Origin of the sequence: Thalassotalea euphylliae, from assembly GCF_003390395.1 — a bacterium.
GTDB classification, from domain to species: Bacteria; Pseudomonadota; Gammaproteobacteria; order Enterobacterales; family Alteromonadaceae; genus Thalassotalea_F; species Thalassotalea_F euphylliae_C.
On the sequence record NZ_QUOV01000001.1, the window covers coordinates 173,014 to 288,356 of the forward strand.

A 115,343-nucleotide genomic window follows, 5' to 3' on the forward strand; every position below is an offset into this window, starting at 1 on the left:
TTTGCCGTCCACATTATGGGGATATCCTCCATCATGGGGGCGATTAATATTGTCGTTACCATCATGAATATGCGTGCGCCAGGCATGACTTACATGAAGATGCCGCTGTTTGTTTGGACTTTTTTTATTACTGCTTACTTGCTTGTTGCGGTAATGCCAGTGCTCGCGGGTGTTGTCACTATGGTGTTAACTGACACCTATTTTGGCACAAGCTTTTTTGATGCTGCCGGTGGTGGCGATCCGGTAATGTTCCAGCATATTTTCTGGTTCTTTGGTCACCCTGAAGTTTACATTATGATCTTGCCGGCATTTGGTATTGTCTCGACCACCATTCCAGCTTTTTCTCGCAAGCCGCTCTTTGGCTATAGCTCCATGGTATACGCTACCGCTTCTATTGCGTTCTTATCGTTTATTGTTTGGGCGCACCACATGTTCACAACAGGCATGCCGCTCTTTGGTGAGCTGTTCTTTATGTACTGTACGATGCTAATTGCGGTGCCAACAGGGGTTAAAGTCTTTAACTGGGTAGCCACCATGTGGCGCGGCGCAATGACTTTCGAAACCCCCATGTTGTTCTCTATCGCGTTTGTCATTTTATTTACTATTGGCGGATTCTCTGGACTGATGCTGGCAATGACACCGGTTGATTTCCAATACCACGACACCTATTTCGTGGTCGCCCACTTCCATTATGTGCTGGTGACTGGCTCGCTATTTTCTATTTTTGCAGCAGCTTATTATTGGTTGCCGAAATGGACGGGGAATATGTACAACGATGCACTGAGTAAATGGCATTTCTGGTGTTCACTGATTTCCGTAAACCTACTGTTTTTCCCTATGCACTTCTTGGGGCTAGCGGGTATGCCGCGCCGCATTCCAGATTACGCGCTGCAATTTGCTGACTTTAATAAATGGGTCAGTATTGGCGGCTTTGCGTTTGGTTTGTCGCAGTTAATTTTCTTGGCTGTGGTTATCAAGTGTATTCGCGGTGGTGAAAAAGCCGAAGCGAAGCCTTGGGACGGTGCTGAAGGGCTTGAGTGGACAGTACCTTCGCCTGCGCCATACCACACTTTTGAAAAGCCGCCGAAAATAGATTAGCAGGAGTCGGTCATGACAAACGCATCACAGCAAAATATTCAAAAAACTGCGAAAAAACTCGTCTTAGTTGTATTCGCCATGTTTGGTTTTGGATTTGCCATGGTGCCTTTGTATGACGTGTTTTGTGAAATCACCGGACTGAACGGCAAAACTGCTGATACTGCGGCACAGGTTAACGACAAAGGTGTTGACGAGAGCCGACTGGTAACCGTTCAGTTTATCAGCCATCTTGCCAAAGGAATACCTTGGCAATTTGAGCCAATGGTGCGCGAGATTCAAGTGCATCCCGGTGAGATGAAATTAGTGAAATTCTACGCTAAAAACGAATCACACAGTCCTATTATTGGTCAGGCAGTGCCATCGGTATCGCCTGGTCAAGCGGCACTTTATTTTCAGAAAATAGAGTGCTTTTGCTTCAATCATCAACCGTTACAAGCAAGTGAAGATGTCGAAATGGCGTTGCAGTTTTATGTTGATCCCGAATTACCAGACGATATTTCAACATTGACCTTGTCTTACACTTTATATGATGTGACAGCAAATGCTGATTCATAAGCGTTAGCCGTACCTGCACCCGCTTAATTGCGAAGTGCAGGCGAGTACGACAGGAAAGATTACGGGGAATAGCGATGACAACAAAAGAATATCAAACTTATTACGTACCCGCGCAAAGCCATTGGCCAATCGTTGGTGCAATCGCCTTATTTTTGATTGCCATAGGTGCTGGGCAATATGTATCGACACTGGCAAGTGGTGAGTCTAGTTGGGGCGGCTGGGTCTTGCTTGCAGGTATTGCTACCTGTATTTACATGGTCTATGGCTGGTTTAGTAACGTGATTGACGAGTCAATGTCGGGTTTATACAGCAACCAACTCGACAACTCGTTTAAACAAGGTATGAGCTGGTTTATTTTTTCCGAAGTGATGTTCTTTGCGGCATTTTTCGGTGCATTGTTTTATGCGCGCATGTTTGCTGTGCCTTGGTTAGACGGAGCAGGCAATAATGCCATGACAGGTGAAGTGCTATGGCCTGAGTTTACCGCTTCTTGGCCATTACTTAAAACGCCAGATGGCACAGAAACGACGGCCATGGGCTGGTATGGCTTGCCACTGATTAACACCATGATTCTACTAACGTCGTCGGTCACTGCACACTTTGCCCATGTCGCATTAGAACAAGACAAACGCAAACAACTGAAAGTGTGGCTGGGTCTGACAATTCTATTAGGTTTGATTTTCTTATTCCTGCAAGTAGAGGAGTATGCGCACGCCTATTCAGATGAAATGAAGTTGTACTTAGACAGCGGTATTTATGGCAACACCTTCTTTATGTTAACTGGCTTTCACGGCCTTCACGTAACGCTTGGCACTATCATGTTGATTGTCGTGTTCTTGCGTATATTGAAAGGTCACTTTAGCCCGAAAAATCACTTTGCTTTCCAAGCAGCGAGTTGGTATTGGCACTTTGTTGATGTGGTGTGGGTATTGCTGTTTTTCTTTGTTTATATTTTGTAAGCATAGGTCGAGCGGTGAGCCTTGTCTCACCCTTGCTTTGCCCTGGTTCACATCGGGCGGGGGTTGGGCGTGATTACCCCAGTTAAAATACCTAGTAATAACAGCAGTACGATGACAACAGATGTTAGTACGCGCCGACCAATAAATTTAGACATCGGTGGGCCATTGGGATCTTGTTTGTTCATGATCATTAGCGCTCGGAATAAGTTGTAAACCATCCAAGCGAGTAAACTAATAATGAGTATTTTGAACAGCATCATGGCTCCAAATATAGTAGCTCCGAATGAGAGTGGCTCCGAAATAAAGGCTTCGAAAAATACGGTCAAAGAGGGTGAGGTTCATTGAGCATTAACAACGCAGTTAGCGCCAAAATTTCACCACTTTGGGTACTGGTTACCTTGCTGGTTTTTTCGGCATTAATCAAGTTGGGTCTGTGGCAAAGCGAACGAGCAGAGCAAAAAGAGCAGCGAATACTGCGTATGGAGCAATTGATGGGGGTAGAGCCTAAGCCACTGCATCAGGTACTCAACAGTATTAACACACTAAATGATGAGAGCTTGAGTGATCCAGCTTTAGAAGAAACTCGCAATGAAATGCTTAACGATCAGCCAGTAGTGCTAAATGGCGTCTTTAATGACGAAGTTTTATTGCTCTTGGATAACCAAACGCTAAATGGTCAATTGGGCTATCGCGTTTATCAGGTTTTTTATCACCAGCAGCAGTTACCAGTGTTAGTTAATTTAGGTTGGGTTAGCGGTAGTCGTAATCGCAGTGAATTACCTATGGTTGAGCCGATAACAGGCCACCATCAAATAACGGGCAATATTCGCGTTATCGAGCCCAATATTGTGCTGGCTGAGCAAGAATATGATCAGTTAGCTATGCCGATGCGAGTGCAACAAATAGAAGTAGATAAACTGTCAGACGCGTTAGGTGTGCAATTGCAACCATTCGCCATTTATTTAGATAGCAACGAGGTTATTGGTTATCAAAAAACTTGGCAGCCGATTGTTATGCCGCCGTCGAAACATCGCGGATACGCATTTCAGTGGTTTAGCTTAGCCGCAGCTTGGTTGATTTTGATGATTTGGGCTGCGATTAAAAATAATAAGAAGGTGGTATCAGATGCAGACTGATGTAAAAAACAAACCCGAAACAAATTCTCAAGCCAATATTCATTCTAAAGCCGATACAAACGCTAAAGAGGGTGCTAGCGAAGTGGCTCAAACGGGTAAAAAGGGTAATGGGCGTAAGCACTTTGTGATGGTATGTATTGCATTTCTATTACCCGTCATTCTGGCGAAGATGGCACTGGAACAACAATGGTTTAATTATGGGGTGACAAATCAAGGACAACTGCTAGCTGAGCCGGTTTCGCTTTCGCAACTTTCCCTAACAGACATTCAAACTGATAAACATTGGCTACTTGTTTTTAACTCACCAGCGCCATGTGAAAAGGCCTGCCAGCAATCAATGAATGCTTTATCGAATACGTATTTAGCACTGGGTAAAGAAATGCCGCGTGTGCAGCCAGTGTTGCTTAACTATACCAAGCATGCCAACCAGACCGAGACTGATACCACGTTCCATATCACAACTGCTACTGACACGGAAAGTGTGGGCAAATCTCAATCTGATATTAATTTATCACGCTGGCAAAAATTCAACGTGCCTGAGCTTTCTCATCCAGAATTACAACGCGGCAAAGTGTTTATTGTTGATCCCTTGGGAAATGTTGTGATGACACATCAACCGCCGCAAACCGCAGATGCCTTGCCAGCGTTTGGTAAAGCGATTGTGGCGGATATGAAAAAACTATTGAAGTATTCAAGGATAGGTTAACTATGTTCGAAGTAAGGCGTTTAGTTTTTGTCAGCATTCTTTTGGCACTTGTGGTTGTTAGTTTAGGTGCATACACTCGCTTAACTCATGCTGGGTTGGGATGTCCTGATTGGCCCGGCTGCTATGGGTTAATTGACGTGCCACAAACTCAGGAACAAATAGCAAAAGCAGAAGCGGCGTTTCCAGAACGACCAGTTGAAATACAAAAAGCATGGAATGAAATGATTCATCGTTACTTCGCGGGCGCGTTGGGGCTTTTAATATTGTGGATCGCTATTGTTTCAGTCAAAAGACGCAAGCAGGGAACCCCCGTATTTCTGCCGTTATTGATATTAGCCATAGTGACTTTTCAGGCCTTGCTTGGGATGTGGACGGTTACCATGAAATTGATGCCTGTCGTGGTGATGGCGCATCTATTAGGTGGTTTTACAACACTATGCTTGCTGTTTTTACTGTATTTGCGACTCAGTAATTATCGAATTCCAGGTGGTGATTGGTCGATAAAAAAATATGCTCGATTTGGGCTCTTAGGGGTCGTACTGCTGACTGCGCAAATAGCGCTTGGCGGTTGGACATCATCAAACTATGCCGCACTGCACTGCACTGAGTTACCGATTTGCCAAACAGGCTGGCTTGAGCAACTTACTTTTGAAAATTCGTTTGACTTGATCCCCCCTGAAAAAGACACCTATGAATTCGGTCATTTAGACCATGATGAGCGCATTACAATCCATGTTATGCATCGCATTGGCGCGATTGTGACCTTTTTATATCTTGGCTGGTTAGCGTTAGTGGTTAGGCGCAAAGCACAAAGTTCTTTCTTTCAAACCGTGCCACTTGTGCTCTTGTTTATCTTGTTTATTCAAGTGGCATTAGGGGTAAGTAATGTGGTGATGTCACTGCCGCTTGGCATCGCAGTGAGCCACAATGTTGTCGCTGCATGTTTGATGATGGCACTGATCACTTTAACTTACAGCTTACAACGAAAAACCTAGGAGGCGAACATGGCAAAAGCTGCTTTAATCAATTCTCCGGCCAGTGTTGTTGATGTAACACAGCGCACCTCTTGGCGTGACTATTACGAAATAACCAAGCCCAGAGTAGTTGCGTTGTTGGTGCTAACCGCATTGGTTGGTATGTGTTTGTCGGTACCGGGTGTTGTGCCTTGGCAATTGTTGATCCCCGCAATGTTAGGGATTGGTTTTTTATCGTCAGCGGCGGCTGCGATTAATCACATTGTCGATCAACGTATTGATAAAGAAATGGCAAGAACGCATAACCGCCCGCTGGTCAATGGCCGATTGAGTCAACGCAATGCTATTGGCTTTGCTGCCATGCTGGCACTTGCGGGTTTTGTTATGCTTTATGGCTTGGTTAACCCACTGACCGCTTGGTTAACCCTATCGGGATTAGTCGGTTATGGCTTTATTTATACCTTGTATTTAAAACGTGCGACGCCTCAAAATATCACCATAGGTGGCTTAGCTGGCGCAATACCTCCGTTATTGGGTTGGACAGCAATGACCAATGAAATTCACGGTCATGCGTTGCTGCTTGTGTTGATTATTTTTACATGGACGCCACCCCATTTTTGGGCACTCGCCATTCATCGCCGCGATGACTATGCCAAGGTCAACATTCCAATGTTGCCCGTTACCCATGGCATAGAATTTACCAAAACGCAGATCTTACTTTATACCGTCTTATTGTTTGTTGTGGGCTTATTACCTTATTTAGTTGGTATGAGTAATTGGCTGTATTTAGTCGGCAGTGTAGTACTTAATTTGATCTTCTTTGCTTACGCTTGGCAGTTAAAATTTAACCCCAAAGAAAATACCGCGATGGCAACATTCAAGTTTTCTATCATTCACCTGATGTTATTGTTTATTATATTGCTACTAGATCATTACTTGTTGCCAGTTTCGTTTAGCTAGCTACTGGTTGAAGATATTATTATGAATAAGCTGCTTTATATTATTGTTGCCCTTGTTTCTCTGGTTTGTGGCGTATTTATCTACCAAGCGATAAATCAACCAGAGCTACCTAAAACTGCGCTGTATTATCAGCAGCCAAGAACGGTAGAGCCCTTTTCGCTAACTAGCCACACTGGTGATGCGTTTACCAAACAGGAATTGTCAGGTCAGTGGTCTTGGGTGTTCTTTGGTTACACATCTTGCCCCGATGTTTGCCCAACGACACTGCAAAAGCTGAATTTTGTTTATGATGAGCTAAAAGCCGTAACGCCCAACACCCAAGTATTGCTTGTCTCGGTAGACCCTAATCGCGATACAGTTGATAAGCTTTCTCAATATATTGGCTATTTCAATAACGAGTTTCGTGCGCTGCGCGGCGATCATGGCGCGTTATTCCCATTTGCGCGCAATTTAGGGCTAATGTATGCCATTGCTGATGATACTTCACAGAAAAACTATTTAGTTGACCACAGCGCGTCAATTGTCTTGATCAACCCGCAAGGTGAGATAGCAGCGATATTTAAACCCCAAGAAGTCTTGGGGCAAATACCAACCGTTGATGAAGATGATTTAGTCGCAGACTTTCAACGCATTGTCGCTTTAGCAGCTTCTTAAATAAGCCGCTTGGTAAAGAGGTAAAGAACTGGGCGATTACAATGGGTACCATGAGCCGTCGGTATTAAGAATAAACCACGGCTTAGAATACCAATAATAGCGACCTGACTGGCTCAAGCTAGGGGCTGTGCAGTTACAGCGAACGCGACCAACGGGTAAGTGATCGCTGAAGGTGATTTGAAAGCTGCTGTCTGTTAACCAATTCACTTTTTGTTTACCAAGGCCAGACACATAACAGTTTAGCTGGCTTGGCTTAAAATCTTCCACGTCAACATGAAAAGTCACTGAGCTTAATGTTTGGTGGCGATAAATGGTTTGATTGTCTTGTTCACTTAATGAAATTGAGAACGGCAATGCATTGAGCTTATCTCTTAGGCCAGTGAGTTTATCGTAGGGCTGAGATGCAGGGAAACGCGGGATAGCGCTTAGGTCAGTATTCGGACCAACAGCGCCAGATTGCTGACTAAAGCCAACAAACTTGTTCTCTTTTAACCACAATTGAATTTCAGGAGTGTATTCACCGTAAGGGTAAGCAAAATAGCGATAGCTTTGCCCAACCTTGTCGTTAATCAATTGCTCGGCTCTACGCAGGTCTTGCTCGTATTGCGCAAGCCACATATCAGGGGCAGTACCATCAGGTACTCTTGTTAATGACTGATGTTGCCAGCCGTGATTGGCAATAATAGCGCCTTGTTCGGCCATCATTTTTAACTGTTGCCAATTTAAATAATCAGGTTGCTTTGCTTCAACTAGGCTCGGGTTGACGAAAATCGTGTATGGATAATTAAAAGCGTCCAGTATCGGTTTACCGTTGGTAAGAATATCAAGATAGGCGTCATCAAAAGTAATTGCGACTAGCTTTTCTGATTTATCAAGGCTGCCTGACGCTACTTCTTGATTTTTAACGCCATTTACAATCGTTGATAGTGGCACTACCGTGAAGCCTCTGTCTTTAAGGTAGCGCATGTGATTTTCAAACTGCTGAGGTGAAATACTCGTGCTTGGTGGCGTGTCTGTACTAACGTGGTGATATTGCAAGATCACCGCAGCTTGTGCGCTCGATACGGCAGTGCCTACTGCAATAGCGGCTGCAAATTGAAAAATAAGTGAGAGGAATAGGTTTTTCATTGGGTTCATCATAATCATGCGCCAAGTATCGGCAGATAGCTATTAAAGTAGCGTGTTTTTGGGCTAAACACCAAGTAAACTTTGGCCACTGCCCGCTTACACATATCTATTTTTGAAAATCTTATTTTGAAAAGCTTAGACCGAAAAATAATCGCACTTGCTGTGCCAATGATTTTGTCCAATATCACAGTGCCCTTGTTGGGGATGGTCGATACCGCAGTTATTGGGCACTTACCTCATGCCTATTATCTTGGTGGCAGCACAGTTGGTGCCATGATCATCACCTTTATTACTTGGCTTTGTGGCTTTTTAAGAATGTCGACAACAGGTCTGGCTGCACAGGCACTAGGCCGACAAAATAGTGATGATGCAACTTTAGTATTGCTGCGTGGTTTACTGGTTGCAGCCGCAATTGGTCTAATGTGTATTGTACTGCAAAACCCTTACTTCCAGTTAAGCCTGTGGCTAGCCGGCGGCAGCGAACAAGTGCAGTTTTATGCCAAACAATATATGGATATTCGGGTTTGGGGACTACCCGCTGCACTTGCCAACATTGTTATGCTGGGTTGGCTGTTGGGGCAACATCAAGCAAAAGCTGTGATGTGGTTGCTGATTCTGATCAATAGTATCAACTTATCGCTAGATCTACTGTTTGTCCTAGTGTTTAGCTGGCAAGTACAAGGCGTTGCTGCGGCCACCTTAGTTGCCGAGTATTCGGGGCTAATGGCGGGATTAGGCTTTATACTTCATCGCTATTATCAAGCGAGCATCAGTCAGCTATTTAGTCGACAAGTGCTTACTGGTGTCATGAACGTGAGTCAGTTAGCTGCTTATTTTAAGCTCAATCGCGATATTCTTATTCGCACTTTGTGCTTAGAAGTCTGTTTTGTTTTTATGACCTTCCAAGGCGCACGATTAGGCGATAATGTTGTTGCTGCAAATGCGATTTTAATGAACTTTTTGCTGCTGATTTCATTTGGTTTAGACGGCATTGCTAATGCCGCCGAAGCTATGATTGGTAAGGCTAAAGGTGCGGGTGCAAACAATGAGCTGGCATTGATTCTAAAACGTTGTACCTTGTGGACCCTAGTGTTTGTGCTTGCATACAGTACTGCTTTTGCCTTAGCGGGGGATTGGCTCATAAATCAGATAACCAGTATTACTGATGTTAGGATAGAAGCTGAAAAATACCTGGGTTGGATTGTGCTATTACCTCTGATTGGCTGTTGGTGCTATTTGTACGATGGGGTTTATGTCGGGATGACTCGGGCAGATGTTATGCGTAACAGCATGATTGTCGCGACCTTTGCGGTATTTTTTCCTTTGTGGTGGTTGTTCCAAGGTCTATTTTCTCAGCCTTCATTCTTACAAATATCATTAAACCATGCGCTTTGGTTGGCATTTTCTGGCTTTATGTTAGCGCGGGGTGCAACATTGGGTTGGCATCTTTATCGCAGGTTATTACCGCAAGCGATTGCAACGCCGCAATAGCAAGCAAAAACAGAAGAAAGCCAAAACAAAAAAGTCGGCGCGAAGCCGACTTTCTGGGAAATGGTTACGTTAGGCTGCTAAACCTGTGCGCGAGTGAATTGTCTTAGTAGTAAGAATGCTCACCGCGTTGGTGTTCAGTGGCGTCACGAACACCTTTAATTTCACCACCCATAATTTCAAGCAGCTGACTTTCAATACCGTCTTTTACGGTGACGTCAATTTGACTACAACCATTACAACCACCACCAAATTGAAGCACAGCATAGCCATCTTCAGTGATTTCCATCAGGTTACATTCACCACCATGGCCAGCTAACTGAGGATTTACTTCTGCTTTAATAAAGTAGTCAACACGGTCAAATAGTGGTGCGTCGTCAGCAACTTTTCTCAATTTAGCGTTTGGTGCTTTTAGGGTTAATTGTGAGCCCATTTGATCCGTCACAAAATCAATTTCAGCTTCTTCTAAAAACGGTTGACTCTCGGCGTCGACATAAGCTGAGAAACCATTGAACTTGAGCTCTAAATCGTCTGTTTCAACAGCGTCGGTTGGGCAGTAAGAAACACCACATTCAGCTTTTGCTGTGCCTGGGTTAACCACGAAAACACGAATGTTGGTACCTTCTGCTTGTTGCGATAATAGTTTAGCGAAGTGTGCTTGGGCTGATTCTGAAATGCTGATCATGAGTTACTCACTTAAAATCTAAAAATGTCATACCTGAGTAAATTAGTCAGGTATGGGTATTTTACTCTGCAAGCTACCAATAGGCTAGGGGTCGACAAAATTAATCGTCACAATGCGACAAATCGACTAGTGCCCTTTGCCAGATTTTGATAGCGTTAGGCACATAAATGTGGGGATAGATAAATGTTTTTTCAACAAATTTTAAACAGGTGTTTGACTGTTAGTACGGGCTTTTTACTTAGCCTTTTTACGCTGACAGCGAACGCTGCTGAGCTGAGTTATTACTTGCCAAGCACGGATAATTACGCTGCACAAATCAGTAAACCATCGCAAGTATTGGGGTTTGGCGTTGGCGAGCGCCATTTAAGGCATGATCAATTGCTAGATTATATGTCACAACTTGCTGGGCAATCAGAGCGTATCAAGCTCACCGAATTTGGCCGTACCTATCAGCAACGTAAACAGGTATTACTGACAATTTCTTCGCCAGAAAATCTAGCCAAGTTAGATAGTATTCTAACCAATCGTCAAAACAATAAGATTGGTGATGACGATCCGCTAGTGGTTTGGTTAGGTTACAGTGTTCATGGCGACGAAATCAGTGGTGCCCATGCTTCGATGTTGGTTGCTTACCACTTGGCTGCATCACAAAGCGACGAAGTAAAACAATGGCTTGATGATATGGTGATTGTTATTGAGCCGAGTGTGAACCCCGACGGTATGGACAGATTTGCTAACTGGGTAGCAACATTCCGTGGTCACGCGTCAAATAGTGATCCTAACCATATTGAACACAATCAAAGTTGGCCGACGGGACGCACCAATCATTATTGGTTTGATTTAAACCGTGACTGGTTGCTACTTAGCCAGGTGGAAAGTGTTAATCGTCTGAAGATGTATCACCAATATCAGCCTAATGTCTTAGGTGACTTTCATGAAATGGGCGCGAATAGTAGCTATTTCTTCCAGCCAGGTATTCCAACGCGAACGAATCCATTAACGCCTGCTAAGAATGTCGAGTTGACACAAAAGTTAGCGGAGTTTCATGCTAAGGCGCTCGATGAAGAGCAGCGTTTATATTACACCCAAGAAAGTTTTGATGATTTTTATTACGGCAAAGGCAGTACCTACCCTGATGTTAACGGGGCGGTGGGTATTTTGTTTGAGCAAGCGTCAAGTCGTGGTATGCAGCAAGATACGGTAAACGGCTTGTTGACCTTTGAGTATGGTATTAAAAACCAATTGTTAACTTCATTTTCTACCTTGCGCGGTGCTTGGCAGCAACGAAGTGAACTGGCTGAATATCGAGAAACTTTCTACGAGTCAGGCCTTAAAGCGGCGAAAAAAGAAAAATATGCGGGCTATTTGTTTACCGAAAGTGACGATAACACGCGTTTAAGTTTGTTCTTATCAAAGCTAGCACAGCATCAAATTGAAGTATTCCCACTAAGCGAAGATTTTCGTTTGAATAATCGCGTTTTTAGTGCCGAGCATAGTTATTTTGTCCCTTTGGCTCAGCGCCAATATCGACTAATTCAAGCCTTATTCACTAAGCAAACGGAATTTGCTGATAACACTTTCTATGATGTTTCTGGTTGGACGCTACCGTTAGCCATGAATATTGATGTTAGTGAAGTAGCGCGCACTTGGGGCCTTAAGCTGGCGAATAAGCCATGGCAGCAAAAGGGGCAACAGCCAAGTGAGCTTGAAGGGGCTGCTTATGCCTACGCGATAGAATGGCAAGACTATCTGGCACCTAAACTATTAAATAAGCTACTTGCCAAAGGGCTGCAAGTAAAAGTCGCTACCAAGTCTTTTAGTAACCTTGATGCTGGAACAGAGCAAACATTTGCACCAGGTACTTTGCTAATTGCTGCTGGCATTCAACAGCAAGGTGACTGGTTTAATATCTTAAAGGCAGAGAGCGAAGCACTAGCATTACCCGTATTTCCACTAAATACAGGATTAACAATTAATGGTATCGACTTAGGTAGCCAATCGTTCAAACTGATTGAGGCTGCCAAAGTATTATTGATTGGTGGTTACGGGGTATCTCAGTATGAGGCGGGTGAGATTCGCTATTATTTAGATCAAGAACTTGAAATTCCTGTTTCTATTGTTGATAAACAGCGTTTGAGCAAGCTTAATTTTGACGATTACAGCCATGTGGTTATGGTTGATGGCCACTATGGTGATTTATCAAAAAGCGTGACCAAGAGGCTGTCAAACTGGCTACATCGAGGGGGCGTTGTTTTTGCCCAGAAACGTGCTGCCAAGTGGTTAGCAGACCAAGAGCTACTGCAGGCAAGCTTTGCCACCAAAGAACAACTTGATCAGCTATTCGATACTGACAATTTAAGTTATCAAGACAAGCAAAGTTTAACGGCTCGCAAACGCATTGCAGGTACAATTTTTAACGCAGAAATTGATACCAGCCACCCGTTAGCGTTTGGCTTTAAGAGCAATAATTTACCTGTGTTCAAGAACAGCAGTTTAATAATGAATAAGCCGAAAGTGCCATTCGCAACTGTGGCTAAATTTGGCCAGTCACCATTACTTAGCGGTTATGCTGACGAGAATTTGGTGAATCGATTAGCACATAATGCCTCGCTGGTTGCCCATAATGTCGGTCGTGGCAGAGTGGTTGCGACCACCGAGAACTATACATTCAGAGGCTATTGGCAAGGTACGGCAAAAATTTTGGCAAATACGTTGTTTTTCGCAACGGCATTTGATGTCGCGGCTAAGTCTAAATAGTCGTACTGAGTCTATAAGCTAAGCGCTAAACAGTAGACACTCACCTTAGCGACATTAGCCGCTTTCAATAGGCGGCTAATTTCACTCACCGTTGCTCCTGTGGTAACGACATCATCAACCAGCGCAACGTGCATGCCCTCTAGCTTTACACGCTTGCCCGTTACTTCGTTGCTTGTTTCATTACTTGTTTCGTCAGTGAGTAACGCAAAGTTGTTTTTCAACTGCTTACGCCGCAGTTGACCGGATGCTTGCGCTTGCGAACCTGTTTGAGTTTGCCGTACCAAGCAACCTGCGTTGCATTGAACCTTGAATACCTTGGCAACAGTTCGTGCTAACGGTAAGGTTTGATTGAAACCTCGATGCTGCCAGCGGTTAATGTGAATGGGGACAGGCATCACAATATCTGGCGGGCGAAAGTCGCTTAGCTTAAGCAGCTCATTTAAATGAAAGCTCAGTACTCGGCAGCAAAGCCGTTGATACTGCCAACGGCCTAAGTATTTGAACTGTTTTAACCAGTCGCTCATGGGGTATTGATAGGGGGAAATCGCGATTAGGTGGTCAAATGCACATTTGCTGTAAAGCCCGTAGATTTCAGGTCGATTTAGCAAGTCTCCGCTAAGGCTGTCTAACTGAAAACGTGGGATTAATGAAACACAGTGGTCGCATAAAGCCACTTGTTGGTAAATTGGTTGCTCACACAATTCACAATAATTAAAGAGATGGACTAATTGTGTCGCTTTGGCGACAAGCTTCTCAATAGTGTCAGTTATCACAGGCAATCCTTGCCACAGTTAGTTAATCCTAGAATTCAGAAACATTAAAGCCAACTAGATACTTGCCTAAACAGGAATGCTGTTATCAAAGCTAGGCTGGCGCTACTGCTTTCGTTAAACTAAGTCATTAACTTATTATTTATAAGCAAGCATGGCACAAAGTTTAAAATTTTCGAGTATTGGACATGGGACACCTATTGTTTTGTTGCATGGGTGGGGGCTAAATAGTGGTGTTTTTGAGCCACTCGCAGTTAAGCTCGGTGAGCGCTTCAAAGTGATATCAATTGATTTACCGGGCTATGGTGACAATGTTGATTGCCTACCTGCACATTATCAATTGGCTGAGCTCGCCGAACTTGTTTATCAGTCCGTTGCCGAGCCTGCTGTTTATTTGGGCTGGTCACTAGGCGGTTTAGTGGCAACCCAAATTGCTCGAACAGCTCGACAAACCGATGTGCTGGGTTTAGTGCATGTTGCGACTTCTCCTTATTTTGTTGAAGCTCACGATTGGCCCGGCATCAAGCCTGAATTGTTAGCAACTTTTCATCAGCAGCTTGCCAAAGATATTGGTAAAACCTTGTCAGGCTTTTTGAAAATTCAGGCAATGGGCAGTAGTCATATCAAAGAAGACATTCGTCAAATCCAGCAGTTGGTGATGGCGAAGCCACTTCCTAATAGAAAAGCTTTAGAGCAAGGCCTGCATATTCTGGCAAGTGCGGACACAAGAGCAGACTTGGCTCAAATCACAATGCCTTTTCTGCGCATGTACGGAAAAATGGATAGTTTAGTACCGAAAAAAGTGATTAATTTGGTTGATAGTTTAGCCACAAATAGTGACTTGGTTGTTTTTGATAAGGCGTCACATGCACCATTTATTTCGAATTTTCAGGAGTTTGTTGAACATTTGAACGCTTGGTTAAGCGATAATACGGGTCACTATTAAATTATTCACACCCCTTACCCTGATTGACTTTTAGGCAGTTCTGCTCGATAATTGAACAAAGATGTCAGTCGTCTGACTAAGTAGTTATACACAGTGTTGTTTATATTGCGATAAGCACTGTGAGTTTTAGTTCATAAGACAGATTTTAGGAGTAGGTGATGGATGTTCAATCAGCCTTTAATGCAGGCTTACAAGGGTTTACGAACGCAAATCAACGTTTAAATGAAACTGCGGCCAATATTGTTGATGCGACAACAATCACCGAGCAAGAGCGCAGTGAATTTGAAAGCCAAGCAGCACAAGCTGGTTTAGCTGGTGAGTCTGAGCCTAACCTTACCGAAGAGGTTGTTAACCTTCGCGTTGCTGAATTCCAAGCTCGCGCCTCAGCAGAAGTTATTCAAACGGCCGATGAAACACTCGGTACGTTACTTGATGTTACCGCCTAGTACCTAGCATATACCTCGCGATGAATATTACGACGCAAGTTAATCAGCTACCTTTAGCGACAGTGGTCAACCCGCCCACTGACAGCCTGCGTCGTGACAATGTTCAGCGAGAAGTTATTACACAAGCGCCAGCGCTTAGTCAGAGTGCTGCAGAGAAAGGCGTTGCTAGTGAGCGTGAGCGTGCCAGAACACCGGCACAAAACGTTGAAGAAGGTATTGATTTTGCTGCTATTCAAGAGCAAGCAGAGCGAGAAAGTGCCAGCATCAATGAGCGTCAACGAGGTCAAGATCAATCTGGTGAGCAGCAAGGTCAACAAGAACAAGGGCAAAGTGCTAATGCCCAAGCGGAAGATGAGAATAGCGGTGAGGACTCCAATACGAATAGCCGTGAGTTAACGCCCGACGAACAACAAGCGGTGCGTGAACTTAGTGCCCGCGATTTGGAAGTTCGAACTCATGAGCAAGCGCATGCAGCGGTAGGTGGCCCATACACTGGCGCGCCAAGTTATAGCTTTGAAGTAGGCCCTGATGGCCGCCGTTATGCGGTTGAAGGTGAGGTCTCGGTAGATTTATCTGAAGCTGGCTCACCACAAGAAACAATTACCAAGATGCGTAGGGTTTATGACGCTGCGCTTGCTCCTGCGAACCCTTCGACGCAAGATTTACGTGTTGCGGCAGAAGCTTCTCGTATTATTGCTCAAGCGCAGGCTGAAGTGCTCAGGCAGCAAAGAGTGGAAGAGGGTGAGGAGCAATCACCACAACCATCAGGTGATGGTCGGCCAACAATCAATAGCTTTGGCTCAGAGCGCACTGCTGAACTTGGATCTGATGACGCGAGCACTAACCTTGATTCTGCAGTATCGGCAACGCCAGCGGTTAGTGTGCCCAGCTCAAGCTTTTCAAATCTAGATGCAGATACAGGTGCAAGTTCACAGCAAAGTGATTTTGCCCGCGATGACTTCGATAGCTTTGTCCAATCAACAATTCAGGCGCAAGAATCAATTTCTCCGAGTTTGCCACAGCGGCCTGAAGAAATTGACCAAAGAGCAGGGGTGATTGAGTCGCGTTATTTGGCGATCAACCAAGCCTATGACTTGCCACCTAGAAGCCAGTTTGTCTTGCAAGCATAGTGGCTTACGTTTGGTGATTGTGTGCTACGGAGCAAGTCACGTATGATCCATTTTCTTTTCCATAGACTCCTACCGTCGATTAATGCAATAAGCAGGTACTTGTTACCTCTGTGCATCTTACCAATGACCAGTTTTGCTCAGCCAGATAAACCAATGCCAGATAAAACCATGGATGTAAGTCAAACAATGACAGCAAAAGAGTATCAGCAGCAGGGTTGGAAAACAGGTAAAGTGCATTACCTAAATTTTGAAGGCGGCTTTTATGGCATTGTTACCGATCAAAATGAAAAGCTTCTGCCAATGAACTTGCCTAAAGCATACCGAATAGAAGGTACGGTGTTAGCGTTGAAGGGAGAATTTATGACCGATATGCTAACGACCCAGCAATGGGGCAAACTTTTCAAAATTAGCGACTATAAAGTGCTGGAACTTGGCGTAGAAGCCAACACTCACTAGCGACATCGCAGCGATTGAGTCAGATCAGTTACTACCATATCCGTAATCTCGTTGTTCTGATCAGTGGTTATGACGACCTGATATAGATGGCGAAAATTATCTTCTGGAATTTTGTCAAAAGCCTTGCCGGTGAGCAGTGACAGCAGCATGGGAATGGTATTACTGTGCCCGACTACAAGCGCGTTCAATTTTTTTTGTTTAAGCACTCTTGCTAATTGTTCAAGTCCATTGGGTGCATATTGAATCACGCTGAGTTGTTTAGCCGTCGCTGTTGGTTGGGCAGTTGCCAACGTTCTTTGGTAGCTGGTGCTATAAACCGCATGAATCTCAACGTTGCTGAGTGTGTCAGCAAGTAACATAGCTCTTTGTTGGCCGCAGTTTGTCAGTAAGGGGTCGGCACTGTTTGACTGTTTCTCTGCGTGTCGCGTCAAATATAAACTGAAACTTTCTGCGAGAGCCGGTGGCGCTAGAGCAGATAAAAATACCTGCCCTGCAAAAACCACACTTAGCAATAACTTAGGCAACAACTTCATCGCACTAAAACAGGCGATTTAAGCCATTGAGCGCCGCAACGCGATAAGCTTCTGCCATTGTTGGATAGTTGAAGGTTGTGTGAATAAAGTATTCAATGGTATTCGCCTCGCCTTTTTGCTGCATAATGGCTTGGCCGATATGCACAATCTCAGCAGAACGTTCACCAAAGCAATGAATGCCTAAAATTTCTTTGGTATCGCAGTGGAAAAGAATTTTTAAGCTACCGACAGGACTAGCACCGATTTGTGCGCGAGCTAAGTGTTTAAATGAGGCTCTGCCAACTTCATAAGGGATTTTTGCGGCTGTGAGCTCTTGTTCATTTTTACCCACTGACGACATCTCTGGAATGGTATAAATACCCGTCGGGATATCTTCAATTAACTGGCCTTCAGTAGAGATATTGAGAATGTAGTCAGCGGCAATACGACCTTGATCATAAGCCGCACTAGCAAGGCTAGGGTAGCCAATAACATCACCAATGGCGTAGATATTATCAACCTCGGTTTTGTAGGTGCTATCAACGGTCAATGAGCCACGTGAATTCGCCGTTAAACCTATATTCTCAATGCCGAGCTTGTCGGTATTACCGGTTCGGCCGTTGGCAAATAGTATGCAGTCAGCTTTCATGCGCTTGCCTGATTGCAGGGTTAATACAACACCGTCATCTCGACCTTCAATTGCTGAGTATTCTTCACCGTGGCGAATCACGATACCGCTATTCCAGAAATGATAGCTTAGTGAATCTGTCATCTCTGCATCCATAAATGACAATAGGCGATCGCGGGTATTGATTAAATCAACCTTACAACCTAAACCTCTGAAGATTGATGCGTATTCACAACCAATAACACCAGCACCATAAATGATGATGGACTTTGGCTCATGTTTTAGCGACAAAATGGTATCAGAGTCATAGATACGAGAATGAGTAAAATCAACATCTGCTGGTCGATAAGGTCGTGAACCGGTAGCAATGACAATTGTTTTGGCGCTTACTTGCTCACTTGAACCATCTGGGTACTGAATGTGTAAATTGTGCTTATCAATAAAGGTAGCTTCGCCGTGGTAAACCTTGACTTCGTTTCGGCTATAGAAACCGCCGCGCAAACGCACCTGATCACGAATCACTTTTGTGGTGTGCTGTAAAATATTATCGAAGGTTAAGGTCGCCGCTTTTTCAGATTGATTGAATAGCGGATTACTGTTGTACTCAACCAAACGACTGACGGAGTGACGCAGCGCTTTCGACGGAATGGTGCCCCAATGAGTACAGCCGCCGCCAACTTCATTATGTTTTTCGATAACTGCAACTTTCTGGCCTGCTTTGGTGAGGTTCATTGCTGCGCCTTCGCCACCTGGACCTGTACCAATGACGATTGCGTCAAAGTCGAATGTGATTTTTGATGTAGATTTTGCTTTAGCCAAGTTACCTTCCCCAGAAAACAGTTTGGTGAAATTTTACCAAGAATTAGTAGGATAGGTAACTAATTATACGCGTTCTGATTGACGATGCCGAAATTGGCTGCGAAAGAGTTAGGATATTATCGAGAGGCAGTTTGCCGAAATGGTCACCCGTTTCGGCAAATTGGAATAGCTTTAATAAAAGTGCTAGGCAAGTTTTGCGGTTAGCAGTTGCCAGCTCTTACGCTGCTCAGCAAGTGTTTGCTTAAGCTCTGTAAATTGTTTGATCAGCTCTGAATTTTCAACTTCTGAAAGCAATTTATCTTTTTTGTTCACTAATACCTGCTTTTTAAGCTCGTAAAATTCATTTAATTTAGCAATTAACAAATCATACTCAGCTTGTAGCTTTTGACGCATTTCTTCTGCTTGAGGGTGCGCACTTAAACGCTGTTGACTGCGCTTTAAGGTCATTGCCAATTTTGCTTTTTCGACCTTGTCTTCCGGTGAAGTACGTAACTTCGAGGTTAAGCCAATATAATTACAACCTTTGATTAACCACTTGGTTGGATCAAACTGGTACCAGCGAATGCCATTGCGATAATCATTTTCAAAGATATGGTGATAGTTGTGGTAACCTTCACCAAAAGTAAAGAAAGCTAACACACCGTTATCGCGAGCAGTGTTTTTATCTGTGTAGGTTTGCTTACCCCAGATATGAGCTAGTGAATTAATAAAGAAGGTTGTGTGGTGGCTCATTACTAAGCGGAAGAAACCAACTAACAACAGGCTGCTGATCACGTCGCCATGCCATAAACCAAATGCCAATGGCACACCAAAGTTCATCGCTAAGGTTAGGGCAAGGTAGTGTTTGTGTTGCCACATAACAATTTTATCTTTTTGTAAGTCACGCACATTGTCATAGTTATTATAACGATGCGCTTGGTACTCACGAAGCATCCAGCCAATGTGTGAATACCAGAAGCCGCGTTTCGCTGAGTATGGGTCTACATCATTGTTGTCGACGTGCTTATGATGAATACGATGATCTGAAGACCAATGCAAAATACTGTTTTGTAGTGCAAATGCACCACCTAGTGCATAAATCAGGCGTAAGCTCCAGTGTGCCTGATAAGTCTTGTGTGACCATAGTCTGTGATACCCTGCTGTGATTGACATACCACAGTAGATAAAGCAGACAATTGCCATAGTTATTTCAGCACCGTCGAATCCATGGGTTATAGCACGGTATGGCACGGCGATGGCAGCAAACAAGAAAGTGATTAAAAACACTAAAACGTTTAGCCAAATAATACGAGGCTTATTCATTAATTTTCCGATTTAGATATTTGAGCGTACAAGTGTTCACTATTTTAGCTGGCGCAGATATTGAGTCAAGCCGAGAAATGTTGATCTGTGATAAACTTCACCCAATTGTCATCACCTGACAACGGAATTTCAATTAAGTATTATGACTAAGTCTATAAAAACAAAGGTAATCTAATGGCAGGAATTCGTGCCCAGCAAAAAGAGAAAACTCGTCGACAATTAATTGATGCAGCTTTAGGGCAATTAAGTGCAGATCGCAGCTTTTCGAGTTTGAGCTTACGCGAAGTGGCCAAAGAGGCGGGCTTAGCACCAACTTCGTTTTACCGTCACTTTTCTGATATGGATGAACTTGGGTTAACGCTAGTTGACGAAGCTGGCTTAACGTTACGTCAATTGATGCGTCAGGCACGCCAGCGAATTGCCAAAGGTGGCTCGGTTATCAAGATATCTGTTCATACCTTTATGGAATTTATTGAGAACAACGGCAATATTTTTCGATTATTATTGCGCGAACGTTCTGGCACATCAGCGGCTTTTCGCGCGGCGGTTAATCGTGAAATTCGTTATTTCACGCTTGAACTGAGTGATTACTTGCAAGAAGCCAACAAGCTAGACGCACAAGTTGCACTACTCCAAGCAAAAGCTGCCGTAACGATCGTGTTCAGCGCTGGCGCTGACGCTCTAGATATTGATTTGAAAGAGCGAGAGGAGTTAGCTGAAAATGTGGTGCAACAGTTGCGATTTATCGCGCGTGGAGCCAGTGACTTTTCTGCTCGATTAAGAGTTAAAGAACAATTGTAAATGCGTAGGGCGGCAACTGCTTTTTTACTTTTTGTAGCGGTAGCTATTGTTGTTAACTCTCTATTGCAATGTTCTAAGGATAGGCAAAATATTGTTAGCATAGGCGATAAAAAGGACACAACTTTAATAGCACTAGAGCACAAGTTTAGTGACACTGCTGATGTCTGTTTACATGATAGCAATGAACAAAGTTGCCCAGAAAGTTCAAACGCCTTAGATGCTGAGACAAACGGTCAACCTCGAGAAGAGCTAACAGGCATTGATAGGCAATCAACCAGTAGCTGGAAGTTATCAACGCCACTGTATACTCAATTAGCTCAACTTGAATACTTGAGCGCAAATGGAAATTTGCAGGCTGCATTTATACTTGCCAAAAATCTGAGATACTGTTTTTACACTCCCAGCGATGAAGCGAGTTACCAAGATAGAGTCAATGAAGCGCTCGATAACAATGAAGGTGATAGTTTCCTTACCAAACTTGCTGAAAACTATGAATATTGCCAAGGGGTAATGCATGCGACCAAAAAGCAATTTGCTCATTATTTAGCGGTTGCAGCAAATCAAGGTCTTCTTGACGCCATGCTTGACTATGGTTTCGCTAATACCGAGCTCTTAGTAAAGGTAGAAAGTGAAACTCGCTCTGCATTGACTGCAAGAACTGAGGTGCTGGCGGCTCAGCAAGAGTATTTAAAAACTGCAGCATTGCAAGGGCATGTGAAAGCCATCGCGCGTTTGTCTGATAATTTATGGCAGCAAAAGTTTGAAAATAATGACGGTAGCCAAGCTTTAGCGTATCTCTATCTGTTGTTGGAATTAACAGACGATAGTCAACTATATAGTCGATACCAATGGCAAGAACAGCGCATGAGCAAGCAACTCTCACCAGAAAAAGTGGCTCAAGCAAGAGAGTTAAGCCAAGATTTACTTAGCAATATAGTTAGCAATATCCAAAGTGAGCTAAAAACTCGTTAGCTCACTTTGGCTTAGAAAATGTCGTCTAGAAAATGTGGTTTGCAATAAGCGCTATATAGGTTAGCGCGTTGCTAAGATTAACGGCGTTTAAGGATAACACCCGTTTCAACATGGTGGGTGTAAGGGAATTGATCAAATAAGGCAAACTGCTCGATATGATGAGTTGTCGTTAGCGCCTGTAGGTTGTCTTTCAGTGTTTCCGGGTTACAGGAAATATAAACAATTAAATCAAATCGTCTAACTAATTCAACGCTGTCTGGGTCTAAACCTGCACGCGGTGGATCGACTAATACCGTATCAAATTTGTAGCTGGTTAAATCAAAGCCATCCAATCGTCTAAAGGTGCGCTCGCCATTCATTGCTTGAGTGAACTCTTCACTCGACATACGGACAATGTCAACATTATCTATATTGTTCGCTTTGATATTGTATTGCGCAGAATTGACCGATGTTTTCGATATTTCCGTGCCTAAAACACGATCAAAATTCTCGGCTAAGGCAAGGCTAAAATTCCCATTTCCACAATATAGCTCAATCAAATCGCCGCCACGACCTTGGGTTGCGTGTTTTGCCCAACTCAACATATGCTGGTTTACACCGCCATTTGGCTGCGTAAAGCTATTTTCAACTTGCTGATAATGATATTGCTTACCATCGACGGTGAGTGTTTCAACTACATAATCTTTATCAAGAATAACCTTTTGCTTACGGGCACGGCCGATAATGTCTGTTGGTGCGATTTTGGCAAGCTCAGCTTTCAATGCTTGCGCTTCTACTTGCCAAGCATCATCTAACTGTTTGTGGTAAAGCAGGCTTACTAACAATTCACCACTTAATGTTGAAAGAAAATCAACTTGAAATAGTTTACGGCGCAGCAATTCATTCGCTTTAACAAACTGAATTAAAGCTTGCATTGCATCATTGATCAAAACGCTTGCTACTGGAAATGTCGTCAGCTTAAACTTTTCTTTCGTTTCACTGTTGAACATGATGTAGTCAAGGTCATCACCATCATGCCAAACACGAAACTCAGCACGTAAGCGATAATTTAGCGGTTCAGATTCAAAACACTCAAATGTTGGAAGTGTGAATTCAGCAAACATTTCGCGGATTTGCTGTTGTTTTTGTGCAAGTTGTTGTGGGTAATTATCAGGATGAATATGACTAAACATAGAAACGCCTCAATTTCAGGGAGCGCAGATTTTAACCGTAACTGCGCATATGTCTAGTATTATGGCTGATAGTTAAAGCGACTACTTAGCTTCTTCTGTAATATTGGCAAATTCGTCAGGCTTTGCGCCACCGGCTAACGCGGCATCAATTGCAGTGGCTTGGTTCATACCATTGGCAATTGCTGTATCAACAATCTTGCGGTTATCAATGTGCTTATTCTGACTTACGGCAGTCGCTACAACCTCTTCACTCTGTTCTGGCACAATTCCCAATGCAGTAGAAACGAAAGTCGTGATTTGGTCAGGTAAGGCTTGAATTGCACCTGATAGAATTTCAGCAAACTGTTCAGGGAAACTAGATATGGTTGACTCAACAATTGCATCTTGATGAAAATCGCTGGTACTAATGGCAACTCTGACAATATTTTGAATTTCTGCAATATCATGTGATGCAGCCGTTTCCACGATTTCACTGGCATAAGCTGGATCTGACTCTACTGCAATACGCACGATTTCTTGACTATCCACTAATTTACTGTCGATTGCCGCAACAACCACATCGCAGGCCAGTGCTGGTTCTGCATTAATGGCACCGCGAACAATCTGTTCGTATTTATCAGGGTATAGTTCTAAAGCCACTGGAATAACTAAATCTACCTGTTCAGGATAACGACCTAAAATAGTACTAACACTTCTTCCTATATTAACGTTGGCTTTTGCTTGTTGTTTAATGAATCCTGCAATTATACGTTTGCTTTTAGCATCCTTACTTGGGTCACTTGCATAACTGCTAAAACTAATAACTATAAATAACCAAATAAAAACTAGGATACGCATCATTATTCTCTTTTTTGTATTTGCGCTTGCTATATTGCTACGACTAAGGATACTGCTGTTCATATACAACTCATTGACTATAAGTGAATCGAAATGTTTTCGCCTCTGTGTATTTATCCAGCGAATTCACAGGTTTCATTAGCATATAGGACTATTATTTGGTGATATCGTTCAATAAAACAGCGAACAGTTAGAAAGTTGAAATTAGCTGTTGACGCCCAGCTAAAAATCTCTAAAATGCGCATCCACTTCCACGGGGCAGCCCAACGAAGTGTTTTGATAAGTTTAGTTAGCAAGTTTGCTGAGTAAACGGGTCAGATAACTTAGAAAAATGTTTTACTTATTTTTTAAGAAAAGTTTTTCAAAAAGTTGTTGACATCAAAACTAGGAAGCGTAAAATGCGCATCCGCTCTCAACGAGAGAGCAACCACAAAACACGAGTGCGATGTTTTGTTTGAATCGCAAGGTTCAGTTCTTTAACAATTAGTTATCATGCAATTTGTGTGAGCATTCACATGATGTTGATTTTACAAATATAGCTAAGCTTGTCTTAGCAAAAATTAACTCAGTGAACTCATGCAAAAACTACTTTTATATAAGTTTTATTTGTACAGAATTCATTGAGCCGAGACTGATGTCTCACAAACGATTTTAATTGAAGAGTTTGATCATGGCTCAGATTGAACGCTGGCGGCAGGCTTAACACATGCAAGTCGAGCGGAAACGAAGAGGAGCTTGCTCCTTTGGCGTCGAGCGGCGGACGGGTGAGTAATGCTTGGGAATATGCCTTTTGGTGGGGGACAACAGTTGGAAACGACTGCTAATACCGCATAATGTTTACGGACCAAAGCGGGGGACCTTCGGGCCTCGTGCCAAAAGATTAGCCCAAGTGAGATTAGCTAGTTGGTGGGGTAAAGGCCTACCAAGGCGACGATCTCTAGCTGGTTTGAGAGGATGATCAGCCACACTGGGACTGAGACACGGCCCAGACTCCTACGGGAGGCAGCAGTGGGGAATATTGCACAATGGGGGAAACCCTGATGCAGCCATGCCGCGTGTGTGAAGAAGGCCTTCGGGTTGTAAAGCACTTTCAGTCGTGAGGAAAGGTTAGTAGGTAATATCTGCTAGCTGTGACGTTAGCGACAGAAGAAGCACCGGCTAACTCCGTGCCAGCAGCCGCGGTAATACGGAGGGTGCGAGCGTTAATCGGAATTACTGGGCGTAAAGCGTGCGTAGGCGGTTTGATAAGCCAGATGTGAAATCCCGGGGCTTAACCTCGGAACTGCATTTGGAACTGTTTGACTAGAGTACTGTAGAGGGTGGTGGAATTTCCAGTGTAGCGGTGAAATGCGTAGAGATTGGAAGGAACATCAGTGGCGAAGGCGGCCACCTGGACAGATACTGACGCTGAGGCACGAAAGCGTGGGGAGCGAACAGGATTAGATACCCTGGTAGTCCACGCCGTAAACGATGTCAACTAGCTGTTTGTGTTCTTGAAACGTGAGTAGCGTAGCTAACGCGCTAAGTTGACCGCCTGGGGAGTACGGCCGCAAGGTTAAAACTCAAATGAATTGACGGGGGCCCGCACAAGCGGTGGAGCATGTGGTTTAATTCGATGCAACGCGAAGAACCTTACCATCCCTTGACATCCAGAGAATTTTCTAGAGATAGATTAGTGCCTTCGGGAACTCTGAGACAGGTGCTGCATGGCTGTCGTCAGCTCGTGTTGTGAAATGTTGGGTTAAGTCCCGCAACGAGCGCAACCCCTATCCTTATTTGCCAGCGAGTAATGTCGGGAACTCTAAGGAGACTGCCGGTGATAAACCGGAGGAAGGTGGGGACGACGTCAAGTCATCATGGCCCTTACGGGATGGGCTACACACGTGCTACAATGGCGTATACAGAGGGCAGCAAGACCGCGAGGTGGAGCGAATCCCAGAAAGTACGTCGTAGTCCGGATTGGAGTCTGCAACTCGACTCCATGAAGTCGGAATCGCTAGTAATCGCGAATCAGAATGTCGCGGTGAATACGTTCCCGGGCCTTGTACACACCGCCCGTCACACCATGGGAGTGGGTTGCAAAAGAAGTGGCTAGTTTAACCTTCGGGAGGACGGTCACCACTTTGTGATTCATGACTGGGGTGAAGTCGTAACAAGGTAACCCTAGGGGAACCTGGGGTTGGATCACCTCCTTATCTTGAAGTAAAACGCTTCATGTTGAGTGTTCACACACATTGCATTGATAACGAAAAGTAAAGAAAACGAAGCCTTATGGGGCTATAGCTCAGCTGGGAGAGCGCCTGCCTTGCACGCAGGAGGTCAGCAGTTCGATCCTGCTTAGCTCCACCACTTCACTCTTATGTGATTTAGGTCTGTAGCTCAGCTGGTTAGAGCGCACCCCTGATAAGGGTGAGGTCGGCAGTTCAAGTCTGCCCAGACCTACCAAAGCTTCGTCAAAGAAACCAAACTTAAGGTGTTCAACTGAACAATTTACGTTTGGTTTTTTTAACCACAAATGAGCCGAATGTGCGCTGATTTGAAGTTCTTTAACAATTTGGAAAGCTGATATATATCCCGAAATAATTAGTAAATTAATTATTTCGAATGATGATTACAGTGTCGCGCTGTAAGCATCAAACCTGATAAATGATTTTTCCTTATCATTTATCAATCTAATTCAAGCATACTCCATTACTGTTCTTTTTAAGAATGGATAATGAGTACGTGAAAATGTCAGTCATACATTAGCATCAAGATTTGTCTCTTGATGACTTAAATACGAAAACTATTTGGGGTTGTATGGTTAAGTGACTAAGCGTATATGGTGGATGCCTTGGCAGTTAGAGGCGATGAAAGACGTGTTAATCTGCGATAAGCCTAGGTAAGGTGATAAAAACCGTTATAACCTAGGATTTCTGAATGGGGAAACCCACTTGCATAAGCAAGTATCATTAAGTGAATACATAGCTTAATGAGGCGAACCGGGAGAACTGAAACATCTAAGTACCCCGAGGAAAAGAAATCAACCGAGATTTCCTTAGTAGCGGCGAGCGAACGGGAATTAGCCCTTAAGCTTATGGGCGTTAGTGGAACAAGCTGGAAAGCTTGGCGATACAGGGTGATAGCCCCGTACACGAAGACAAACATAAGTGAAATCGAGTAGGTCGGCACACGTGAAATGTTGACTGAACATGGGGGGACCATCCTCCAAGGCTAAATACTCCTAACTGACCGATAGTGAACCAGTACCGTGAGGGAAAGGCGAAAAGAACCCCTGTGAGGGGAGTGAAATAGAACCTGAAACCGTATACGTACAAGCAGTGGAAGCCTTCGGGTGACTGCGTACCTTTTGTATAATGGGTCAGCGACTTATATTCTGTAGCAAGGTTAACCGATTAGGGGAGCCGTAGCGAAAGCGAGTGTTAACTGCGCGTTTAGTTGCAGGGTATAGACCCGAAACCCGGCGATCTACCCATGGGCAGGTTGAAGGTTGGGTAACACCAACTGGAGGACCGAACACACGTATGTTGAAAAATGCGGTGATGACCTGTGGGTCGGAGTGAAAGGCTAATCAAGCCGGGAGATAGCTGGTTCTCCCCGAAATCTATTTAGGTAGAGCCTCGGACGAATACCATTGGGGGTAGAGCACTGTTAAGGCTAGGGGGTCATCCCGACTTACCAACCCTTTGCAAACTCCGAATACCAATGAGTACTATCCGGGAGACACACTATGGGTGCTAACGTCCGTAGTGAAGAGGGAAACAACCCAGACCGCCAGCTAAGGTCCCAAAGTCATAGTTAAGTGGGAAACGATGTGGAAAGGCATAGACAGCTAGGAGGTTGGCTTAGAAGCAGCCATCCTTTAAAGAAAGCGTAATAGCTCACTAGTCGAGTCGGTCTGCGCGGAAGATGTAACGGGGCTAAACTATGCACCGAAGCTGCGGATTCAAAATTTATTTTGAGTGGTAGGGGAGCGTTCTGTAAGCCGTTGAAGGTGTGTTGAGAAGCATGCTGGAGGTATCAGAAGTGCGAATGCTGACATGAGTAACGATAAAGGGGGTGAAAAACCCCCTCGCCGAAAGACCAAGGTTTCCTGTCCCATGTTAATCAGGGCAGGGTAAGTCGGCCCCTAAGGCGAGACCGAGAGGTGTAGTCGATGGGAAACAGATTAATATTTCTGTACTTCTTTATATTGCGATGGAGGGACGGAGAAGGCTAAGCAAGCATGGCGTTGGTTGTCCATGTGAAAGTATGTAGGCTGAGAACTTAGGCAAATCCGGGTTCTTAAGGCTGAGATACGAGACGAGACTCTACGGAGTTGAAGTTGTTGATGCCCTGCTTCCAGGAAAAGCTTCTAAGCATAGATATAAAGGAACCGTACCCCAAACCGACACAGGTGGTTAGGTAGAGAATACTAAGGCGCTTGAGAGAACTCGGGTGAAGGAACTAGGCAAAATAGTACCGTAACTTCGGGAGAAGGTACGCCGGCTCTGGTGATGGGACTTGCTCCCTAAGCTGAGGTCGGTCGAAGTAACCAGGTGGCTGGAACTGTTTATTAAAAACACAGCACTGTGCAAAATCGAAAGATGACGTATACGGTGTGACGCCTGCCCGGTGCCGGAAGGTTAATTGATTGGGTTAGCTCTGCGAAGCTCATGATCGAAGCCCCGGTAAACGGCGGCCGTAACTATAACGGTCCTAAGGTAGCGAAATTCCTTGTCGGGTAAGTTCCGACCTGCACGAATGGCGTAATCATGGCCACACTGTCTCCACCCGAGACTCAGTGAAATTGAAATTGCGGTTAAGATGCCGTATACCCGCGGCTAGACGGAAAGACCCCGTGAACCTTTACTATAGCTTGACAGTGAACATTGCTCCTACATGTGTAGGATAGGTGGGAGGCTTTGAAACTTGCACGCCAGTGTGAGTGGAGCCAACCTTGAAATACCACCCTTGTATGCGTGATGTTCTAACCTAGGCCGATTATCTCGGTTGGGGACACTGTCTGGTGGGTAGTTTGACTGGGGCGGTCTCCTCCCAAAGCGTAACGGAGGAGCACGAAGGTTGGCTAAGTACGGTCGGACATCGTACGGTTAGTGCAATGGCATAAGCCAGCTTAACTGCGAGACAGACACGTCGAGCAGGTGCGAAAGCAGGTCATAGTGATCCGGTGGTTCTGTATGGAAGGGCCATCGCTCAACGGATAAAAGGTACTCCGGGGATAACAGGCTGATACCGCCCAAGAGTTCATATCGACGGCGGTGTTTGGCACCTCGATGTCGGCTCATCACATCCTGGGGCTGAAGTCGGTCCCAAGGGTATGGCTGTTCGCCATTTAAAGTGGTACGCGAGCTGGGTTTAGAACGTCGTGAGACAGTTCGGTCCCTATCTGCCGTGGGCGTTTGAGAATTGAAGAGGGCTGCTCCTAGTACGAGAGGACCGGAGTGGACGAACCTCTGGTGTTCCGGTTGTTTCGCCAGAAGCATTGCCGGGTAGCTACGTTCGGAACTGATAACCGCTGAAAGCATCTAAGCGGGAAGCAGGCTTTGAGATGAGTTCTCACTGGGACTTTAAGTCCCCTGAAGGGTCGTTGGAGACTACGACGTTGATAGGTCAGGTGTGTAAGGGTTGTGAGGCCTTGAGCTAACTGATACTAATTGCCCGTGAGGCTTAACCATACAACACCCAAATGGTTTTGTAAGACTGACAGAATAAAGAAAATCACGTACTAACGTGTGCTGAATAACGATATATATTAATTTCCAAATTGTAACTTTTTTCGCCTAGCGACAATAGCGTTGTAGAACCACCTGACCCCATGCCGAACTCAGAAGTGAAATGCAACTGCGCCGATGGTAGTGTGGGAGGTCCCATGTGAGAGTAGGTCATCGCTAGGCACTTAATTAAGAAAAGCCCTTGTCTTAAGACAAGGGCTTTTTACTTAAAGCTCTTATTGCTTAGTAATTAATTCAGAAATTTTAAATACTAATCAATAACAGTTTTTTGCTGGTGACCATAGCATTGTAGAACCACCTGATCCCTTGCCGAACTCAGAAGTGAAATGCAATTGCGCCGATGGTAGTGTGGGAGTTCCCATGTGAGAGTAGGACATTACCAGCACCTCTTTATAAAGCCTAGCTCTAATGCTAGGCTTTTTTCTTTCTAAAATAGCATTCATCTCTAAGAGCAGCCTATGTCGTGGCAACCAAGCATGAATTGGGAGACTGCACAGCAGCGTGCAAAGTTACTCTCTGCAATCAGAACATTTTTCAACAAGCGCAATGTCGTGGAAGTTGAGACACCACAAATGTGTAGTGGCACGATCACTGATGTACACTTAGATCCCATCCCCACTTCTTATGATTGGCATCAAGATGGTGCTTGCCAACTTTATTTGCAAACTTCTCCTGAATATCCGATGAAGCGTTTACTGGCATCAGGGTATCAATCTATCTATCAAATCGCTAAAGCCTTTAGAAATGAAGCTGAAGGAAGATTGCATAATCCAGAATTTACAATGTTGGAGTGGTATCGCGTTGGTTTTTCAATGGAAGAGCTTATGAACGAAGTGAGTGAACTGTTAATGGAAGTGTTAGCTGTCAAAGAGACAGAGGTATGTAGTTATGAACAAGTGTTTTTAACCTATACACCCATTAATCCTTTAGACACGTCACGAGCAGATTGTCTTAGCTTTATTAATCGTCAAGGTAAGCTAGAGCCTTGGCTTGAACAAACAACTTCAGTTGATACCTTATTACAGTTTATTTTTTGTGAGTGGATTGAGCCTAGAATTGGTCAGAAAGTTCCTTGTTTTGTTCATAGCTTTCCAAGTGGTCAAGCATCATTAGCTACGATAAATAATGCCGATACTAGGGTGGCGAATCGATTTGAATGTTACTTCAAGGGAATAGAGCTGGTTAATGGCTTTCATGAGTTAACTGATCAAGCGCAACAATTACAGCGTTTTGAGGAAGATAACCAACAGAGAGAGCTAATGGGGTTAGAGTCGAGAGCAATTGATCAAAAGTTTATTTCGGCTTTGTCTCATGGATTACCTGCTTGTTCAGGAGTTGCGTTGGGCATTGATCGATTAATGATGTTAGCCCTAGAAAGGGAATCAATTAAAGAAGTGATAACGTTCACTACACACAACGCATAGTAAAAGAGCGTGTAAAGTTACATAATTTAGCAATTATCCTGTGTGATACTATACCTAATGTGATATAGTATCAAAAGGTCAATGATAGAGGTAAACAAGTGTTAGATAGAATTGGTATAGCAGCGACATCTTTGTGTGCATTACATTGCATTCTGCTGCCTATTTTATTACCGGCATTACCACTGTTAGGACTAAGCTTTTTGGCAGATCATACGTGGGAATTTGTGTTCTTAATTGCCACAGCAATGTTAGGCACATTTGCTTTGCTTTCAGGCTTTAGACGTTATCATCGTAAGCTTTATCCATTTTATCTATTGTACTTAGGTGTTGCTGTTTATTGGCTTAGACACGACTTTGGTGAAGCGTATGAGCCGTTTTTTGTTATCTTCGGTGCCGTATTAATTGTCGCTGCCCATTTTATTAATATGAAGCTATGCAATAGCTGTAAGCAATGTACAGAGCACGACTGCACCTCTTAAGCGCAGCCGTCAATTACTCTTCTACATATCAAAATCTTTTAATTTTCTCGTTAACGTATTCCGTCCCCAGCCAAGCTTCTTAGCTGCTTCTTGTTTGTGACCGCCAGTAAATGACAGCGCGCGTTGCAGCATAATCTTTTCAAATTCTGGTGTCGCCTCATCAAGAATCGCACTGCGTCCTTTAGCGAGTTGTTCATCCATCCATTGGCTTAATAGTGATTGCCAAGATTCCCCTTCGCCAGCCTGTGGCAATGGAGTGTCATGCAACTCTTCTGGTAAATCTTCAGGTAATATTTCTTTACCACTAGCCATCACGGTTAAAAAGCGGCATATGTTCTCTAGTTGACGAACGTTACCCGGCCAGTTGCTTAACATCAGCTGAGTAACAGCATCTTTATGCAAAATCTTGGGTTCGACACTAAGTTCATCTGCTGCCAATTTTAAGAAGTGATTTGCCAGTTGCTCAATGTCTTCTTTGCGTTCTCTAAGTGCTGGTAATTGAATGCGGATTACATTAAGGCGGTGAAATAAGTCTTCTCGAAAATCGCCGCTTCTGACTTTTTCTTCTAAGTTTTGGTGGGTGGCTGCGATAATACGCACATCTACACGAATAGGGGAATGACCGCCAACGCGATAAAACTGACCGTCTGCAAGCACGCGAAGTAAACGTGTTTGTACATCAAGTGGCATATCGCCAATTTCGTCCAAAAATAGTGTGCCGTTATGGGCTTGTTCGAATCGACCTTGGCGCACAGAGTTAGCACCGGTAAAGGCACCTTTTTCATGACCGAATAATTCTGATTCGATCAAATCCCTAGGAATTGCTGCCATGTTAAGTGGAATAAAGGTTTCGCTAGAGCGTGGGCTGTGCATATGCAATGCGTGAGCAACGAGCTCTTTACCCGTACCCGACTCACCATTGATTAACACACTGATGCTAGAACGAGATAATCGACCGATAGCACGAAAGACTTCTTGCATCGCAGGTGCTTCACCAATAATGCCAACACTTGTTGGCGCCGCTTGGCCTTTTTTCGCTTTAGCACTTTGCTCTTTAACATGTGCTAGTGCTCTTCGAGTAAGTGCAACTGCATCGTCAATATCAAAAGGTTTTGGTAAATACTCAAAAGCACCGCCTTGGTAGGCATTAACCGCACTATCAAGGTCTGAGTGTGCGGTCATGATAATAACCGGAATATCTGGATGGTGTTGGCTGATCTGGTTAAGTAATGCCATGCCGTCCATATTAGGCATGCGAATATCAGAGATTATTACCTCTGGTTGGCCATGATCTAAAGCTGTTAATAAGTTCTGGGCGTTCTCAAAAGAGGCGCAGCTTATTTCTGCACTTTTAAATGCCTTTTCCAGCACCCAACGAATTGAGCTGTCGTCGTCTACTATCCATACTTGTTCGGCAATCATACTTAAATCTCTTCACTCTTCCCTTCGGATAAGGGTAATAAAATCATAAACTCTGTACGGCCAGGGCGACTAATACAGGAGAGTTTCCCTTTGTGTTGGTTGATTAGTGTTTGGGAAATTGAAAGCCCAAGGCCAGTACCGTTTGAGCGTCCTGAAACCATAGGGTAAAAAAGGGTGTCTTGAATATCTTCTGGAATACCTGGCCCAAAATCTATGATACTAATCAATATTGATAATTTAATGCGCTTGCCGTTGATTGTTTGATTACTGGCAATGCGAGTTTTGAGCGTAATGCTGCTTGCCGGCTCGATCGCTTGAATCGCATTGTTTACGATGTTTAATATAGCTTGTAACAGCTTGTCTTCATCAAAAGCAATTTCTGGAATTGAAGGATCGTAATCTCTTATCAAGATAATATCTTTTTCGTTATCAAAGCTAATTAGTTGGCTAACTTTCTCTAAAACGGAATGGATATTTTGTTGCGTCATTTTTGGGAGTTGATTCGGCCCTAACAAGCGATCAACAAGGTTGCGCAAGCGATCAGCCTGCTCGATGATCATCGCCGTATACTCTTGCTGCTCTTGATTTAGTTCTTTCGTTAACAACTGCGCTGCGCCGCGCAGACCACCCAGCGGATTTTTGATTTCGTGTGCTAGGCCTCGAATCAAGTCTCGAGCCGACTCCCATTGTTGCTGTTGAAAGGCCTCGGCGCTAATTTGTTTTTGCTGATCAATTTGCTTTAGCTCAATCAAAATATGCGGAGACTGATTAAATTCAGTACTGGACGCGGTTATCTCCGCAGTAAACTTGTAGCTGTCACCAAGGTATATCACCACATCACTATCGGTAAACTCCTGCCCACTTTCAATCACTTGCTGCAGTCTGGCTGCATCTATCGTGCTGTTGGGAAAAACATCTTCGAAGGCAACATTAAACAGTTTATTGAAGCTTTTGATTAATAGCGCTTCTGCCGCAGGGTTTAGATATTGGATGGTAAGTTTTTCGTCCAGTACCATTACAGCAGTTACAAGCTGGCTAGCAAGTTGTTGCTGATAAGTTGATTTATGTTTGATTAGATCTGCACGATTTAACAACAGATGACTCCATGTGCACCAAAAATGTGCATGATATCTGAAACTATATGTTTAAACCGTTTTAATTGCACCCAAAAGCGCTAGTTGACAGAGGCGCGGTGCATATAAAAGGTTATTGGCTTTGAAGATGCAATAACCTTGCCTTTCTCATTGATTAAATCAATTTTAATTTGGTGCTCGCCACGGTCGATATTACGTAGCGCAAACATGGAGTGGTTTTGAGGTTCTTGGTAGGGGTTTCCGTCGAGGTATAACTGAACGCGGAAGCCGCGTTTAAATATTGGTTTAATGCCCCCTGCAACATAGACAGAGCCACTATTATCGCGGATAGTTGCATTGTGCTCGGGCTGGGTAATAACGACTTGATATTTGTCCTCAATGATTTGTGGCTTGATATCAAGAATCGAGGTGTCTATTGATGGTAGGACAGTGTTTTCTTCTTTAACTTCAACTTCTTCAGCGCCTGGTCTTGGGCTATCAGAAAAAACCAATACGCCATTTTCATCACGCCAAACGTATACCTTAGCTTGATAAGCCTGTGCAGGTATTGCGATCACAGCGATAAATATGAAAATGATAAATTGCTTCATGTGCGTATCAAGTTGCTCCTGCAAAGTGGTTAACCTTTAATCTAAACAAATTATAGGCACTAAGCCACAAAAAAAGCTCGCCGAAGCGAGCTTTTTATCAAAAATGCGATTAATTACAGAGAATTAACGATTAAACGCTGTAGTACATTTGGAACTCAACTGGGTGAGTTGTCATGTTTAGCTTCTCAACTTCTTCACGTTTAAGGCCGATGTATGCATCAATCATATCTTCGTCCATAACGCCACCAGCAGTTAAGAACTCTTTGTCTGCTTCTAGTGCATCAAGCGCTGCTTCGAATGAAGGTGCAACTTGTGGAATTGCTGCTGCTTCTTCAGCTGGTAAGTCGTATAAATCTTTGTCCATTGCATCACCAGGGTGGATCTTGTTCTTAATACCGTCAAGACCCGCCATTAACATTGCTGTAAATGCTAAGTATGGGTTAGCTGTTGGATCAGGGAAACGTACTTCGATACGACGTGCTTTCGGTGAAGGCACTACTGGAATACGAATTGATGCAGAGCGGTTACGTGCAGAGTAAGCAAGCATTACTGGCGCTTCGAAACCTGGTACAAGACGCTTGTATGAGTTAGTTGAAGCGTTAGTGAAAGCATTGATCGCTTTAGCGTGCTTGATGATACCACCAATGTAGTAAAGTGCTGTTTCAGATAAGCCGCCGTACTTGTCACCCGCGAAAAGGTTAACACCATCTTTCGCTAATGATTGGTGACAGTGCATACCTGTACCGTTATCGCCAACTAATGGCTTAGGCATGAAGGTCGCAGTTTTACCGTATGCGTGCGCAACATTGTGAACAACGTACTTGTAGATTTGAACTTCGTCAGCTTTGTTAACCATAGTATTAAAGCGACAAGCAATCTCGTTTTGACCTGCTGTAGCAACTTCGTGGTGATGTGCTTCAACAACTAGGCCCATTTCTTCCATCACTAGACACATTGCAGAACGTAGGTCTTGAGAAGAGTCAACAGGTGCTACTGGGAAGTAACCGCCTTTAACGCCTGGACGGTGACCTTTGTTGCCGCCTTCGTAATCTGTATCTGAGTTCCAAACCGCTTCTGGATCATCGATAGAGTATGAAGCGCCTGACATATCAGCTTTAAATTTCACGTCTTCAAATACGAAGAATTCTGGCTCAGGACCAAATAAAATAGTGTCAGCGATACCCGTAGAGCGCATGTATTCTTCAGCGCGTTTTGCAACTGAGCGAGGGTCGCGGCTGTAGCCTTGCATAGTTGCAGGTTCTACGATGTCACAACGAATGTTTAACGTAACTTCTTCTGTGAATGGGTCTAATACAGCAGTTGATGCGTCCGGCATCAAGATCATGTCTGATTCGTTAATGCCTTTCCAGCCAGCGATTGAAGAACCATCGAACATTTTACCTTCTTCGAAGAAGTCTTCATCAACTTGGTGGTGAGGAAGTGAAACGTGTTGCTCTTTACCTTTAGAATCAGTGAAACGTAGGTCAACGAACTTAACGTCGTTTTCTTTGATTAAATCTAAAACTGCTTGTGACATTAGCGTCTCCAGTGAAGTTATCTAATTATTAATATATATAAATGCGCAGCATTCAGTGTGGCAGATGCCAAGCGAATTACGTGCCAATGCGATAGCCCAATAAAAACGCTAAGCTCAGTAATTTACATCGACTATATTGCACCAAAATGATCCAGCTAAAAGATCTTTATGGTGCAAAAAAAGTGTAGAGAATAAATTTGCCTTATACCAGTGCAGGATGTCACTTGCTTGATTTGCCTCTAAAGGTGATTGAGTTAGGCGGGTTTTATTTTATTTGTCATGGTTAGTCCTGTATAATTCGCGCCCAATTATAGCCCTATGAGCAAAAGCCTGTGTTAGATAAATTAAGAAATGTGGCGATTATTGCCCACGTAGACCACGGTAAAACGACGCTTGTTGACAAGCTTCTCGAACAGTCGGGAACATTAGATGCGCGCACTGAGTTAGAAGATCGTGTGATGGATTCAAACGATATCGAGAAAGAGCGTGGTATTACGATTTTAGCGAAAAATACTGCCATCACTTGGAACGACTACCGCGTTAACATCGTTGACACCCCAGGTCACGCCGATTTCGGTGGTGAAGTAGAACGTGTTATGTCAATGGTTGACTCAGTACTACTTATCGTTGATGCACAAGAAGGCCCAATGCCACAAACGCGTTTCGTAACGCAAAAAGCATTTGCTCAAGGTTTGAAGCCAATTGTTGTTATTAACAAAATCGACAAGCCAGGCGCTCGTCCTGATTGGGTAATGGATCAAGTATTCGATTTATTCGATAACTTAGGTGCGACTGACGAACAATTAGACTTCCAAGTAGTTTACGCGTCAGCGATTAATGGTTGGGCTTCTCACGAAGAAGGTGAACAAGGTGAAGATATGACACCATTGTTCCAAACCATTGTTGACCAAGTTCCACCACCAAATGCTGATTTAGATGGTCCATTCCAAATGCAAATCTCGCAATTGGACTACAGCTCTTACTTAGGCGTAATCGGTGTTGGCCGTGTAACGCGTGGTTCTGTTAAGCCAAACCAACAAGTTACGGTAAATGGTGCTAACGGTACTATTCACAACGGTAAAGTGGGTAAAGTATTTGGTTACTTAGGCTTAGAGCGTAACGAAGTTGAAGAAGCGCAAGCGGGTGACATTATCGCGATCACTGGTCTTGGTGAGCTGAAAATTTCTGACACTATCTGTTGCCCAACAGAAGTGGAAGCATTGCCAGCGTTATCTGTTGATGAGCCAACAGTAACAATGACTTTCCAAGTAAACACCTCACCGTTTTCTGGCCAAGAAGGTAAGTATGTTACTTCACGTAATATTCTTGATCGCCTTGAGAAAGAATTGGTACACAACGTAGCATTGCGTGTTGAGCAACTTGACGATCCAGACAAATTCAAAGTGTCTGGTCGTGGTGAATTGCACTTAGGTATCTTGATTGAAAACATGCGCCGTGAAGGTTACGAGCTGGCAGTATCACGCCCAGAAGTTATCATGCGCGAAGTAGATGGTGAGCTTCAAGAACCATATGAAACAGTAACGATTGATGTTGAAGAAGAGCATCAAGGTTCAATCATGGAGAAAATGGGCTTACGCAAGGCAGAGCTAACCGATATGGCGCCTGACGGTAAAGGTCGTATCCGTATGGACTTCATCATGCCAAGCCGTGGCTTAATTGGTTTCCAAACTGAGTTTATGACGTTAACGTCTGGCTCTGGTTTGATTTACCACACTTTCTTTGAATATGGTCCGCACAAAGGTGGCGAAATCGGTCAGCGTATTAACGGTGTGCTTATTGCAAATGCGACAGGTAAGGCACTTACCAATGCATTGTTTAACTTACAAGAGCGTGGTCGCTTGATGATCGGTCACGGTGTTGAAGTTTATGAAGGCATGGTGATTGGTATTCACAGCCGAGATAACGACTTAACGGTTAACGCGCTTAAAGGTAAGCAGTTAACCAATGTTCGTGCATCAGGTACAGATGATGCCCAGGTATTAACACCACCAATTGAAATGACGTTAGAGCAAGCACTTGAATTTATCGATGACGATGAATTAGTGGAAGTAACGCCAGAGAATATCCGTATTCGTAAAAAGTGGTTGAAAGAGTCTGATCGCAAGCGCGAAAGCCGCTCTAAAAAGTAACGTTTTATAAAGTTTGTTAATCGAAAGCCATCTCAACTTGAGGTGGCTTTTTTGTATCCGTTACTTGATATGTACGCCTTCGTAACTTGATGTGAGAGATCTCTTAACTCTCTGTGCGAGATTGAGTACGAGTTGTCTGAATAATCTGTAGAACACAGTGCTAATTCACTGAATTTTAATAGTTAAATTATATCGTTTGATTTTGTTACATTTATGTAAAATTACTGACCGTCCACTTCACTAGCTTTCGGGCAAATCGCAGCTACACTTTACCTCAAGTTAACAACATCGTAACAATAAGAAACTATTCACGAGTAACTATCCATGGACGGAAAAAAAGTATCTAGGCTTAGCCTGCTATTTGAAAAAATGGTCTCTGAACAAGCCAATCTAAATGAACAATTCGAACTACAACTACTGTATGACGAATTTATTGAAGAAGGTCGAGCAGAAGTCAGGCCGATAAAGTCTAATACCCAACGTCGACTTCAGCTTGCATAAGTGCTTGGTTGAATCTGTACTGTTGGAGCGAGGGCAATGACTCATTGAAGACGTAGCTCGTTTGTTGCCTTTTAGAGTACTGAAGCTAGCAAGCATTTCGACGAGATAGTAAGAGAAGGAGTTAAGTGATGACACCAGAGCATATCAAGAAACTAGGCGAACTCAGCCAAGTGTTTGGCAAAGGTACAGCTAAGCATAAAGATATCAGAGAATTGATTGATATTCTCTCAGCACTTAATAGCCCTCAAGAATCTACCTTTACTAGTAGCAGAACTAACAATCGCGAGATAAATAGTCAGTTAGATATTGATTAGCAGTTATACCTATTTGGTGTGACCGGATTACAAGTTTACATTTAGCGATGTAAGAAAGCCGCATAACACTAGTGTTATTGCGGCTTATTTTTTACTTACTCATTTACTTACTTATTGTTAAGTAGCTAATTATCTGCGGCGTGAATCATCTGTCGCATTATTTGTAACGTAGATGGCCTGTTCAATTAGAACCGATTGAGGTGGAATCACTTGATGTCTAGTTTTCAGACGATAGTGATGAAAGAAATTGCTCAGACTCTTTAATGGCTTTATTCATTTCACTAATCAAGGCATTAATATCTGTTTTAATATCTTGATACTCACCTTCAAGTGCGCCAATCGCCTTGGCATTTAAATTATGCTTGAGGTACAAAGTGTTGTCTTTCAAAGCTGCTAACACGGGTGCCATTTTACCTTCAGCACGCTGCATCGCTCTGAGCAAGCGCTGGTAACGACGTTGAGTGTCTCTTAACTGAGATTCACTTTGCCTTTTCAGTTTCGCACTGGAGTACTGCTCTATTTCATCAGCCCATTCATCAAAAAGTGCATCAGCAACGTTTTCAATATTATCAATGCGCTCTGAAACTGCATCAGCAGCATCAACACTCGCTTCGTATTGTGCTTCTGTGGCTTCAAATTGATCTTGTAAGTCGCCGCCATCGAACGCGATAAGCGTCGACAGCTGTTCTAGTGCACTGGCAAACTGCTGTTGAGCCTCTTGCTGAGCTTCTTGTGCGTTTTCAACTTCGTCAGCCAGTAGATCTCGCTTATGCTTGCCGAAGCTTTCCATGGCGGAGTAGTAGGCTGATTGACAGCCCTGTAACAACAGTACTAAAGCCGCAACTTTTAGCAGGTTTATAATACGCATAATTAGCTGCTGCCCTTATAGCGGGCTGCATCAATAATGGCCCAAACGTGGAAAATAAAACCGGGGAGTGCCATAAAGAATAAAATGCCCGTTGCAGCGAGTGTGTAATTCACCCAAGTAAGCAGAAAAAACACGATGGCAGCAAGAATTCGGCCTTGCACTAACTGGCCTAAGCCGGCAATAAAAAAGCTACAAATCGCGGCGATAACGTTACCACCTGAACCCTGTCCTGACATAGTTATATCCTATTAATTATGTTATATTTTCTTTAAAATCATTGCAGTTTAAGCATAGTATAAAGCCGCTAGTGTTTAAACTATAAATCGGTAAATTTATATGTTCATCAACAAGCTTCAGACACATTTACCTGCACCTCGCCAAATACTGGCCTTTGTTCAACATCTCACCAAACGCTTTACGGATGATCAAATTCACGTTGTTGCAGGTTATTTGTCATACGTTACCTTGATGTCATTAGTGCCGATGGTCTTAGTGATGCTGTCGGTCATGACAGCGTTTCCGATTTTTGCTGATATTCGCTCCACGATAGAAAACTTTGTTTATAGCAATTTTCTGCCTGCTGCTGGTGATACCGTGCAGGTTTACCTGTCAGGCTTTGTTGAAAACGCGTCGAAGATGTCTGCGATTGCAATTATTTTCTTGTTTCTATTCGCGTTATTACTGATTTCTGCCATCGATAAAAGTTTAAATAAAATTTGGCGAGTTAAAGCAAAGCGTCGAGTGATTACGTCGTTTTCGATGTATTGGATGGTGTTAACGCTTGGGCCAGTGCTTACCGGCGGCAGTATTGCGGCGACTTCTTATATCGTCTCGCTAGCGTCATTTGGTGACTATGACTTTCTTGGCATCAGCAGTATTCTGATAAAAGCGCTGCCCATGCTAATTTCTATGCTGGCATTCTTAATCCTTTACTTGGTCGTCCCGAATAAAACCGTTGCTGCTAAACATGCGTTAAGCGGCGCAGTTATCGCGGCTGTGTTATTTGAAGTGGCCAAAAAAGGCTTCGCTTTATACGTTACGCAAGTACCTTCTTATCAAGCCATTTATGGCGCGCTAGCCGGTATTCCTATTCTATTTTTGTGGGTGTATTTATCATGGCTAGTGGTGCTATTTGGCGCACTATTTACGGCGACGATTGAAACATTTCCGCGTTCGGTAACGGGGCTTAGCGCTGAATCTATTGCTAACAACCCCCCGACAAAAAGTGATAGAGCTGAGCAAAGTAGTGAGCATAGTGATGAGTGTAGTGAAGAGACCACAAAGCCTGTCAGCAGTGTGATAAAAAAGCCTGATAATCAGGCGCAAGAGCGCAAAGTCGTGTAAAGCCACTACAATTAGCTAGTATCACCGTAATTGGTGAATATCGGAGTTTAGTTCGCGATGTCACGTATTCTATTTCCTAAAATATCGCCGTATAGCCAAGAGTGGTTAGCGGTTGATGATCACCATCAGCTCTATGTTGAGCAATCGGGTAATATTAATGGTACGCCCGTTGTCTATCTGCACGGCGGGCCAGGGGCTGGCTGTAGTGAAAACTATCGCCGTTACTTCGATCCTGAAAAATATCGCATTATTTTGTTTGACCAACGTGGCTGTGGGCGTTCCAAACCGTCGCCGTCAATCGAACAGAATTCCATAGCACACCTCGTTAACGATATTGAACATATTCGACAGCACTTAGGTATTGATAAAATACTGTTGTGCGGCGGTTCATGGGGAACAACTTTAGCGATTGCTTACGGCATCGCACATCCTTCAAAGGTACTAGCATTTATTTTACGCGGAATTTTCTTAGGGACACAGCCAGAACTGGATTGGTTATATCAAGCAAATGGTGCGGCAAAGTTCTTTCCAGAATATTACCAAGAGTTTGTTGACTTGCTGCCTGAAGAATATAGAGAAAATCCACTCGCAGGTTATCAACAGCTGCTAGCTTCTGATAACGAATTGGCGGTAGCCGCTGCCAGCAAAGCTTGGTATATCTGGGAGCTTAGGTTGTCGTCGATTGAACATCACCCAATCGACAAAAGCCATATTTCTGATCAGCACCAAGCGCTGTGTATGGCCATTATTTCAGCACATTTTTTTGCTCAATTTAGCCAAACACCGGGTCAATATCTACTCGATAGCATTGACCGAATTAAGCACCTTCCTGCAATTTTATTGCATGGCCGATACGACATGGTGTGTCAGCTTGACGTCGCCTACCAGCTCGCTGAGCAATGGCAAAATGCGCAGCTACAAATTCTCCCTTGTGCTGGGCATAGTGGCTTTGAGTCGCAAACAATAGATGCTTTTTGCAAAGCAACCGATACAATGGCGGCATTCCTAGACGAACAAAAACAACGATAGATGATTGCATTAATTCAGCGCGTCAGCCATGCCAATGTTGTGGTTGAAGATGAAACTACCGGAGAAATTGGTAAAGGCTTATTGGTACTGCTGGCCATTGAACCTAATGATGATGAAAAGAAAGCTAAGCGACTTGCAGAACGTGTTGCTGGTTATCGGGTATTTGAAGATGAGCAAGGCAAAATGAACCTTAATGTTGAGCAAGCTGGCGGAGATATCTTGGTGGTTTCGCAGTTTACCTTAGCGGCAGATACCACGCGCGGTATGCGTCCCAGCTTTACCAGTGCAGCTTCCCCTGAAATGAGCAAAGGTTTGTACCAGTTTTTCACACGTGAGCTAAGAGCAAAAGGATTTAAGGCACCAACAGGAATATTTGGGGCTGATATGAAAGTGTCATTGTTAAACGATGGGCCGGTGACGTTTCAACTCACCGTTTAAATCTCAACTAAAACCTCAATTAAAACCATACTGCCCCTCACACTAAATTTCGGCAATAAAAAAGCCTTACCGAAGTAAGGCCTGAAATGCTCGCTGTGTGGTCTTGTTAAAACAAGCTTCTTATTAGTTATTTTCTTAACTAGCGCGTTACATTTTATAACAAAGTCATTTTTCGATTGCAACACTGTTTTTACACAATAATTGATTATTTTTACTACGAAAATTACGGTAATTTATGTTGCTATCTTCTTAGAACTGGTTGACATGTTGATGACATTTGTAACTAAAATGTTAACAATTTTGCTCGGGAGAGAATGTGCCGTCAACCAAGTTGTCACTAAGAATCTTAATATAAATCAATGCTTCGCTGATGAATGCTGAGGCTTAATAGATCTCAATTCTAGGCAGTGGTAGAATGCGCGCAGATTTTGACTAGAACGACTGAAGCATGACTGAATTAAAGAACGATACTTACCTGCGTGCCTTGTTACGCGAGCCTGTAGATTACACCCCAGTTTGGATGATGCGCCAAGCGGGTCGTTATTTGCCAGAGTACAAAGAAACTCGCAAAGACGCTGGTGACTTCATGTCACTGTGTCGTAACACGGAACTGGCAACAGAAGTTACTATTCAGCCACTTCGTCGTTTCCCGCTAGATGCTGCCATTTTATTTAGCGATATTTTAACGATTCCTGATGCGATGGGCTTAGGGCTTTACTTTGAAACGGGTGAAGGTCCTAAATTTGAACGTCCAATTACCTGTAAAGCTGATGTCGAAAAAATCGGCCAACCAGATCCAGAAGGTGAACTGCAATACGTGATGAATGCAGTACGTTCAATTCGTAAAGCACTAGATGGCCAAGTGCCACTAATTGGCTTCTCTGGCAGCCCTTGGACGCTAGCAACCTACATGGTTGAAGGCGGCAGCTCAAAGGCGTTCACTAAAATTAAGAAAATGATGTACGCAGAGCCACAAACCTTGCACTTGTTATTAGACAAGTTAGCAGATTCAGTGATCAGCTACTTGAATGCACAAATTGCAGCTGGCGCACAGTCAGTGATGGTATTTGATACTTGGGGCGGCGTGTTATCACCTCGTGACTACAAAGATTTCTCACTGCAATACATGCACAAAATCGTTGATGGCTTAACCCGTCATAACGAAGGTCGCAAAGTGCCCGTGACGCTATTCACTAAGAATGGTGGTATGTGGTTAGAAAGTATTGCGGCAACCGGTTGTGATGCGCTTGGCCTTGACTGGACTATTAATATTGAAGACGCGAAAGCACGTGTAGGTGACAAAGTTGCACTGCAAGGTAATATGGATCCATCAATGCTTTACGCACCGAAAGAACGTATTGAGCAAGAAGTCGCGACTATCTTAAAAGGCTTTGGTAACACTGGAACGGGCCACGTTTTCAACCTAGGCCATGGTATTCACCCAGACGTGAACCCAGAGCATGCAGGTCACTTTATTGAAGCAGTGCATCGCTTAAGTAAGCCGTATCATGCTAAATAGATAGGGCAAAAAAGCTCAACTAACAAAGGCGCTAACCTCACGGTAGCGCCTTTTTTGTGCACTTAACTTTAGATCTCGGTAAATAGCGAACCTGTTCATTACAAAATTAGCTTGCTACTATCGACGGATTTTCTCTAGATACATTTCAAGGTAATCACTATGTCTGATTCTGCGTTAGAGCGCATTGTTGTCGAGCAGAACGCACCAGTATCGGCCTGTGTTATTTGGTTGCATGGTTTAGGCGACTCAGGTGACGGTTTTGCCCCCATTGTTCCGGCATTTAACTTACCTGCTAACCACGGAATACGCTTTGTTTTTCCACATGCACCGATGCAGCCTGTGACGATAAACCAAGGCTTTGTCATGCGTTCATGGTACGACATTAAAAGTATGGATTTGCACAATCGTGCAGATATGGATGGAGTGCTAAAGTCAGAAGTACTTGTGAAGCAGTTAATTCAGGAGCAAATTGATGCAGGCATTCCTGCAAGTCGCATTGTGTTGGCCGGATTTAGCCAAGGTGGCGTATTGAGCTTATTCACAGGTTTACGTTACCCAGAAAAGCTGGCGGGTATTTTAGCTTTGTCCTGCTATTTACCAACTAGTGATAGTCTGCCAGAGCAGTGCCATGAGGCGAATAAGGCGACGGATATTTTACAACATCACGGTGAACAGGATGAAGTTGTGCCGTATATGGCTGGACAAACAGCGCATCAATTATTAGTTGAAGCTAACTATCATACGCAATGGCAAAGTTATCAGATGGGGCACAATCTTGTACCACAGCAAATTAATGATATTGCTCAATGGTTAACAGCGCGATTGCTTAAGTAGTTAGACGAGATTTTAGTCTCGTCCAAAATAAAAAAGTACTTGGCTTGTTGACCAAGTACTTTTTAAATTTTTATTACAACGGCCAATCTAGGCCGAGAATTAGCCGATAGAATTAAATACCATAATCTTCACGATATTGTTTAATTGCCGCAAGTGCATCCGCCATATCATCTTGCTCTTCTAAGTAACTAATTAAGTCACCTAGAGTCACAATTGAAATCACTTTTGTGCCAAAATCGCGCTCAACTTCTTGAATCGCCGATAGCTCGCCTTTGCCTTTTTCTTGACGATCAAGGGCGATAAGCACACCAGATAATTCAGCACCATTGGCTTGGATAATTTCCATTGATTCACGAATGGCCGTGCCAGCGGTGATCACATCATCAACCAGCATCACTTTGCCTTCCAGTGCTGAGCCCACAAGGTTGCCACCTTCACCGTGAGTTTTCGCCTCTTTACGGTTAAAGCAGTATGGCACGTCTTGATTGTGATGATCTGCCAGTGCAACCGCTGTTGTCGTGGCAATTGGAATACCTTTGTAGGCAGGGCCAAACAGCAAATCGAACTCAATACCGCTATCCGCTAATGCAGCGGCATAAAAACGGCCTAAACGGGCTAAATCGCCACCTGTGTTAAACAAGCCTGCGTTAAAGAAATATGGGCTCGTACGGCCAGACTTTAAAGTGAATTCGCCAAAACGAAGCACTTGCTTGCTTAGTGCAAATTCAATAAATTCACGTTGATAATCTTTCATGGTTTTTCTACCTACTATTACCAGTGCTTGCTGTTTAGCTTAATGCCGCTTTTTGAATATCGAATAACTCGTTAATACCGTGTTTTGCTAACTGCATCATTTCATTCATTTCGTCAAAACTAAATGGCTCTTCTTCGGCGGTGCCTTGTACTTCAATTAGCTTACCGGTTTCAGTCATTACGACGTTCATATCGGTTTCTGCTTCAGAATCTTCTAAATACTCTAAATCAGCAATTGGTTGGCCTTTGTAAATACCAACTGAAACCGCCGCGATCATGTGCTTAAGCGGGTTGGTTTTGATGGTTTCTTTGGCGCGCATATAGTTAAGTGCGTCAACTAAGGCAACACAAGCACCAGTAATTGAAGCAGTACGCGTGCCACCATCAGCTTGAATAACATCACAATCGATGGTGATGGTATTTTCGCCAAGTGCTTTTAAATCAACTGCTGCACGCAATGCTCGTGCAATTAAACGTTGAATTTCCATAGTGCGGCCACCTTGCTTACCACCGGCAGCTTCACGGCGCATACGGGTGTGTGTTGAACGCGGCAGCATACCGTATTCAGCAGTTACCCAACCTTTACCTTGGCCTTTCAAGAAGCGCGGTACACCTTCTTCTACGGTTGCGGTACAAATCACTTTAGTCTCGCCAAATTCAATTAAAATTGAGCCTTCGGCATGGGCGGTGAATTGGCGGGTAATGGTTACTGGACGAATCTGGCCCAGCGTTCTGCCACTTGGTCGCATAGTTAGGTTCCTGTCAAATAAAATTGCTGGCAATTATAAGCGTATCGCCGCGATTTTACACGGCTATTTCATTATGTTTTACAAATCATATCGTGCCCAGAAGTTGATACACTGCGACGGATAGTTAGCGCTAGTAGTTACCTATTTTTAGTCAGATAAAGGCGAGGTTTTCTGCTTAAAACGGCTTCTCTGCGAAGTACTGAGCGACTATTATTAAGGTAGTGTGAAAGATCATGGTTTAGGCTTTGGTCTATTAACCAGAATATTGGTTGTGAGAGAGATAAATGAAGTACGTAATTGCCACCTTGTTAATGGTTTCAATTTTAGGTTTTAGTGGCGCAGTTGCAGCACAAGAGAAAAGTGATTTGCCGCTTTATAGCAAGGTTTATGACGATAAGCGCGATCCGTTTAAAGATGCGGTGGCGGCTATCAAACTTGCTAAAGCATCGAACCGTAATGTATTAATTGAGATTGGTGGTAACTGGTGTACTTGGTGTCACAAAATGGATGCCTTTTTAGAGAAGAACCCTGACATCTACAACAAACTGCATCAAGAATTTGTGATTTTGAAAGTGAATGTCAGTGACAGCAATGAAAACGAAGCCTTTATGAAAGGTTTGCCGCCAGTATTGGGTTACCCTCATATGTATGTGTCGACTGCGGCAGGTAAAATGGTGTTATCAAAAGATACCGCTGAGCTGCAAGAAGATGGTAAATATTCGCGTGAAAACTGGTTGTCCTTCATTGACCAATGGAAACCAAAAGCTGATGAATTGAAACCAGAAACCGAACAAATTGAGCCAAAAGCTTAGGCTGGTGCGAATATAACAAGAAGCTTAAATCTATGTCATTTTTTGATCCCCTATACAAAACACCACGCTGGCTAGAACGCAAATTATCGAAGCATATGTCGCGTCGCCAGATGTTAAAGTCGGCGGCTGGTGCCACCGCGATTGCTACGTTGCCACTGCCCGTGTTAGCGGCGCAAACTTCAGCCTTGGACACGCTTATCAAACAAGATCCTTGGCGCACGCTTGATGCGGTGTTAAATCATTTATTACCAAGTTCAGCGTCTGGCCCGGGTGCCAAAGAAATTCAAGCATTAGCCTACTTATACAATGTGGTTGACGAGCAGCCGATAGACAGCGAAGAAAAGGCCTTTATTGAAAAAGGTGTTGGCTGGCTTAACGGCTTTAGCCAAAGTCAGCTGAAAAAGCCGTTTGTTGAATTGGAAACGTCAGAAAAAGAAACCATTCTGCGTAAAATCAGTGGCTCGCAAGCTGGCCACAACTGGATCAACACGCTGATTAACTACCTTTATGAGGCCATGTTATCGCCACCAGCATACGGTGGTAACCCTAATGGTATTGGCTGGCAATGGCTTAATCATCAAGCGGGCTTCCCGCTACCTGAAAAAGGTAAGCGCTTTTATGAAATTCCAGGGCGCTACCGCATTTCCGTAAAGAACCTATCAACAGAGGATAAACGCAAAGCATGATGTACGATATTTGTATTGTTGGTAGTGGTGCAGGCGCATCGCCAGTGGCTTATACGCTGGCTAAAGCTGGCGCGAAAGTGTTAGTGCTGGAAAAGGGCGCTTGGCTGACCGAAAAAGAATTCTATAAAGATGAATTAGCGATCAGCTTACGCGATGCTTATAACCCGTCGTTGGCTGACGAGCGCCATGTGATAGAAGAAGAGTACGAGCGCAACGATGGCTCAACTTATTGGCAAGGTGAGTCTACTGAAAACTCTGGCTGGAGCTTTTGGAACGGCAATGTTGTTGGTGGTTCATCAAACTTTATGAGTGGTTACTTCCATCGTTTAAAACCGGTCGACTTTAAATTGAAGTCTACTTATGGTGCCGTTAAAGACGCTAATGTTGCTGACTGGCCAATTAGCTACGAAGATCTTGAGCCGTTTTATACCATGGTTGATGAGCAAGTTGGGGTTTCCGGAAAGGTTGTTAAACATCCACACCAAGAACCACGCTCGAAGGATTTTCCTTATCCGCCAATTGCTGAACATCCAGTTTCTGGCTGGATTGACAAAGCCGCCAGCGACTTAGGTTATCACCCGATCCCAGTGCCACGTGCGGTTCTATCGCAACCTGCGATGGGGCGTCGCAGTTGTGAATATTCTGGGTATTGTAGTAGTTATGGCTGTTCGTCGGGAGCAAAAGGTAGTGGCCGAGCGGCATTGCTTAATCATGCTGTGGCGACAGGTAATCTTACTATCAAGCCTAATTCAAAAGTGTTTAACATTGCTAGCGATGAGCAGGGCAAGATCACTGGCGTTGAGTATTACGACGCCAAAGGCAAGAAACAGAAAGTACAGGCGGGTATTTATGTGGTCGCTTGTCAAGCGGTGGAAACATCACGCTTATTGTTAGCGTCAAAAGGCGCTAAGTTCCCGAACGGTCTTGCCAACAACAATGGCCAAGTGGGTAAAAACTTAGTTTTTAGTGCCGGTGGAACGGGTCGAGGTGACTTTGATTTTGACCAACTTAGCGACGAGCAAGTCGCACAACTAACGACAGTAGGGCCATTTGTAAACCGCGCATTGCAAGACTGGTACGAAATTGACGATGACGCTTTTGCTGGCGCTAATAATGGCGGTAAAGCAAAAGGTGGCACCATAGATTTTCTTTTCCACCAAAACCCAATCGCGCGTGCCATGGGGTCGCAATACGATGAAGACGATCAACTGGTGTGGGGTGAGCAGTTAAAAGCCAACCTTAAGCAGGAATTCACCACCTATCGCACCTTGCGCTTTGAAGTGTTTAACGATTGGATGCCAAACGATGACTGCTTTGTCTCACTGGACGATGAAGTCACCGACAAATGGGGCGACCCAGTCGCGAAAGTACGAATTGGTTATCACCAGCAAGATTTGCAAGTAGGTGAATATATCGCGAAAAAAGCGGAAACGGTATTGAAAGAGCTAGGTGCCACCAATGTCTATTCATCGGTTAGCAGCTACCCACCAACGAACTTGATGGCGGGCGGTTGTCGCTTTGGTAATGATCCCAAAACCTCAGTGCTTGATAAAAACTGTCGTGCCCATGAAGTGGATAACTTATATGTTACCGATGGCTCCTTTATGCCAACCGGTGGCAGCGTGCCATACACTTACACGATTTACGCCAATGCATTTCGTGTTGCTGAGCAAATTAAACAGCAATGGCAAGTTAGTAAAGCTTAGCTACTAAGCGTATAAGCGTACGAAAAAATAAGGCTCAACCATTTTTATAAATGGCTGGGCCTTTTGCGTTTTATTAACTAAATAGCGCTTAACGCTGTTGCGCAACTAGAAGTTGTAGGTTAGCTGACCAACTACTTTTCTTGATTCACCGGGGAAGTGGCCATTGCGCTCACTAAAGCCACTGGCAGCATATTCTTTGTCAAAAATGTTATTCACATTAATGCTTAGCAAGACATCATCCCAACGAGTTGTCCAGCTTGCGTCAAATACGGTAAATGACTTCACTTTCTGGTTATCAAAGCTAATTTGCTCATCAACATAATCAATACCAAAGGCGATTGAAGAGTCGATATTCGCAAGCTCGTAGCGTGTCCATAAACCAGCTTGATGCATTGGCGCATTAACAAATTTGCCTGAGCCTGAAATATTGCGGGTATCACCGCGCGTTACTCGCGTGTCATTGTAAGCGTAGTTCGCAGTAATACTTAGGTTGTCGGTTAAGTCGCCGACTAACGTCAGTTCAACACCATCACTTTCCACTAAACCAAAATTGATCACTTGTGGAATATTCGGGGTTTCATCACTGTCGATGAAATCAGGGTTGCCGATGACTAAGTTTTCCTTGTCAATTTGATAAAACGCGATGGTGGTGAAAATACGGCCGTCTAGCCAGTATTTTTTCGCACCGAGTTCAATTTGATCACCTGTGGTTGGCTCTAATTCGCCAGCACCTTCTTCAAAGTCGTCAGGGCTTACAGGGTTAAAGCTTTCTGAATAACTGGCGTATAGCGATAAGTCATCCATTGGTTTGTAAGTAACACCGGCGCGGTACGTAACATCATTGTCGTCGTAGCTGTTACCGCTTTCTTTATTGGTTTCGTCAAATTGATCGAATCGAGCGCCAAGCATAATTGACCATTGTCCGGTCAAGGATAACCTGTCTTGCACGTAGAAGCTGTTACGTTCACGCTTAATGCCATCGCGGTTTAAATCGCGAAGGTTGTATGTTGATGGGTCAGTTTCGCCATAGTTTGGCTTAAAAATATTTAGGTTTCCGACACCATCAGCTTCGTAACGAGCGCGCAAGTAGTCATATTCGGTGTCAACGTCGTGGTAATCACCGCCGAACAATAACTGGTTGGCCATGCCTGCCAATTCGTGTTCATAAACAAAATCAACGGTTAGGCTTAGCTCTTCATTGGCTCGATATTGATCGCGGTACTCGCGTCGAATGGTCTCATCGTCAATATTGGCTTCGCCATCACCATTCACATCAACCCAGCTGCGTGATTCGTGGTAAGCCTGTTCACGCTCGTTATCCATGTAGCGCACAGTTGCATTGACATCTAAATTGTCCGTAAAGCTGTGCTTCAATGTTGCTTGCAGTGTCAGCGCTTCTAAGTTTTGGTAGTCGAATTTTTCATTGGCGTTATATTCGCGATCGACAATAAAGTTGCCATTGTCGTCGGCAGGTACGCCGCGTAAGCGGTTACCGCCAAGGTTTTGTTCAACGTAATCAAAGGTGGTGGTTAGGCTGGTGTCGGCGTCAAATTCATAGAGTAAACCACCAGCAATTTCGGTATTCTCGCTGTCAGCATTGTCGCGGAAACTGTCTTCCTCTTCGTAAAATGCGCCAAAGCGAAACGCTAGATTGTCGGTGATACCGCCCGTCATATCGACAGATGCACCTGCTAATGAACGATTACCAACAGTGAAATTTAACTCGCGTTTTTCAGTGAAGGTTGGCTTTTTAGTAACATAGTTGATCATACCACCGGGCTCACCACCGCCATAAAGTGCAGTTGCTGGGCCTTTCAATACCTCAATACGTTCCACGTTAAATACCTGGGGTACACTAAAGCCTGAGTAAGGGTCGCCGCGCACCCCGTCGTAAAACACGTTGGCATCATCCCTAAAGCCACGAAAGGTTACGCCGGAATAACTAAATTCACTGACACCTGCAATGGAGCGGTATAAATCGGTAATGTTACGTGCTGCTTGGTCAACAATTAGTTGATTGGTAATGACATCAACAGACATTGGCAAATCAATAATGTCTGCCGGTGCTTTGGTACCAACACTGGTATTGGTATCTAAGTAAAACTGTTGTGCGCGACCAGTGACCTCGATCACTTCAACATCTTGCGTTGCCGCCTGAGCGATAGGCATTGCAGACGTTAATATCGTACTGGCAATGGCTAAACTAAGTTTATGGTGTTTCATATTGAGAGTACTTTTATTCGGGATATAATTTTTAGATGCGCATGATAATGATTATCAATTGCGATGTCTAATTTCTATTTGAATTTATTTGGCTGGTATAAGCTTTTGAGAAATAAAGTTCTGATGTTTATTCTTTGGATCAGTATGGGCGCAAGCTAAAAGCGGCTGCGAATACGTAAGTTTTACGCCCAGCTTTATGATTTGTTATTTTGCTGGTGAGTGCCATTGGGCTCAGGCATAATTCACCATGCTTCATTCTTATAAAATTTGTTAATAGGAAAGATTATGACAATTCATTCGATGACCGCTTTCGCCCGCGTTGAAGTGAAGGGTGACTGGGGTAACGCTGTGTGGGAAATCCGCTCAGTTAACCAACGTTTTTTAGAGACTTACTTCCGTTTGCCAGAGCAATTTCGTTCAATGGAACCCGTGCTACGTGAACGTTTTCGCAAAGCACTAAACCGTGGCAAGGTAGAGTGTGGCCTGCGCTTTAGCGCTAATCCTGCCGCCAAGGGCAAGCTCGCCTTAAACAAAGATCTAGCTGCGCAACTACTAGAGCACGCAAACTGGTTAAACGAGCAAACATTAAATAGCCAAGTAAATCCATTCGAGATTATGCGCTGGCCAGGTGTAATGGAAGCTGAAGAAACCGATATGGATGCGATTCAAGCAGATATTCTTGCCGGCTTTGACCAAGCATTGAAAGACTTTATCGCTGCTCGCGCTAGCGAGGGTGTAAACATGAAAGCGCTTATTGAGCAGCGTTTAGAAGGCATTACCGAGCAAGCGGAAAAAGTTAAAGCACACATGCCGGAAATCATTCAATGGCAAAAAGATCGCATCGTTGAGAAGTTTAATGATGCGGGCATTGAGCCAGAATCTGGCCGCGTTGAACAAGAACTGGTACTGCTGGCGCAAAAAATGGATGTGGATGAAGAAATTGACCGCCTATTTAGCCATGTTAAAGAAACCCGCAGCATTTTGAAAAAAGGTGGCCCGCAAGGCCGACGTTTAGACTTTATGATGCAAGAGTTTAATCGTGAAGCGAATACATTAGGTTCGAAATCGATTAATGCTGATATTACGAATTCAGCAGTTGAGTTGAAGGTGTTAATTGAGCAGATGCGTGAGCAGATCCAGAATATTGAATGACAATTCATTTTAGGTCAATTTAGCCCAAAACTATATAATAATAAGAGTTTTACAAGGCTACTCATTTCACAATCCTTCTTGTTCTGTCACCATATTTCATTTTAATGGTGACAGTTTCGGTGACAGGTGATTCATTTTTTGCTTTAATTAATACACCTGTCACCAGCTAATCTATTTCTGACAATGAATGATGCTCAACTGAAAGCTCTGATTAAAAAAGGAAAGCCTGTAAACAAGAGTATTGGGAGGGGGCTATATTTTCGAATAAGTGAAGAAGGCACTCCTTTTTGGGTCTTGAGATATACATTTAATAAAAAACGGAAACAGTACACAATTGGACGCTATGGGAACAAAGCTGATGAAATAACACTAGCGGATGCTCCAGACAAAGCCGCGGAAGTCAGAAAGCTCATCAAAGATGGTAAAGATCCAGTCTTGGAGAGAAAGCGCCCAAAAAAAGCTAAATTTAAAACCGTCGACGACATTGCTCAAAAATGGCTCAGAATATGTGAGCGAGATCTAAAGCATCCACATATACCTGCTCGTGTATATAAAAAAGAAATTTTTCCACGGATTGGGCAACTTGCCGTATCCGACGTTGAACCGACAGATATCTTAGCAATAGTTGAGTCAATTAATGACAGCGGTAGACCAACGATATCTAATGATGCTCTAGCTTACTGTAAGCAAATATTTGACCGAGCGGTGGTAGAGAGCGCGATTAAGTATAATCCAGCGGCTGCTATATCAATTAAGCATGCGGGCGGGAAAGAAAAAGCACGAACTAGAAAATTGTCATTTGATGAAGTTGAAATTGTATTTAAGGTACTCAGTGAAAATAGCGATCAGTTTACAAGAGAAAACTACATAGCATTGTTACTTCTACTTTGCCTTGGAGTGCGAAAGGGGGAACTAATTTCTGCTAAATGGCAAGCGGTTGACCTTGAAAAGAAAACATGGTTATTAATGCCTGATGGGACTAAAACTGAAGCCGAAATAATCATTCCATTGCCCGATAAGCTAATAGCGCTATTTGAAGAGCTTAAAGTTAGGTCACTTGGTTCAGATTACCTATTTCCGAATAGGCGTGCTAGTCAGAGAAGAAAGTACATTTCTGATGATACTCTTAACCACGCGTTAGCTAAACTATTTGGGAAAAAAGTTGGCTCAAAGAATAAGCCTTTTCCTAACGTTTTAGGGAAAGCTGGTATTGAGTATTTTGTTGTTCACGATCTGCGTCGCACCTGTAGAAGTTTACTTTCTTCTTTAGGTATCCCACCTCACATAGCAGAACGTTGCTTAAACCACAAAATTAAAGGAGTTGAAGGGATATATGATAGGCATGATTATTTTGAAGAAAGAAAAGAGGCACTTGAAAAACTTGCTGTAGAGGTTATGTGTAGGGTGAATTAAAAATAATCTAAACAAAGTAACAGCCAGTCAACATTTTAATTTTCTTAATGATTGAAAATTACTTCGTTAACAGGCTGTGTACTTTGTAATTAATGGTACTTGTGCCCCCTTTCTTTAATCCACTCAGAGATTACTTGTTTTTCCCAAGCAATAATTCTTGCAGATAAGTAAATAGGGGCTGGTATTTCTTTGCGTTGACGCATTCTCCATAAAGTTGAAGCACTTACCCCTAAGAGCTTTCTAAGCTCTTCTGCCCTAACTAGCTGAATCGAATTATTCATTCTGATTTCATCCTTAAAGTGCGTTGTATTTGACGTGAGTGAGCATCGTTGACATCGCCTTTTCTGACTCTTCCTAGCAAGTGATCTTGCATTAAATAGTCAAACATTTTAGCTCTACTTGATGCATTGAAATCGGGTAAATCAGTTGCATTCATTAAAAAGAAGACTAACTTCTTTCCCTCCCTATCCAAGTCAGTTGAAAGCGTCAACAGTGAAACTCCATAACGATCACTACACACAGTTGCAGCGGCTATAGCGACCATCATTGACGATTTGCTTGGCCAATTTGAATCGATGTAATTTTTTAACATTCCTAAAAGAATCATATTAACTCCTAATGTTTGGTTAAAGTCGTTGTGACTGGCATTAGAATAGAGCGTTATTTTGAAACTGCCAAATTTATTTTCAACTTAAGCGATTGTTTTTAAAGGAGATTATTCACATCCCTTGCTTGCCTTTTCTTTGAAATCAGTAAGTTAAAATTTTTCTTATAATAAAAATCTGGTTATTTTTTAACTCATCTGACCACTCTAGGTATAGCTTCAAAAAGTAACTCGTACTGTCTCACTTGATTAAAGGTTTTTAAGTGGTACACATTTAAAGGAGCAGTGTTTGACACTCGAAAAGCTATAGAGCTTTTACGATTTGGTTTGGATGAAAGATGTTTTTTGGATCAAATTTGGCTCAGATATTACAAGGACACCGCGAGTATCAGTGCACGACGGCTGTTTGGAAAAGATGTTAAAAAATGTGGAATACGGGCAAACCAACCAGCAACCACAGTAAAAAATAAGCAGGGCTAACTATTTTCAGCATCAAACAGGGAATGAAGCATGCGGGGGCGACAAGGTGAGGCATGTCGTTAAGTTCATTCAGGAAGCTAGTATACTCACATGCGAACTTCCCACGGCAAGTTAATACCACTCTTTTTTCAACTTAGCCAGATCCCAAGATAGCGATGCTTTTCACGCAAACGCCTATGGGACTCTGTTTGCTGGCAAAATAAGAAATCCTTAAGCCTCAGCCAGCAATGGAACGTATTTATAACATTATGGTCTTGGTTTAGGTTTACGTAATGGTGACAAGGGTTGTAATTTCCTTTGTGGCTTGTCCTCTATACGCTTATCCTCAGGTTGAACATTATCACTATGATCTACTTTAAGCTCAATAACCCGATCATCATATTTAACATCACCAACGCAGATAATTTTTGTGATCATCTGGACAATGTTTTGAGTAAATTGTTCTGGAAAATAAGCCAAAGCCTCCTCCACTTTCTTGGCATATTTTTTAACTTTAGAAAGCACTACTTGATAATGCGTTACTTCGCGGCGCAGGCGAGTGCGCTCATCTCTTAAACGGCTAATTATCTTTTCTTTTTCTATTAATTCAGATTCAAAGTCCAATTTAGTATGATTAATCTCGGAGTAAAACGTCTTTATATCTTTATGCTTTGCAGAAGACTTTTCTTGGTAGGTAACCTGATAACCTTTTAAATACCGAAATGCTGCACAATATCTTTTTTGCAGTAGTTGCAATTGAGGTCGGTCGAAAAAGCGCTTAGCAGCTAGTTTAAAGCTTCCTGACGCTACATCTTCATAGACAGGAACAATAATCGCGTGCAAATGTGGTGTTGTTTCATCCAAGTGAATAACCAGATTCACTAAGTTATCACCGTAGGTATCAATCAAGAATTTTTTAACAATGTTGACGAATTCGACAGTGTTTTTCTTATTGAATTTACCTCTCAAATCGAGCTTGTTGTCGATGAAGAAATCAGGCGATAAGGTTGCAACTATCTCGTTACAAATTACACCATTTTTTCTGATTTTATGAGGGTTGATACCTTTGCTGACTAAATGCTGTTTTACATCATCTACAATATCACTGCTTCCAATCAGGCATTTTATGTCAGTATTTGCATCAGCGTTTGGAACATCAATCAACCTGTGATTGTGGTTATTTTTGGCGGCCAATTGGCCGTAAGTTTTGACTTTTTCAATTCTTATAATTGAATGTATTTCTCTCATATTAGTTTTAGTTTGTTTAAGTATTTTTCTTCACACTCGAAGAGTTCATTCGCGAAGCGACTCGCGTCTTTTAACTCGTTAAAAGTGTAGTGAGTACACAAAGGTGTTTTATCTTTGTTCTCATACTAAGAATCTAACATTCAAGAAACTGTTTAAAAGAGGCAAAATGTCTAGCGTGCGCAAACCTCTTTAGCTAATGGATTGTTTTAAAACAGATAAGTTACGAATACTCTGCATAACCACTCATTAGTCCCGTTATTCACTTATTATTCTTGTTTATTCCTTAATTTTCTCATAGTATGCGTGTATTCAAATTGAGGACTAAATATGTCTGACGAAATATTCACACTCAAAGAGCTAGCTGAATATCTTAAATTGACAGAAAAGACGGCTTATCGCCTAGCAGCGGAAGGTAAACTTCCAGGCTTTAAAGTTGGCGGAAGTTGGCGCTTCAGGTTGAAAGATGTAGATGACTGGATTAATAGTCAAAAGGTGAAGTCATGTTAAGTTATTTTAATAAGTTGCCTCCAAAGCCTAGCTACATTAATAAAGTGCTGAAGGCACTAAGCTCTGCTCATTTGACGTTATCTCAAATTCAAACGAAAACATCATTAACACGAACACAAGTGACTTGCACATTGGATAAACTTATTGCAGAAAAAGTCATAGTGACTCATGAGGAAAAAGGAAAGAAATATTATGGAATCAAGTCATAACTACAATAGGGATATAAGTGCATTAGAAGCTAACGCAGTTCTTTGGTGGCCTGAATCTCTAACTGATAAAAACGCAAATGTTAGTATAATTCCAAGTCTATTAAAGTCTCAAAAAGACTTCTTGTCGATACTAAATTTATGTAAAGAATCTCCTTTCCAAATTTTTGACATCTTAATCGCTTCAAAGTTTCCAGTGAATTTATTTTTAAAGCACCTTAGCGTGCTTGCGGACTATGGTGGTGAGCCTATTCAGAGGTTAGGACGCTCTTTCAGCGATATATTTAAGCAGGCTGATGGCAATCATAAAATTTCATTCTCATGGGAAGGTGATAATTATGAGTATTCATTTGAATGTCTACCTCTAAGGGGGCTGGGAAACAAGAAGCTTCTTATAGATGGAGAGGGACTACTGGTTGAACAATCCGAACTATCTTCTCTTTTTAAAGATATGATTATTATTCTTCTTTTTGGATCTACTAGTTCAGTTTCACACGAAGCTGCGCTCAGTTCATGCGAAGTGGGTACATTATTAGGCAAATCGGAACTGCTAGAAGATTATGTCAAAAAACGCTACATAATGGTAAGTCGTATTACAGGCGGTGCGACATCTAATAGTCTCGGTCAATTAGCACAGAAAGAAGTAGTTCAATTCTTGAAAGACTCGTTGGGCAGCAGTTACACGGTGGTAAGTAACGGAACAATTCAGTTAGATGAGTATGAAAAAGCTCAAGGTATGCCGTTTGATGTAGTGGTAACAAAAAACGAAAAGTCGGTAGGAATAGAGATCAGCTTTCAGGTTACAACGAATAGCACTATTGAGCGTAAAGCAGGGCAAGCTCAAGATAGATATAGAATGATGAGAAATGCAGGACATCATATCGCATATATCCTTGATGGTGCAGGTAATTTTCAGAGGAGTTCAGCTATTTCAACCATTTGCCAAAATAGCGAATGCACTGTTGCATATAGTGAAGCTGAATTCGAAGTATTAGCGGAGTGGATTAGAACACTATATGATTAAATTTATTGATTTATTCGCAGGGACAGGCGGTATTAGACTTGGTTTTGAGCAGGCTTGCGATGATTTAGGAATTCAACATAAGTGTGTATTCAGCTCAGAGATAGATAAAAAAGCTGCCAAAAGTTATGAAATTAACTTTGGTGAAAATCCACTATCTGATATTACTCAAGTTAACGAACTGCCAGACTTTGATTTCATGTTGGCAGGCTTTCCATGCCAAGCTTTCTCATATGCAGGCAAACAAAAAGGGTTTTCTGATACTAGAGGAACTTTGTTCTTCGATATAGAACGTCTTCTGAAAAAGAAAAAGCCTAAGTACTTTTTGTTAGAAAACGTGAGAGGTTTAACAACTCATGACAAAGGTAGAACATTTGAAACGATTAAATCATCTTTGGAAAACTTGGGCTATTCAATAGATTTTGTATTACTAAATTCAAGTAAGTTTGATGTACCTCAGAATAGGGTAAGGATATACATTGTCGGAATATTGAAATCAGAAATAAAACTAACGATAAACAGTGATCTAGGGGCTGCCGATACGCATAAGTATAAGGTTGAAAACTTGAAATACCAAAGTGACATTTTTGATCAATCCCCCCATCGTCCAGCCTCTGTTAAAGACATATTATTACCACTAACTGACGTTGATAAAAAGTATATCTGTACTCATGAATTTACAGAGAAGCTTTCTAAAGTAGTAGGTAATAATTTTGAGCACCTACACGGGTACCGATTAATAGATTATCGAGGTGGTCGATCAATTCATTCGTGGGAAATGGGTGTAAAGGGCGATTGTTCTCCTGATGAAATTGAATTTATGAATCTACTTATCGCAAATCGTAGAAAGAAAATATTTGGCACACATCAAGATGGAAAAAGTCTTACTAAAGAACAAATTGAAACTTTCTATCACGCAGAAAATTTTGAAGATGTGACTAGTAGTCTTATTAGTAAAGGCTACTTAAGTTGCTATGATAAAAAATATAATCCCGTTTGCGGAAATATGTCTTTTGAAGTATTTAAATTTCTGGATCCTGATGGGATATCTATAACTTTAACCGCTAGCGACTGCAATAGATTAGGTATTGTCCAAAACAATATTCCTAGGAGAATAACACCAAGGGAGTGTGCAAGGCTTCAAGGTTATCCTGATACATATGAGTTGCTTGATGACGACTCTGCGGTATATAAACAAATGGGAAATGGAGTTTCTGTTCCTGTAATAAAAGCTGTAGTTTTAGATTTTTTATCTAATAACCACTAAGAGAAATACATTTTACGGCAATCCACAAAATAAGATTTACCTTGTTTTAATTTGCCACTTTAGCTCCTGAACATTGTGGTTACAGATTTGTTGACAGGCTTATTTTTAATTTCTGAAATATAAACTTATAATATTGAAATTAAATGATTATATCTTCGTACCTGTCATTCAGATCCAAAACATTGAATAGTTAACTCCTCACCGATTTGAATAAGAAAAAGGAGCCATGCGCTCCTTTTTTGTTGGTTCGAATTCGAAGTTTTGATTAAAAAACAAAATTAAACATCAGGGTGTAGGTTTGTGCGTCTGGCTCTTGCGGGGTTGTTGTAAATGAGCCGCGTTGGTTGCCAAAGCTCTTAAACTGCTGCCATTCTAGGTTGAGCGATAAGTTATGGCGAAGATCGTAGCGAACCCCTGCGACGAAGCTACTGCCAGATTTACCGTCGAAATCTGTTATGTCGGTGCGTTTGGTTTTTGTCTCACCATATAGCGCATAAGGCGATAGCTTCATAATTCGGTACGACGCCATGGTATACCAAGTAGAGCGCACATTGCCTAGTTGTCGCTCAGCGGTTAGCGTCCAATTACCTAAGTTGTATTCAGCGCCAAGAGAATACAACTCAAAGCGACGATCAGGTTGGTCTAGCACTAAAAGCGGAATGCCTGGGGCTGGATTTTTAATGATAAATTTTTGATCATATTCGGCATCAAAGTAGGTAAAGTTCCAGCGGAAATAGTCGCCTTCAAGTTGTGCATTGGCACCGAGAATATCATTAACATTAATTTCTACGTCAAATGTGCTGGTAACTTCTAAGGTATTGTCATCATCGAAGGCAATAAACGGAGTGAACGATACTTGATACTCATCATAAAGGTCAAAATTCCAGACCACATTAGCGCCGTTATAGGCGGTGATGCCTAATATAGAGTTGTAAACCTCTTCGGGTGGTCTCGCACTTTGGTAGGCATGGCCAACGTAATAATATTCAGAAGCCAGAAAAACGGGCAGGCGAAGTCGACCTACTCGCGCTTCAACGTTGCCGAATGAATAACCTAAATACGCCCACTCTACTTCTGGATTAAGCCATTTATCTCTGGGGCGTTTAACGACTTGCGCAGATGCTTTGAAAGATTCTTGGTAATAATCGAGTTGCAAACCAAAGGTGGTGTCACAATCCCAACAGGTTTCATCAAGGATATTGCGGTTGATAATAAGTGGTGTTTCATTATCACTTCTAGTGATTGACGTTGAGCCAAAGCCACTGAGGCTGAGGTTGTCATTAATTTCAATAGCGGCGAGAGCATCAAAGCTAATCGCCACTGCTGACAATGCTGCGATTAACTTGTTATTCATGATTTTTATCCTTTTTAACCACATACAGTACGGTCACACTTTCAGGTAAAGATTCTAATGGGGCATAGCCGATGCGTGTTGGCTTCTGTGAAAGCCATTGCAGTAGTTCATCCAGTGAACTAGTTTTCATTTCTCTTGGCGGTCTGGCTTTACCGGAAAATGACAGGCCAGCCCAATGGGCGCTCATTTGTGCGGCGTCTTTGCCTAATAAGAGCTGATAGAACTCGTTTCTTGTTTGGTTATTATTAGGCCAATCAGAAAGCTCTATTTTTTTACCTTGCAGCGATTTAGCTTTGCCGCGATATAGCATTCTAGCCTTGCCTTTACTGAGCTTTTTAAAGTCTTTATTTAGAGTAATGATGGCGTAGTTTTCAGCGGCATGCAGTGTCTGCGGGAAAATCAACGCAGTACAGAATAACCAAGCGAGCAAGTATATTAATTGCTTAGGCCTGACTGATAGTTTACATGGGGCTGTAACGGTAGGTTTGAAACGTCTGTGGTGCATCCTGAACCAAAATCTCTCCTTGCGATAATTATTAAGGTAGCTGATATTTGTGAATAAGCAAGCGTATGATCCTAAACAAATTAATAGCGGATATTGATGAAAATCATGGTTTGCAACAATAATTCAGCGGTAGGCTTGAGATAAATTAGCCAAAATAAGCTAAGCTCTAAGCACAGCCGTATGTTGAGGTAACAGGACACCTGCATTGAAGTTATGGAATCGACTTACTATCAAGCACAAGATTTGGGGCTTGGTAGTCATCCCAGCGTTCGCCATTGTGTTGTTGGCTGGTCATCAAGTAATCAATATTAATCAGCAAGTTAGTCAACTAAAACGTGCTGAAAATATGGCGCGCCAGTTAGACTCACTAGCGCAGCTTAATGCCAATTCCCACCAATTGCGCTCAGATAATAGTAACGGTAAATCAGACGCTATTATTTCGATCACAGGCAAATTGAACGAACAGTTAGGTTTAGAACACGAATTTGCTGAAATTCACCCTCTGATTGAACAATATCGTGAAACCATAGAAGCAATTGTTGATAGTGAAGATAGTGAAAGCCGCATCGACAATATAGTTTGGCATGTTGAAGTTTATCAAGAACTCTTACTATCGGTGGAAGAGCGCACTTTGGTTGCCATGCCAGCTAGTGTCAATAATCACTTGAAAGCATTAGTACAGCTAAATTGGTTACTGTTTTGGTCAGCGGAAGAAGCTTGGCAAATCCAACAGCTTAGTGCGTTAACTAAAGCGTCAAGCTTCACTAAAGATGAGCTTAAGGTACAAATAAGAGCACTGATCCAGCAACAAGAACTATTTATGGGGCGCTTTGTGGTGATTAATGCTGAGCCTGATCAAATTAACCTTATGCTGACCACCTTTTCTAATCCTGCCTTTGTGGAAAGCCAGCAATTTCGTGAGTTAGTATTAAGCGAGCCCGCGGTACCTATTTCACCTGAGCAAATGATGGCAGGTCAGCAGGCGTTGGCAACGCGTTTAGCCTTATTCCAAGAGGTTGCTGGTGCAATTTCAGGACAGCTTTTACAGGAAGTCGAGCGCCATGTTACAGCCTTCGAGCAGCAGCGTTTATTCGTTGTCATCGCTATTACACTTTTGGTTCTTGCTGTGTTAGTTGCTGGTCTTCGTTTAGGGCAGCGAATTATCCACAACCTTACTTTAGTACTGGATTATTTGGCCAATGAGGGAAAAGCTGATACTAAGCTTTCAGAGCAAATTGACGGTCGCGATGAATTAGCCAGTTTTGCGAAGGAAGTAGAACGTTTGAATGCTGAACGCAACGAAAGTCAGCAGCGTTTACTGGTCGCGAAAAATGAGGCGGTAGTGGCCCGAGAAGAAGCTGAAATAGCAAGTAGAGCCAAAAGCAGTTTTTTAGCGAATATGTCACACGAAATACGCACGCCACTCAATGGTGTGATTGGCATGTCAGAAGTGCTCGCAACTACACAATTAAGCGCTGTTCAAAAAGACTACCTAGACACCATCGAAACGTCCTCGCATCTATTGCTTGCGCTAATCAACGATATTTTAGACTTCTCAAAAATTGAGTCAGGCAAATTGTGTTTAAGCTTACATTCGACAGCACTGCGCGAGACCATTTATGACTTGGCTGCGATTGTTGCGCCGAAAATTAAAGAAAAGCCATTAACACTGAAACTTGAGTTGGATGATCGCATTCCTGCGCGGGTAAGTGCAGATGATCATCGCATTCGCCAAGTATTGATGAACTTGCTGTCAAATGCCGTTAAGTTTACCCATAAGGGCGACATCACGGTAAGTATGAACTACCAAGGAGAGAAAGGTGGCAGCCCGTTGATTACTTTTTCAGTGGCAGATTCTGGTATAGGAATTGACGAGCAACAACAACGCCATATTTTTGAACCATTTGCGCAAGAAGATGCTTCAATCACTCGACAATTTCAAGGCACCGGTCTAGGTTTAGCCATCAGTCGTCAATTAGTTGAATTAATGGGCGGCGAGCTCGGGCTTGTTTCAACGAAAGGACAGGGCAGTCGATTTTACTTTACGTTAGCACTAGCAAGCATTGAACAAGATTATCAATACCATAACAAACAAGCGTTCGCTGATATTGCCGTCGTCGGTCGAGAAGCGACGATTACAGAGCAATTGTCAGACTCTCTTGCTTATATGGGGATTGATTTGCGCTATCATGTAGAGTCGTTAGATAAACTGCTGGCTACTGCCAATAGTACTCATCTGATTGTTGTTTATGTGGTAAGTGAAGGAGCCGACACTGATTCTATTCGTGATGATATGACTCTGCTAGCCAATGCTAACGCGGCAATTTGCCTGGTTCGCCAATTAACCAAAGCTGAAATCGATTACGGCAAACAAGTTACCGCAATGTTGACTTATCCGTTGTTGGGTAATCGTTTGGTGAAAGCGTTAGAGGTCTGTCAGCAGTATATTAACAGTGGTGGTGTTAAAGCTCCTAACGAGACCAAAACACTGTCTAGCGGTTCGGTTTTATTAGTTGAAGACAACCCCGTCAATCAAAAAGTGTTGAGCTTACAGCTCGCATCGGCTGGTTTTCAGTTCGATATTGCTGATGATGGCGAGCAAGCTATCACGCTATTTACTAAAGGTAAAAATTACGATGTCGTGTTGATGGACTGCATGATGCCCGTGAAAGACGGCTTTTCTACAACCCGTGAAATCCGATTGTATGAGCAAAATAATGAGCTGCCTGCAACGCCAATTATTGCCTTAACTGCAAGCGTGTTAGAAGAGGATATTGAACGTTGTTACGACGCGGGCATGAATGACTTTGTACCCAAACCATTTAAGCGCGATATTTTGTTCGAACGCATTAACCATGCAATGTCGCAAGCCCTGCGTAAATCAAAAGAGCAACCCGCATTGGCTTCAAAAGTAGCGAACATTGTTAATCGTGGCGTTAATGTACTGTTGGTTGAAGACAATCCTATTAATCAAAAAGTCGCCTCATTGCTGTTAGAAAAAGCTGGCTATGATTACCAAGTGGCGGCCAATGGCGAAGAAGCACTAGAGCTTTATCGAAAGTCACCAGACTTTGATGTCATCTTGATGGATCTTATGATGCCAGTTAAAGACGGCTTTGCTGCAAGTGTTGAAGTGAGGCAGTTTGAGCAGCAACAAGGGTTGACAGCAACACCCATTATTGCCCTGACTGCGAGTGTGGTGGACGACGATATTCAGCGCTGCTTTGACTCTGGCATGAATGGCTATGTGCCCAAACCGGTAAAGGGTGAAAAGCTTTACAGTGAAATTGAAAATCTCATGTCGTCCGTTTGATACTTGTTTATCTAGCTAAACATCCCCCCAAAAGAACAGCTACTTTAGGTTAAATCAAAATAAAACTGCTGGTGAAATTGCTGCCAACGTCTTTGGTAACTGGGCGTAAGGTAGCATTCTTTACCTAACATGCTAGGTGCTTGTTTGGGTAGTAAATGCACCACCACATTCTGATAATGCGGCACCTCGTACGCAGCAATTCGATGCCGCTTTTTTTTGTTGAATAGCTGTTGCCAATAACGTAGCGACTGGGGTGTTGGCTCGGTAAAGTTTATCGACAGCAGGGTATGTTCTGGTAAATCTTCAATCAATGCCTGTAACGTGTTTTGCGTTGCATTGATCCCTACTTTAGGCGCTTGATAGATATCGAAAATTAGCCAGTCGATATCGACTAGCGATTGATTGCTCAGCCATTGCTCAGCAGTTTGGCAAACTATTTCTTGATTAGCTGCGCTCTGGTATAGCGCAAAGAAGCTCTGGCTTAATTCAATCACAGTCCGATTACTTTCTACGACTTGGTAATCTAATTGAGGTGAAAGCCAGCGACAAAACCTCAAGTGATTTCCACCACCTAAACCGAGCTCAACAATACGTTTTGGTGAATAATGTTGCCACGGCAACATTAGCGCCCATTGGTGAGGGAGTGTTAGCCAATGGGGTCTTTGTTTTCGCATCGCGCTTTGCAGTACGTCATTGAATGACAACCAGCGAAAATGGCGATTTTCACTGACTGAGATTGCATCTGGTGCCTGCTTAAAATACAGTAATTGTCCTTGTTGCAAGTGACGGCTAAGCGGCATAGTCCTGCGCACGTAAATTGGAATAAATTAAGCATAACCAATGTATTTAGTGAAAGCACCTGAAAATAAAGCGGCGTTTAAACGTTATTATCAATTTAGATGGCAACAACTTCGAGCCCCATGGCAGCAACTTCAAGGTAGCGAGCAAGATGCGCTTGAAGCCCAGAGTATTCATCGCTTTGTTGAAAACACCGATGGCGAGATAATTGCGGTTGGTAGGCTGCATAAAACCTCGCAAACCACAGCGCAAATTCGATACATGGCGGTTGCGAGCGATCAGCAAGGCACTGGCTTGGGGCGCAAAATTATTGACTCGCTTGAGGTGGAAGCAAGTAAGCATGGCGTTACCCATATTAGCTTAAATGCACGAGAAAACGCCGTCCCTTTTTATCGTAAATTGGGCTATGAACTCGTTGAAAAAACGCATTTGCTGTACGGCGAAATTCAGCATTATTTGATGACAAAATCCTTGGCTCCAGCAGCCGGTCATGCAACTGATGTTAGCGTGCAACTCAACGACATTTGGCATCAAACTATTCCAATGAGTAAAGCAATGAACTTGCAAGTGAGCTTCTACAACAATGAGCAACTATTTACCCATTGCGATGTCGCCTTCAATAAAAACCTTCACGATACGATGTTTGCGGGAAGTATTTATACCTTGGCCACCTTAACTGGGTGGGGCTGGGTTTATATGAAACTGGCTGAGAGCGCGCTAAGTGGCGATATTGTATTAGCGGATGCCAATATTCGTTACTTAGCGCCTATCGCCGGTGCTGGTGTTGGTTATACCCACACTTCACTTGCTAGTGGTGATTTGACTTCGTTAGCGGCAGCACAAAAAGCCAAGATGCAAGTTGAGGTACATATTTTAAGTGGTGATAAAGTCGCCGCGATTTTCACTGGCAAGTTTGTTATCCATTGCAGTTAAATTGCACTTAGATGCAATTAGAGAGTTGAAATATGATGAGTAAGCAGCAGGTTGCTATTATTGGTTGTGGCTGGGTTGGACAAGCGTTGGCACGTAAACTTCTCACCAAGAATATTGGCGTAACAGCGACTACGACTAATCCTGACAAAATTGACGAGCTTACAGCACTTGGCTGTCAAGCAAGGCTGCTAAAATTAACGCTTGCGTGCTTTGATTCCAGCACCGAGACGAATACTGAAACGAACGCTAAATCTAGCTCTGAACCCAGCAATCAGTCTCTCAGCGATCTTGAATGGTTGGCAGACATTGGCACTATGGTCATTTGTATCACACCTCAGTTCAAACAAGGTTCGATGGCCTACCCAGATCACGTCACGCAACTTGTGAGCTTGGCAAAGCAGTATCACATTGAACAAGTGATACTACTCAGTAGTACGGGTATTTATCAAGGGTTAGCGGGGCAGGTTGATGAGCAAAGCACCTTAATGCTTGGTTCGCCAAAGGTTGCATTGTTGCACCAAGCTGAGCAAGCGGTGTTGACGGGTATCAGCAAAGCGTGTGTACTACGACTAGCCGGTTTAGTTGGCCCGAAAAGGCATCCTGCCCGTTTTATGGCAGGTAAACAAGCGGTAGCTAACCCGCGCACGCCAGTCAATTTAGTGCATCAAGCTGATGTGGTAAACGCGATAATTACGATGATTAGCCATCAGCAAATTAATGGCATTTATAACGTGGTCAGCTCAAATCACCCAAGTCGTGAAATATTCTATCAAGCAGCCTGTCAGCAGCAGAAGTTAATACCCCCTAGTTTCAGTGACGAGCAAGAGCAATTGTTACGAATCGTCTCAGGGGAAAAGTACCAGCAGCTAGGTCAACAACTTCTGTGGCCAGATTTACTGGCTTGGTTAGATTCTGATTCACAGTGATGCTAGGCAATTGATATAATCACTGCTTATTACCAAATTGCTTTTATTAAGCTATTGCTCACTTAAGCAAACCGATGCTAACCGAATGGCCTAGCTCTACGGTTTACCTAAAACGCTAATTAAACGTCAGATGAAAACTAAACGAATTCGCTACACTTGCTTTTTTCTTGTGATATTTGCTCATATATCCGTACTTAATCTGTTCTACGTGAATGAACATGGTATTACGTTTTTTTGGCAGCAAGCAGTCGAGCTTCGGACAATTGCTACTCATGTTATTACTGCCGCGTTAAGCTTACTGATTTATGCGCTAGTAGAGCAATGTCTTGCCTGTTATCGCAAGGGGCAAATGGCAATTCGTGAGCCTGTGCTGATCTTGTGCTCTATCTCAATGATTCTTTCGATTGGTTTTTTGTTAATAGATTAGCTGTGTGAACACCAAGTCTTAGGACTCAGGCACGCAGCTAACCTTTACCTGTTATTGTACTTTTTGTCTTATCCAAACCTAGTGTTACTTAACCTGAGGTCAATTAGTTTGGCTTTATTTCAGCTATCAACTGAGTTGCATCGAGCTTAGCAATTAGTGGTCTAAATACACCTTCAGCGACAATAGCGGCATAAAGTACAATGAGAATACATACTGCCCAAGCGGTATTAAATGCTGCCAACGACTCGATACTTACTTGGTTGGAGAGAATTGCAATAGCCCCTGTAATAAAGGCGATAAATGAGCCGGCATAGTTAAACACCAGTTGCTTTTTATAGATATAAGCAAGGTGAATGGTATAACTGCTGGCGGGAACATTTTCGGAAAACAAATACTTCAAACCCGTAATCGATTTAATAAAACCATGTGGCCCAAACGCAACGACAGTACAAGCATAGGTAAACAAGGTTAAAAACAAGGCGCTGTAGTGGTCGGCAAACATCCCCAGTTCGCCGCCAAGCACAAACAACATTCCGATAGCGCCAATAATCACGATAAGTGCAATAACATTCTGCATAATACTTCTCCATTTCCATAAGGTTTCAATTTGTTCGGAAATATGAAGTAGCTCGTTTTGTGGTTTGTTAAGGGCGGCGGCCACCGACAATAAGGTTTCGCTTGAAGCGTTACCGTCTTTTTCCAGCCGTTGAATGGTTCGTAAACTTAAGCCAGACGCTTTTGCCAGTACATCTTGTGACCAGCCATTTTCTTTGCGGAAATATCTAGGGCGTATTGAGTTTTCAGGGTTGTTTTTGCAGCAGCCTGTTTGAGCTTTATACAAGGCGACACTTGTGCCGTGCAGTTATTCTCCATCAATAAGTGGCAACGCAGTAGCAAGTTCAATCAGACGCTGCCCTATGGGTTCATCTAAACACTTCCTGCTCATTGTTGCTCGATTTTTACATAGAACGACTATGCGACAAATCGAGCGCCGCGATCAGAAAGTGTTTAGATTGAACAAAATTCAATCTCGAAAATTCAACACGCCCTATTTTTTTCCGGTGAAATTTGCATAACTTACACTCCAAAGTAGCAACATCAATTTCCGGTTGCTACCTTGCTGTTCAGCTTGAGGAAAAGAAAGAAATTCGTTACGTCATTATAGCGACAATGATATGACAATGCTTAATTTACAATGACTTGCAAGTTTTGATGAAAATCTAACACCGCGGCATTAAAACTGTACACATCGCCTAGCTTTATGCCTCTTTTACAATATCTGCAACCGCTTCTTGTGGGCGGCGTAGCTTCTCATCAATATAAGTTTGCAAGTAATCAAACATCACCCGTGGGTTGTCACCCGTCATCATTTTTAATATCGCGTCTTTGATCAATGACTGATGCATCAAAATTTCATCACTACGCTCAGATAACTTATTGGCAAGTGGCGTGGTAATACCATTGGCAATTAAGGCACCGTAAAGTGTGGTTAATAAGGCAACCGCCATAGCTGGGCCAATTGACTTAGGGTCTTCCATGGCAATCAGCATATCCACTAGGCCAATTAGCGTACCTATCATGCCCATCGCTGGCGCAATATCTGAAAACGATCGCAGTACTTTAATAGATTGCTGGTTGCGCTCTTTGGTCAGATATATTTCTTTGGTCAGTGCAAGATTTACCGCTTCTTCTGAGTGACCGTCGACTAACATGGTTTTCGCTTTAGCTAGGAAAGGATCGTCAACATCGCTTTCTTCTAACGCTAAAAAGCCCCCTTTACGGGTTTTATCGGCCAGTTCAATACAGCTTTCAATGGTTTCAATGACATTGGTGGTAGTCAGTGAAAACGCATGGCGAATATTCTGTAGTGAGCTAAAAAAGGTTTTGGGTCGATGGCTGAGCAATACCGCGCCAAAGGTACCGACAAAAACGATAAATATTGATGGCGCATTCACATAGGTGTCCATCGGCGCATTGGCTAAAAACAATCCCGAAAAGATGGCGACGATAATTAGCAACACGCCGCCAACTGCACCTAAATCCATAATATTTCCTTGTCTGTTAATCTGAGAATAAACGTTAAACGGCGAACACTAGTGAGCTTCCGAGAGTAAGTTAATTCGCTCGGTGGTCAGTGCTTCACCTTGTAAAATGGCGATTTCTACACGACGGTTCTTGCGTCGATTTACTTTCGTTGAGTTCGGTACCAGTGGCCGATTACTGCCGTGACCAGTGACTGATGTTCGCGAAGAGTCGAAGGTGTCTGATTTTGCCATTTGGTGAGCCACTGCTAATGCCCGCTGAGCGGATAAATCAAAATTGCTGGCATACATATCGCTTGCAACACCTAAATTGTCGGTATGGCCCGAAATACTGATATGACCCGGAATCGCTTCAATGGTCTCGGCTATTTTCATCACCACTGGCTTAAACTTAGCTTGCAGATAAGGAGAGCCAGAGGCAAACGCGCCATTTTCTTTAATCCGAATAATAATTTGCTGGCCCAGAGCTTCGGTTTCCAGCGCGCCGTCTTCAATATATTGGGCGAGCTGTTGATTAATACGTTTAAGCTGCGCCTCTTGCTCGCGCTTTGCCGCTTCTTCTTGAGCTTTTCGTTTGAGCCCAGAGGCGTCTTGATCGCCCGGTGTTACTTTTAGCGATTGCTCTGTGGCAGCGATGGTATGTTGGGTAATGGTATTAATGGGCGACGGAGTTGGCTCGCCGGGTGAAAATTCCTGCGCAATAATACTGGTACCTTTGGGAATATCCTGCAGCTCAATTTGATTTTGCACACCAAACGCCATTTTCATTGAACCAGCAATTTGCTTGAACTTAAGCACGTCCATTTCAGAATAGGACAAGAGCAAAACAAAAAAGCACATCAGTAATGACATTAGATCGGCAAAAGTCGCCATCCATGCCGGTGAGCCAGAGGGCTGATCATCTTGTTGATGTAATAACTCGGGAATTTCCATGAACTACTGCGTCCGTTTTCCTTGTAAAGCCTACTCAAGGTGGAGGCGATTAATATAAGGGGAAAGTGGCTTAGCTGGCAACCAGTTAGCGCATTAATCTGATTTTAATCAATTTTTTTGTTCAGGCTAAAAAAGTAAACCAATATTGTACGACAAAATGCCGACAGCGGTATGACAAGCGTATTGATTTAGTCATTGGTTTAATGATTTAGCTTCAATGGCTTAGCTTAAGGTTTAGGAGGAAAAGCGAGCTAGCTTATCTTATGAGCTTTATTATGTTTTTGTAAGTGCGGTGGTACTAGGTAAAAGAGTAAAAAGCGAAAGTACAAAAAAGCCGCTGGTAATGAATTACCAGCGGCTTTATTGCTAACGACTAAGTTTGGCTTAGCAAAGCATCGGAATTGCTAGAAGCTTGGCAAAATATCAGCAGGGATCAGGTGGTTAAAATCACCTTCAGCAATACAACCAGAAGCTTCTGCGATATCTGGTGCGAAGTATCTGTCTTTATCATAGTAAGGGACATATTCGCGAATAATGGCTTTTGCCGCTTCGACTTTTTCAGAGCCTTTCAGTGGGGTTCTAAAGTCTAAACCTTGTGCAGCAGCTAGCAATTCAACCGCTAATACGCCGTTGGTATTTTCTGCCATGTCCGCCAAACGACGACCCGCAAACGCTGCCATGGAAACATGATCTTCTTGGTTAGCAGAGGTTGGTAAGCTATCGACCGAGGCAGGGTGAGCAAGGGTTTTGTTTTCTGATGCCAATGCCGCTGAGGTTACTTGCGCGATCATAAAGCCTGAGTTTACACCGCCATTTTCCACTAAGAATGCCGGTAATTTACTGAGATGAGCATCAATTAGCAAAGCCATACGGCGCTCCGACAATGAGCCGATTTCCGCAATTGCCAGTGCTAAATTATCCGCAGCCATAGCAACGGGTTCAGCATGGAAGTTACCTGCTGAGATAAAGTCACCTTCGTTGGCAAATACCAGCGGGTTGTCAGTTACGCCATTAGCTTCCACATGTAACACTTCCGCCGCTTGGCGAATTTGCGTTAAACACGCACCCATCACTTGTGGCTGGCAGCGCAGTGAGTAGGGATCTTGCACTTTTTCACAGTCCATATGCGATTGGCCGATCTCTGAGCTTTCCCCTAAGATTTCGCGGTAGGCACGAGCCGCATCAATTTGGCCTTTTTGGCCACGTACTTGATGAACGCGATCATCAAACGGCGCGCGAGAGCCCATTGCTGCTTCAACTGACATCGCGCCAATGGCAACACCGGCAGCAAATAGATCTTCGGCGTAAAATAAACCTTCTAGTGCAAATGCCGTTGACGCTTGCGTACCGTTTAATAGTGCTAAGCCTTCTTTAGCAGCTAGGGTAACTGGCTCAAGACCAGCGATTTTTAAGCCTTCGGCAGCTGGAATCACTTGGTCTTGGTAAGACATTTCACCTTCGCCCAATAAAGGCAATACCATATGTGAAAGTGGTGCTAAATCGCCAGAAGCGCCAACTGAGCCTTTTTTCGGTACACATGGGTAAACTTCTGCATTAAGCAAGGTGATTAATGCCTGAATAACAGGCAAGCGGATGCCTGAAAAGCCGCGTGCTAGTGAGTTAATTTTCAGCACCATCATTAAACGCACTGTGGCATCTTCCATATATTCACCAAAACCTGATGAATGCGATAGCACGATAGACTTTTGCAGCAGTTCTAATTCTTCTTTTTTAATGCGGGTGCTGGCCAGTAAGCCAAAACCAGTGTTGATGCCGTAAACTACTTGGTCTTTTTCAATTACCTCTTGTACGGCTTGGGCACTTTGATTAATGGCGTTAAAGGCAGATTCATCAAGCGTGTAGTGGATGCCATCATATTTGGCAACCGCACGTAATTGCGCCAAGCTCAGTTGGCCGGGAATAATGTTGAGTTCAGTAATGACAGACATTGTCTTACCTCTAATTCTGTAGCGATAAAAATGAACAAGTCTGGCGGCATCTTATTGATGACCGCCAGAGCTGCTCAAGCTAGATAACTTTTAACATCAGCCTCAATATCAAGCTTATATAGCAGCTTTTAAAAGTGCTGATTGTTTTTTGCTAGTTATTTTGTGCTGGTTGTTTCTTACCAATTATTAAGCGCGTGGCTTGCCGTTAGCGCCGTCAATCATTGGCAAGTCTAAACCTTGCTCTTGCGCGCATTTGATGGCGATATCGTAACCAGCATCGGCATGACGCATTACGCCTGTACCCGGATCGTTCCATAAAACGCGACCTAAACGGGTGGCTGCTTCGTCAGTGCCATCAGCCACAATCACCACACCAGCATGTTGGCTAAAGCCCATGCCAACACCACCACCGTGATGTAAGCTAACCCAAGTGGCGCCGCCAGAGGTTGATAGCAGAGCATTCAATAATGGCCAGTCAGAAACTGCGTCTGAGCCATCTAACATACTTTCGGTTTCGCGGTTTGGTGAGGCAACTGAGCCAGAGTCTAAGTGATCTCGACCAATCACGACTGGTGCTTTTAGTTCGCCATTTTTTACCATTTCATTGAATGCTAGTGCTAAGCGAGCGCGATCTTTTAAGCCCACCCAACAAATACGTGCTGGTAAACCTTGGAACGCAATACGCTCTTTCGCCATATCTAACCAGTTGTGTAAGTGCGGGTTATCAGGGATCAGCTCTTTAACTTTCTGGTCGGTTTTGTAGATATCTTCTGGATCACCTGACAATGCAACCCAGCGGAATGGGCCAATACCTTCGCAGAATAATGGGCGTACATAGGCAGGTACAAAGCCCGGGAAATCAAAGGCATTGGTAATGCCTTCTTCCAGTGCCATTTGGCGAATGTTGTTACCGTAGTCAGTTGTTGCAGCACCGGCGGCTTGTAAGTCCAGCATCGCTTGTACTTGTACTGCCATTGATTGCTTCGCTGCTTTGACTACAGCTGCTTCGTCTTGCAGACGCATTGCAGCCGCATGCTCCATACTCCAACCTTGCGGTAGGTAACCGTTCAGTGGGTCGTGCGCCGAGGTTTGGTCAGTCACTACATCTGGTGTGATACCGCGCTTTACTAGCTCAGGGAAAACATCAGCCGCGTTACCCAGTAAGCCAACAGAGATAGCTTCACCTTTGGCACATGCGGTATTAATGATGTCTAACGCTTCGTCTAAGCTTGTTGCTTTTTTATCGACGTAGCGGGTTTTTAAGCGAAAATCAATGCGTGATTCGTCACATTCAACGACTAATGCGCTGTAACCGGCCATAGTTGCTGCTAGTGGCTGAGCACCACCCATGCCGCCCAATCCGCCAGTAAGTACCCACTTACCCTTGGCGTTGCCACCAAAGTGCTGTTTTGCCATAGCAACAAAGGTTTCGTAAGTACCTTGAACAATACCTTGCGAACCAATGTAAACCCAAGAGCCTGCGGTCATTTGGCCGTACATCATTAAGCCCTGCTTATCGAGCTCGTTGAAGTGCTCCCAATTGCCCCAGTTTGGTACTAGGTTAGAGTTGGCAATTAATACTCGTGGTGCATCGCTGTGAGTGCGAAAAACACCGACTGGCTTGCCCGATTGCACCAGTAAGGTTTCATCGTCTTCTAATCGATCCAAGGTTTCGACAATCTTGTCGTAGCATTCCCAGTTGCGAGCGGCACGGCCAATACCACCGTAAACTACTAGTGATTGAGGGTGCTCAGCTACTTCATCATCCAAGTTGTTCATTAGCATGCGCTTAGCTGCTTCGGTTAACCAGCTTTTTGCGGTAATTTCGCTGCCAGTTGCCGCTTTAATCTTGCGGCTTTTGTCTAATCTAGGGTCAAGGCGAGGATCATTTGACATGGTCTGCTCCTATAAAAGTGTAATGGCTATTAACATTAGCGCTTGGCTAATCGTTAATAACAATATGGCCGCCGAGGCGATATTTATCGCCCGGCGACGTTAAAATAGCGACACTCACTACCCCTTGGCGCGCCCAAGTACGGCGCCTAACCCTGAGGCAAGGTTGGTGGTGATCAATATTTAATTGCTGGCAAACCGATTCGCTTGCCAACACAGCTTCAATTTCATGGGTTGCTTCGGTTAGTGGCGCAACCGATGATAAAAATTCGTGTGGTGTGATTTGGTTAAAGTCTTGTGCCAAATAATTTGGCACTAAGGCGCTGCTGACATAGCGCTGCTCTAATTGAATAGGCCGGTTGTTTTCTAGGTGCAGCACTTCAGAATAAAACACTTTATCGCCCGGCTGGCAGGCCAGCAGAATCGCGATTTCTTCATCAACACTAATCGATTCCAGCACCAGTTGTTTGGCTTGGTATTCGTGTCCGCGTGATTGCACTTCTTCCGCGATATTCTTGATTTCTAATAGCGACGATTGTGATTTAAAGGTGGCGACAAAGGTGCCAGCTCCTTGCGAGCGCACTAATACCCCTTGCTCGGTCAACTCTTGTAAAGCGCGACGAGCTGTCATCCGGCTAACAGTAAACTGTTCAGCAAGCTCATTTTCTGACGGTACTTTGGCATGCTGCGGCCATTGACCAGACTCGATCTTATTTAAAATAAACTGTTTGATGATGCCAAACTTAGTGGTTGTCATCCCTTTGCTGGTCGCCATAACGGTGCGTACTGTAGTCGATAAATTTAACTTGTATATACAATCTCATGTTTTTAAAAAAATAACAACACTTGTATATACAAGTGTTGTGTCGATTTTATTGTTCAACTATAGTTCGAATAAATGATAGCGCTGTTACAGATATGCTTGGCATATGGGCTTTTGAGCAAACAGCCGCAACTTTTGATGAAGAGAAGATGAAGATAATGACAGCAAGTCACTGGCAGCAACTTATTATAAACGTCAACATCGCCACCATGACTGAGGGCGGTAACGGCTATGGTGAGATTAAAGGCGGCGCATTAGCAATTTCGAATGGCAAAATAGCTTGGTTGGGCGCAATGGCTGATCTACCAAGCTATGATGCTAAGCAGCTAACTGTCATTGATGGTCAGGGCCAATGGTTGACACCTGGGCTGATAGACTGTCATACGCATTTGGTGTTTGGTGGTAGCCGCGCAAACGAATTTGAAATGCGTTTACAAGGTAAAAGCTACGAAGAAATTGCTAATGCTGGCGGCGGTATTGTGTCAACGGTTGCCGCCACGCGCAGCGCTTCGCAAGCGGAATTAGTCGAGTTAGCTAAACCAAGGTTGGCAGCACTTTTCGAACAAGGTGTGTCAACCGTTGAGATTAAGTCTGGCTATGGCTTAGACACTGAAACCGAGATAAAAATGCTGCGCGCTGCGGGCGAGTTAGCTGAGCAGTTTCCGGTTAATGTTCAACGAACCTTCCTTGGTGCGCATGCCTTGCCTGTCGAATTTCAAGGCAGGGCAGATGAATATATTGAGCTGGTTTGCGATGAAATGTTGCCTGCAGTTGCACAGCAGGGTTTAGCTGACGCCGTTGACGTATTTTGTGAAAGTGTGGGTTTTACGTTAGCGCAAACAAAACAAGTCTTTGATGCAGCCAAACAGCATAACTTAGCGATTAAAGTACATGCAGAGCAATTATCTAATTTAGGGGCAAGTGAATTAGCGGCAAGTTATGGCGCGCTGTCGTCTGATCATGTTGAGTTTCTGGACGAAGCGGGCGTTGAAGCGATGGCACACGCTGGCATGACGGCCGTGCTATTACCTGGTGCCTTTTATTTTCTTCGTGAAACGCAATTACCGCCTATAGAATTGCTGAGAAAGCATGGGGTTGCAATGGCTGTCGCCACTGACGTAAATCCAGGAACATCACCGTTTTCTTCCCTAACCTTAATGCTAAATATGGCGTGTACTTTGTTCCGTTTAACGCCCGCAGAAGCGTTAGCTGGAGTGACTTGCCATGGTGCCAAGGCGTTAGGCTTAGCTGACTCCAAAGGTCAGCTCAAAGTAGGGTTTGATGCCGATATCGCCCTGTGGAACATTAACCAACCAGCGGAACTTTGCTATCAGTTTGGTGTTAACCCATTGTCAGCGTTATTTATTAATGGTGAAAAAGTAAAATAATTACATTTATACCAATCCGCATAAATAAATGTTCACTCAGCTTGAGATAAAACGTTTTAATGCAAGGCGCGTATTTACTCGTCATAGTTATTCTATTTTTTTTAATAGAGAGTAAAAACATGCAACACAGCAGTAAAGCGTTTTAGCCAAGCCTTTCAGGAGCTTTTCAGCGGCCCAATTACGGCGCAAAATTTTCTAGATGTAGAGCAACTATATCGGCAAAAATCTTTCTTGTACTTGAACCGCTTAAATAGCTCTGAGTTGAGCATATTATTATACGGATTGGTATTAGATAGCATCGCCGAATGACCACTGTACAAATTTAATGCATTTGATTAGTCTAGACTTATCGACAAGGCTAAGTTAAGTGTTTGATGGAAGATGGATTTGTTAAGTGGTCGTTCAGTTTATCAAAGGTTAGTTGCAAAACTTACCCCTGCTTCTTTGGTTTCACTTTGTTGTCAACTGTGGTCAATGCTTTTCGTTATGGGTTTATTAAGCTTTTCTGCGTCGGCTAGTACTCCTCTTTTAGCCAGCGAAGTTGATGGCGCAAGCGTTATATCCCATTCATTTACGTTTATTGATTTTAATATTGCCTTTGTACTGGGCCTTAGCCTGCCAATGTTATTGGTCGTGTTGCTGGTGCGTCGGTTAGTGCCTAACCCATGGTGGTACTTTAGTGCGTTAATGCTTAGCGCACTTGGCTTTCTCTATTCATTAAATTATTTAACAGACAATCAAGCACCAGCGGTGCTGAGCTTTGCTATCACCTGTATTGCCTTGGTGTATTTGTGGTCATTTGCGAGTACAAACATGCTGTTTGTGGATCATGAAAGCGAATATTTTGCCCACGTGAAGCTGGGTGAGAAGGTACTGATTGCCGCCAGTGTTATTTATATTGGCACCATTTGGCTAATCCCGAGTATTGATGCTTACATTGGTTGGCTAGCGTTTGTCGCACTAGTGCTGTTTACCGGCGCGGTGCAAATCGCCATGATGGCAAAAATAGCACCTGAACATGTTATTCGATTGGTCGGACAATGGCTGCTGGTCGGCATGTTTTGCGGTGTTATCTTCTTTTATTTACATGCTCAGGTTGAGCTTGAATGGCTAGTGATCAGCTTTGTGTTAAGTTTTTGTGGGGCGCTAATCAATTCGAATTGGGAGTTAGTCCAGCGCATTTACCAGCTCATTAGTGAGCAAAAAGAAGTGAATGCTAAACAGCTCACTGATGAACAGATTTTTAGCTTCACTCATGACCCCGCTACGAATTTGCCTTCATATCAACAAGCAATTTTGCGTTTCGAGCAGCTAAGCTTTCAAAATCAGCTAACCGATTTCGCTGTGGTTGTGGTTAAGCCGAAAAACTTCACCGACGTGAACCGTGTGTTAGGGCATCAAAATTCAGACCTCTTATTACTCCAGTTGGCATATTGCCTTAAGCGAGAAGTCGCCGATCTCAATTATCTGATGAACTTCGACTTTTCAGATATTAATGCCAAGCTTGCCAGGTTACCGAGCTTACACTTTATGCTGGCAGTTGATTTGAACAAAATAACTCATAGTAAAGAAATTGTTGTTGATGAACTTTGTCGAAGGTTAGCAGGCGCAGTACCTCCGGCGATGAGCTTTAAAAGCTTTTCCCTGCGTTTTGAACTAGCATGCGGTGTCGCCTATACCAACGAGCATGGCCAAACATTAGCTGAAGTTATCGCGCATGCAGGTGATGCTGTGATGGAAGCCCAACGTCGCAATGCACTATGGGTAGAATTTGATGCACAAGTTGCACTGCACAGTGATCAACAATTGCAGCGAATGGAGCACCTAAAGCTCGATATTCAGCAGGACAAAGTACAGTGTCAGTTGTTGCCACAAATTGATTTAGGCAATCACCAAATTCGCGGTTTTAGCCAAGTTGCGACATGGTATTACAATGGTGAAAACCTGCCACTAGAGGCGTTTATTGATGTTGCCGAGCAAAGTGGTGAAATATTCACGCTGTCAAAGAAAATGATAGTACATGCCTTTAAAGCACTCTTTGAATTGAAAAAGCTAAATATCTATCAACCGATAGGCATTCCAGTATTAAGCGAAAAGCTGTTGGAGCCTGATTTAGCGGAATTCATTGAACAGCAAATTGCGACCTATAATATTTCGGCTAAATATCTGGTTATTCAAATGAGTGAGCCAGTCATGCAGGCGGCATGCGAGCAAGCCAAGAACCTGATTGATCAACTAAAAGCGCTAGAAGTGAAAATTTGTATTGCCGATTTTGATGGCAGCTATGAATCGCTTCGCTATATTCGTAAATTGTCTGTCGATCAAGTAAACATTAGTTGCGAACCCCTATGTTTGGCTGAAGCCGGCAGTGCAGAAAAGGCGATTGTTAACTCATTGGTGAGCTTGGCAAGAACTATGAAACTATCGTTTGTCGGTAGCCACGTAAACAGCAAACAAGGGTTAGAACATTACCGAGCTATGGGTGGGCAAGCGGTTGAAGGCGACGCGATGAGCCCACCGATTCAATTAGCTGATATCGCGACTTGGACGGAAACTTGGTTTAAACGCTACCCGTCAGCCCATACTCGAAATAGCACATTGAATATTTAACACTTATTCTTATGAGCCCAAGTAAGTTATGAGCTCAACTAAGTTATGAACGAGAATGGATGATGAGGCGAGTGTTTGAGGGCTGTTTTCCTGCCCTCGTTGTCATTTGTGTTAGTAATTGCTCGATTGGCCTCTATTCTATATCTAGCGGATCGGGTGATAAAATCACGCCGGTATTGTCGGCATAAATGTGGTCATCAGGTAAGAAGGTGACACCTGCAAAGTTAATGGCCAAATCGCTCTCACCCACGTCGCTATCGGTTGCGCCAACAGGAATAGACACAAGACCTTGAATGCCTAAATCTAACTCTTCAATGGCATCGACATCGCGAACACTGCCATAACAGACAATACCTTCCCAATTGTTTTCCACGGCCAATTCGGCAATTTCAATATCAATAAGCGCGCGACGAGTTGAGCCACCACCATCGATAACAAGCACTTTACCTTCACCGTTTTGGCTTAGCACTTCGCGAATTAGTCCGTTATTTTCAAAACATTTAAGGGTAACTACTTGGCCACCAAATGAATTACGGCCACCATAGTTACTAAAAATTGGTTCTAACACATCGATAAGATCGGCGTAAATATTACATAACTCTGAAGTGTTATATTCCATAATGGTCTCTCAACTGGGTGGAACGGCGAGTAGCCTTATTGATTGTTAGTTTAGTATAGCGAGTTAACGCGTCTAGTCTCAATTGTTAATGTCTTGTTTATAATAAGATTGTTGCTTGAAATCAAAGAAAAAACACTATTAAATGAGTAACTAAGTAGTTTTTCTTGCCAAGGCGCTCATGAACGAGCAGTTAGTTGCTAATACATTTTTATACCTGACAAATGCAATTGTCTTTGGCGTTCTCTCCTTTTTACTGTGGCAATTTTATCGCGGATTCGGTAGTAAACATGTCAGGCTTTGGCAGTTCAGTTTACAAGCGCTAACCACAAGTCAGCTGGCCATGTGTGTTAAGGCGTATACCGTTTTATCTTCACCAACCAGTCTTAGCCAAGTATTGTTAGAAGGTATCTATCAGAGCAGTTATTTTGTTTTTGTCTGCCTGTTTTTGATTGGCTTGTATATCGCCCAAACCCAGAAAAGCCTAGCTCGTAAGCATATAGTTGTAATAACAGGGGCAAGCTTTTTATTTGCTTGGCTGATAACGTTAATTTACGCATTTGCCGATGGGCATGTTTATGATCGCTTCTTTATGCGGGAAACAGTGCCTCAATTTCTGTTTGGTATTGCCTACATTGGCATGGCATTTTTTAGCTACCGAACACCGCCAGCCCACGTTTCAAGCCGCATTATGCAAATTTCGTTTGTAATTTATGGGCTGCGCTATTTTGTATTTTCGATGTTATCAACGGTGATGATAGCTGAGGTATGGTTTAGTCACGTTATTCGCTTCTTCAATTTCTTTGATATCGGCTCACATGCGGTGATCGGTTTTAGCATGCTAATTTGGATGCAAGGAGCTGAACGAGCAACAGCGAAATCAGCTACGAATAAGGCACAATATCTTGGACGACACGATTCACTGACCGGCTCGTTAAACCGTGAGCAAGTGATGGAGAAAATGCCAGAACTAATGCGCACGGCTGGCTTAAACGGTAAAAAATTGAGTATCTTTTTACTGGATATTAAACGTTTTAAGTTTGTTAACGATACTTATGGCTTAAAAACGGGCGATTTTATTTTGGGTGAAATTGCTCGCCGCTTGCGTGATAGCTTGTTTCAACCGCAAATTGTTGGCCGTTTAAGCGGTGATTCTTTTGTTTATGTATTCGAGTTTGAGCAGCGCCAGCAAATTCCTCGTGCCCTAAGCCATTTACATGAATTAATTGCCCGCCCATATCAATATGATGGGCAAGATATTATGTTGCAATGCAGCATTGGTTACAGCTTTTATCCAGAGCATGCGGAGAAGGCCGAAACCTTATTGCAGTTGTCAAATCTTGCACTTTTCCATGCGGAATCACGCAATGAAGCGAGCAAGCAGTACAGTGACGATATGCAGGTGCAAGGTCGTCATCTATTAGCCATGGAAAAAGCCATTAAGCTGGCAATGGAGCGTGATGAATTTGAACTCTATTTCCAACCTCAGCTCAATTTATTGACTAATAAACTTGAAGGGGTAGAGGCATTAATTCGCTGGAATCATCCAACAGATGGCTTGCTTTCGCCTGATCGCTTCTTGCCTGATATCGACGCATTGGCACTCAATAGTGTCTTTGATAACTATGTGTTGGACAAAGCCTGTCGTGCTATTGCACGTTGGCATCAAGCCTATCATCGCTGGATAACGGTCGCGGTGAACATTACTGCGGTTGAGTTCCAAGATCCTAAATTCGTTTCTAAAATTCAAACTTTGTTACTTAGGTATGATCTACCGCCAAACTATCTTGAATTAGAAATTACTGAAAATGTAGTGATGACGGACTTACAGTCAGCAATGGATACTATTGTTGAGCTGCAAACCATGGGGATAAAAGTATCGATTGATGATTTTGGTACTGGCTATTCATCACTGGCGTATTTGCGTAATTTACCGATTGATAAAATTAAAATTGATCGCAGTTTCGTTAATGAAATGGCTGAGAATGATTCAGACTTAACTATTGTTAAATCTATGGTGCGCCTATCTCATGGGTTAGGTAAACGCGTATTGGCCGAAGGGGTAGAAACGCAAACTCAGCTCGATATTCTGCGCACGCTTAATTGTGATGCGGTGCAAGGCTATTTTATTAGCAAGCCGATTTGTGAAGCTGATTTAGTTAAATACTTTAAGCGTTAGCAAACAGGCCTAGTTGCAGTCCACTTATGACCTTGTTCTTTCGAGAGTTATCTGATGTAAATCAATATCCTTATTTCTAACTTCACTAGCATAATCAAATGCAGACACCTTGTTGAAATCGCGTAGCTAAAGTTAAAACAAGTTAGCATTACTGTTAACAGAAGTTTATCTACTATTCTTATTAGAATTCAGCCAGTTGAATACCAATTTCTAGCTGAGTGAATGATTTTGTCCAATTATTAAGAAAGAAAACTAGGTGAATCAGTGTCTTTTCAGTTCACAAAGTTATTACCATTTGTCTTAGCAGGGGAAAATTGATGCTAATTAAACGAAAATTAATGCTCAATACAACGATATCGGTTGTAGCCATGCTTTTTATGCTATGGCTACTCACTTTTACGATTTCGTCCTTAGAAAACAACATTCAAGTTGCTCGCCACATAGGCAAAATTGAAAGTCATGTGCTGCAGCTGCGCAGGCATGAAAAAGATTTTATTGCGCGTAAAGACATGGCGTATGTGGACAAGTACCAAGATACTACACAGAAGCTTAAAGCAGAAGTCGACGCCTTGGCGTTAGGATTTCAGAAAGTAGGTTTAGATAGTGCTGAAACAACAGCGATGCAAAGCGTGTTAGCAAGTTATGAACAGGCATTTACAGAGCTAGCTAATACACAGCAGGTTATTGGTTTGCATCCTAAAGATGGTTTATATGGCTCACTGCGTAGTGCCGTGCATGACGTTGAAACCTTAATTGGTAAAGATGACTACCAGTTGTTAAGCGGTATGCTGCAGCTACGTCGCAACGAAAAAGACTTTATGCTGCGCTTGGATGAGAAGTATGTAACGCGTTTACAAAACAACACTGCAAAGTTAGTCGAGGCGGTGCGCGCTAGTGGTTTTGATGAAGACAAAAAATCGAATATTGTTACCTTATTAAACTCTTATCAATCTGCATTTTTAAACTTGGTTAATGAACAGCGTAAATTAGGTTTAACCCCAGACCAAGGTATTCAAGGTGAAATGCGTGCGACAATTCACCGAGTTGACGAAATATTAGCGCGCTTAATCACGATTAGCTCTGACGAAGTTGCCCAGTATACAAGCTTTGTTGAACGCCTTGCTTTTATCGCGTTTTTCATCATATTAGTTGTGGCGATTGGTTTCGCTAGCTATATCGCTAAGAGCGTTCTCATTTCTATTCGCCGTTTACAAACATCGATGTTGGCCATTTCACAATCTAACGACTTAACCATAGAGATTGATGCCAGTGGTAACGATGAATTATCTGAGATGGCAAAAGTGTTTGAAACCATGGTACAAAACTTTCGCAACTTGATTGTTGAAGTAAACCAGTCGGTGACCACGCTTAATGATGCGACACAGCAGGTAGCAAACAATATTAGTGTTACCAACCAAGGTGTCGCGTCACAAATTCAAGAAACGGATATGGTGGCAACAGCCGTTACTGAAATGGTCGCAACCGTGGATGAAATAGCCAATAACACGCAAGAAGCGGCTCATAAGGCAGAGCTTACTAATGAAAACGCGTCGCAGGGTAAGCAAGGTGTTGACCACACCAAAGGTCAAATTAGCGCATTATCAGAAAACTTAGCAGACTCTGAGCAGATAGTGCAGGAACTAGCAAAAGACAGTGAAACCATAGGTTCGGTACTTGATGTTATTCGTGGTATTGCAGAGCAAACCAACTTATTAGCATTAAACGCGGCAATTGCCATGGCGATTAAAGAGCAAAGTGCGGTGGCGACAGAAGTAAATAAGCATGTCGTATTAATCCGTGATGTTGCTGAGCAGTCAGGACAAATGGCACAGCAAAATGAACAAATGAGCCATGAGCTATCAGAGCAAGCTCATAAACTGCAATTAGAAGTTAATCGCTTTACTGTTTAGAAGATCAGCTAAAGCTGCTTAATATCGATCATAGCATCGCGGCTATGGCCGCTGTTGCTAAGTTGTTGCAAATAGCCTTGCCACAAATGATCGGCTTGCTGGTGAAATAGAGCAAGCTGAGCTTCAGAATAAATCACTTGATAGCTATCATCAAAAAGCAGTCGGTAACCGTGTTTACCGACTGCTTCAATGCGCGTTAACACAACATCTTTTTTATGCGTCGCCAGCGCAGGTGCTTTGCCTTTCGGGTTGCTAGAGGCATTTGCAGCAAAAGCACTGATGGCTTGGCTACTTTCAAGTACTCGTAAAAATTCATAGCTAAACTGCCAGCTTTCAGTCAGCGCTTGATTGCCTGTTTCAGACGAAAGCGCAACCGTTAGCTGCTTGTGCTGATGGTGTAGCTGAAATTTTACAATGCTTAACATAAATAAAGTTGTGCCAGTGAATACTGAAATATAGTTAAACCGCTTAAAGAATAAAGCGGCTTAAGTCTTCATTTTGTACCACGTCGTTTAGCGTTTTTTCTACGTAAGCAGTATCAATCACAACTTTCTCGCCAGAACGATCGTTAGCGCTGTATGAGATTTCCTCCATTAGGCGCTCCATCATAGTATGTAAGCGACGCGCACCGATGTTTTCGGTGGTTTCATTTACTTGCCATGCCGCGTTAGCAATCGCTGAAATACCATCTTCAGTGAACTCTACATCAACGCCTTCAGTTTTCATTAACGCGATATATTGCTCGGTTAATGACGCATTTGGTTCAGTTAAAATGCGTACGAAATCTTCCGTGGTTAGGGCTTTTAATTCAACACGAATTGGTAAGCGACCTTGTAACTCTGGAATTAAGTCTGACGGTTTTGCCATTTGGAAAGCACCAGAGGCGATAAACAGAATGTGATCGGTTTTGACCATACCGTGCTTAGTGCTCACCGTTGAACCTTCAACTAGAGGAAGTAAGTCACGTTGTACGCCTTCGCGCGAAACGTCTGGGCCTGAGCTGTCGCCACGCTTACAGATTTTGTCAATCTCATCCACGAATACAATACCATTTTGCTCAACCGCTTCTAGCGCTTTGGTTTTGATATCGTCTTGGTTAACAATTTTCGCGGCTTCTTCTTCCTGCAAGGCTTTAAACGCATCTTTAATTTTTAGCTTACGTTTTTTGGTTTTATCGCCCGACATGTTTTGGAACATGCTTTGCAACTGCGAGGTCATGTCTTCCATGCCCGGAGGCGCCATGATCTCTACACCCATTGGCTGTGCTGAGATATCAATCTCGATTTCTTTGTCGTCTAGCTTGCCTTCACGCAACTTCTTGCGGAACACTTGACGGGTACTGCTATTGTCGCTGGTTTCTTCGTTGCCAAAGGTATCGCGCGGGTTTGGAATAAGCACATCAAGTACACGCTCTTCTGCCGCTTCTTCGGCAAGGTGCTTAACGCGCTCCATTTCTTGCTCTTTGGTCATCTTAACTGCCATATCAGTTAAGTCGCGGATAATGGTTTCCACTTCTTTACCAACATAACCGACTTCGGTGAACTTAGTCGCTTCCACTTTGATAAACGGTGCGTTAGCAAGCTTGGCTAAACGGCGGGCAATTTCGGTTTTACCGACACCCGTTGGACCGATCATCAAAATGTTTTTTGGCGTTACTTCTGTGCGCAGCTCTTCGTTAAGCTGCATACGACGCCAGCGGTTACGTAGGGCAATGGCAACAGCGCGTTTAGCGTCGGCTTGGCCAACAATATGGCTATCTAGTTCATGAACAATTTCACGTGGGGTCATATTCGACATGATAATTCCTTACTTCTCTTCTGCGCCAAGTTCGTCAATAGTGTGATGCTGGTTGGTGAACACACAAATATCACCAGCAATAGTGAGCGACTTATCAACGATGTCGCGGGCAGATAATTCGGTATTTTGTAACAGTGCCAGTGCTGCAGCTTGCGCATAGTTGCCACCGCTGCCAATAGCAATTAAGTCGTGCTCTGGTTGCACCACATCACCGTTACCAGTAATGATTAAAGAAGCGGTTTCATCAGCAACGACTAGCATGGCTTCTAATTTGCGTAGGGCGCGATCGCTGCGCCAGTCTTTGGCCAGTTCAACCGCTGATTTGGTTAAATGACCTTGGTGCATTTCCAGCTTGCTTTCAAAGCGTTCGAATAAGGTAAATGCATCGGCAGTACCGCCAGCAAAACCAGCGAGTACTTTATCGTGATAAAGGCGACGCACTTTTTTTGCGTTGCCTTTCATTACTGTATTGCCTAAAGAAACTTGGCCGTCGCCACCGATCGCAACTTTACCGTTACGTCTAACTGATACAATTGTAGTCACACTACACCTCAAACCTGTGGCTGCTGGTTACCAGCAGCGCGATAAACATGTTTGATAAGATGGGTGTGTTTAGTGGATTTTCAAGTTGTCGCTGAAAAATTAAGTCAGCTTAAAAGAGATGAACTATCTCCACAGCCAAATTTGGCAGGTGGTAATATTGTTGCGCTTAAGCTTGTGCTTGTCGGCTTCTGCCAGTCGCTTGCGCGGGTATGGGCCAAGGGCAACCTTGTACCAAATGCCATTTTTACCTGAGCTTTCTGACACTTTCGCTACTAGGCCGCTAAAGGCAATTTGTGCTTTCATCGCTTCTGCTTGGCTGCGCTTTCTAAACGAGCCACACTGCATTTTATACGGGCCTTTTTCTTCCACTTCGTAGTGGCCGCCTTCGATTTGCGTGCCTTGCTTAAGCTTGTCGATATACTGCCACTTTTCAGCCGGCGGCTCAGGTAGTTTTTTGGTGGCTTTTACCGCAGGCGCTTGTGGCGTTGGTGTGGCGATCGGTTTAACGTCTTTTAAAAACCACAAAAAGTAACCGGCACCAGCAACGGCTAAGACAGTGAATAAGGTGATCAGCTTCACTTTTAATGGCATTCCCGTCGCCTCTGGCTGCTGCTTTTTGTAAGGACTTTTCTTTTTATTGTTCGAGCGGGAAACGTAATCCTGTGGTGCCATAAAAAAATCATAAAACTGCGGTAAACAAGAGCCGCTATTGTAGCGAAATAAGCGGAAAAAAAAAGCCTGCAAGCAAGTCCTAATCAAGTAAAAACAAGGGTCACCAACTAAAATCTAGGGGGTCAACATCTACTGACCAGCGCACTTTATTGGTTAATTCATGATTTTCCAAAAACGGAATCACGTGCAGCATCGCTTGATGCAGCGTTTTACGCTGCTCACTTTGCACTATCAGGTGATAGCGATAGTAGCCGGCTTTTTTCTCCATGGTCGCGGGAATTGGGCCAACGAGTTGACAATGGTTTAGCCCTAGTTGGCTGACCGCCATTAAAAACTTGGAGGGGTAAGACGGGTATTTCGCTTCGGCGCGGATCAGCACTTGATAGCCAAACGGTGGCAAGCGGGCAAAGTTGCGCTCAGCCAAGGTTTGCTGGGCAAAGTGGCGATAGCCATTGTTAACTAAATCTTGTAGCAGCGGGTGCTGAGGATATTGGCTTTGGATCAGCACCTTACCGGGTTTACTGGCACGACCTGCACGACCTGCTACTTGCACTAACAGCTGCGCCATGTGCTCAGCGGCGCGAAAATCAAAGCTAAACAGGGCGCCATCAACATTTAAAATCACCACTAAGGTGACATCAGGGAAATGGTGACCTTTGGCAAGCATTTGCGTACCCACCAAAATGTCGTGCTCTTTATTGTGAATGGCTTGCAGCAATTTGGTTAGTTCGCCTTTGCGCCGTGTCGAATCGCGGTCAATGCGCACCACGCTATTATCAGGAAACCAGCCGGCTAAGTGTTGTTCAAGTTGTTCGGTACCTTGACCAACGGGCGCTAAACGTGTGCTACCGCATTGCTGGCATTGGTGCACAATACGCTTTTGATTACCGCAGTGATGACAGACTAAAAGCTGATCTTTTTGATGCAGGGTGAATGGTTTATTGCAGCGCTGACAGTCAGCGACCCAATGACATTCTTGGCAATTAATCGCTGGCGCATAACCACGGCGATTTAAAAACACCAGCACTTGTTCGCGGCGTTTTAGCGTATCGGCAATTGCTTGTTTAACTGTGTCGCTCACTCCTGCAGTCAAGAGTTCTTGATTAACATCCACTAAGCTCATACTTGCTTGCACACTGTTACCAGCACGCTTGTTTAACTGGTGATAATGAAACTTGTGTGACAGGGCATTTTGCAAGCTTTCCAAACTCGGCGTGGCACTGCCCAGCAATATTGGAATATTGAGCTGACGTGCTCGTAAAATTGCGGCATCTCGGCCGTTGTAGCGAAAGCTGTCTTGCTGTTTTAGCGAGGCGTCGTGTTCTTCATCAACGATAATCAATCCAAGTTTATTGGCTGGCGTAAAAATGGCTGAGCGCGTACCGATAATGATGCCCGCATGACCACGATAAGCTGCGCGCCAAGTATCTAAGCGTTCTTTGTCGTTAAGTGCTGAGTGGTGCAAATATATTGGCACGTTAAACCTATGCTCAAAACGTGACAGGGTTTGCGGGGTTAAGCCAATTTCTGGCACGATCACCAGCACTTGCTGATCATTGGCTAAGGTTTTCTCCATTGCCTGCAAATACACTTCTGTTTTACCACTGCCGGTAATGCCATCGAGCAAATGGCAGCTGAAGTCTTGATGACTTTGGTTGAGGGCGGAAACGACAATGGCTTGCTCTGGCGAGAGTTTCAGGCGGTTATCTTGATTTAAGTCACCTTCATGCCAGTGACACGGCGCTGGTACTATCTCTTTTTCTTCGATTAAGGCTTTATTTTGCAGCGCCGTTAATTGCTGTTTTACAAAACCTAGGGTTCTTAATTCTGGCCAACTGGTACCCGTTTGGTTATGGCGAATAACCTGATAAAGCTCTAATTGCTTTTTCGCTTTTGTACCAATGGCACTGAGTGCTTCCTCTTCGCTTGATTCAGTGACAAACCAACGGGTTTGGTAGCTTAAATCGGGCGCTTCAATCTGTCGTAATAATACCGGCAATGCCTGCTGGAAAATATCACCGATTGCGTGGTGATAGTATTGGCTTAATGTCGTTAAAAAAGTCACTAAGTTTGGCGGCAGCGGATATTGCTCAGATACGCGGCTAATAACGGATTTGATCTTGTCTGCGCTTAGCGCGGTGCTGGTATTGGTCGCCAGCACAATACCCACTAATTGGCGACCAGCAAACGGCACAACGACTCGTTCACCGATTTGAATTACTGGCGAATTAAGTGCTGACGGCAATTCATAGGTATAAAGTTGCCTAGTGGGCACTGGCAGGGCAATGTCGATATAGCGCTTTTTTTGCTCTAATTTGGCGATTGAGCCGGCTTCAGAAAGTTCTGCCTTATGTTCGGCATGATTTTCGGCGTAGCTTTCAGGGCTCTGCTTGGCGCTATCTTTTGCGTGCTTTTCAGACAAGATCTTTGGTCAGAGTTGGCAATAATTTGTCTATTGTGACCAGATGAGGGCGAACTGCCAAGTGCCTTTAATCGCTTTATTTTTTGCTTAGCCAAATGTTAATCAAAAACGCTAAAATTACATAAATGGCTAAGTGAGCTAAAATTGTTTAAAAAATTAGCGATTTTGCGTGAATTTGGTTGCAGTTAACGCAACGATCCCCTACAATTCGCGACCGTTATTTTTAACTAACTCGTATGGTGCTTAGCGGTAATAGAACTGACTAAGTGGCGATACGGCCTAATATAGAGGTTTCCCATGAAAGAAGGTATTCACCCTAATTACGTAGAGATCAAGGCAACTTGTTCTTGCGGTAACGTTATCACTACTCGTTCAACAGTAGCAAAAGATTTACACCTAGACGTATGTTCAGAATGTCACCCATTCTACACTGGTAAGCAAAAAGCTGCTGAAACTGGTGGTCGTGTTGACAAATTCAACAAGCGTTTCGGTATGCTTGGTAAGAAGTAAGTTTTACTTACTCTTGCAAAAGAAAGCGCCTAGCATGGCGCTTTTTTTGTGCCTGAAACTTCTTATCATCACTAAATATAAAGGCTAAAAACGAATTACATCAAGCCGTTACGATATTGGATCAAAAATTAATTCCTGTCTTTTAAACCCTTTTGCGGCATACTGCATCTAACTTACTAAAACCTAAACAAACAATCGCGAATAAACGGAAGTTTTCATTGGATAGTCATCAAGTTATTGAAGCGAGTAAGCGCTTCACACAAGATGAAGAAGCAAAGCTTATCACGCTATCAAAAGGCGGCGATCAGCAGGCGTTCTATCAGCTGTATGAAATGCATCATAAAAAGGTGTATGGCTTGTGCTGGCGGATGCTGGCAGATAAAGACAGTGCCGAAGATGTCTGTCAGGAAGTGTTTGTGCAGGTCTGGCAAAAAATTGGTAACTTCCAAGGCAATAGTAAATTTAGTACTTGGTTGCACAGCGTGGCCTCTAACATCGTACTAAGCCACCTGCGTAAGCATAAAAACTGGTTGCAACGGGTGTTTAGTATTGAAGACCAAGTGGTTGAAGAAGTGGGTGAAGAAATGGCGGAAATATCAGAGTTAGATAAGCATATTATGCGTTTACCTGAGCGTGCTCGCCTAGTGTTTGTATTGTTCGCCGTTGAAGGCTATCGCCATGAGGAAATCGGTAAAATGTTAAATATGGCCGTTGGTAGCAGCAAAGCCCAGTACCACAGAGCTAAAACCTTATTAAAAGAATGGCTGGAGGAATGATAATGAGTATGTCAGACCAAGAGTTACAGCAAAAAATAGACAATCTTCCTAAAGAAATTGCCCCGCAACGGGATCTTTGGCCAGGTATAGAGAATGCATTGGCGGCGCAGCATATGACAGCACAGCGCGGGCAAAGCAATGAACAGCGTATCAAAGTTGTGCCCTTTGCATGGGCAGCCAGCCTAGTTGCAGCAGTATTACTTACTTGGGTCAATGTGATGCCGCAAGGGGCAAGCAATGCTGAACTGGGCTTAGTAGCATCACTTAATCAAGAGTTTGACCAGCAAAAACAGCTGATGTTAACCAGCTTTGGTGAGCCAGATTTAACCCAGTTATCACCTGAGATGCAGGTGGAATTGGCTAAGCTGGCGCAAGCGAGAAAAAGTATTGCTGCCGCGCTGGAAAATGATGAAAACAACACGGATTTATTGAATTTACTGCAATGGACGCAGCAACAAGAGCTGGATTTATTAAAACGTTTGTATACGCCCCAGTGGCAAACCATATAGTGGCAGACAATTTAGCGGCAAACGATTTAATAGCAAACCATATAGCAGCGGTAAAGAAATTGTTCGTAGACAGGTTAGGTCGAGTAGCCCTGCGCCTGCAAGCGTAAAGACTAGCAAAGTAGAGTAAAGAATTTAGAGGTAGTTATGAAAGGTACAACCTTATTATCATCAGCATTTTCACGCCTTGGCTTACCCGTTGGCTTAGTGCTAAGTATCGCAACTGCTTTTAACGCCTATGCAGGTGAGCGCATTGATGAAACGTTATCAGCAGATGGCCTGTCGGTGGTTAATATTGAGAATATGCGCGGCTCAGTAAAAATTATTGGTCACGATGACGACGAAGTCAGTGTCAGCGGCGAACTGGGCGAAAAAGTAGAGCGCTTTATTTTCGAAAAAAGCGGCAATATGTTGCGGGTTAAGGTGGTATATCGCTCAATGCGTCACAGCAACAATAGTAGCGGCTCTCGTTTTACCGTCAGTATGCCGAAATCGCTCAGTATGAATTTTGAGGGGGTATCGAGTGACGTTGAAGTGTCAGATCTCGACAGCCATATTGAAGTGAAAACCGTCAGTGGTGATATTGTCGCTAAAGAGTTGAAAGATAATATTGAGCTAAGTTCAGTCAGTGGTGATATCGACAGCCGCGATTTGGCTGGCAAAATTCGCTTATCTACCATTAGCGGCAAAATTGATGATCGCGATTCTTCTGGTCGCTTGCGCCTAAAAGCGGTGAGTGGTGATGTAGAAACACGCTCAACTGCACAGCAAGTATCACTCAGTGTCGTCTCTGGTGATATTGAGTTTGAACTGGGGGAAGTGGAAGAGCTAGCTATTGCCAGTGTTAGTGGAGATGCCAGCGGCTCACTGACCTTGCTTAATCACGGCGATGTAAAAGTATCTGGTGTCAGCTCGGATATCGAATTAGCCTTTGAAAATGACGTTAATGCTGATTTTAGACTGCATGCCAGTGCAGGTGGCGACATCGTAAACCGTATTACCAAAGATAAAGCAACGCGGGCAAAATACGGCCCAAGCTCTAAGCTATCATTTACTGCGGGTAATGGCACAGGCACAGTACGTGGTAATGTGGTTAGCGGTGAAATTAAGGTGAGAAGTAAGTAATTTTCAGCAAACCTTACTAGGGCGTGTTGATCTTTCAGGATTATTTTTGCTGCAGTCTGTTTGAGTTTTATACAAGGCGGCACTTGTGTAGTGTAGTCATTCTCCATAAATAAGTGCCAACACAGTAGAAAACTCAAACAGACGCTGCCCTACGGGTTCATCTAAACGCTTCCTGCTCATTGTTGCTCGATTTTTACATAGAATGACTATGCGACAAAGCGAGCGCCGCGATCAGAAAGCGTTTAGATTGAACAAAATTCAATCTCGAAAGATCAACACGCCCTAATGTTTAAAGCTGATTTTCATTAAGCCTTTTGATACATTAGCCATCTTAGAGAACTTACAAAAAGTAGCGCTCGTCGCTGCTTTTTCATATGTGCAGGTAGTAACCATGGCCGAAGCCAAAACAAGTCAATTCCCCAAAGGTGGTGCGCAGGGCTCAAAAGCTAAGCGTGATCAACAGGTTGAAGACCTGAAAATGCCGCCACACTCACTCGAGGCTGAGCAATCAGTGCTGGGTGGCTTGTTATTGGATAATGAAACTTTCGACCGTGTCGGTGAACACGTCGTTGCACAAGATTTCTATAGTCGCGGTCATCGCCTGATTTTTGAAACCATCAGTGTCTTAGTTGAACGCGGTGAGCCTGCTGATTTGGTGACGGTGACAGAAGCACTGGAAAACGATCAACAGCTTGATGATGCCGGCGGCTTTGTTTATATCGCGGAAATGATCCGCAATACGCCAAGTGCTGCCAATATCACGGCATATGCTGATATTGTGCGTGAACGTGCGGTGACGCGCGAGCTAATTAGCGTCGCTCATGAAATTTCTGAAGCTGGCTTTGATACTCAAGGCCGCGACAGTGCCGAGCTGCTGGATTTTGCTGAAACTAAAGTTTTTGCCATTGCCGAGGCACGTGCCAATAAAAACGAAGGCCCAGAGGCGCTTCACCCTATCTTAGAAAAAACCGTCGATAAAATTGAAAAGGCCAGTGGCCTTGGTAACGACGGTGTCACTGGGGTTTCAACTGGCTTTGCCGATCTGGATAAAATGACTGCGGGCCTGCAAGCTTCTGATTTAATTATTGTCGCTGCCCGTCCATCGATGGGTAAAACCACCTTCGCCATGAACTTGGCTGAGCATGCGGCTATGCATGAAGACAAGCCAGCCTTGATTTTTAGTCTTGAGATGCCGTCCGAGCAAATCATGATGAGGATGCTAGCCTCACTAGGCCGCATTGACCAAACTAAAATACGTACTGGTCAGCTAGATGATGAAGATTGGGCGCGCTTGTCCACCACCATGGGTACTATGATCGAAAGCGGTAAAATGTATATTGACGATCAAGCAGGCTTAACACCTACGGAAGTGCGCTCACGTGCTCGCCGTATAGCCCGAGATCACGGCGGCTTAAGCATGATCATGATCGATTACCTGCAATTGATGCGCGCGCCGCAGTTTGCTGATAATCGTACCTTAGAAATTGCCGAAATCTCTCGCTCACTTAAAGCCTTGGCGAAAGAGCTAGAAATTCCAGTGGTGGCGCTATCTCAGCTAAACCGTAGTTTGGAGCAACGCTCTGACAAACGCCCAGTTAACTCAGATTTGCGTGAATCAGGTTCAATTGAGCAAGATGCCGATTTGATCATGTTTATCTATCGTGATGAGGTATATCACGATGATTCTGAGTTTAAAGGCATGGCGGAAATCATTATTGGTAAGCAGCGTAATGGCCCAATCGGTCGTGTGCCACTAACCTTTAACGGTCAATGGTCACGCTTTGATAATTACGCTGGCCCACACGTACTAGAAGAAGATTAAGCTCGATGTCGGTTCGAACTGCAACGGCTGCAATTGATTTGCAGGCGCTCGCCCATAATGTCATCCAAATCAAAAAACTTGCCCCGCATTCGCAAATCTTGGCAGTGCTTAAAGCCAATGCTTATGGCCATGGCTTAGAGCGCATTGCTGAAGCACTAGCGGAGCAGGATGTTGGTGCATTCGGTGTCGCGCGTTTAGATGAAGCGCTGGCGCTTAGAGCCTGTGGTGTGGTCAAACCGATAGTCTTGATGGAAGGCTTTTTTAGTCCGCAAGAATTGCCTGTACTGGATGTGAATAACCTTCATACGGTGATTCATAACCAAGAGCAACTAGATGCATTGTTGACAGCTGATTTGCAAACACCAGTAAAAGTGTGGCTAAAAGTTGATACGGGCATGCATCGCCTTGGTGTTGAACCTGAGCAGTTTCGCGATTTTTATCAGGCGTTAAAAAAGTCGTCTAATGTGCAAGATGATATTGTGCTGATGAGTCATTTAAGCTGCGCGGATGATGTTGAAAGCAAGTATACGCCAACACAACTTAGTTTGTTTAATTCGCTAACTGATGTATTAGCGGGGCAAAAAACACTAGCAAATTCTGCCGCGATTTGTGCTTGGCCGGATACCCACTTTGATTGGGTCAGACCGGGTTTAATGCTCTACGGCGTCAGCCCTATGCAGGATAAAGTTGCAGACGAGCTTAATATTCAGCCAGTGATGACGTTAAAATCTAGCCTAATAGCTAAGCGTTTTATTAGAAAAGGCGAGTCAGTGGGTTATGGCGCAGCATGGATCGCAGAACAAGACACTCATATCGGTGTAATTGCCATTGGTTATGGTGATGGTTACCCCCGTCACGCATCCAACGGCACGCCGGTATTGCTAAATGGCCGCAGAGTGCCCTTAGTTGGCCGCGTTTCAATGGATATGATCAATGTCGACTTAGGCGGCGCAGCCGAGGGCGAATGTGCCGACAACATCGGCGATATTGCCACTTTGTGGGGCGCAGGCTTAGGCATTGAAGAAATTGCCCAATGGGCAACCACAATTCCTTACGAGCTACTGTGTAATATCACCCGTCGCGTTAATATGACGGTATCCTCCTAGCAAATAACCTTACTCACCTTGGATGGTAGCTACGAGTGTTCGGCTGCCACCGTAATCTCTATGCTCACCTAAATAAATACCTTGCCAAGTCCCCAAGTTTAATCGGCCATTAGTAATAGGGATACTAACGCTGGTGCCTAATGTACTGGCTTTAATATGCGCTGGCATATCATCCGCACCTTCATAGGTGTGTTGATAATAACGGGCATTTTCAGGCACAAAGTGATTGAAGTGCGCTTCCATATCAGAGCGTACGGTTGGATCAGCATTTTCGTTAATAGTCAGTGAAGCTGACGTGTGTTTTACAAATAAGTGTAAAAGGCCACACTGAATACCACCTAGTGCTGGTAATTTTCGTTCTACTTCGTTTGTGACTAAGTGAAAGCCACGTGCTTTCGCAGACAGAGAAAATTCAACTTGTTGCCACATAGGCTTAGCTCATTCGGTTATTGAAATGGTTGCATAAGCGTAGCGAATTTATCACGTGATGCAATCACCAGTTGTTTTACGCTGCTTAGCTCAGCAATATCTTGCTTTAAGCGAATATACAGTGACTTTGTAATTGCGGGTGCTAAAGGTATTGTTCGTATGCCTGTTTGGTATTGGTAAGCATTGACTAACCAATCGGGAAGAACGGCTACACCAATATTGCCGTGGATCATTTGTAATATAGAGTGAGAATTCGCCACCTTTCTCGTTTTGGCAGGTACAACATTGGCAGGTGTCAGCACTTGGTTAAAGATATCAAGACGGTTAATCTCCACTGGGTAGGTAAGCAGCACTTGATTGACAAAGTCTTCCGCAACTAGCTGGTCTTTTGAGGACAAAGGGTTAAGCTCACTAACTACAGCCACTTGCTCAAATTGCCCCAATTTAATTTCTATCACTTGAACATCGGTGCTGGCTTCGTCGGTAAACAAAATATCTAAATCACACTCTTGCTCGAAGACATCATCTCTTATATCCCAACTTAGGCTCGGGTAATCTTGTTGTAAGTTCCGACAAATGGGCATCAACCATTGAAAGCAAGCGTGGCATGCAAAACCCAGTGACAAGCTCTGAGCTTGCGGCCTTTCTGTTAGTGTTGCAACAAGCGCATCGATTTTTGGTAAGACTTCATCAGCCAGTGACTTAATTGATTTGCCTTGCGTGGTTAAGTCGAGTTTACGTTTATCACGTGTGACTAATTTAGTTGCCAGCTTGTATTCTAGCTCTTTGAGTTGGTGTGACAATGCCGATTGGCTTGTCGCCAACTGCTCTGCAGCTTTGGTTAAGCTGCCTTGCTGATCAATTGCGCGGATGGTGCGCAAATGCTTAAGTTCTAACATATCGCACTCCCGAAAATTGCGTATCAAAATTCACTTGGCCGATTGGCAAAGTAAATTTATTATAAACATCTGAAAGTCTAGACGTCTATAATTGTTTTTAGTTAACGTCAGTTTTATTTCGGGAAGGTATTCGAGTACCTGTTCGGTATAGATGTTATCAGTGTAGCTATACCGTTAAGCGGATAGCCACTTAGCCGCGTACTCACCTTGGTAAACTAAGCAGATGACTAGCGGCCGGGGCTCAGTAAGCTTTTGTTAGCTCAGGTTGTTATTGCGTTCGATAGGGATATCCGAGAGATATTCTATAAACTCCACCTCGTAGCCTGTCGGATCGATAAAGTACACGTTTTTGCGGTAGGGGTTTGATGCGCCAACTTTATCAACCGCAAAGCCTGCGGCGGTAAGTCGCTCGATAACTGCGTCTAGATTTTTTACCTGATAGCCGAAATGAGCGAGACCAACGAGATGACCTGTATTGTCTCTAAGCTCTCCTTCACCGTGATCACTAAACGACAAATATTGATAATCGTCGCCTAAATGCAACCAGTTTCGCGCTTTACCATACCACTCGCCGCTACCTTCGCTGCGAACACGCCAGTGAGGGAAAGCCGCTTGGTAGAACTTCAGGCTGGCGGGAATGTTTTGACGACTAAATTGACATGTTCTAACTGCATGTTAGCTCCTTATTTGGCTTAAGTTCGGCTTTAATTTGGCATAAGCCCGGTTTCAGTTTGGCTTATTTGTATTGCATTGTTTTGCTTAGCAGCTCTGCTAATGCGTGAATGAATTTACGTTGTTTGCGCGTTTGGCATTCCGTTGGCTTGTTACTCTCTGCTTTACTTTCGCTATCAGTATTTTGCACATCAATACTGTCGCTATTGGCACAATTCGCTATTGATTGACTAGCCAGTGTAATAGAGGTCATTTCGCTACTCCTTGTGATTAAGTTATGAGCATGTTAAAACCTCAAGTTAGGTTTAGGTAAAGTGTTTTTTGAAACTTTTTTGCAGAGTAACTAGGGCGTGTTGAGCTTTCAGGGTTGTTTTTGCAGCAGTCTGTTTGGGTTTTATACAAGGCGGCACTTGTGCAGTGTAGTCATTCTCCATAAATAAGTGCCAACACAGTAGAAAATTCAAACAGACGCTGCCCTGCGGGTTCATCTAAACGCTTCCTGCTCATTGTTGCTCGCTTCTTGCGTAGAACGACTATGCGACAAAGCGAGCGCCGCGATCAGAAAGCGTTTAGATTGAACAAAATTCAATCTCGAAAGATCAACACGCCCTAGATTGTGTTGAGGGACTGATATGCTAGAAGAAGCGAACTGGACGGTTGGCAGAGTTGCTAAGCGTTGTGGTGTGAAAGTGTCGACACTCCATTATTACGAGCGTCAGGGGCTTATTAGAAGTTGGCGTAACGATGGTAACCAGCGTCGATATAAGGCGGATGTACTAAGGCGCATCTCTGTTATCAAAGCGGCGCAAAAAATGGGTATCTCGTTGGCTGATATCAAAGCCGCGTTTGCCAGTTTGCCAAATAATCGCACGCCAACCAAAGAAGACTGGAACGAGCTAGCCGCTAGCTGGCAAGCACAGCTTAACGCCCGTATTCATTATTTAGAAACGCTGCGAGATTCGCTCTCAGGTTGCATAGGCTGCGGATGTTTATCATTGAATTCCTGCCCAATTTACAACCCAGAAGATGCTTTAGCCAGCGAGGGCGAAGGGGCGGTTATTTTAGAGCGTGATGCGGTTCAGAAAAAGTAATGCCAATGACTAGGCCGCAGTTTTCGTTTAGGCATAAAAAAAGCTCCTATCATCAGGAGCTTTTCGTCGTCTTAGGCGTTAGTAACGCTAAATTGATACTTAGTCAAAGCTAAATTCGATAAACGCTTTACCGTGTGCAGAGGTCAACGGAATAATAACAATTGGGCCTTCTGCTTTGTGGTTGATGGTGTGGTCTTTACCTGATACAACCATAGGTGTCGCCATATCAAACTCAAAACCTTTTTCGCTTAGCATACGCTTAGCGCCGCCAGTGACCATGTTAGTGATTTCACCGACTAAGTCAGTAATTTCTTCATTAACCACATCAGGGCCTTCACCAACCATATTTTTCATCGTCGCAATGGCTAATGATGCTTCAAACGTTATTGATAATGAGCCTTTAGCCTGGTCACTCACCATGCCAATTAAACCCGAAACGTCACCTTTAGCGACTTCGCCTTGCTTTAGCTTAGGCTTTTCCGGTGTTAGCTCCATCATTGCCATCGTAGACATTACGTTTAACATCGAAGATAAGAAAGGATTTATAAACTCTACATTCATGGAAATTACCGGGTCTTAAAGTTGGCTCAAGTGCATAATCTGGCTGCTAATTTAGCATAAATTTAACATAGGGCACTAGTTATTGTTGTTAATTGTAGCAATACGCTGTGAATTATTGAATGTCAGGCTGAATTTTGCTTTGCCACTAATAAAGTTCACCGTATTGATTTGCTTGGGATAAGTATCAACGAGTAGTTGATTTTTTACCACCAAAGGCGCAAAAAATTGATTGGCACTTGCTTCTTGATAAATGACGATTTTATCGCGAACTATTTCTAAACCAACCCAGTTTGTTTTAATTTGCGCATCGTTCATCAATAGATGAAAGTGGTTTTCAACGTATTCTTGAATGAAAGCTTCGTATTCAGGAAGCTCAGGGCTGAAGTGGATATTGCGCTGTTCGGCAATGGTGTTTTCAATGTCGTGTGCGGTTAGCTGATGAATAATCTCAAAACTGTTTGCGCTGTGATTGTGGTTAATATCAGTGATAGCGAAAAAGTATTTGTGAGCTGCAGCCGAAGCTGCAACTCCCATCATCAAAGTGGCAGTTAGCCACAAGACAATTTGACGACCAAACGATTTAGTTGGCTGTGTTGTCATTTTGCTTTTCTTCATTGCTGACTGACTTTGCGTCTACTGGTTTCAACTCTTCATTGTAGTCGCGCATCATGTCTTTTTTCTTGCGTTTGAATAAATCAAAGCGCGATTGAATTGGGCGTGCAGGCCAATAGTTGTTGTTCACATCAACATCGGCTGTTTCCCAGTTTGGATCTAGCGCAATCGCTTTAATTTCTTTGTCGCGAATTAATAGCTTCGATACTTTTTCAGGGGTTCTGCGCCAAATTTCAGCAGGAATGCGAACTTGCTCTGTGCTGTCGTCAGCATAGGTAATATCCAAGATAATGGGCATTACCAAGCCACCTTTGTTAGCGAAGTCGATAATATAGAACTTACTGTCGTTTGCTAGTAGGTCTTTTTCCCACTGCTCTAATTTGCTGTGCGTCTTATTGTACTTATTGCGCGCAGCGTTAGTTGCAGTGAACTTATCGTGTTCGTTGTAGAAGTCTAACAATTCCGGCTTGTCGTGAGTACGGCGCCAGTTGCCTTCGTTTAGCATGTCGCTGATAAAGGTTGGTTGCTCATTGTAACGAGCACGTTCCCAAGCTTCTTCAATATCTGGGTTTTGGCTGTTAGGGCGGTACAGGTAAACATTTTCAATCGCGATGTCTACATGGTCAGTGGTGTAGAACCAACCGCGCCAGAACCAGTCAAGGTCAATACCTGAGGCATCTTCCATGGTACGGAAGAAATCAGCTGGTGTTGGACGTTTGAATTTCCAACGTTGAGCGTATTCACGGAAAGCGAAATCGAATAGTTCACGACCCATAATGCTTTCGCGCAAGATATTTAGCGCAACCGCTGGCTTACCATAGGCATTGTTACCAAACTGCAAAATTGACTCTGAGTTGGTCATAATGGGTACTTGGTTGCTACTTTTCATGTAGCTGATCATGCCTGCAGCATGGCCACGGCGAGATGGGTAGTTTTCTTCCCATGCTTGCTCAGCAACAAATTGAAGGAAAGTGTTTAAGCCTTCATCCATCCATGTCCATTGACGTTCGTCAGAGTTAACAATCATCGGGAAGTAGTTGTGACCAACCTCGTGGATGATAACGCCAATCAAACCGTACTTAGTACGACGAGAATAGGTTTTCTCACCGGTTTCCTCGTTCAACGTCGGGCGTGGGCCATTAAAGGTGATCATTGGGTATTCCATACCACCCACTGGGCCATTGACTGAGATTGAGACTGGGTATGGGTAAGCAAAGGTGTACTTGTTGTACTGCTCCATGGTGTGGATGATGGCTTCCGTTGAATAGCGCTCCCACAATGGGTTACCTTCGTTCGGGTAGAACGACATTGCCATGGTGTCGGTGCCACCTTCTTTATAGCCTTGTGCATCCCAGATAAACTTGCGGCTTGATGCCCAAGCAAAGTCACGTACGTTCTCTGCTTTAAAGTGCCAAGTTTTCGTTTTGTCTGAACGTGACTTTTCATTTGCCAACGCTTCTTCAGGCGTAATAACAAGTATCGGCTTTTTCGCTGTTTCTGCCTGTTCTAGGCGCTCACGTTGTGTTTTGGTTAGTACCTGCTTAGGGTTTTGAAGTACACCGGTTGCGGCAACTACGTGATCAGCTGGTACGGTGATTCTTACATCGTAGTCACCAAACTCTAGGGTAAATTCACCATTACCCAAGAATTGCTTGTTTTGCCAACCCATCACGTCGTAGTACGCTGCTGCACGCGGGAACCATTGTGCTAGCTCGTACAAGTAGTTGTCGTCTTTTTTGAAGTATTCCCAACCTGAACGGCCACCCAAGACTTTTTGCTCGTGTAGTTGGTAGTTCCAGTCGATATTCAGCTCAACCGTTTTACCTGGCTTTAACGGCTTAGGTAAGTCAATACGCATCATAGTGCCATTGATCACATGCTTAAGCGGTTTGTTGTTGCTGTCAGCGACTTTTGTGATTTCATAACCACCATCAAAAGCATCTGTTTCAATAATGTTGCGCAGACCTTTGTAGGTCACTTTTTTCTTTGGCGCGACATTGGCTAGCTTGTAGTCGGCACCGCGTTTCATGCGGTTTTGATCAAGCTGAATCCAAATATAACGCAACGTGTCTGGCGAGTTGTTGGTGTAGTCTAAGGTTTCAGAACCCATTAACCGTTGGGTCGCATCATCTAGGGTAATATTGATTTCGTAATCAACTTCTTGTTGCCAGTATTGATGACCTGGAGCACCTGACGCTGTGCGGTAGGTATTAGGTGTTGGCAACAGCTCGTCTAATTGACGGAACTTATCGTCGAATGGCGCGCCTTTAGCAATGGCAGCACCGGAAAATACAACGGTTAAACACACAATGGTGCTTTGCACTAATTGTTTCATAGAACTTCCAGCGTTTGTTGTGAATATGGATTTACAAGAATTTTGAACGCGGGAGGTTATATCACAGAAACATTCATTTACGAATAGCAATATTTAGTAATTGCGGCTATTCGCACAAGAATTAGGATGAACGGCTAATTGTTATAGTGTAACGATAAAATGTGTGGGGCTTATTAAATCGTTGTGATTAATGACAGCGTTGGCAACGGCCATGTGCTTCAACAATTTGATGGCTAATATCAAAACCGCTGGCGTCTGCCATTGCACGTAATGCGAGATCTAGGTTATTTGACTGAATTTCTTCAACGTGGCCACACTCATCACAAATAAGCAGCTGAACTGGGTGGTTACAATCACTGATGTGGTGACACATAACAAAGGCATTAATCGATTCGATTTTATGGACAAATCCTTGCTTACTTAGGAAGTCCAACGCACGGTAAATCGTGGCTGGCTTGGCGCTTTGAGCGGTTTTTTGTAATTGCGCTAATAAGTCATAGGCACCGACGGCACCGTCGTGCTGTGCCAATAGTTTCAGTACTTCCGCACGTGCACGCGTTAAACGAGCACCGCGTTTTTCACATACTTGTTGTGCTTGGGAGATTAAATCTTCTAAATTCATAATGTTAGTGAAACTGTTGGCATTGTTGGTTAGCGTTGTTGCTTGTTGGCCAGTCTACCATAGGGATTAAGTCTTGAAAATTCTATTCAAGTAATATCATGGGCGCATTGGGCTTTTTATTACTAAATGGCGTAATGACTTAATCAAAACCTATCAAAACCTAGTGAGGAAACTGAGATGGATTTACTGATCAAGTCGCTTGAAGGTAATACGTATCTTGCGGAGCAGCGAGATGGCAGTAGTAGTCACCTAGTATTGGATAAACAAAACAGGCCGCTGCGTTTTCAAAGTATCACCAGTGTTCGAGAACACTTTAGCGATCACAGCTTTGAACAAGTATGGCTGGAGCACCAGAGTGCTTACGACGAGATGTGTGGCATGCAAGCACCAGCTGAACCTTTGCTTATGCCGCTGCGCTGGAAATAGTTTTTGGCTGTAACAAGAAAGGCTGCTATTAGTGCAGCCTTTTGTTTTGTCGGTGGCGACTCTTGCGAGTGAAAAAACAACGTTACTTAAAGCTAGATGCGGCTTTCAAACGTTCTGGTTTTGTTCTTTCCATCGTTTTGTGAAAACTGCGTGATACCGCGTTTGCCTTTAACCGAGTGTAGATTGTTAATGTATTTCTTCCATTGACGCTGGCTGAGGTAACCTATATGGATATCTGGCTCTTGTCTTACCCCGGTAATAATTGGGCCGTCAACTATGGTGGCAATAATGTAATCTTGGAAATTCTTGCAGTACATATTTTTCACGGCTCTTGTGCCATGCTCTTCAAAGCTAGTTTCCAAGCCAATTTCAAACTCGTCGTCGCACTTTGCCCAAAAAATTCGTTCAAGACGCTCAAGTGTTCTATCAAACTGGTAGACGTTTGGCATTTTTAGGGTTTTTTCATAGAAGACTAAGGTGTTATCTGAGTTCAGGAACCAAAGATCATATCGGCCTTCATCACATTTCATTTCATACTTGGTAATGGCTTTGAGATCTAAACCCGGCATCACCGAAAAGTTCATATTGTAGTTGGTTAAGCCAAAGTTACTGTTAGTAGAGGTTTCAGGAAAGAAGTGATCAACCAAGGCTTCTTTTCGCGGTGCCAGCGTTTTGGTGATCGGAAAACTATAGTCGGGCATTTGGCTAATTTTACAGTTTTCAATAAGCGATAATAACTCGTTCTTTTTTGCCCCTAAGGGCACATTGTCTATCGTAAAATCACCATCTGAACTCGGTACCAAAGTAAGTTTCTTTTTCAGCGAGTTTTTTTCACGAGCGATCAAGTAGTCATCAAAGTATTCAAAATTCTGGGCACTCGCATCTTCTTTAGCTACTCGATAAACCTCAAGTGGAAAGCCATAACTTTTAGCTAGCTGTAAATCACGCTTATAGCTTTGATAATCTGGATAGTCGTAAGACTGCGCTTCAAGGTGTTGCTGATACGCTAGGTAATCATCGAACCCAGCTTGCTTAGCATTAACCATAATGGCTTGGTACTTGGTTAACTCAAGATCATGCGTGGTTGCTCGTTGCAAATCTTGCTGGTAGCTTTGATAGTTATCATAACCATATTGGTTTGCTAGCTTGAGCTTGTTGTCAAAGTCGTTGTAGTAATAAAGTGGCACATAGCCTAGAAGGCCAACAATAAGATAGGTAAGTGCTCGAGAACGACTTGAGATACCAATTGCGCTGTTTATCTTGTTGGTCAGTGGCGCATAGCTATTTATTAGAAAATAAATAGTCAGTACGGCTAATATCGCCGCAATAGTAACTACAGTAATACTCATTTGTTCAACCCTGTATGATGTCCATTACTAATACAGATCCATGTTGCTAGCTAGTTAGCTTGTCTATATCAATTGTTGAGTTTGCTGCGTGCCGTGGCGGCTCCAGCTTTATCGTTATTGTTATCGTGTCAGCAAAAAGAGATACGTTGCTTTCATCACTATTACCAATTTCAATGACGGTTCGATCATTTTAGTTGGGTATCAATATCCAACTCATAAATTCAATTGGTATAAGCAACTTATGTTAACAATAAATTACATTTTCGCAAGCCAGTGTATTGACTTTTATTAGAACGAGGGCTAAGCGCCTGTTTAAGACGCTTAAATCAAGATATGTGTAGCTAAGGTGTAGTGTAGAGAAATACAGGTAAGAAGAGTTAGCTGCCGCACACGAACGTTTGCTTGAGTATGGTGCTTTCCTGCAATGCTTTGTTGGCAGGCAGCGGCTCATAGCCGTCTAAAAAGTAGATAACGCGATTGCCTCGTTCTGCTAGTTCAATTGCGTGCTGATAATTCACACTAATACTAGAAGCAATCGATTGCGGGTACTTTTCCGCATCACGACGCACATATTCCAGTAATTCTAAATTAACTTGCTCATCATAAAACACCGCGTCTGCAAATTGACAAGCTTTGTGAATCGCTAACGTCATGTTGTCTGGGTTACCTGTCATGGTATGAACAAAGGTAATACTGCCTTGCTGTGGTGGTATTTCGCTTTTTAAGCTAGTGAATAGTTGTTGCTCTGCTTCGGTCACTCGCCCCGATAAAATATTTTCACCGATACTGCCGCGCAATGTGTTTTCCCAAAATTGGCGGCGATTAGACAAGCCTTTGACACGTGCTTTGACATGATCTCGAAACTTGAATGAGAAATCTGCCAGTTTGCCGTATGCGGCGGGCATAATGCGTTCTATTTGTTCGCGCAGCATTCTAACTAGAATTGGTGCGCTTCCTGAGCTTGAGATAGCCACTATCATCGGATCGCGGTCAATGATAGCTGGCGTGATATATGAGCATAGGTCTGGTTGATCAACGACATTCACTAACAAGCCAAGGCTGCTTGCTTCTTCTTGTACTTCAGCATTGACATGTGGGTCGTCTGTAGCGGCGATAACCATTGACAAGTCGTTCATATGACCTGGCTCGTAGGCGTGCGCAAGCCATGTTAAATCGTGTTCCTTAATTAAACGTTGCACGGTTGGATTGAGCTTGCTGCTCATTACCGTGATGTTTGTGGTCGACTTTAATAGCAATTCAATTTTACGGGCGGCAACTTCGCCACCCCCAATGACCAATGCGCGGATAAAACGTGCATCTAAAAAAACGGGAAAATATTTCATTAATCAGCCAATTGCCACTTCTGTAATATCGCCAGATATTGTCCGCTTTGTTTTAACTTTTCCAGTGCTTTTTGTAATTTTTTAATGATGATAGGGGAGGTATTTAAACTGGCAGCAAGGTAATGCCCTTGTTGAAGGTCATCTAAGATCAAAGCTGACTCTACCGCTTGAAACGCCTCGTCGCTTATTTGTTGTTGCGCTTGCCACATAAATTTATTTGCCGTGATGTAATCAACCTTTCTTTCTAAGAGCGCCAGCCAAGCACTGGCATAAGAAGAATTCAGCAAGATGTTATGGTCGTCAGTAAACCCCTTGGCTTGCAAATACTGATGAATAATATCTGAGCGATGAACGCCAATGCGGTACTGTTTGGCTTGTTCTAATGTTGAAATAGTGAGTTCCGGTCGCGACTTTAAACGCACCAAATGCACACTATCGTTTACCAAGGGGAACAGCCAGTGAAATTTACCTTCTCTGCTGGGAGTGCGAACAATAGAGAAAATAAGTGTGTTAGCTTGCTGTTGTGCGATTTGATAAGCGCGAGCCCAGGGGTAGAATTTGATTTCCCCTTCAATTTCACTGTCGTTAAGAAGGCGTTCAACAATTTCTACCATCGCACCGCTGGGAGGTTGGTTCGGCACATTTATCTGCAATGGTGCTAAGTGCTCAGTAACAATCTGCACTTTAAGTTGTTGGCTAAAGCTTAAATTAGAAAAGCAAGCAAACGCTGCTGCAACTATCAGGGCGATTGGCCAACCTTGCTTTGATTTGTCCATCATATCCTACTTATATGTACGGCTATTATCGTTAAGGGATAGTAGAGAGTATTACTTTCTACAGGTGATGAATGATAAACTTTAGTATAAATGTTCTGACAGAGATACCCAATGCCTTGGATACAATTAAGGTTACAAGCCAATGAAGAAACGGCTGAAAAATACAGTGACTGGTTAAGCGCTGCTGGTGCGCAAGCCGTTACCTTTATTGACGCGCAAGATACGCCAATTTACGAGCCTTTACCGGGTGACGAAGTGATTTACTGGGCTAATACCGTGGTTATGGGGTTGTTTGATGCCGCCCATGATATGGAAAAGGTCATTAGTTACCTTAAATCTATTCACCCAGAAAAAGCCGAAATGGCGTATAAGCTAGAGCAATTAGAAGACAAAGACTGGGAACGAGAATGGATGGATAACTTCCATCCCATGAAGTTTGGTGAACGTTTATGGATTTGCCCTAGCTGGCGCGAAGTGCCGGATCCCGAAGCCGTAAACGTGATGCTTGACCCTGGCCTTGCCTTTGGTACGGGTACTCACCCGACAACTGCATTGTGTTTAACTTGGCTAGATGGTTTAGACCTCACCGGTAAAACTGTCGTCGACTTTGGCTGTGGCTCAGGCATTTTATCACTGGCTGCGCTTAAACTAGGCGCGAAAAAAGTGATTGGTATCGATATTGACCCACAAGCGCTGCAAGCCAGTCTTGAAAATGCTAAACGCAATGGCTGTGAAGACCGACTTGAGCTTTATTTACCTAAAGACCAACCTAGCCTGAAAGCCGATGTAGTTGTTGCTAATATTCTGGCCGGTCCATTAAAAGAGTTAGCGCCAACGATAATCGAGTTTGTTGGTGACAAGGGTTTACTCGCACTTTCTGGCGTATTGGAAAATCAGGCGCCGGAATTACAAACGATTTACGGACAGTGGTGCGCCATGGATCCAATTCAAGTACAAGACGAGTGGGTCAGGCTTTCTGGGGTTCGTAGCTGAAATTAGAGCAGATACTTCAGAAAAAAAGTCAAGCAGAAAATTGTGCGAAGTTGATAACTTTTGTGCATTTTCTGCACGTTTAAAAATTAACTCAAAAGTCAATATTAAAAAATCAAAAAAAAACAAAATTTGTTCAATTTATATCCTTTTCAATCCTAAAAAAAACACGTAAACTGTGCGCCCTTTTGACCAAGAGCTCAAAAAAGCAGCAGTGAAGATAGGCAGCTACCAGCTAAAAAGTAAGGCAATGCTTGCGCCAATGGCGGGCATTACTGACAAACCGTTTAGACAATTATGTTGTCAGATGGGCGCTGGTTTGGCGGTATCTGAAATGGTGTCGGCGAACCCTAAGGTCTGGAATACAGAAAAATCTAAGTTGCGAATGGTACATAGCGCGGAAGCGGGTATTCGTTCGGTTCAGATTGCTGGTTCTGATCCTGAGGAGATGGCGTTTGCAGCTCAGGTTAATGTGCAAAACGGTGCCCAAATTATTGACATCAATATGGGGTGCCCGGCCAAGAAAGTAAATAAAAAACTCGCCGGTTCGGCGTTGCTTAAAGCCCCTGATCAAGTTGAACAAATTGTTCAAGCTGTAGTCGAAGCGGTGAATGTGCCAGTAACGCTGAAAATACGAACGGGTTGGTGTGAAAACACGCGCAATGGTATTGAAATTGCCAAAATTGCTGAACACAACGGTATTCAATCGTTAGCTGTTCATGGTCGAACTCGCTGTGACTTTTATAAAGGTAATGCCGAGTACCAAACGATTAAGGCAATTAAAAAAGCAATTTCGATTCCGGTTGTTGCAAATGGTGATATTACTTCTGCGCAAAAAGCAGCAGAAGTTCTCGAATTCACCAATGCAGATGCGATCATGATTGGTCGCGCTGCCCAAGGTAGACCGTGGATTTTTCGCGAGATTAACCATTATCTCGACACAGGTGAGGTACTACCTGAGCCTTCAATGGAGGAAGTGCGCTCAATATTATTGGGACATGTAGGTGATTTACACCAGTTTTATGGTGACTTCATGGGCGTGAGAATCGCTCGTAAGCATGTGTCTTGGTATATGCAAACGCACGACCAGGGTAAAAATTTTCGATCAAGTTTTAACGGCCTCGAGTCAACTAGCGAACAGCTCGAAGCGTTAAACATGTATTTTGATAACTTAACTAGATAAGAGTCTGAACTTTATGTTTGAACAAAATATTTCTTCTCCTTTCATTACCAATGTAACTGATATTCAGCAGCAAACTACGAAGGCGTCACCACTGCGCACTCAAGCGAAAATCGCTATCAAAAACTACTTATCACAATTGAACGGTAATGATGTTGACGATATGTACGAATTAGTACTATCTGAAATCGAAGCGCCAATGCTAGAAGAAGTAATGACTTACACTCGCGGCAACCAAACCCGCGCAGCAAACTTGCTAGGTATCAACCGCGGTACACTTCGCAAGAAATTGAAAAAATACGGTATGAACTAATATCGCATTATCAGAAAGCACCTTAGGGTGCTTTCTTTGTTTTTGGCACTTGGAAAAGTGAACCAATCAGTCAGCATTTAAACTGCTAGACTAAAAACGCAAAACGTGAATGCACTGAGCGCAAGAAAGTCAGAAGAAATAGAAGTAGAATTTAAATCGCAGGAGCGACAGCCAACGGTTGTTTATCACGAGACAAGATAAACGATTATCGGTTTTGCCACGGATATATGTCACAGGCCAGACTACATCACTAAAGATACAGGTAATAGAAATAGCAATGGATACCCCACGCCCAATCAAACGTGCACTACTAAGTGTTTCTGATAAAACTGGTATTGTAGAGTTCGCGCAAGCACTTACGCAAAAAGGTGTTGAACTACTCTCTACTGGCGGCACGGCAAAATTACTTGCCGATAATGGTATTAACGTCACGGAAGTGTCTGATTACACCGGTCACCCAGAAATTATGGACGGCCGTGTTAAAACGCTTCACCCAAAAGTGCATGGCGGTATTTTAGCGCGCCGTGGCACAGATGAAGCGGTGATGGCCGAAAACAACATCGATGCCATTGATATGGTGGTGGTAAACCTATATCCATTTGCTAATACCGTCGCTAACGATGATTGTTCACTAGAAGATGCCATTGAGAACATCGATATCGGTGGCCCAACGATGGTGCGTGCAGCCGCTAAGAACCATAAAGACGTGACGATTATTGTTAACGCTCATGACTACAATCGCGTATTGGCAGAAATGGACGCTAATAGTGACTCACTTACCTACCAAACCCGTTTTGATTTAGCGATTGCGGCTTACGAGCACACGGCAAGTTACGATGGCATGATCGCTAATTACTTTGGCCAAATGTTGCCAGCGTACGCTAAAAACTGTGAAAAGCGTGACAATGCTGCCGAAAGCGAAGTTGGTTTTGATAACAAAAACAAATTCCCACGCACCATCAATAGCCAATTCGTTAAAGCGCAAGATTTGCGTTACGGCGAAAATTCTCATCAAGATGCGGCGTTTTATGTTGAAGCACAGCCAGAAGAAGCATCAGTTGCTACGGCGAAACAAATTCAAGGTAAAGCGCTGTCATACAATAACATCGCTGATACAGATGCAGCGTTAGAGTGCGTTAAAGAGTTTGACGAGCCAGCGTGTGTCATCGTTAAACATGCCAACCCATGTGGTGTCGCAATTGGCGATAATATTTTAGCTGCTTACGAAAGTGCCTACACAACCGATCCTACCTCAGCGTTTGGTGGCATTATCGCCTTTAACCGCGAGTTAGATGCAGACACCACCGAAGCGATTATTTCTCGTCAGTTTGTTGAAGTGATCATTGCCCCGAAAGTGTCAGAAGCTGCAGCGCAAATTGTTGCTGCAAAGCCTAATGTTCGTGTACTTGAATGTGGTCAATGGCAGTCACAAACCACAGGGTTAGACTACAAACGTGTTAACGGTGGTTTATTAGTGCAAGATCGCGACCAAGGCCGTGTTACTGATGATGAGCTGAAAGTTGTCACTAAGCGTCAACCGTCAGCAGAAGAATTACGCGATTTAAAATTCTGCTGGAAAGTGGCTAAGTACGTAAAATCAAACGCCATTGTTTACGTGAAAAACTCAATGACGATTGGTGTTGGTGCAGGCCAAATGAGCCGTGTTTACTCAGCGAAAGTGGCTGGTATTAAAGCGGCGGATGAAAACCTAGAGGTCGCTGGATCAGTGATGGCGTCAGATGCTTTCTTCCCGTTCCGTGATGGCATTGATGCGGCAGCAGTGGCTGGTATTACTGCTGTTATTCAACCGGGCGGCTCAATGCGTGATGAGGAAGTTATCGCAGCGGCTGATGAACACGGTATGGCAATGGTATTTACCGGTATGCGCCATTTCCGTCATTAATGCTTTATCCGTCTTTAATTCAAGGCGGCAAACTATTTCTGTTGGTTAGCTAACTAGCTGAAATAGTTAAAGTGCTGGTTTCCAACGACAAGTGGCAACCAGCTTCACTGAATCTTTTAACGAATTCTGCTATAACTTTACGGGTCTAGTTATTATCACTTACAACCCTTGTTATGGAAGAACTATGAACACAATAAAAACAGTACTCAGCGCTTCACTTATTTCACTGACCATGGCGTCATTGCCAGCAATGGCACATACCCATGAACCTCACGGTAAACAAGCCGCAACTAGCTTTGAGCTAATGAAGGCAATTAGCGGTGATCACCGTAGTGCCAAAAACAAAGCGCGTGATGCTTACCGTAATCCAAAAGAAACATTAGCCTTTTTTGGTTTCAAGCCCGACATGACCGTAGTAGAAATGGCACCTGGTGGTGGTTGGTACACTGAAATTCTTGCTCCTGCGCTAAAAGCCAACGGTAAGTTTTACGGTGCTCACTACCCAGATACCGGTGAAGATAACTATTTCAGCAAATCGCGTCGCCGTTTAGAGCAAAAAATGGCGAGTGATGAAGTATTTAGCAAAGTAGAGCTAACTAACTTCACGCCACGAGTTGCCTCAGAAATTGCTCCAGCAGGAACAGCTGACCTTGTTTTAACATTCCGTAATCTACACAACTGGGGTGAAGAAGGTGTGCTGCAAGTGTTTAAAGACGCACATAAAGCACTTAAAAGCGGTGGTGTACTAGGTGTTGTTGAGCACAGAATGCCAACCAGTCAAAAATGGGAAGACAACAAACGCAGTGGCTATTTCCCAGAGCAAATGACGATTGATTTAGCGGAAAAGGCAGGTTTCAAATTAGCGGCAAAAAGCGAAGTTAATGCTAACCCGAAAGATACCGCTGATCACCCGAAAGGCGTTTGGACGTTGCCACCTGTATTACGTTTAAAAGAGCAGGATAAAGAAAAGTACTTGGCGATCGGTGAAAGTGACCGTATGACGCTGAAGTTTGTAAAAATGTAAATCTTTACAATGTAGATCTTTATATTGGTAAAGGTTAACCCTTTAAGAAGAGTATTGAGTTTTAAAGCATTTAACAAAACACTCACTACTCTTCTTTATTATTTTAGTTAGGAAAAGTTATCAATGAATGTATTAGTGATTGGCAGTGGTGGTCGTGAACATGCCCTTGCATGGAAGGCGGCGCAATCTACTAAAGTCGAAAAAGTATTTGTCGCACCGGGTAATGCCGGTACCAGTACAGAAGATAAACTGGAAAATGTTGCAATCTCCGTAGACGATATTCCAGCATTAGTGACTTTTGCTAAACAAAATAATATTGCGCTAACCATTGTTGGCCCAGAGCAACCATTAGTTGATGGTGTAGTTGATGCATTTCAGGCCGAAGGTTTAACTATTTTTGGTCCGTCAGCTAAAGCGGCGCAATTGGAAGGTTCAAAGGCATTCACCAAAGACTTCTTAGCGCGCCACAACATTCCAACTGCAGCCTATGCTAATTTCACGGAAATTGAGCCAGCGTTAGCTTATGTTCGTGAGCAAGGTGCACCTATTGTGGTTAAAGCTGACGGCTTAGCGGCAGGTAAAGGTGTAATCGTTGCGATGACACTTGAAGAAGCGGAAGATGCGATTAAAGATATGTTGGCAGGCAATGCTTTTGGCGATGCTGGACATCGCGTAGTAATCGAAGAATTCTTAACAGGTGAAGAAGCAAGCTTTATTGTCATGGTTGACGGTAAAAACGTATTGCCATTTGCTACAAGTCAAGATCATAAGCGTGCATATAACGAAGACAAAGGTCCAAACACAGGTGGTATGGGTGCATACTCTCCAGCACCTGTGGTAACACCAGCAATTCATGATCGCATTATGAAAGAAGTGATCATGCCAACAGTAGAAGGTATGGCAAAAGAAGATGCACCATATACTGGCTTTCTATACGCAGGCTTAATGATCGCAGAGGATGGCACGCCAAAAGTAATTGAATATAACTGTCGTTTTGGTGATCCAGAAACTCAACCTATCATGATGCGTTTACAGTCAGATCTTGTGGAATTATGTATAGCTGCTTGTCAGGGCGAATTAGCGGGTAAAGAGATCAACTTTGATCCTCGCGCTGCAGTAGGGGTGGTTTTGGCCGCTGGTGGTTACCCGGGTAGTTATAACAAAGGCGATGTAATTTCAGGCTTGGCAACCAACACAGCAAACGATCGTAAAACGTTTCATGCTGGCACTGCCCTGAAAGACGGCCAGGTAGTAACTGCAGGCGGACGCGTGTTATGTGCAACTGCATTAGGTGAAGATGTTACAACAGCGCAAAAGGCGGCGTATGAACTGTTACACCAAATAAGCTGGGATAAGGTCGAATTTAGAACTGATATTGCATATCGTGCAATCGCGAGAGAGCAAGACTAAGTAAGCACAAAGAGATGTAACAATAAAAAGCCCGGTATGAATAACCGGGCTTTTTGTCTTTATTGGTTTGTACCCCTAGGCTAGATAAGCTTAGTTACTATTGAACGCTGCTCTCTGTTCTTTCAGGTCGCTCTTTCGCTTCTCTGACTTTCAGTGTGCGTTGTTGAAACTCTGAATCATTTAACGCCGAAATCGCACCTGCTGTATCTGCGGCAGCCATTTCAACAAATCCAAAACCTCTGCGTTTACCAGTATGCTTATCTTTCATTAAACGCACAGAATGAACTGCGCCATGCGCAGAGAACAATGTTCTGACCGCTGCTTCATTCGCTCGGTAAGGTAAATTACCAACATAAAGCGTTTTGATATCTCCATTAATACCAGAAGCAGAATTATTGTTAACCTGCTCATCAGCGCTTTGGCTAGCACTCTGTTTATTAAGTAATGACGAGATAATATTTGCAACCAACGCACCTAATGCAGCACTTACTGCAATAGTAGGTGCGTCCTTACCGAGTGTATTGGCAACCAGAAAAGCAATAACCCCCATAACAATAGCTAAAGCAAATGCTGTAATGACTTGAGAAGACTTCATAAGTTATACCTGAAATTATTATTGTAAAAATTGTATAAATACAAAGCTATGTTACCCAGCTTTATCGATAGTGCAACTTTAAGTTATTAAGCCTACCGATCTCTTTGCTCAGAGGAATGCTTGTGCAACCCTGTTTTCTAGTAATTATTAAATGTTTAGAACCGAAAGACAGCGTAACTTGTTATTTATAAACATTCCTTGGAATAAAAGTTTTATTTTTAATGTTCGAATTAAGGATCTACCTTTTATTCCCTAAAGGTTATAAAAGCAGCGTTTAAGAGGCAGGATCCTTTTTAAAACCCAATAAAACACTGGTTTTGTACAATAAGTGTGCGAACGGTGAAATAATTGAAAATAGTGCTTGATCCTTTTCTCAAAGTGTCTAAAATGCGCCACATCTTCAACGGGGCAGCCCAACGAAGTGTTTTGATAAGTTTAGTTAGCAAGTTTGCTAAATAAACGGGTCAGATAACTTAGAAAAATGAATTAAAGATTTTTTCAAAAAGTTGTTGACATCAAAACTAGGAAGCGTAAAATGCGCATCCGCTCTCAACGAGAGAGCAACCACAAAACACGAGTGCGATGTTTTGTTTGAATCGCAAGGTTCAGTTCTTTAACAATTAGTTATCATGCAATTTGTGTGAGCATTCACATGATGTTGATTTTACAAATATAGCTAAGCTTGTCTTAGCAAAAATTAACTCAGTGAACTCATGCAAAAACTACTTTTATATAAGTTTTATTTGTACAGAATTCATTGAGCCGAGACTGATGTCTCACAAACGATTTTAATTGAAGAGTTTGATCATGGCTCAGATTGAACGCTGGCGGCAGGCTTAACACATGCAAGTCGAGCGGAAACGAAGAGGAGCTTGCTCCTTTGGCGTCGAGCGGCGGACGGGTGAGTAATGCTTGGGAATATGCCTTTTGGTGGGGGACAACAGTTGGAAACGACTGCTA

Annotated in this window: 103 protein-coding genes, 2 tRNA genes, 5 rRNA genes and 1 pseudogene (2 of these 111 only partly in view); 63 read left to right on the forward strand and 48 right to left on the reverse strand. The window is 43.5% G+C overall.

The genetic code is table 11. From position 1 onward, the window contains the following. The 3 genes from ctaD to DXX92_RS00765 all read left to right on the forward strand — a co-directional run. Positions 1 to 1,098, forward strand: partial view of a cytochrome c oxidase subunit I gene (ctaD, locus tag DXX92_RS00755; protein WP_115998683.1) — the 3' portion only. The gene continues 495 nt to the left of window position 1, outside the view; 1,098 of the gene's 1,593 nt are visible here — the last part of the coding sequence; the start codon falls outside the window, past its left edge; its stop codon occupies positions 1,096 to 1,098. 12 nt (positions 1,099 to 1,110) lie between these two features. After that, positions 1,111 to 1,653: a cytochrome c oxidase assembly protein gene (locus DXX92_RS00760; protein ID WP_115998684.1), complete on the forward strand. Its 543-nt coding sequence runs from the start codon at positions 1,111 to 1,113 to the stop codon at positions 1,651 to 1,653. Between the two features lie 74 nt (positions 1,654 to 1,727). Then, complete coding sequence (locus DXX92_RS00765) at positions 1,728 to 2,612, forward strand: cytochrome c oxidase subunit 3 (protein ID WP_115998685.1); 885 nt, start codon at positions 1,728 to 1,730, stop codon at positions 2,610 to 2,612. 47 nt (positions 2,613 to 2,659) lie between these two features. On the opposite strand, the gene DXX92_RS00770 is transcribed toward DXX92_RS00765, so the two are convergent. Beyond that, the gene (locus tag DXX92_RS00770) at positions 2,660 to 2,869 is read right to left on the reverse strand and encodes a DUF2909 domain-containing protein (RefSeq protein WP_116002244.1); all 210 of its coding nucleotides are present in this window, start codon (positions 2,867 to 2,869) and stop codon (positions 2,660 to 2,662) included. An 84-nt stretch (positions 2,870 to 2,953) separates the two neighbouring features. Between DXX92_RS00770 and DXX92_RS00775 the strand changes: the two genes are divergently transcribed. From DXX92_RS00775 to DXX92_RS00795, 5 genes are read left to right on the forward strand one after another with little or no spacing between them, the layout of a single operon-like run. Continuing rightward, a complete protein-coding gene (locus DXX92_RS00775) occupies positions 2,954 to 3,748 on the forward strand; it encodes an SURF1 family protein (protein WP_115998686.1) in 795 nt (264 codons plus the stop codon). After that, positions 3,738 to 4,454, forward strand: a complete 717-nt coding sequence (locus DXX92_RS00780) for a hypothetical protein (protein ID WP_115998687.1) — start codon at positions 3,738 to 3,740, stop codon at positions 4,452 to 4,454. Before DXX92_RS00775 ends, DXX92_RS00780 begins: the two co-directional genes overlap by 11 nt. A 2-nt stretch (positions 4,455 to 4,456) precedes the next feature. Continuing rightward, the gene (locus tag DXX92_RS00785) at positions 4,457 to 5,449 is read left to right on the forward strand and encodes a COX15/CtaA family protein (protein ID WP_115998688.1); all 993 of its coding nucleotides are present in this window, start codon (positions 4,457 to 4,459) and stop codon (positions 5,447 to 5,449) included. 9 nt (positions 5,450 to 5,458) lie between these two features. Further along, entirely contained in the window at positions 5,459 to 6,388 is a 930-nt protein-coding gene (cyoE, locus tag DXX92_RS00790) for a heme o synthase (protein WP_115998689.1), read from the forward strand. Positions 6,389 to 6,409: 21 nt separating this feature from the next. Further along, complete coding sequence (locus DXX92_RS00795) at positions 6,410 to 7,042, forward strand: SCO family protein (protein ID WP_115998690.1); 633 nt, start codon at positions 6,410 to 6,412, stop codon at positions 7,040 to 7,042. A gap of 36 nt (positions 7,043 to 7,078) precedes the next feature. On the opposite strand, the gene DXX92_RS00800 is transcribed toward DXX92_RS00795, so the two are convergent. Next, a complete protein-coding gene (locus DXX92_RS00800; RefSeq protein ID WP_245961373.1) occupies positions 7,079 to 8,182 on the reverse strand; it encodes a polysaccharide deacetylase family protein in 1,104 nt (367 codons plus the stop codon). Positions 8,183 to 8,296: 114 nt separating this feature from the next. On the opposite strand from DXX92_RS00800, the gene DXX92_RS00805 reads away from it, so the two are divergent. Next, complete coding sequence (locus tag DXX92_RS00805) at positions 8,297 to 9,661, forward strand: MATE family efflux transporter (RefSeq protein WP_245961374.1); 1,365 nt, start codon at positions 8,297 to 8,299, stop codon at positions 9,659 to 9,661. A 103-nt stretch (positions 9,662 to 9,764) separates the two neighbouring features. Here the strand turns inward: DXX92_RS00805 and nfuA are convergent, their stop codons facing one another. Next, positions 9,765 to 10,343 carry a Fe-S biogenesis protein NfuA gene (gene nfuA, locus DXX92_RS00810; RefSeq protein ID WP_115998691.1) on the reverse strand — a complete coding sequence of 193 codons (579 nt, stop codon included), beginning with the start codon at positions 10,341 to 10,343 and terminating at the stop codon, positions 9,765 to 9,767. A 213-nt stretch (positions 10,344 to 10,556) separates the two neighbouring features. Between nfuA and DXX92_RS00815 the strand changes: the two genes are divergently transcribed. After that, complete coding sequence (locus DXX92_RS00815) at positions 10,557 to 13,100, forward strand: M14 family zinc carboxypeptidase (RefSeq protein WP_245961375.1); 2,544 nt, start codon at positions 10,557 to 10,559, stop codon at positions 13,098 to 13,100. Positions 13,101 to 13,111: 11 nt separating this feature from the next. On the opposite strand, the gene DXX92_RS00820 is transcribed toward DXX92_RS00815, so the two are convergent. Next, entirely contained in the window at positions 13,112 to 13,873 is a 762-nt protein-coding gene (locus tag DXX92_RS00820; protein WP_115998693.1) for a ComF family protein, read from the reverse strand. 151 nt (positions 13,874 to 14,024) lie between these two features. Between DXX92_RS00820 and bioH the strand changes: the two genes are divergently transcribed. The 4 genes from bioH (at position 14,025) to DXX92_RS00840 (ending at position 16,848) form a co-directional block, all read left to right on the forward strand. Further along, on the forward strand, positions 14,025 to 14,816 hold the full coding sequence (gene bioH, locus DXX92_RS00825) for a pimeloyl-ACP methyl ester esterase BioH (RefSeq protein WP_115998694.1): 792 nt from the start codon (positions 14,025 to 14,027) through the stop codon (positions 14,814 to 14,816). A gap of 158 nt (positions 14,817 to 14,974) precedes the next feature. Further along, entirely contained in the window at positions 14,975 to 15,262 is a 288-nt protein-coding gene (locus DXX92_RS00830; RefSeq protein WP_115998695.1) for a hypothetical protein, read from the forward strand. 20 nt (positions 15,263 to 15,282) lie between these two features. After that, a complete protein-coding gene (locus tag DXX92_RS00835) occupies positions 15,283 to 16,392 on the forward strand; it encodes a putative metalloprotease CJM1_0395 family protein (protein ID WP_115998696.1) in 1,110 nt (369 codons plus the stop codon). Positions 16,393 to 16,515: 123 nt separating this feature from the next. Then, positions 16,516 to 16,848, forward strand: a complete 333-nt coding sequence (locus DXX92_RS00840; RefSeq protein WP_115998697.1) for a hypothetical protein — start codon at positions 16,516 to 16,518, stop codon at positions 16,846 to 16,848. Here DXX92_RS00840 and DXX92_RS00845 read toward each other — a convergent pair. The 3 genes from DXX92_RS00845 to DXX92_RS00855 all read right to left on the reverse strand — a co-directional run bounded on the left by DXX92_RS00845 (position 16,845) and on the right by DXX92_RS00855 (position 20,109). After that, the gene (locus DXX92_RS00845) at positions 16,845 to 17,372 is read right to left on the reverse strand and encodes a phosphoglycerate mutase family protein (protein WP_181901663.1); all 528 of its coding nucleotides are present in this window, start codon (positions 17,370 to 17,372) and stop codon (positions 16,845 to 16,847) included. The genes DXX92_RS00840 and DXX92_RS00845 overlap by 4 nt on opposite strands. A 13-nt stretch (positions 17,373 to 17,385) precedes the next feature. After that, positions 17,386 to 18,807 carry a Si-specific NAD(P)(+) transhydrogenase gene (sthA, locus tag DXX92_RS00850; RefSeq protein WP_281269061.1) on the reverse strand — a complete coding sequence of 474 codons (1,422 nt, stop codon included), beginning with the start codon at positions 18,805 to 18,807 and terminating at the stop codon, positions 17,386 to 17,388. A gap of 183 nt (positions 18,808 to 18,990) precedes the next feature. Continuing rightward, the gene (locus DXX92_RS00855) at positions 18,991 to 20,109 is read right to left on the reverse strand and encodes a fatty acid desaturase (protein WP_115998699.1); all 1,119 of its coding nucleotides are present in this window, start codon (positions 20,107 to 20,109) and stop codon (positions 18,991 to 18,993) included. Positions 20,110 to 20,283: 174 nt separating this feature from the next. On the opposite strand from DXX92_RS00855, the gene fabR reads away from it, so the two are divergent. Both fabR and DXX92_RS00865 read left to right on the forward strand, forming a co-directional pair. Continuing rightward, positions 20,284 to 20,910 carry an HTH-type transcriptional repressor FabR gene (gene fabR / locus DXX92_RS00860; protein WP_115998700.1) on the forward strand — a complete coding sequence of 209 codons (627 nt, stop codon included), beginning with the start codon at positions 20,284 to 20,286 and terminating at the stop codon, positions 20,908 to 20,910. Beyond that, positions 20,911 to 21,882 carry a hypothetical protein gene (locus DXX92_RS00865; protein ID WP_115998701.1) on the forward strand — a complete coding sequence of 324 codons (972 nt, stop codon included), beginning with the start codon at positions 20,911 to 20,913 and terminating at the stop codon, positions 21,880 to 21,882. Between the two features lie 77 nt (positions 21,883 to 21,959). Here the strand turns inward: DXX92_RS00865 and trmA are convergent, their stop codons facing one another. Together trmA and DXX92_RS00875 are read right to left on the reverse strand one after the other, a co-directional pair. Beyond that, the gene (gene trmA, locus DXX92_RS00870) at positions 21,960 to 23,054 is read right to left on the reverse strand and encodes a tRNA (uridine(54)-C5)-methyltransferase TrmA (RefSeq protein WP_115998702.1); all 1,095 of its coding nucleotides are present in this window, start codon (positions 23,052 to 23,054) and stop codon (positions 21,960 to 21,962) included. A gap of 81 nt (positions 23,055 to 23,135) precedes the next feature. Continuing rightward, positions 23,136 to 23,954, reverse strand: a complete 819-nt coding sequence (locus DXX92_RS00875; protein WP_147301910.1) for a hypothetical protein — start codon at positions 23,952 to 23,954, stop codon at positions 23,136 to 23,138. 589 nt (positions 23,955 to 24,543) lie between these two features. On the opposite strand from DXX92_RS00875, the gene DXX92_RS00880 reads away from it, so the two are divergent. From DXX92_RS00880 to DXX92_RS00915, 8 genes are all read left to right on the forward strand, one after another. Then, positions 24,544 to 26,086: ribosomal RNA gene (locus tag DXX92_RS00880) — 16S ribosomal RNA — on the forward strand. Between the two features lie 78 nt (positions 26,087 to 26,164). After that, positions 26,165 to 26,240, forward strand: a tRNA-Ala gene (locus tag DXX92_RS00885). Between the two features lie 19 nt (positions 26,241 to 26,259). Continuing rightward, positions 26,260 to 26,336 (forward strand) — tRNA-Ile (locus tag DXX92_RS00890). A 356-nt stretch (positions 26,337 to 26,692) separates the two neighbouring features. Continuing rightward, positions 26,693 to 29,569 (forward strand): 23S ribosomal RNA (locus DXX92_RS00895). A 104-nt stretch (positions 29,570 to 29,673) separates the two neighbouring features. Continuing rightward, positions 29,674 to 29,788: ribosomal RNA gene (gene rrf / locus DXX92_RS00900) — 5S ribosomal RNA — on the forward strand. 108 nt (positions 29,789 to 29,896) lie between these two features. Continuing rightward, positions 29,897 to 30,011, forward strand: a 5S ribosomal RNA gene (gene rrf, locus DXX92_RS00905). The 16S, 23S and 5S rRNA genes sit together here with 2 tRNA genes alongside, the layout of an rRNA operon. A gap of 73 nt (positions 30,012 to 30,084) precedes the next feature. Then, on the forward strand, positions 30,085 to 31,050 hold the full coding sequence (gene epmA / locus DXX92_RS00910; RefSeq protein WP_115998704.1) for an elongation factor P--(R)-beta-lysine ligase: 966 nt from the start codon (positions 30,085 to 30,087) through the stop codon (positions 31,048 to 31,050). A gap of 98 nt (positions 31,051 to 31,148) precedes the next feature. Beyond that, complete coding sequence (locus DXX92_RS00915; RefSeq protein ID WP_115998705.1) at positions 31,149 to 31,529, forward strand: MerC domain-containing protein; 381 nt, start codon at positions 31,149 to 31,151, stop codon at positions 31,527 to 31,529. A gap of 21 nt (positions 31,530 to 31,550) precedes the next feature. On the opposite strand, the gene glnG is transcribed toward DXX92_RS00915, so the two are convergent. The 4 genes from glnG to glnA form a co-directional block, all read right to left on the reverse strand. Beyond that, positions 31,551 to 32,951: a nitrogen regulation protein NR(I) gene (glnG, locus tag DXX92_RS00920; protein ID WP_115998706.1), complete on the reverse strand. Its 1,401-nt coding sequence runs from the start codon at positions 32,949 to 32,951 to the stop codon at positions 31,551 to 31,553. Between the two features lie 2 nt (positions 32,952 to 32,953). Beyond that, a complete protein-coding gene (glnL, locus tag DXX92_RS00925; protein WP_115998707.1) occupies positions 32,954 to 34,045 on the reverse strand; it encodes a nitrogen regulation protein NR(II) in 1,092 nt (363 codons plus the stop codon). Between the two features lie 80 nt (positions 34,046 to 34,125). After that, positions 34,126 to 34,635, reverse strand: coding sequence for a DUF4124 domain-containing protein (locus DXX92_RS00930; protein ID WP_115998708.1), 510 nt, complete (start codon positions 34,633 to 34,635; stop codon positions 34,126 to 34,128). Positions 34,636 to 34,765: 130 nt separating this feature from the next. After that, positions 34,766 to 36,172 carry a glutamate--ammonia ligase gene (glnA, locus tag DXX92_RS00935; RefSeq protein WP_115998709.1) on the reverse strand — a complete coding sequence of 469 codons (1,407 nt, stop codon included), beginning with the start codon at positions 36,170 to 36,172 and terminating at the stop codon, positions 34,766 to 34,768. Between the two features lie 332 nt (positions 36,173 to 36,504). Between glnA and typA the strand changes: the two genes are divergently transcribed. The 3 genes from typA (at position 36,505) to DXX92_RS00945 (ending at position 39,137) form a co-directional block, all read left to right on the forward strand. Beyond that, positions 36,505 to 38,322 (forward strand): translational GTPase TypA, encoded by a 1,818-nt coding sequence (gene typA, locus DXX92_RS00940; RefSeq protein WP_115998710.1) that lies wholly within the window; start codon positions 36,505 to 36,507, stop codon positions 38,320 to 38,322. A 324-nt stretch (positions 38,323 to 38,646) separates the two neighbouring features. Continuing rightward, positions 38,647 to 38,823 (forward strand): hypothetical protein, encoded by a 177-nt coding sequence (locus DXX92_RS19060; protein ID WP_181901664.1) that lies wholly within the window; start codon positions 38,647 to 38,649, stop codon positions 38,821 to 38,823. A gap of 128 nt (positions 38,824 to 38,951) precedes the next feature. Continuing rightward, positions 38,952 to 39,137, forward strand: a complete 186-nt coding sequence (locus tag DXX92_RS00945) for a hypothetical protein (protein WP_115998711.1) — start codon at positions 38,952 to 38,954, stop codon at positions 39,135 to 39,137. Between the two features lie 217 nt (positions 39,138 to 39,354). On the opposite strand, the gene DXX92_RS00950 is transcribed toward DXX92_RS00945, so the two are convergent. Beyond that, on the reverse strand, positions 39,355 to 40,005 hold the full coding sequence (locus DXX92_RS00950) for a DUF2959 domain-containing protein (protein ID WP_115998712.1): 651 nt from the start codon (positions 40,003 to 40,005) through the stop codon (positions 39,355 to 39,357). A gap of 2 nt (positions 40,006 to 40,007) precedes the next feature. Next, positions 40,008 to 40,241 (reverse strand): hypothetical protein, encoded by a 234-nt coding sequence (locus tag DXX92_RS00955; protein WP_115998713.1) that lies wholly within the window; start codon positions 40,239 to 40,241, stop codon positions 40,008 to 40,010. Between the two features lie 100 nt (positions 40,242 to 40,341). Here DXX92_RS00955 and DXX92_RS00960 point away from each other — a divergent pair, with 100 nt between their 5' ends. The 5 genes from DXX92_RS00960 (at position 40,342) to DXX92_RS00980 (ending at position 45,169) form a co-directional block, all read left to right on the forward strand. Beyond that, on the forward strand, positions 40,342 to 41,349 hold the full coding sequence (locus DXX92_RS00960) for a virulence factor BrkB family protein (RefSeq protein ID WP_115998714.1): 1,008 nt from the start codon (positions 40,342 to 40,344) through the stop codon (positions 41,347 to 41,349). A gap of 57 nt (positions 41,350 to 41,406) precedes the next feature. Then, on the forward strand, positions 41,407 to 42,378 hold the full coding sequence (pip, locus tag DXX92_RS00965) for a prolyl aminopeptidase (protein ID WP_115998715.1): 972 nt from the start codon (positions 41,407 to 41,409) through the stop codon (positions 42,376 to 42,378). Continuing rightward, positions 42,379 to 42,816 carry a D-aminoacyl-tRNA deacylase gene (dtd, locus tag DXX92_RS00970; protein ID WP_115998716.1) on the forward strand — a complete coding sequence of 146 codons (438 nt, stop codon included), beginning with the start codon at positions 42,379 to 42,381 and terminating at the stop codon, positions 42,814 to 42,816. A 448-nt stretch (positions 42,817 to 43,264) separates the two neighbouring features. Next, complete coding sequence (hemE, locus tag DXX92_RS00975; protein WP_115998717.1) at positions 43,265 to 44,335, forward strand: uroporphyrinogen decarboxylase; 1,071 nt, start codon at positions 43,265 to 43,267, stop codon at positions 44,333 to 44,335. A 159-nt stretch (positions 44,336 to 44,494) separates the two neighbouring features. After that, positions 44,495 to 45,169 carry an alpha/beta hydrolase gene (locus tag DXX92_RS00980; RefSeq protein WP_115998718.1) on the forward strand — a complete coding sequence of 225 codons (675 nt, stop codon included), beginning with the start codon at positions 44,495 to 44,497 and terminating at the stop codon, positions 45,167 to 45,169. 112 nt (positions 45,170 to 45,281) lie between these two features. On the opposite strand, the gene pyrE is transcribed toward DXX92_RS00980, so the two are convergent. Both pyrE and rph read right to left on the reverse strand, forming a co-directional pair. Then, the gene (gene pyrE / locus DXX92_RS00985) at positions 45,282 to 45,923 is read right to left on the reverse strand and encodes an orotate phosphoribosyltransferase (RefSeq protein WP_115998719.1); all 642 of its coding nucleotides are present in this window, start codon (positions 45,921 to 45,923) and stop codon (positions 45,282 to 45,284) included. A 34-nt stretch (positions 45,924 to 45,957) separates the two neighbouring features. After that, complete coding sequence (rph, locus tag DXX92_RS00990) at positions 45,958 to 46,671, reverse strand: ribonuclease PH (protein ID WP_115998720.1); 714 nt, start codon at positions 46,669 to 46,671, stop codon at positions 45,958 to 45,960. Positions 46,672 to 46,955: 284 nt separating this feature from the next. Between rph and DXX92_RS00995 the strand changes: the two genes are divergently transcribed. The 3 genes from DXX92_RS00995 to DXX92_RS01005 are packed head-to-tail and all read left to right on the forward strand — an operon-like array spanning position 46,956 to position 49,875. Beyond that, positions 46,956 to 47,483: a DUF255 domain-containing protein gene (locus DXX92_RS00995; protein WP_115998721.1), complete on the forward strand. Its 528-nt coding sequence runs from the start codon at positions 46,956 to 46,958 to the stop codon at positions 47,481 to 47,483. Positions 47,484 to 47,515: 32 nt separating this feature from the next. Continuing rightward, entirely contained in the window at positions 47,516 to 48,169 is a 654-nt protein-coding gene (locus tag DXX92_RS01000; RefSeq protein ID WP_115998722.1) for a gluconate 2-dehydrogenase subunit 3 family protein, read from the forward strand. Beyond that, positions 48,166 to 49,875: a GMC family oxidoreductase gene (locus DXX92_RS01005; protein WP_115998723.1), complete on the forward strand. Its 1,710-nt coding sequence runs from the start codon at positions 48,166 to 48,168 to the stop codon at positions 49,873 to 49,875. Before DXX92_RS01000 ends, DXX92_RS01005 begins: the two co-directional genes overlap by 4 nt. 105 nt (positions 49,876 to 49,980) lie before the next feature. Here DXX92_RS01005 and DXX92_RS01010 read toward each other — a convergent pair whose 3' ends face one another. Next, positions 49,981 to 52,098, reverse strand: a complete 2,118-nt coding sequence (locus tag DXX92_RS01010) for a TonB-dependent siderophore receptor (RefSeq protein ID WP_115998724.1) — start codon at positions 52,096 to 52,098, stop codon at positions 49,981 to 49,983. A 285-nt stretch (positions 52,099 to 52,383) separates the two neighbouring features. Between DXX92_RS01010 and DXX92_RS01015 the strand changes: the two genes are divergently transcribed. Together DXX92_RS01015 and DXX92_RS01020 are read left to right on the forward strand one after the other, a co-directional pair. Next, positions 52,384 to 53,250 (forward strand): YicC/YloC family endoribonuclease, encoded by an 867-nt coding sequence (locus DXX92_RS01015; RefSeq protein WP_220347617.1) that lies wholly within the window; start codon positions 52,384 to 52,386, stop codon positions 53,248 to 53,250. A gap of 183 nt (positions 53,251 to 53,433) precedes the next feature. Next, positions 53,434 to 54,663 (forward strand): tyrosine-type recombinase/integrase, encoded by a 1,230-nt coding sequence (locus DXX92_RS01020; RefSeq protein WP_115998725.1) that lies wholly within the window; start codon positions 53,434 to 53,436, stop codon positions 54,661 to 54,663. Positions 54,664 to 54,752: 89 nt separating this feature from the next. Here the strand turns inward: DXX92_RS01020 and DXX92_RS01025 are convergent, their stop codons facing one another. The 3 genes from DXX92_RS01025 to DXX92_RS01035 form a co-directional block, all read right to left on the reverse strand. Further along, complete coding sequence (locus tag DXX92_RS01025; protein WP_115998726.1) at positions 54,753 to 54,944, reverse strand: helix-turn-helix transcriptional regulator; 192 nt, start codon at positions 54,942 to 54,944, stop codon at positions 54,753 to 54,755. Next, complete coding sequence (locus DXX92_RS01030) at positions 54,941 to 55,270, reverse strand: hypothetical protein (RefSeq protein WP_115998727.1); 330 nt, start codon at positions 55,268 to 55,270, stop codon at positions 54,941 to 54,943. The genes DXX92_RS01025 and DXX92_RS01030 overlap by 4 nt, the downstream gene beginning before the upstream one ends. Before the next feature lie 723 nt (positions 55,271 to 55,993). Beyond that, the gene (locus DXX92_RS01035; RefSeq protein ID WP_115998728.1) at positions 55,994 to 56,974 is read right to left on the reverse strand and encodes a plasmid recombination protein; all 981 of its coding nucleotides are present in this window, start codon (positions 56,972 to 56,974) and stop codon (positions 55,994 to 55,996) included. Between the two features lie 327 nt (positions 56,975 to 57,301). On the opposite strand from DXX92_RS01035, the gene mads1 reads away from it, so the two are divergent. From mads1 to dcm, 3 genes are all read left to right on the forward strand, one after another. After that, the gene (gene mads1, locus DXX92_RS01040; protein ID WP_115998729.1) at positions 57,302 to 57,481 is read left to right on the forward strand and encodes a methylation-associated defense system helix-turn-helix domain-containing protein MAD1; all 180 of its coding nucleotides are present in this window, start codon (positions 57,302 to 57,304) and stop codon (positions 57,479 to 57,481) included. Between the two features lie 192 nt (positions 57,482 to 57,673). Further along, positions 57,674 to 58,711, forward strand: coding sequence for a restriction endonuclease (locus tag DXX92_RS01050; protein WP_115998731.1), 1,038 nt, complete (start codon positions 57,674 to 57,676; stop codon positions 58,709 to 58,711). Beyond that, a complete protein-coding gene (gene dcm, locus DXX92_RS01055; RefSeq protein ID WP_115998732.1) occupies positions 58,704 to 59,975 on the forward strand; it encodes a DNA (cytosine-5-)-methyltransferase in 1,272 nt (423 codons plus the stop codon). Before DXX92_RS01050 ends, dcm begins: the two co-directional genes overlap by 8 nt. 265 nt (positions 59,976 to 60,240) lie before the next feature. On the opposite strand, the gene DXX92_RS01060 is transcribed toward dcm, so the two are convergent. Together DXX92_RS01060 and DXX92_RS01065 are read right to left on the reverse strand one after the other, a co-directional pair. Then, a complete protein-coding gene (locus DXX92_RS01060) occupies positions 60,241 to 61,329 on the reverse strand; it encodes a porin (RefSeq protein WP_115998733.1) in 1,089 nt (362 codons plus the stop codon). Next, the gene (locus DXX92_RS01065; RefSeq protein ID WP_115998734.1) at positions 61,322 to 61,759 is read right to left on the reverse strand and encodes a hypothetical protein; all 438 of its coding nucleotides are present in this window, start codon (positions 61,757 to 61,759) and stop codon (positions 61,322 to 61,324) included. Before DXX92_RS01065 ends, DXX92_RS01060 begins: the two co-directional genes overlap by 8 nt. A 280-nt stretch (positions 61,760 to 62,039) precedes the next feature. Here DXX92_RS01065 and DXX92_RS01070 point away from each other — a divergent pair, with 280 nt between their 5' ends. Next, positions 62,040 to 65,147, forward strand: a complete 3,108-nt coding sequence (locus tag DXX92_RS01070; protein WP_115998735.1) for a response regulator — start codon at positions 62,040 to 62,042, stop codon at positions 65,145 to 65,147. A gap of 44 nt (positions 65,148 to 65,191) precedes the next feature. Here DXX92_RS01070 and DXX92_RS01075 read toward each other — a convergent pair whose 3' ends face one another. Next, positions 65,192 to 65,947: a hypothetical protein gene (locus DXX92_RS01075; RefSeq protein WP_115998736.1), complete on the reverse strand. Its 756-nt coding sequence runs from the start codon at positions 65,945 to 65,947 to the stop codon at positions 65,192 to 65,194. Positions 65,948 to 65,987: 40 nt separating this feature from the next. Here DXX92_RS01075 and DXX92_RS01080 point away from each other — a divergent pair, with 40 nt between their 5' ends. From DXX92_RS01080 to DXX92_RS01090, 3 genes are all read left to right on the forward strand, one after another. Then, entirely contained in the window at positions 65,988 to 66,878 is an 891-nt protein-coding gene (locus tag DXX92_RS01080; RefSeq protein WP_115998737.1) for a bifunctional GNAT family N-acetyltransferase/hotdog fold thioesterase, read from the forward strand. A 32-nt stretch (positions 66,879 to 66,910) separates the two neighbouring features. After that, positions 66,911 to 67,804, forward strand: a complete 894-nt coding sequence (locus DXX92_RS01085; protein ID WP_115998738.1) for an NAD(P)-binding domain-containing protein — start codon at positions 66,911 to 66,913, stop codon at positions 67,802 to 67,804. Positions 67,805 to 67,934: 130 nt separating this feature from the next. Continuing rightward, positions 67,935 to 68,231: a hypothetical protein gene (locus DXX92_RS01090; protein WP_147301911.1), complete on the forward strand. Its 297-nt coding sequence runs from the start codon at positions 67,935 to 67,937 to the stop codon at positions 68,229 to 68,231. 103 nt (positions 68,232 to 68,334) lie between these two features. On the opposite strand, the gene DXX92_RS01095 is transcribed toward DXX92_RS01090, so the two are convergent. The 6 genes from DXX92_RS01095 to hutC all read right to left on the reverse strand — a co-directional run bounded on the left by DXX92_RS01095 (position 68,335) and on the right by hutC (position 75,805). Then, a complete protein-coding gene (locus DXX92_RS01095) occupies positions 68,335 to 69,072 on the reverse strand; it encodes a helix-turn-helix domain-containing protein (protein WP_181901665.1) in 738 nt (245 codons plus the stop codon). 418 nt (positions 69,073 to 69,490) lie between these two features. After that, positions 69,491 to 70,276: a MotA/TolQ/ExbB proton channel family protein gene (locus tag DXX92_RS01100; protein WP_181901666.1), complete on the reverse strand. Its 786-nt coding sequence runs from the start codon at positions 70,274 to 70,276 to the stop codon at positions 69,491 to 69,493. Positions 70,277 to 70,324: 48 nt separating this feature from the next. After that, entirely contained in the window at positions 70,325 to 71,206 is an 882-nt protein-coding gene (locus DXX92_RS01105) for a flagellar motor protein MotB (RefSeq protein WP_115998741.1), read from the reverse strand. Positions 71,207 to 71,610: 404 nt separating this feature from the next. Further along, complete coding sequence (hutH, locus tag DXX92_RS01110; RefSeq protein ID WP_115998742.1) at positions 71,611 to 73,155, reverse strand: histidine ammonia-lyase; 1,545 nt, start codon at positions 73,153 to 73,155, stop codon at positions 71,611 to 71,613. A gap of 186 nt (positions 73,156 to 73,341) precedes the next feature. Next, positions 73,342 to 75,051: a urocanate hydratase gene (gene hutU, locus DXX92_RS01115; RefSeq protein WP_115998743.1), complete on the reverse strand. Its 1,710-nt coding sequence runs from the start codon at positions 75,049 to 75,051 to the stop codon at positions 73,342 to 73,344. A 46-nt stretch (positions 75,052 to 75,097) separates the two neighbouring features. Continuing rightward, positions 75,098 to 75,805 carry a histidine utilization repressor gene (gene hutC, locus DXX92_RS01120; protein WP_115998744.1) on the reverse strand — a complete coding sequence of 236 codons (708 nt, stop codon included), beginning with the start codon at positions 75,803 to 75,805 and terminating at the stop codon, positions 75,098 to 75,100. 224 nt (positions 75,806 to 76,029) lie between these two features. Here hutC and hutI point away from each other — a divergent pair, with 224 nt between their 5' ends. Continuing rightward, a complete protein-coding gene (gene hutI, locus DXX92_RS01125; protein WP_116002250.1) occupies positions 76,030 to 77,259 on the forward strand; it encodes an imidazolonepropionase in 1,230 nt (409 codons plus the stop codon). A gap of 381 nt (positions 77,260 to 77,640) precedes the next feature. Then, the gene (locus DXX92_RS01130; protein ID WP_115998745.1) at positions 77,641 to 79,869 is read left to right on the forward strand and encodes an EAL domain-containing protein; all 2,229 of its coding nucleotides are present in this window, start codon (positions 77,641 to 77,643) and stop codon (positions 79,867 to 79,869) included. Positions 79,870 to 80,002: 133 nt separating this feature from the next. Here DXX92_RS01130 and rraA read toward each other — a convergent pair whose 3' ends face one another. Then, positions 80,003 to 80,488 (reverse strand): ribonuclease E activity regulator RraA, encoded by a 486-nt coding sequence (gene rraA, locus DXX92_RS01135; protein ID WP_115998746.1) that lies wholly within the window; start codon positions 80,486 to 80,488, stop codon positions 80,003 to 80,005. 178 nt (positions 80,489 to 80,666) lie between these two features. Between rraA and DXX92_RS01140 the strand changes: the two genes are divergently transcribed. Together DXX92_RS01140 and DXX92_RS01145 are read left to right on the forward strand one after the other, a co-directional pair. Further along, positions 80,667 to 82,664, forward strand: coding sequence for a putative bifunctional diguanylate cyclase/phosphodiesterase (locus tag DXX92_RS01140; protein WP_115998747.1), 1,998 nt, complete (start codon positions 80,667 to 80,669; stop codon positions 82,662 to 82,664). 317 nt (positions 82,665 to 82,981) lie between these two features. Further along, on the forward strand, positions 82,982 to 84,574 hold the full coding sequence (locus DXX92_RS01145) for a methyl-accepting chemotaxis protein (RefSeq protein ID WP_115998748.1): 1,593 nt from the start codon (positions 82,982 to 82,984) through the stop codon (positions 84,572 to 84,574). Positions 84,575 to 84,582: 8 nt separating this feature from the next. Here DXX92_RS01145 and DXX92_RS01150 read toward each other — a convergent pair whose 3' ends face one another. From DXX92_RS01150 to priA, 5 genes are all read right to left on the reverse strand, one after another. Then, the gene (locus tag DXX92_RS01150) at positions 84,583 to 84,999 is read right to left on the reverse strand and encodes a gamma-butyrobetaine hydroxylase-like domain-containing protein (RefSeq protein WP_115998749.1); all 417 of its coding nucleotides are present in this window, start codon (positions 84,997 to 84,999) and stop codon (positions 84,583 to 84,585) included. 43 nt (positions 85,000 to 85,042) lie between these two features. Continuing rightward, complete coding sequence (gene hslU, locus DXX92_RS01155; protein WP_115998750.1) at positions 85,043 to 86,371, reverse strand: HslU--HslV peptidase ATPase subunit; 1,329 nt, start codon at positions 86,369 to 86,371, stop codon at positions 85,043 to 85,045. 9 nt (positions 86,372 to 86,380) lie between these two features. Further along, a complete protein-coding gene (gene hslV, locus DXX92_RS01160; protein ID WP_115998751.1) occupies positions 86,381 to 86,914 on the reverse strand; it encodes an ATP-dependent protease subunit HslV in 534 nt (177 codons plus the stop codon). Positions 86,915 to 87,037: 123 nt separating this feature from the next. Continuing rightward, a complete protein-coding gene (locus DXX92_RS01165; RefSeq protein WP_116002251.1) occupies positions 87,038 to 87,586 on the reverse strand; it encodes an SPOR domain-containing protein in 549 nt (182 codons plus the stop codon). Between the two features lie 100 nt (positions 87,587 to 87,686). Continuing rightward, positions 87,687 to 90,008, reverse strand: a complete 2,322-nt coding sequence (gene priA, locus DXX92_RS01170) for a primosomal protein N' (RefSeq protein ID WP_245961376.1) — start codon at positions 90,006 to 90,008, stop codon at positions 87,687 to 87,689. Between the two features lie 297 nt (positions 90,009 to 90,305). On the opposite strand from priA, the gene rpmE reads away from it, so the two are divergent. The 6 genes from rpmE (at position 90,306) to alr (ending at position 95,853) form a co-directional block, all read left to right on the forward strand. Continuing rightward, on the forward strand, positions 90,306 to 90,518 hold the full coding sequence (gene rpmE, locus DXX92_RS01175) for a 50S ribosomal protein L31 (RefSeq protein WP_115998752.1): 213 nt from the start codon (positions 90,306 to 90,308) through the stop codon (positions 90,516 to 90,518). Between the two features lie 218 nt (positions 90,519 to 90,736). After that, positions 90,737 to 91,294 carry an RNA polymerase sigma factor gene (locus tag DXX92_RS01180; protein WP_115998753.1) on the forward strand — a complete coding sequence of 186 codons (558 nt, stop codon included), beginning with the start codon at positions 90,737 to 90,739 and terminating at the stop codon, positions 91,292 to 91,294. 2 nt (positions 91,295 to 91,296) lie between these two features. Beyond that, complete coding sequence (locus DXX92_RS01185) at positions 91,297 to 91,803, forward strand: hypothetical protein (protein ID WP_115998754.1); 507 nt, start codon at positions 91,297 to 91,299, stop codon at positions 91,801 to 91,803. A gap of 144 nt (positions 91,804 to 91,947) precedes the next feature. Next, positions 91,948 to 92,925, forward strand: coding sequence for a DUF4097 family beta strand repeat-containing protein (locus DXX92_RS01190; RefSeq protein WP_115998755.1), 978 nt, complete (start codon positions 91,948 to 91,950; stop codon positions 92,923 to 92,925). A 391-nt stretch (positions 92,926 to 93,316) separates the two neighbouring features. Then, positions 93,317 to 94,747 (forward strand): replicative DNA helicase, encoded by a 1,431-nt coding sequence (dnaB, locus tag DXX92_RS01195; RefSeq protein ID WP_115998756.1) that lies wholly within the window; start codon positions 93,317 to 93,319, stop codon positions 94,745 to 94,747. 5 nt (positions 94,748 to 94,752) lie between these two features. Further along, a complete protein-coding gene (alr, locus tag DXX92_RS01200; protein ID WP_115998757.1) occupies positions 94,753 to 95,853 on the forward strand; it encodes an alanine racemase in 1,101 nt (366 codons plus the stop codon). A 9-nt stretch (positions 95,854 to 95,862) separates the two neighbouring features. On the opposite strand, the gene DXX92_RS01205 is transcribed toward alr, so the two are convergent. The 4 genes and pseudogenes from DXX92_RS01205 to DXX92_RS01220 all read right to left on the reverse strand — a co-directional run bounded on the left by DXX92_RS01205 (position 95,863) and on the right by DXX92_RS01220 (position 98,106). Then, the gene (locus tag DXX92_RS01205; protein ID WP_115998758.1) at positions 95,863 to 96,282 is read right to left on the reverse strand and encodes a secondary thiamine-phosphate synthase enzyme YjbQ; all 420 of its coding nucleotides are present in this window, start codon (positions 96,280 to 96,282) and stop codon (positions 95,863 to 95,865) included. Positions 96,283 to 96,299: 17 nt separating this feature from the next. Then, a complete protein-coding gene (locus DXX92_RS01210) occupies positions 96,300 to 97,181 on the reverse strand; it encodes a LysR substrate-binding domain-containing protein (protein ID WP_115998759.1) in 882 nt (293 codons plus the stop codon). A gap of 255 nt (positions 97,182 to 97,436) precedes the next feature. Then, positions 97,437 to 97,855 (reverse strand): annotated as a pseudogene (locus DXX92_RS01215) (VOC family protein). Between the two features lie 62 nt (positions 97,856 to 97,917). Continuing rightward, positions 97,918 to 98,106, reverse strand: coding sequence for a hypothetical protein (locus DXX92_RS01220; RefSeq protein WP_115998760.1), 189 nt, complete (start codon positions 98,104 to 98,106; stop codon positions 97,918 to 97,920). 379 nt (positions 98,107 to 98,485) lie between these two features. Here DXX92_RS01220 and soxR point away from each other — a divergent pair, with 379 nt between their 5' ends. Then, a complete protein-coding gene (gene soxR / locus DXX92_RS01230; RefSeq protein WP_115998762.1) occupies positions 98,486 to 98,944 on the forward strand; it encodes a redox-sensitive transcriptional activator SoxR in 459 nt (152 codons plus the stop codon). 99 nt (positions 98,945 to 99,043) lie between these two features. Here the strand turns inward: soxR and DXX92_RS01235 are convergent, their stop codons facing one another. From DXX92_RS01235 to zur, 4 genes are all read right to left on the reverse strand, one after another. Beyond that, positions 99,044 to 99,505 (reverse strand): chemotaxis protein CheX, encoded by a 462-nt coding sequence (locus tag DXX92_RS01235; RefSeq protein WP_115998763.1) that lies wholly within the window; start codon positions 99,503 to 99,505, stop codon positions 99,044 to 99,046. A gap of 75 nt (positions 99,506 to 99,580) precedes the next feature. Continuing rightward, positions 99,581 to 100,105, reverse strand: a complete 525-nt coding sequence (locus DXX92_RS01240; RefSeq protein ID WP_115998764.1) for a DUF6702 family protein — start codon at positions 100,103 to 100,105, stop codon at positions 99,581 to 99,583. Further along, positions 100,086 to 102,452, reverse strand: a complete 2,367-nt coding sequence (locus DXX92_RS01245; RefSeq protein ID WP_115998765.1) for a M1 family metallopeptidase — start codon at positions 102,450 to 102,452, stop codon at positions 100,086 to 100,088. Before DXX92_RS01245 ends, DXX92_RS01240 begins: the two co-directional genes overlap by 20 nt. A gap of 187 nt (positions 102,453 to 102,639) precedes the next feature. Then, entirely contained in the window at positions 102,640 to 103,074 is a 435-nt protein-coding gene (gene zur, locus DXX92_RS01250) for a zinc uptake transcriptional repressor Zur (protein ID WP_115998766.1), read from the reverse strand. 177 nt (positions 103,075 to 103,251) lie between these two features. On the opposite strand from zur, the gene DXX92_RS01255 reads away from it, so the two are divergent. Continuing rightward, positions 103,252 to 103,500, forward strand: a complete 249-nt coding sequence (locus DXX92_RS01255; RefSeq protein WP_115998767.1) for a DUF6482 family protein — start codon at positions 103,252 to 103,254, stop codon at positions 103,498 to 103,500. 92 nt (positions 103,501 to 103,592) lie between these two features. Here DXX92_RS01255 and DXX92_RS01260 read toward each other — a convergent pair whose 3' ends face one another. The 3 genes from DXX92_RS01260 to DXX92_RS01270 form a co-directional block, all read right to left on the reverse strand. Beyond that, positions 103,593 to 104,849, reverse strand: coding sequence for a hypothetical protein (locus tag DXX92_RS01260; RefSeq protein WP_115998768.1), 1,257 nt, complete (start codon positions 104,847 to 104,849; stop codon positions 103,593 to 103,595). Between the two features lie 377 nt (positions 104,850 to 105,226). Next, positions 105,227 to 106,192, reverse strand: a complete 966-nt coding sequence (locus tag DXX92_RS01265; RefSeq protein WP_115998769.1) for a siroheme synthase — start codon at positions 106,190 to 106,192, stop codon at positions 105,227 to 105,229. Continuing rightward, on the reverse strand, positions 106,192 to 106,971 hold the full coding sequence (locus DXX92_RS01270) for a substrate-binding periplasmic protein (protein WP_115998770.1): 780 nt from the start codon (positions 106,969 to 106,971) through the stop codon (positions 106,192 to 106,194). The genes DXX92_RS01265 and DXX92_RS01270 overlap by 1 nt, the downstream gene beginning before the upstream one ends. Before the next feature lie 108 nt (positions 106,972 to 107,079). Between DXX92_RS01270 and prmA the strand changes: the two genes are divergently transcribed. From prmA to purD, 6 genes are all read left to right on the forward strand, one after another. Beyond that, positions 107,080 to 107,961, forward strand: coding sequence for a 50S ribosomal protein L11 methyltransferase (prmA, locus tag DXX92_RS01275; RefSeq protein WP_115998771.1), 882 nt, complete (start codon positions 107,080 to 107,082; stop codon positions 107,959 to 107,961). 211 nt (positions 107,962 to 108,172) lie between these two features. Beyond that, positions 108,173 to 109,141, forward strand: coding sequence for a tRNA dihydrouridine synthase DusB (gene dusB / locus DXX92_RS01280; protein WP_116002253.1), 969 nt, complete (start codon positions 108,173 to 108,175; stop codon positions 109,139 to 109,141). Between the two features lie 13 nt (positions 109,142 to 109,154). Then, complete coding sequence (gene fis, locus DXX92_RS01285) at positions 109,155 to 109,451, forward strand: DNA-binding transcriptional regulator Fis (protein WP_115998772.1); 297 nt, start codon at positions 109,155 to 109,157, stop codon at positions 109,449 to 109,451. A gap of 277 nt (positions 109,452 to 109,728) precedes the next feature. Continuing rightward, the gene (purH, locus tag DXX92_RS01290; protein ID WP_115998773.1) at positions 109,729 to 111,354 is read left to right on the forward strand and encodes a bifunctional phosphoribosylaminoimidazolecarboxamide formyltransferase/IMP cyclohydrolase; all 1,626 of its coding nucleotides are present in this window, start codon (positions 109,729 to 109,731) and stop codon (positions 111,352 to 111,354) included. A gap of 193 nt (positions 111,355 to 111,547) precedes the next feature. Then, entirely contained in the window at positions 111,548 to 112,378 is an 831-nt protein-coding gene (locus DXX92_RS01295; protein WP_181901795.1) for a class I SAM-dependent methyltransferase, read from the forward strand. A gap of 123 nt (positions 112,379 to 112,501) precedes the next feature. Then, entirely contained in the window at positions 112,502 to 113,788 is a 1,287-nt protein-coding gene (gene purD / locus DXX92_RS01300) for a phosphoribosylamine--glycine ligase (RefSeq protein ID WP_115998775.1), read from the forward strand. Between the two features lie 97 nt (positions 113,789 to 113,885). Here the strand turns inward: purD and DXX92_RS01305 are convergent, their stop codons facing one another. Then, positions 113,886 to 114,383 (reverse strand): RNA recognition motif domain-containing protein, encoded by a 498-nt coding sequence (locus DXX92_RS01305; protein WP_115998776.1) that lies wholly within the window; start codon positions 114,381 to 114,383, stop codon positions 113,886 to 113,888. Between the two features lie 789 nt (positions 114,384 to 115,172). On the opposite strand from DXX92_RS01305, the gene DXX92_RS01310 reads away from it, so the two are divergent. Continuing rightward, positions 115,173 to 115,343: ribosomal RNA gene (locus DXX92_RS01310) — 16S ribosomal RNA — on the forward strand; it runs 1,372 nt beyond the window's last position.

Coding starts and splice junctions, on each gene's coding strand:
- DXX92_RS00785 (WP_115998688.1), top strand. CDS start 4,457: ATGTTCGAAGTAAGGCGTTTAGTTTTTGTCAGCATTCTTTTGGCACTT.
- DXX92_RS01035 (WP_115998728.1), bottom strand. CDS start 56,974: ATGAGAGAAATACATTCAATTATAAGAATTGAAAAAGTCAAAACTTAC.
- DXX92_RS01165 (WP_116002251.1), bottom strand. CDS start 87,586: ATGGCACCACAGGATTACGTTTCCCGCTCGAACAATAAAAAGAAAAGT.
- DXX92_RS00980 (WP_115998718.1), top strand. CDS start 44,495: ATGTCTGATTCTGCGTTAGAGCGCATTGTTGTCGAGCAGAACGCACCA.
- DXX92_RS01235 (WP_115998763.1), bottom strand. CDS start 99,505: ATGAATGTAGAGTTTATAAATCCTTTCTTATCTTCGATGTTAAACGTA.
- bioH (WP_115998694.1), top strand. CDS start 14,025: ATGGCACAAAGTTTAAAATTTTCGAGTATTGGACATGGGACACCTATT.
- DXX92_RS01005 (WP_115998723.1), top strand. CDS start 48,166: ATGATGTACGATATTTGTATTGTTGGTAGTGGTGCAGGCGCATCGCCA.
- DXX92_RS01185 (WP_115998754.1), top strand. CDS start 91,297: ATGAGTATGTCAGACCAAGAGTTACAGCAAAAAATAGACAATCTTCCT.
- zur (WP_115998766.1), bottom strand. CDS start 103,074: ATGAATTTAGAAGATTTAATCTCCCAAGCACAACAAGTATGTGAAAAA.
- DXX92_RS00795 (WP_115998690.1), top strand. CDS start 6,410: ATGAATAAGCTGCTTTATATTATTGTTGCCCTTGTTTCTCTGGTTTGT.
- glnG (WP_115998706.1), bottom strand. CDS start 32,951: ATGATTGCCGAACAAGTATGGATAGTAGACGACGACAGCTCAATTCGT.
- DXX92_RS00840 (WP_115998697.1), top strand. CDS start 16,516: ATGACCAGTTTTGCTCAGCCAGATAAACCAATGCCAGATAAAACCATG.
- DXX92_RS00855 (WP_115998699.1), bottom strand. CDS start 20,109: ATGAATAAGCCTCGTATTATTTGGCTAAACGTTTTAGTGTTTTTAATC.
- dtd (WP_115998716.1), top strand. CDS start 42,379: ATGATTGCATTAATTCAGCGCGTCAGCCATGCCAATGTTGTGGTTGAA.
- trmA (WP_115998702.1), bottom strand. CDS start 23,054: ATGTTTAGTCATATTCATCCTGATAATTACCCACAACAACTTGCACAA.
- DXX92_RS01090 (WP_147301911.1), top strand. CDS start 67,935: ATGAAAACTAAACGAATTCGCTACACTTGCTTTTTTCTTGTGATATTT.
- DXX92_RS01255 (WP_115998767.1), top strand. CDS start 103,252: ATGGATTTACTGATCAAGTCGCTTGAAGGTAATACGTATCTTGCGGAG.
- hutC (WP_115998744.1), bottom strand. CDS start 75,805: ATGACAACCACTAAGTTTGGCATCATCAAACAGTTTATTTTAAATAAG.
- DXX92_RS01140 (WP_115998747.1), top strand. CDS start 80,667: ATGAACGAGCAGTTAGTTGCTAATACATTTTTATACCTGACAAATGCA.
- DXX92_RS00950 (WP_115998712.1), bottom strand. CDS start 40,005: ATGCGTATTATAAACCTGCTAAAAGTTGCGGCTTTAGTACTGTTGTTA.
- DXX92_RS19060 (WP_181901664.1), top strand. CDS start 38,647: ATGGACGGAAAAAAAGTATCTAGGCTTAGCCTGCTATTTGAAAAAATG.
- DXX92_RS01150 (WP_115998749.1), bottom strand. CDS start 84,999: ATGTTAAGCATTGTAAAATTTCAGCTACACCATCAGCACAAGCAGCTA.
- DXX92_RS01265 (WP_115998769.1), bottom strand. CDS start 106,192: ATGAAATATTTTCCCGTTTTTTTAGATGCACGTTTTATCCGCGCATTG.
- DXX92_RS01220 (WP_115998760.1), bottom strand. CDS start 98,106: ATGACCTCTATTACACTGGCTAGTCAATCAATAGCGAATTGTGCCAAT.
- hutU (WP_115998743.1), bottom strand. CDS start 75,051: ATGTCAAATGATCCTCGCCTTGACCCTAGATTAGACAAAAGCCGCAAG.
- hslU (WP_115998750.1), bottom strand. CDS start 86,371: ATGTCGAATATGACCCCACGTGAAATTGTTCATGAACTAGATAGCCAT.
- DXX92_RS01270 (WP_115998770.1), bottom strand. CDS start 106,971: ATGATGGACAAATCAAAGCAAGGTTGGCCAATCGCCCTGATAGTTGCA.
- DXX92_RS01105 (WP_115998741.1), bottom strand. CDS start 71,206: ATGGAAATTCCCGAGTTATTACATCAACAAGATGATCAGCCCTCTGGC.
- purH (WP_115998773.1), top strand. CDS start 109,729: ATGGATACCCCACGCCCAATCAAACGTGCACTACTAAGTGTTTCTGAT.
- hutI (WP_116002250.1), top strand. CDS start 76,030: ATGACAGCAAGTCACTGGCAGCAACTTATTATAAACGTCAACATCGCC.
- hutH (WP_115998742.1), bottom strand. CDS start 73,155: ATGTCTGTCATTACTGAACTCAACATTATTCCCGGCCAACTGAGCTTG.
- DXX92_RS01210 (WP_115998759.1), bottom strand. CDS start 97,181: ATGTTAGAACTTAAGCATTTGCGCACCATCCGCGCAATTGATCAGCAA.
- DXX92_RS00770 (WP_116002244.1), bottom strand. CDS start 2,869: ATGCTGTTCAAAATACTCATTATTAGTTTACTCGCTTGGATGGTTTAC.
- DXX92_RS01080 (WP_115998737.1), top strand. CDS start 65,988: ATGTATTTAGTGAAAGCACCTGAAAATAAAGCGGCGTTTAAACGTTAT.
- DXX92_RS01145 (WP_115998748.1), top strand. CDS start 82,982: ATGCTAATTAAACGAAAATTAATGCTCAATACAACGATATCGGTTGTA.
- alr (WP_115998757.1), top strand. CDS start 94,753: ATGTCGGTTCGAACTGCAACGGCTGCAATTGATTTGCAGGCGCTCGCC.
- DXX92_RS00960 (WP_115998714.1), top strand. CDS start 40,342: ATGTTCATCAACAAGCTTCAGACACATTTACCTGCACCTCGCCAAATA.
- rraA (WP_115998746.1), bottom strand. CDS start 80,488: ATGGAATATAACACTTCAGAGTTATGTAATATTTACGCCGATCTTATC.
- DXX92_RS00800 (WP_245961373.1), bottom strand. CDS start 8,182: ATGATGAACCCAATGAAAAACCTATTCCTCTCACTTATTTTTCAATTT.
- DXX92_RS01000 (WP_115998722.1), top strand. CDS start 47,516: ATGTCATTTTTTGATCCCCTATACAAAACACCACGCTGGCTAGAACGC.
- rph (WP_115998720.1), bottom strand. CDS start 46,671: ATGCGACCAAGTGGCAGAACGCTGGGCCAGATTCGTCCAGTAACCATT.
- epmA (WP_115998704.1), top strand. CDS start 30,085: ATGTCGTGGCAACCAAGCATGAATTGGGAGACTGCACAGCAGCGTGCA.
- glnA (WP_115998709.1), bottom strand. CDS start 36,172: ATGTCACAAGCAGTTTTAGATTTAATCAAAGAAAACGACGTTAAGTTC.
- DXX92_RS00780 (WP_115998687.1), top strand. CDS start 3,738: ATGCAGACTGATGTAAAAAACAAACCCGAAACAAATTCTCAAGCCAAT.
- DXX92_RS01010 (WP_115998724.1), bottom strand. CDS start 52,098: ATGAAACACCATAAACTTAGTTTAGCCATTGCCAGTACGATATTAACG.
- fabR (WP_115998700.1), top strand. CDS start 20,284: ATGGCAGGAATTCGTGCCCAGCAAAAAGAGAAAACTCGTCGACAATTA.
- DXX92_RS01260 (WP_115998768.1), bottom strand. CDS start 104,849: ATGAGTATTACTGTAGTTACTATTGCGGCGATATTAGCCGTACTGACT.
- nfuA (WP_115998691.1), bottom strand. CDS start 10,343: ATGATCAGCATTTCAGAATCAGCCCAAGCACACTTCGCTAAACTATTA.
- DXX92_RS01305 (WP_115998776.1), bottom strand. CDS start 114,383: ATGAAGTCTTCTCAAGTCATTACAGCATTTGCTTTAGCTATTGTTATG.
- DXX92_RS01075 (WP_115998736.1), bottom strand. CDS start 65,947: ATGCCGCTTAGCCGTCACTTGCAACAAGGACAATTACTGTATTTTAAG.
- DXX92_RS01085 (WP_115998738.1), top strand. CDS start 66,911: ATGATGAGTAAGCAGCAGGTTGCTATTATTGGTTGTGGCTGGGTTGGA.
- DXX92_RS01190 (WP_115998755.1), top strand. CDS start 91,948: ATGAAAGGTACAACCTTATTATCATCAGCATTTTCACGCCTTGGCTTA.
- DXX92_RS01050 (WP_115998731.1), top strand. CDS start 57,674: ATGGAATCAAGTCATAACTACAATAGGGATATAAGTGCATTAGAAGCT.
- DXX92_RS00865 (WP_115998701.1), top strand. CDS start 20,911: ATGCGTAGGGCGGCAACTGCTTTTTTACTTTTTGTAGCGGTAGCTATT.
- mads1 (WP_115998729.1), top strand. CDS start 57,302: ATGTCTGACGAAATATTCACACTCAAAGAGCTAGCTGAATATCTTAAA.
- DXX92_RS01060 (WP_115998733.1), bottom strand. CDS start 61,329: ATGAATAACAAGTTAATCGCAGCATTGTCAGCAGTGGCGATTAGCTTT.
- DXX92_RS01205 (WP_115998758.1), bottom strand. CDS start 96,282: ATGTGGCAACAAGTTGAATTTTCTCTGTCTGCGAAAGCACGTGGCTTT.
- prmA (WP_115998771.1), top strand. CDS start 107,080: ATGCCTTGGATACAATTAAGGTTACAAGCCAATGAAGAAACGGCTGAA.
- DXX92_RS01245 (WP_115998765.1), bottom strand. CDS start 102,452: ATGAAACAATTAGTGCAAAGCACCATTGTGTGTTTAACCGTTGTATTT.
- soxR (WP_115998762.1), top strand. CDS start 98,486: ATGCTAGAAGAAGCGAACTGGACGGTTGGCAGAGTTGCTAAGCGTTGT.
- DXX92_RS01020 (WP_115998725.1), top strand. CDS start 53,434: ATGAATGATGCTCAACTGAAAGCTCTGATTAAAAAAGGAAAGCCTGTA.
- DXX92_RS00995 (WP_115998721.1), top strand. CDS start 46,956: ATGAAGTACGTAATTGCCACCTTGTTAATGGTTTCAATTTTAGGTTTT.
- DXX92_RS00765 (WP_115998685.1), top strand. CDS start 1,728: ATGACAACAAAAGAATATCAAACTTATTACGTACCCGCGCAAAGCCAT.
- DXX92_RS00835 (WP_115998696.1), top strand. CDS start 15,283: ATGAATATTACGACGCAAGTTAATCAGCTACCTTTAGCGACAGTGGTC.
- pyrE (WP_115998719.1), bottom strand. CDS start 45,923: ATGAAAGATTATCAACGTGAATTTATTGAATTTGCACTAAGCAAGCAA.
- dnaB (WP_115998756.1), top strand. CDS start 93,317: ATGGCCGAAGCCAAAACAAGTCAATTCCCCAAAGGTGGTGCGCAGGGC.
- hemE (WP_115998717.1), top strand. CDS start 43,265: ATGACTGAATTAAAGAACGATACTTACCTGCGTGCCTTGTTACGCGAG.
- DXX92_RS01030 (WP_115998727.1), bottom strand. CDS start 55,270: ATGATTCTTTTAGGAATGTTAAAAAATTACATCGATTCAAATTGGCCA.
- DXX92_RS01100 (WP_181901666.1), bottom strand. CDS start 70,276: ATGGATTTAGGTGCAGTTGGCGGCGTGTTGCTAATTATCGTCGCCATC.
- DXX92_RS00930 (WP_115998708.1), bottom strand. CDS start 34,635: ATGAAGCAATTTATCATTTTCATATTTATCGCTGTGATCGCAATACCT.
- DXX92_RS01240 (WP_115998764.1), bottom strand. CDS start 100,105: ATGACAACACAGCCAACTAAATCGTTTGGTCGTCAAATTGTCTTGTGG.
- DXX92_RS00955 (WP_115998713.1), bottom strand. CDS start 40,241: ATGTCAGGACAGGGTTCAGGTGGTAACGTTATCGCCGCGATTTGTAGC.
- DXX92_RS00875 (WP_147301910.1), bottom strand. CDS start 23,954: ATGAACAGCAGTATCCTTAGTCGTAGCAATATAGCAAGCGCAAATACA.
- DXX92_RS00830 (WP_115998695.1), top strand. CDS start 14,975: ATGGATGTTCAATCAGCCTTTAATGCAGGCTTACAAGGGTTTACGAAC.
- DXX92_RS01130 (WP_115998745.1), top strand. CDS start 77,641: ATGGATTTGTTAAGTGGTCGTTCAGTTTATCAAAGGTTAGTTGCAAAA.
- pip (WP_115998715.1), top strand. CDS start 41,407: ATGTCACGTATTCTATTTCCTAAAATATCGCCGTATAGCCAAGAGTGG.
- DXX92_RS01015 (WP_220347617.1), top strand. CDS start 52,384: ATGACAATTCATTCGATGACCGCTTTCGCCCGCGTTGAAGTGAAGGGT.
- DXX92_RS00945 (WP_115998711.1), top strand. CDS start 38,952: ATGACACCAGAGCATATCAAGAAACTAGGCGAACTCAGCCAAGTGTTT.
- fis (WP_115998772.1), top strand. CDS start 109,155: ATGTTTGAACAAAATATTTCTTCTCCTTTCATTACCAATGTAACTGAT.
- rpmE (WP_115998752.1), top strand. CDS start 90,306: ATGAAAGAAGGTATTCACCCTAATTACGTAGAGATCAAGGCAACTTGT.
- dcm (WP_115998732.1), top strand. CDS start 58,704: ATGATTAAATTTATTGATTTATTCGCAGGGACAGGCGGTATTAGACTT.
- DXX92_RS01025 (WP_115998726.1), bottom strand. CDS start 54,944: ATGAATAATTCGATTCAGCTAGTTAGGGCAGAAGAGCTTAGAAAGCTC.
- cyoE (WP_115998689.1), top strand. CDS start 5,459: ATGGCAAAAGCTGCTTTAATCAATTCTCCGGCCAGTGTTGTTGATGTA.
- DXX92_RS00760 (WP_115998684.1), top strand. CDS start 1,111: ATGACAAACGCATCACAGCAAAATATTCAAAAAACTGCGAAAAAACTC.
- purD (WP_115998775.1), top strand. CDS start 112,502: ATGAATGTATTAGTGATTGGCAGTGGTGGTCGTGAACATGCCCTTGCA.